Here is a 113,803-nt window from a genome sequence, read left to right on the forward strand (position 1 = left end):
TCCCGTAAGGTATCATTCCGAACTCCTGACTGGCGCCGCTACACAGCGCATCTTGGTTGAATGGGACATATTGGTAGCCGCAATCACCTATTGGCCATCGGTCGCGATTGGCTTCAAAACTCGACCCGAACATCCAATAGCTCAAACACCCCCCCCAACGCGCCTTCCGTCAGGATGATGCGCAATTCCGCCTTCTCGGCTTCGATCCACAGGCGTTCGGCCGAAACCTCGAAAACGCCAGCCCTGCCCGGCTTGAACTCGAACAGGCTGTAGTCGGCCGTCGCACCCCATTCCAGACGATAGGTGTGGCGGCAGGCCCAGCGGTCGACGGAGAAGCGGGCCGTGGCCCGCCACAGGCCCGGCGTCAGCACGTCATACGGCCCCCACACCAGGGCGCGGGCGCGCCCGGCGATGTCCATGCGCTGAACCCGTTCGCGGGCGTCCGCCTCGCGCATGTCGTAGCGGAACTTGTCGGGCGGCCAATGCAGGCTGTCGCCCGCCGCCGACGTCGTCGTCTCGCCCACCGTCAGACCGCCTTCAGCCAGGTGTAGATGTCCACCGCCTCGGCCACATCCTCGAAGATGCGCGCCTGACCGCTCTCGATCAGCAGGGCTCTGTCACAGTATTTTGTGATCAGATTGGTGTTGTGCGAGGCGATCATGAAGGCCCGGTCGGCGCGTTTGCTGAACAGTTCCTCGTTGCACTTCTTCTGGAAGCGCGCATCGCCGACGGCGACAAGCTCGTCCACCAGATAGCAGTCGAACTCGATCGCCAGCGACAGGCCGAACGCCAGGCGCGCGCGCATGCCCGACGAGAAATGCTTGGCCGGCTCCTTCAAGGCGGGGCCCAGTTCGGCGAAATCGTCGACGCGCGCCAGGGTCTCGGCGTAGTCCTTGCCGTAGAGGCGGGCCAGAAAGCGAATGTTGTCCAGGCCGCTGAGGCTGCCCTGGAAGCCACCGCCGAAGCCGATCGGCCATGACGAACTCATACGCCAGTCGATATAGCCGTTCGTCGCCGGCAGCACCCCGCCCAGCATCTTTATCAGGGTCGATTTGCCTTGGCCGTTCCGACCGAGAATGGCCAGCCGCCCTCCCCGCTCCAGCGTGAAGTTCAGATCCCTGAACAGGGTCTTTCCGGCATGACGGTAGGTCTTGGACAGGCCGGAGACCTTCAGGCCGACGGGGTCCAGCGGGGCGAGAACGGTCGTCACTCCTGGCGATGCTCCCGCAGGCCCGCCCACAGAAGGCGTCCCAGCAGGAAGATCATCATGCTGCTGAGGAAGACGATCAAGATGGCGCGAAGACGCTGCGGCTGGGTGGCGCGGTCGGGCAGGTTCGGCTCGACGATCCGGTCCAGATACAGCTTCTGACGGCGCGCGTCCTGCTGGGCGGTCAACAGGGCCGCCGACGCCTCGGTCAGCGCACGGTTGGCCAGCTCGCCCTGCAGGACCAGGCCTTCGTAGGTCGAAATCTTGGGCACCAGAGAACTCTCGTCGCCGACCAGCTTCGCCCGCTCCTGAGCCACCTGCGCCTCATAGGCGGCGATGCGCGACCGAACGGTCGGCAGTTGTGGGCTTTGCGGCGCCGACTGCTGGATCTGGGCGTATTCGGCACGAAGCTGGGCCAGGGTCGAGAGCAGGCCCGAGATCAACTGGGTCGATTCAGCGGCGGCGGTCTGAGGGTCGATGAAACGTTCACGATTGCGGAACGACGTCATCTGTTGCTGGATTTGAGCGCGGCGGGCGGTGGCTTCGACCACGGCCTGTTGGGCCTCTGCGATGGCGTCGGCGGCCGACCGTTCGTTGAGGCGATTGACCAGGTCCTCGCCCGATCCCAGCAGCGCGAGGTTCATGGCGCGAGCATCCTGCGGCGTGAAGGCCTGCACCCTCAGCATCGTGATGCCGCTGGCGCCGTTATAGCCAACCGTCACAAAGCGTTTCAGCGCCTTGAACCGCGCTTCCTCTGATGGACGGCCGAACGGCCCCGGATAGCGCGAAAACAGATCTGCGCCGTTGCGGGAGAACACCTTCTCCAGATCAAAGCGGGCGTCCAAAGTGTCGGCGGCGCCTCGGGAGCCCATATATTCCTGCACGACGAAAGAATCGGAGACGCCGGCGGAAAGCCCGACCCCCTGCAGAACCATCCCCAGATTGTTCGGCCGCGCATCCTCGGTCTTTCGCACGATGAAATGCGCCTCGGAAACATAGCGCGGCGTGGCGATCAGTCCCCAATAGATGATCGCAATGAGCGTCGGCAAAACCACGACGATCAGAAAGGGCAGGGGCAGTTTCCGGCGGAGGGCGGCCAACCCACGCGGCCGCGCAGCCCCCTGCTCAGGCAAGGCCCCGATATATCGCAGTTGTTCAGCCATGAGAGGCGATCAGCTCCAGAAGGAATTTATTCGACATCGATATAACCTTCCGCATTCTTGACCAGCACCAACCCGATCAGAAGTAGCAGAAACGCAGTGGCCGTAGCGTAGGCCACGTTGAAGTGGGTTGGCACAAACTCGCCGAACACGCCGGCGCGGATCATTTCGATGGCGTTGGGATAGGGCACAAGCAGATACCGTTCACGCACGTTCTCAGGCAGCCAGTCCACCATGAAGAACACGCCGGAGAGCGGGATCATGGCGTAGCTGAGTAGCGGCACGATGCGCTCCATAACCTCGAAACGCGTCGCGAGACCCGAGAATATGAACCCCGTGCCTGTCGCCATGATCCACATCAGAAACCAGCCGAAATAGAGCAGAAGCCAGTCATGAGGCACATCGACCTGGCGAAACAGAATCAACGTCAGATACACAACAATGAAGGCGGCAGTGGCCCCGGCCAGCTCGAGAATACAACGCGCCAAATAGAAGTGCAGAGGTCCCAGGGCACGATGGTAAAGAAGCCCCAGATTTGAACCGACCGCACTGATGCTGAAGCTGATGCTGTGCCGAAGCAGCAAAAGGCACATGTAACCCGTCATCACAAACGGCGCGACGGCGAGACCATGACCATTGTGATGGCGGATGAAAATCCACATGACGATCACACCGAAGCAGAACATCAAAGGTTCGCCGACGACCCACAGGAAGCCCAGCCCCCGCCTGCCGTAACGGGTCGCCATCTCGCGCATCATCAGCGCGCCGAGAATTTGCGATTGCCGGACAACAAAAGAACGGCTCATGCTTGGGTGCATTTCATCAATAACGCCAAGCGAATGGCCGGCTCTCGGCGCCACAGACGAGAAGCGCCGCGAGAACATACCGTCGCCCACGCGGGAAGCAAGCACTGCAACACAACGCCGGCCTCAGAGATTCAGCAGCGCCGGGTCGCCGCCTTGGGCCGCAATGTTCACGCTGATCGCTTTTTCGGCCGCGTAGCGGATCAGGCTGTTGGGACCGCCTGCCTTGGGACCCGTTCCCGACAGACCCTCGCCGCCGAACGGCTGGACCCCGACCACGGCGCCGGTGATCGAGCGGTTGACGTAAACATTGCCGGCGGGAACCAGATCCACAACCTCGTCGGCGAAGGCTTCGATGCGGCTGTGGATGCCCAGGGTCAGGCCGTAGCCGCGCGCGGCCAGCTTGCCGGCGACCGACTTCAGGTCGGACGGGGCGTAGCGGTAGATGTGCAGGATGGGGCCGAAGACTTCGCGTTCCAGAAAGTCGGGCGTGGGGATTTCGGCGATGGTCGGGGCGAACAGGTCGCCCTTTTCGGCGCCGAGCGGCAGGTCGGCGCGGGCGATAATTTTCGCTTCCTTCGACAGGCGCTCGACATGGGCTTCCAGGGCGCGACGCGATTCCGGGTCGATGACGGGACCGATGTCGGTCTTGGGATCGGCGGGGTCGGCAACGGTCTGGACCGCGAGCGCTCCCTTAAGACCCTCGATCAGGGCCTCGCCCGAATCCCTGGGCACATAGAGGACGCGCAGGGCCGAGCAGCGCTGGCCGGCCGAGCCGAAGGCCGACTGGATCACGTCGTCGATCACCTGTTCCTTCAGCGCCGTGGTGTCGATGAACATGCCGTTCAGGCCGCCGGTCTCGGCGATGAAGGGGATGATGGCGCCGGGGCGGGCGGCGATGGACCGGTTGATGGCCGCCGCCGTATCGGTGCCGCCGGTGAAGGCTACACCGTCGATCCCCGGATGCGTGACCAGGGCCGCGCCCACCGTCTCGCCGCGTCCGGGAACCAGGGCCAGCAGGTCCGGGTTCAGACCGGCCTTGTGATACAGGCGCACAGCCTCGGCGGCGATCAGCGGCGTCTGTTCGGCGGGCTTGGCCAGGACGGCGTTGCCGGCGGCCAGGGCGGCGGCGATCTGGCCGGTGAAGATGGCCAGGGGGAAGTTCCAAGGGCTGATGCAGGCGAAGACGCCGCGTCCGTGCAGGAACAGTTGGTTGGTCTCGCCGGTCGGGCCCTTCAGGGTCTGGGGGGCGGTGAAGTCGCGCTCGGCCAGCAGGGCGTAGTAGCGGCAGAAGTCGGCGGCCTCGCGCACCTCGGCGACGCCGTCGTTCAGGGTCTTGCCGGCCTCGCGGCTGAGCAGCGCGACCAGGCGGTCCAGATCGGCTTCAAGCGCATCGGCCATGGCGCGCAGGACGACGGCGCGTTTGGCGCCGCCCTGACGATCCCAGACGACCTGGGCCTCAGCGGCGGCCTCGACCGCGGCGTCGATGTCGGCCGTCGCGGCTTCCGAGACATGGCCCAGCACCTGTGATCGGTCGAAGGGATTGGTCACATTCTGCGCGTCGATCCCGGCGCGCAGCTTGCCGCCCACGATGGGGCCGGAGGTCAGCTTTTCGCGATCGACCAACTCCAGCGCCCTGGCGTGGGATTCACGGTCGGCGGCCTGGGAATAGTCGCGGCCGAGGGAGTTCTGACGATCGCCGTACATGTCTTTCGGAACCGGAATCTTGGGGTGACGGTCGGGCGACTGCTCGACCAGGGAGATGGGATCAGCCGCGACGGCCGAGGCGGGCACGCGCTCGTCCAGCAGGGCGTGGACGAAGGAGGAGTTGGCGCCGTTTTCCAGCAGGCGCCGCACCAGATAGGGCAGCAGCTCCTCATGGCCTCCAACGGGAGCATAGGCGCGGACGATCACGGTCTCATCTGCCCAGGCCTCGTGCGCGGCGTCGTAGAGCGCCTCGCCCATGCCGTGCAGGCGCTGGTGTTCGACCGTCACGCCCTGGTCATGCGCCATGCGGCGCACGGCGGCTAGGGTGTGGGCGTTGTGGCTGGCGAACTGGCTGTAGATCGCTGGCGCGGCCGCGATCATGGCCTTGGCGCAAACGAGGTAGTTCAGGTCCGTCGCCGCCTTGGTGGTGAAGACCGGATAGTCGGTGCGCCCGAACACCTGGGCGCGCTTGATCTCGGTGTCCCAATAGGCGCCCTTGACCAGGCGCACCATCAGACGACGGCCCGAGTGGCGCGCCAGGTCGGCGACCCGTTCAATCGTCTCCAGACCGCGCTTCTGATAGGCCTGAACCGCCAGACCCAGGCCGGTCCAGCCGCCCAGCGACGGCTCGTGCGCCAGCCGGGCCAGCAGTTTCAGCGACAGGGCCAGACGGTCCGCCTCCTCGGCGTCCATCGTGTAGTTGATGTCGTATTGGGCCGCGATCTGGGCCAGGCGCAGGATGCGGGGATAGAGGGTCGCCCAGACATCGTCCTCGTGCGTCGCCTCGTAGCGGGGCGACAGGGCCGACAGTTTCACCGAAACGCCGTGACCGTGCTCCGGCCCCTGGCCCTTGGACGTCTTGCCCACGGCCTCGATGGCGTCGGCGTAGATCTTCTCGTACCGGTCCGCGTCGGCGACCGTGCGGGCGCCCTCGCCCAGCATGTCGAAGCTGCACAACCAGCCTTCCTTGTTCGACCGTTTCAGCGCGCCCTGGATTGTGCGGCCGACCACGAACTGCTCGCCCATGATCTTGACGGCGGTGGCCACAGCCTGGCGGATGACCGGCTCGCCCAGACGGCCCGCGATCCGCTTCAGGAAGCCGGGCAGGTCTGTGCGCGCCTCGTCATCGACATCGACCAGTTTGCCGGTCAGCATCAGGCCCCAGGTGGAAGCGTTGACGAACAAGCTCTCAGACTGGCCCAGATGGCTGGCCCAGTCGGCGGATCCGATCTTCTCGGCGATCAGTCGGTCGCGCGTCTCCTCGTCCGGAACGCGCAGCAGGGCCTCGGCCAGACACATCAGGGCCAGACCCTCGCGAGTGCCCAGAGAAAACTGCTGCAGGAAGCTCTCGACCACCCCCTGTTTCTTCTGGCTGCGACGGGCGTGTTCGACCAGGGCCGTCGCCTCCGCCACCACGGCGGCGCGCTCGGCGGCGTCCAGCGGCATGCGGGCCAGGTAGGCGGCCACGGCCTCGCGTTCGTCGCGGAACTTGTGCGCGTCCAGACCGTCCCAGGCGGCCAGGCTCGAGGGCGTGAAGGCGGGCGAGGTCATCGGCAGAAAATCCTGTGGATTTCTGCCGTATAGTCCGGAGTTCATTGAAGGTGCTTCGTATGATACGAGATTAGGCCGAAGATCGTTCGGTTTGAGGTTCTGATTTCCGATGATCGACATCGACGCCATCGACCGTCGCATCCTCAGAGTGCTGCAGACCGACGCCCGCATCTCCAACGCAGAGCTGGCGCGGCGCTGCAACCTGTCGCCCGCCGCCTGTTTCGAACGGGTCAAACGACTGCGCGAAAGGAAGATCATCACCGGCTACGCCGCCATGATCGACCCGAACCAGGTCGGCCGCAACCTTCTGATCTTCGTCGAGGTCCTTCTGGACCGCACCACCGGCGACGTCTTCGAAGCCTTCGCCGCCGCCGTGCGCAGCCAGCCCGAAGTGCTGGAATGCCACATGGTCGCCGGCGGCTTCGACTATCTGATCAAGGCCCGCGTCGGCGACATGGGCGCCTATCGCGCCTTTTTGGGCGACGTTCTGGTGCGCATGCCGGGTGTGCGCGAAACACGGACCTATGCGGTGCTGGAAGAGGTCAAATCGACGACGGTGCTGCCGCTTTAATAATTTAAGGACGGCATGCGACGCGCAACGATCACATCACATTGAACCGTAGCCAACAGTTTCGAAGCCTCGATGGGTTCCAACTGGCTGTTGAAGCTTATTCGCCAGAACAAAAAGCCCTTCTCAGTGAGAGACTGAAGCATGTTTTCCGGCTTCGATCTCGAACGAAGCTGGATCAAATCCCACTCCATGCAAATTACTATGTCGGGCTGACTTAACAACACCTCGGCTCCGGACAGGATCAAGGCTTCCGAACCCTCAGCGTCGATGCGAAGAAGTGCGACCTGTCCAAATTCATGATCATCGAGACGGACGCTCTCTATCTCAAAAATTTCGGAATCTTCGCTTGCCTTCTCATTCTTCAAGGAAATATGTCCGCCGCCGCCGAATTGGCGCGACGTGGAAAAGCGAAGTTGTCCGGCTTTATCGCTTACGGCTCGATGAACTACATCGACCCTGGAGTCATAGCCGTTGAAGCGCACGGATCTCGCTGCCAAGGCGACAAGACGCGGGTTCGCTTCAAAGGTCGTTATACGGCCGTCAGGTCCCACCCGTTGCGCTAATGCTAGGGTGTAGAAACCGACGTGCCCACCAACCTCGACTACCCGATCCCCCGGCTGAACAAGACCCACAACCACTTTCCAAATCCAAGGCTCCCACTCTCCTCTCGAGATCAGGTGAGCGCAAACACTCTCATCTTTGGGGTCTACATAGATAAAATGACCATCGGTCAGCTTTGTCAAAGCTAGGTTGTCGCCGAGGTAGAAGTAGTGTGGCCGCTCAACCTTGACGGTCACCCCCTTAGCGATATCGCTACGCAAAAGGTGCGCGATACGTGCTGGCCATTTCGCCATGGGTCATCCTGTTGTCGTCTGCGATGCAATCCAGCGCAGACATGAGAGATATTGGCGGGTTAGAGGATAGCAACCACCTCCACAACCTGCCTTTCAAGGCCACTTTGCCGAATGTCGCAGCGGCACGATGTCGACCGACCCAGCGTCAGCTCGAAGACAAGCTGTGCGGGCTTGCCCCCCTTAGTATGAAGAGCATTGGAAATTTGCGTGGCACTGGGCGCAGGATGACGTCTGATTCCTCGCAGACTAAGATGAAAGATTGAGTGGGTTTGGGTTCAGCCATGGCTTCGATTTTTCCAGTAATTATGTGTGGCGGCGCCGGGACGCGATTATGGCCGGCGTCTCGTCCCTCCAGACCGAAACAATTTATTCCTCTTTCTGGAAATCGGTCCTCATTCCAAGAGACCGTCGATCGGGTCGCACCTCTTGCCGGCGAGGACGGAGTGCTGATCGTGGTGGGTGGCGCGATCCACCGCCGGACGATACTGGAACAGTTGAGCGAAATCGGCCGCAAGGCTGTATTGTTGCTGGAACCGGAGGGTCGCGAATCCGCAGCGGCCATGGCTGCCGCAGCGTTATGGACGCGACGACGGTGTCCCGACGCAGTCAACCTTTTCGTCGCTTCTGATCACCACATCCCTGACGATGAAGCGTTTCGAGAAGCCGTTGGACTTGCAGCGACCTCGGCTGAAACCGGACGCATCGTCACCCTAGGCCTAGTCCCCACAGCACCTTCGTCGGCGTACGGCTATATCGCCCCGGAAGAGCAGGGGCTGTCCGTCATCAGGTCATTTATAGAAAAGCCCGACGCACAGACCGCCGCTCGGTACATCTCGGCAGGTTTCCTCTGGAACAGTGGAAACTTCATCGTACGCGCGGATGTGCTTGACCAGGAAATCCGCGCATCAACCACCGGCCTAAGCGAGGCGGTCGCTCGAGCATTGGACGATGCCATCCACGACGGTGAAACGATCTTGCTGGGGTCGGCATTTGCCTCCGCACCGAAGATATCCATTGACTACGCGGTCATGGAAAAGACCCGGCTCGCTTCAGTGCTGCCCGTCGATTTTGAATGGTCGGACCTGGGCTCCTGGGACGCTGTTCATGAATCGGGCGAAGGCGATGTGGGCTTGCACATACTGGAGGATTCCGACGGCTGTCTGGTGCGCGCTTGCGATGGCGTGATGGTGGCCGCCATCGGTCTAAGCAATGTCGGGATTATTGTAGAAAAGGACGCTGTACTGGTCACGGACCTTGGGCGCAGTCAGGACGTCAAAAAAGTTGTGGAACGTCTAAGACGGCTTTCGCCACGCCATCTTGATTTCGAACGTCCGCCCGAAGAAACGCTTGAGGGTGGAGCGTTACGCTTGGCTGCCTGGATTCGTCAGTCGGCATTGCCTTGCTGGTGTACGCTCGGACAGAACGTAGAAGGGGGCTTCGAAGAATTTCTCAGCTTAGACGGAAGACGCCTAGCTTCCCCGCATGCAACGGGCATCCAACTCCGGCAGCTTCAGGTCTATGCAGAGGCCGGACGTCTGGGTTGGCAAGGGCCATGGCGCACCGTCTTGAACACTGGATTGGAAAATCTTTTACGGGACCTGAAAAAGAACTGGGCTGAGCTCCCCGCCAACGAGGTTGATCAGGACCAGGGGTTACTTGCGTGTTCCCTGGCGAAGATCGCATTAGCCGCACCTGAATTGGCCGCCCAAAAGCCGATGATCGCCTTGCGCCAACGTTTAGACCCCGCGACGATTCAAATCGGCTTAGAGGCTAAAATCGACTCTAACGTATCCAGCGCCCACATTTCGTTTCTGGAGGCCGCGCTCGCTTGGGAGGCATACGGCTTAAAGGGTTGGCGTGTTCTTGCTGACCGCATCGTCGCGCTTACGATCGAACAATTTTTCGACGCCCGTACAGGCACAATGCAAGAACTCTCCCCCACAGCCATGATGCGGATCGAGGCCGATGGAGAAATTCTCGTCACCCCCGGCCGTCAGTTTGAGTGGTCGTGGTTGTTGGCTCGGTATGCTCGAGTTCGTCACAACTCCGAGATTTTCAGCGTGGCCGAAGCTCTGTACGAAGCAGGTATGAGAGGCATCGAGCCCAAACGTGACGTCGTTGTGGATTCTATGACGATCGACGGCGCAACCCGGAGTTCACGAGCGCGCCTCGCCCCGCAAACAACTTGGATGATGGCATCTCTGACCTTCGCCTCAAACACCGACGTCGGTCGCAGGGAATATTTCACGGCTCAAGCCGGCCGTGCCCTACGCGCAATTTGGAACCATCTGCTCCCGTCGGGCCTGTGGCGCGACAAGCTACTTCAAAATGGCGACTTCATTGACGAACCAGCCTCTGCCGCTCAATTTCAAGCTGTGATGTCAGCCTACGCGGAAATACGGGCGTCAAAAATGCTTTGGTGCCCACCGACGCAGGCCGCGCTCAGTCTGCATTAATTCGATTTATTGCCTTCGTGCGATACTCTCGCCTTCGTCATTCGAACCGTCTAGAAGTTCCGCCCTTACTTAACGGCTCAGGGTCCGCCCGCCTCAATGCGCATCGTTCTGGCCACCGACGCCTGGGAACCTCAGGTCAATGGCGTCGTCCGCACCCTGACCCGCACGGTCGCGGAATGCCGCGGCATGGGCCATGAGGTCGAGGTCATCGAACCCAGCCTGTTCAAGACCATTCCCTGCCCCACCTACCCGGAAATCCGGCTGGCGCTCGGTGCGGAGGAAGAGATCCGCGAGATGCTGCGGGCCTTCGAGCCTGAGGCCGTGCATATCGCCACGGAGGGTCCGATCGGCATCGCCACGCGCCGCATTTGCGTGGAATGGAAGCTGCCGTTCACGACCAGCTACCATACCAAATTCCCCGAATATGTCTCGGCCCGTTTCCCGATCCCGGTCCAGGTCGGCTACGCCTATATGAAGTGGTTCCACAAGCCGTCGGGCCGGCTGATGGTGGCGACCCCGACCCTGCGCGACGAGCTGGTCGAGCATGGATTCAAGAACGTTTCCCCTTGGTCGCGAGGCGTGGACACGGATGTGTTCAACCCCGACCTGGAACGCATCTACGACGAGCTTGGGGGCAAGGACTGGCCGCGCCCCTTCTTCCTGAACGTCGGTCGCGTAGCGGTCGAAAAGAACATCGAATCCTTCCTTCAGCTCGACCTGCCCGGCACCAAGATCGTTGTTGGTGACGGACCGGCTCGCGCCGAGTTGCAGGAGAAATATCCCGAGGCCAAGTTTCTCGGCGCCCGGTTCGGCGACGAGCTGGCCCGCTGTTTCCGCGATGCGGATGTGTTCGTCTTCCCCAGCTGGACCGACACCTTCGGCCTGGTGATCCTGGAAGCCATGGCCGCCGGCACTCCGGTCGCCGCCTATCCGGCCCACGGCCCCATCGACATCATCCCCGGCTCGAACGCCGGGGCGATCGACAAGGACCTCCGGACCGCCTGTCTGGAATGCCTTGAACTCGACCGTAAGGTCGTGCGCGCCTATGCTGAAAAGTTCAGCTGGCGCGCCTCAGCCGATCAGTTCGTCGAGAACTTGCAGCCCTATCCCGAACCGGAGCGCGGCCGTTTCTGGCGCCGCCTGCGCCGCATCGCCCGTATTCGCAAGCGCGCCGCAGCCTGAGCCACACAGAATGCTCAAGCCCCGGCAGGACCTCACGCCGAACACGGCGAACTACGAAAACTTGGCCTTTGTTAAGCCCACTGGTTTCCGCGAATACGACGCGCGCTGGATTCTGGAAAAAGAGATCAATCTCCTCGGCATCCAGGCGCTGGGCCTGGGCTTGGCGACCTACATCAACGAGATCGGCGTGGCGCCCAAGATTGTCACCGGCCATGATTTCCGCAGCTACAGCCTGAGCGTCAAACAGGCCCTGATCCTGGGCTTGCTGGAAGGCGGCATGGAGGTTCTGGACGTGGGTCTGGCCCTGTCGCCCATGGCCTATTTCGGTCAGTTCGAACTGGACGCGCCCTGCGTCGCCATGGTCACCGCCAGCCATAACGAGAACGGCTGGACCGGCGTGAAGATGGGTGCCAACAAGCCCCTGACCTTCGGCCCCGAGGAGATGGGCCGGCTGAAGGAGATCGTGCTGAACGGCGAGGGCGTGGCCCGCCCCGGCGGCAAGCTGGTCCGGGTCGAAGACTTCCGCGAGACCTATGTCGCAGACGTGGCCTCCAAGGTTCAGATCAAGCGGCCGCTGAAGGTGGTCTGCGCCTGCGGCAACGGCACGGCCGGCGCCTTCGCCCCCGACGCTTTGCGCCGCATGGGCGTCGAGGTGATCGAGATGGACACAGACCTCGACTACACCTTCCCCAAATACAATCCGAACCCGGAAGATCACGCCATGCTGGTGCAAATGGCCCAGAGGGTGAGTGAGACCGGCGCCGACCTGGCCCTGGGCTTCGATGGCGACGGCGACCGCTGCGGCGTGGTGGACGACACGGGCGAGGAAATCTTCGCCGACAAGATCGGTTTGATGCTGGCCCGCGACCTGTCCAAGGTCTATCCGGACAGCACCTTCGTCGTCGATGTGAAATCGACCGGCCTCTACAAGACCGACGAGATCCTCAAGGCCAATGGTGCGGAGGTCGTCTACTGGAAGACGGGTCACTCCTACATCAAGCGCAAGACCGCCGAACTGAGCGCCCTGGCCGGGTTCGAGAAGTCGGGGCACTTCTTCATGGCCGGCGACCTGGGCCACGGCTACGACGACGGCCTGGTCGCGGCCGGAGCGGTTCTAGCCATGCTGGATCGCAATCCGGGCAAGAAGCTCAGCGAACTGAAAACCGCCCTGCCGGACGCCTGGACCAGCCTGACCATGTCGCCCCACTGCGACGACGAGCTGAAATACGGCGTGCTGGAGCGGATCGTGAAGGAATATTCGGATCTGGCGGCCGCAGGCGGCGAGATCCTGGGCCGCAAGATCCTTGAGGCCATCACCGTCAACGGCGTGCGGGTGCATCTGGAGGACGGATCCTGGGTCCTGGTCCGCGCCTCGTCGAACAAGCCGGAACTGGTGGTCGTGGTCGAGAGCATGCGGTCGGAAGACGACATGCGCGATCTATTCCGCAAGGAGATCAAACCCCGCCTGGCCGCCTATCCGGAAATCGGCGCCTTCAACCAGGAAATCTGAAAGATCACAGAGGGCTGAACCAATCGGCCCCGTGACCGCTTCCTCCCTCGGCTGCTGCCAGGAGGAAAGATTGCCGCGCTACTTTTTCCATACCCAGAACGGCGATTGCATCCGCGACGACCAGGGCGAGGAGCTGAAGAGCGTCGATGCCGCCAGAGAGGAAGCCGTCGCCGTTCTGGGCGAAATCCTGCGCTATCGTGGGGCCTCCTTCTGGACGACCCGGGCCTTCAGCGTCATCGTCACGGATGCTGACGGCCAGACGGTCGTCAGCGTCACCGCAGCCGCTTCCGACGATGCGCCTGACGGCTGGAGCCTGATGGAAAGCGCCAAATGAGCAGACTTCAAGCCGCGCCCAAGATCACGACCCTGGTCGAGAAACTGTCCCTGCGCGACCGCATCTCTCCCGAAGAGATCGAGGCCCTGCAAAAGGCGCTGGAACCACCCAAGACGGTCGCCGCCAGCTCGGACATCGTGCGCGAACATACCCGGCCGCTGCACAGCACGCTTCTGATCTCCGGCTTTTCCGCCCGCTATTCGACGCTGGAAGACGGTGCGCGCCAGATCACCGAGATCAATGTCGCTGGCGACTTCATCGACCTGCACAGCCTTTTGATGAAGCAGATGGATCACGGGGTCGTGGCCCTGACCGAATGCATCATCGCCGAGGCGCCCCACAGCGGCCTGATCGACATCACCGAGCGCCATCCGCATCTGACGCGACTGCTATGGCTGGACACCATCATCGACGCCGCCATCCATCGCCAATGGCTGGTCGCCATGGGTCGGCGCAGCGGCCTGGGTCATCTGGCCCATCTGGTGTGCGAGCTCTATCTGCGTCTTCAAGCCGTCGGCCAGACCGGAGACCTGACCTTCGACCTGCCGCTGACGCAAGCCACCCTGGGCGACGCGCTGGGCCTCTCGACGGTCCATGTCAGCCGCCTGATCTCGGAATTGCGCGGCGAGGGCGTGATCCACTGGTCGAACGGTCAGATCGACATTCTCGACTGGCACCGCCTGGCCGAGATCGCCGAGTTCGATCCGACCTATCTGAGACTGCAGAGCGACCCCGTCTGACCGCTTAACGCATGTTATCGCACACAACGCCGTTTGGCGGTCTATGCGACCCATGTCCATGTCGAACCTCGCGCGTTCCCTGCTGTCCCTGCTGGCCGTTCAGGGCTTGGACGAAGGTGACGCCTTCAACGCGGCGCCCGGCGAACGCACCGCCCTGACGCGCGACGGCGAACCGCTGGTGACCTTCATTCTCGACGGCGTCGCCGCACGCATCGGACCTAACGAGACACTGTCGCGCGGCCTGGCCTCAAGCGACGATCTGATCAACTTCGATGCGGTGCTGGGGCGGGGCGAAAAGGAAGTCGCCCTGTGGCTGACGGCGGGACGGTTCCACACTGTTCCGGCGCGGCGGCTGGTCCAGCGCATTGATCGCGATACCCTTGTCGAGGCGACCCTGACCGACCTTCGTCAACGCAACGCCGCCCTTCAGGCCGAGCTGGGGCGTCACGCCGACCTCAAGGTGACCCAACGCTTAGCCGCCCTCATCCTTGACGTTCACGACCAGGGCGGCGGCGATACGGTGTCCCTACGCCAGAGCGACCTGGCGGACCTGATGGCGGTGCGACGCGCCAGCGTCTCGACCGCCTGCACCGAACTGTGCGCGGCCGGCGCGCTGCGCCTGCGGCGCGGCGCGATCCAGATCGCCGATGTGGAAGCCCTGCGCGAAACGACGGCCGCGCCTCACTCCACCGTGACGGACTTGGCCAGGTTGCGGGGCTGATCGACGTCGGTGCCCTTCTGGACGGCGGTGTAATAGGCCAGCAACTGCACCGGCACCGCATAGACCAGGGGCGCGATCAGGGGATGGCAGTCCGGGGCGTGGATGCGGCGGATGCCGGCGCCGTGCAGGTCGGGCGCCTTTTCCGGCGCGATCATGATGACCGGCCCGCCACGCGCGGCGACCTCCTGCAGGTTGGAAGCGGTCTTCTCGAACACATCGTCCAGGGGCGCCAGGGCGATGGTCGGGGTCTCTTCGTCGATCAGGGCGATGGGGCCGTGCTTCAGCTCGCCGGCGGCATAGCCCTCGGCGTGGATATAGCTGATCTCCTTCAGCTTCAGCGCCCCTTCCATGGCCAGCGGGAACATGGCGCCCCGCCCCAGGAACAGGACGTCGTCAGCCTTGGCCAGGTCCTGAACCACGGCGCGGATGCTGTCGCCCATCGTCAGGGCCTCGGCGATCAGGCGAGGGCTTTCGAACAGGGCCTTGACCAGTTCGGCCTCCCGGGCCGCATCGATCCGGCCGCGCGCCACGCCCGCCGCGACGGCCAGCGCCAGCAGGGCCGCGACCTGGGCGGTGAAAGCCTTGGTCGAGGCGACGCCGATTTCCGGCCCGGCATGGGTGGGCCACAGCACGGCCGCCACGCGCGCCATGGACGAGGAATGGACGTTGACGACGGCGGCGGTGTTCAACCCTTGCGCCTTGCACCAGATCAGGCTGGCCAGGGTGTCGGCCGTCTCGCCCGACTGGCTGACGGCGACCGCCAGGGTCTTTTGCGTCACCGCCGGCGAGCGGTAGCGGAACTCGGACGCGATCTCGACGTCGCACGGCAGGCCCGCCAGCTTCTCGAAGGCGTAACGGCCGATCTGACCGGCGTAGAAGGCGGTGCCGCAGGCGACGATCTGGATGCGGTCGATGGCGGCGAAGTCGATGGTGTTCGTCTTGGCCGTACCGGTCACCAGGTCGAGATATTCCGACAGGGTGTGCTGGACGCTGTCGGGCTGTTCATGGATCTCCTTTTCCATGAAGTGGCGATATTCGCCCTTCTCGACCATGGCCGAGGAGGCCGAGACCTGGACCACCGCGCGATCAACCGGCTTTCCGGTCACGTCGAACATCTGAGCCCCGGCCTTGGTCACGGCGACGTAATCGCCCTCTTCCAGATAGGAGATTTTCTGGGTGAAGGGTCCGACAGCGAGCGCGTCAGAGCCCAGATACATCTCGTCCTCGCCCCAGCCAACCACCAGGGGGCTGCCGCGTCGTGCGCCCAGGATCAGGTCGTCCGTGCCGTCGATCAGCACCGCCAAGGCATAGGCGCCGGTCAGGCGGTCCAGGGTGATCTTGAACGCCTCCAGGGGGCTGCGGCCCGTGTTCAGTTCGGCGTCCAGCAGGTGGGCGATGACCTCAGTGTCGGTCTGGCTTTCGAAGACATGGCCCTCGGCGGCCAGCTCGGCCTTCAGCTCGGCGAAGTTCTCGATGATGCCGTTGTGTACCAGGGTGACGCGACCGGCCTTGTGCGGGTGGGCGTTGGCCGTCGTCGGCGCACCGTGCGTGGCCCAGCGGGTATGGCCGATCCCGACCGTCGCCGTCATCGGCTGTTCGGCCAGGACGGCTTCCAGATTGCGGATCTTGCCCTGGGCGCGGCGACGTTCCACTGCGCCATCGACAACGGCGGCGACGCCGGCCGAGTCATAGCCGCGATACTCAAGCCGCTTCAGGCTGTCGATCAGCCGGGGAACGACAGGTCCGTTGCCGGTGATGCCGATGATGCCGCACATGCTAGAGACTCCGCAGAAACGTAGTGGATATAGACGCCGCTTTGCACTGGCGGCGATCCGGGGCTAAGCCAACACATCAAGCCCCACCGGCCGTCTATGCAATCTTAAGGCGGGCCGCATCAAAAAAGGGGTTTCGGAACGTTACCCGAAACAAAGGACCAGGCCTTGGGCGATAGAAAATATTTCGGCACCGACGGCATTCGCGGGCGCGCCAACACCTATCCGATGACGGCCGAGGTCGCGCTACGCGTGGGCCTGGCCGCCGGAAAACTGTTCCGCACCGACGACGACCGCCGCCATCTGGTGGTGATCGGCAAGGACACCCGCCTGTCCGGCTACACGATCGAGCCGGCCCTGGTCGCCGGGTTTGCGTCGGTGGGCATGGACGTGCGCACCTTCGGTCCTGTTCCCACGCCGGGCGTAGCCATGCTGACGCGGTCGATGCGCGCCGACTTGGGCGTGATGATCTCGGCCTCGCACAACGACTATGCCGACAACGGGATCAAGCTGTTCGGGCCGGACGGCTACAAGCTGTCGGACCAGATCGAGCTGAAGATTGAGGCCATGATGAACCAGGGCCTGGACCAGGGCCTGGTGCCCTCGAACAAGTTGGGGCGGGTCAAGCGGATCGACGACGCCCAGGCCCGCTATATCGAAATCGCCAAACAGGCCTTCCCCAAGCGCCTGACGCTGCAGGGCCTGCGCATCGCCGTCGATTGCGCTAACGGCGCCGGATACAAGGTCGCGCCCACCACCCTGTTCGAACTGGGCGCCGAGGTCTTCCCCGTCGGCGTGACCCCAAACGGGACCAACATCAACGCCGAATGCGGCTCGACCCATCCGGCGACCCTGGTCGACGCGGTCAAACGCTACCGCGCCGACATCGGCATCGCCCTGGACGGCGACGCGGACCGGCTGATCATCTGCGACGAGAAGGGCCAAGTCGTGGACGGGGACCAGATCATGGCCCTGGTCGGTCTGGACTGGGCCAGACGCGGCATCCTGACCGGCGGGGGCGTCGTCGCCACCGTCATGTCCAACCTGGGTCTGGAGCGCCGGCTGACCGCCGAAGGGCTGACGCTGGAGCGATCAAAGGTCGGCGACCGCTATGTCATGGAGAAGATGCGCGAGGGCGGCTTCAACATCGGCGGCGAACAGTCGGGCCACATCATCCTGCACGACCACGCCACGACCGGCGATGGGTTGATGGCGGCGCTGCAGGTGCTGGCGGTGCTGGTCGAATCCGGCAAGCCCATGAGCGAACTGGCCCATCAGTTCGACCCGGTGCCGCAAAAGCTTGAGAACGTCCGCTTCACCGCCGAAAAGCCGCTGGAGACCGACACGGTCAAGGCCGCCATCGCCAATGCCGAAGCGGCGCTGAGCGGACAGGGGCGTCTCCTGGTGCGACCGTCAGGCACGGAAAAGCTGATCCGCGTCATGGCCGAAGGCGACGACGAGGCCTTGGTGAGACGCGTGGTGGCGGAAGTTGCGGCGGCTGTGAAAACAGCAGAGTGAGACCCACAATACAATATACGAACCTATGCGGCTCGTGCCTGCAACTTCGCGGTTCACAGCGTCTGAGTTTACGGTAGACTCTTCCTATGCGGTCCGATCTGGAACATCTGCCGGAACGTCAGCAGCGTGAACTTCCACGCGTTCGCGACATCCTGCTTGCCGGATTTGAAGCGGCCAGGATAAGCGGTGGCGGCGCCAACTCCGGCTGGAGACGCGGCGGCCAGATCCTCAAGATCATCTTGTTCGGATCGTACGCACGGACGGACTGGGTCGACGAACCCGAGAACGGCTACCTCTCGGACTTCTACCTACTGATCGTGTTCAACCACGAGAAACTGACCAACATCGCCGAATACTGGTGGAACTCCGAGGATTAAATCCTTCGCGACCCGGCCGTCGGCCGTACCGTCAATCTGATCGTCCATGACCTTCAGGAGGTGAACGAAGCCCTGCGGCGCGGCGAGTACTTCTGGACCGACATCGTTCGGGACGGCATCGCGCTCTACGAGATCCCTGGCCATCCCTTCGCAACGCGCAGCCCATGACAGCGCAGGCCGCTGCCGAAATGGCAGATCGCCATTTTGAAGCTAAGGCGGCAAACCTCATGCGGTGGATCGATACGGCTGAATACCAAACTGGAAAGGCTGCCACGGACGAAGGCTTCCGCAAGCTGGCCGCCTTCAGCCTGCATCAGGCGGTAGAGACCGCCTACGCCTGCTTCCTCCTCGTCCACACCTTCTATTTTCCGCGCTCCCACAACATCAAGTTCCTCCGCTCCCTAGCCGAGGACGTGAACACCAGCTTGGTCGAGGCGTGGCCGCGTGAAAGCCGTTTCGATCGGCGCCGGTTCGAACTGCTGAAACGGGCTTATGTCGAAGCGCGCTATAGCGACCAATATGATGCCTCAGTCGAAGATTTGGAGTGGTTGATAGCACGGGCCCGGCATCTACGTGATCGGGTCGCAGAACTCAGCAAGGCGCGCATCGCCAGCTTTGAGCCATCGCCATCGCCGATCCCCCACCCCTTTCGAATCTCAGCCCGTTCTTGTCCCAACCTCCTGGCTTCATCCGCCATAGCGCCCACGCCGGGATCAGGTTCGAAGCCGCCAGCAACCCGGTCCAGCCAGGTGACGCCGCGCGCTGCGGTCTGGAGGTTGAGAGGCCTGACGTCGAGCACGCGAACTTCGACGTCGGCAGGACCGTGGCGCGCCTGATCCGCCACCAGCGCCCGCGAGACGTAGTCGGATGGAATGGCGAACCGGCCTTCGCCCAGAGGCTCAACCGCGCCTTCGCGGCGCATCGTTTCGAGCCGTCGAAGGTGGCGCTCTATGAAAACAGACCGATCTGCGGGCCGGACCGCAAGATGATCGGCTTCAGAGTAAACGCCGTTTCTCAATCGCGCGACCTGGGCGATGGTCTGGTCCGAAGCCCTCTCCCTCCACGGCTTTCCCCGCAACTCGATGACGGCCCGCTCCGGCACGCGATCCAGGATCATGACGCGATCCAATGACGCCAGCCGGACATGCCCCAGACGTCCATCCATGGTCTCGAGCACGAGCAACTGGGCCGCCTTCTTGTGCCATTTGAGCGGCTGAACGCCGGCGCATGCGCCAACGACCACCTCGCCTTCCGAGAGACTCAGCGGTTCAAGGCGATCGGTCTGCCCGCCCCAGAAGCCGCCCCAGATGGCGCGCGTCGCGGCAGCTTCACGCGCCTCCTGTTCACCGACATTCCGCAGGATACCGCGCAGATTTTCAGGGACGGCCCAAAAGCCTTGGCTATCTCGCTGAGCCCATCCGCGACGCTCAAGATGGACCAGACGGCGGAGGGCGTTGGCTCTTTCTCCGCTTTCCAGACCCTCAAGATTGACCTTGCCGTCGCCCTGCCTGCGCAAAAGCGTGTCATCCATCGCCGTCAATCGGTCCGCCGTCAGATCACGGGTGGAGGCCGTCCGGTCGGATCTCGGGCCAAGGATCTCGGTGGCCAGGGCTTCACACCGGCTGCGGAGGCCTTGCGCCGCATAACCGCGGCTGAAGACAAGGTCGCGCCCGTCGTCACGTACACCCCGTAAAATGATGTGTAGATGGGGCCGTCCGGTGTCGTAGTGGGTCACGGCGAGCCATTCGAGCGGCGTGCCGGTGTCGATCGCAACCTGTTTCATCATCCGACGTGCGAACTGCCTGACGTCCGCGAGCTCTTGTCCATCCTCCGGGTTCACGACGATCCGGTAATGACGGCGGTCATCAGCCCACCGATCGACCTCCGCCTTGGCGTCCGGTCGGTCCTCGTGGGGCCCGAAAAACGCCGCCCTCGCGCCCTCCTCGCCAGCGCCCTCCCGTCCGAAGTACCGCACACAGGCTTTCAGGGAGGCGCGCGCGTTCGGTGTCCTCATCACGACCTTGACCTTGACGAACACGCGCCGCGACGGTCCGGCGCCCCGGAAGGCAGGCCGGACCCGCTTCACGACTGTCTTGGCGGCAAAGTCTCGTGTTCTCGCTCTCAAAGGCATCGACGCCGTCGCACTACCGGGCATGCCGACGGCCCCGCGGGGATAGTGATCTCTGTGCGCCGTCATTGACGGACGAAATGGAAAATCATCAGGATCGTGAGGCGTGGCCATGGGGCAACCTGTCATCAGCGACCGCTTTGTCCGCGAACCATCCACCGGTCGCCGGAAGTTTTGCGGACAAAATCGCGTCTGTCCCGCCCTGAGTTATTCCCTCGGATTGACGGCGTTTGATCACCTTTGATCCGATTGCATCACGATCGACTGTGTTCGGGCTGACGACCGCCCATCCCACGCTCTTCGCTGGTGACTGTCCGTTCGTCAGTTCGATCCGGTGCCGCAAAAGCTTGAGAACGTCCACTTCACCGCCGAAAAGCCGCTGGAAACGGACACGGTCAAGGCGGCCATCGCCGACGCTGAGGCGACGCTGAACGGCCAGGGCCGCCTGCTGGTGCGGCCGTCGGGCACGTAGAAGCTGATCCGCGTGATGGCCGAGGGCGACGACGAGGCGCTGGTGAAACGCGTGGTGGCCGATGTCGCCGGCGCGGTGCGCGCCGCCGGCTGAGGGTCGGCCCTTAAGGCTTGCACGCCGCCGGCGGATCGCCGTCGCGTTCCCACAGCTTGCAGGACCGGTCGATCTCGCCCTGGAGCAGGTCGCAAGGGTTGGCGGCGTTGCAGGGCGGGCGCGTCGCCGGGCTGACCTGGATGCAGCGCTCGACCAGGCGGGCCGAGGCGGCGGCCCCGATGGATTCACGACACGGAACTTCGCTGACCGGAACAGGCTGAGGCGCCAGGTCAGGCCCCTCGGGGATGGTGGCCTGGGTTTCCTCGGCGGGCTTTATCGGTTCCTTAGCCGGCGCATCCGCCTTGGCAGCCGGCGGAGCGACCGGGGCGGTTTCCGGCTGTAGAGGAACCGCATCGATCACGTCGGTGTTCGATGCCGACTCATTGGACGCCGGCCCTCCGGGGCCGGAGGGCTGACAGCCGGCCATCAGCACGGCGCAGGCGGCAAGCGAAAGCCATTGGGATCGACGCATGGACTTGTCTCCGGTCAGGACCAACCGGACAAGAATGCCCGCCTGCGACCGAGGGCGAAACCCCCTATCGCTTCACGGCCGCCAGCGCCGCCTTCTGCAAGGCGAACAGTTCGGTGCAGCCGATCTCGGCCAGCGAAAACAGCCGGTCGAACTCGGCGCGCGAGAAACCGCGCTTCTCGCCGGTGGCCTGGACCTCGACGATCTGGCCTGCGCCGGTCAGGACGAAGTTGGAATCCGCCTCGGCCTCGGAGTCCTCTTCATAATCCAGGTCCAGGACTGGCACGCCGTTGCAGATGCCGCACGACACGGCCGCCACCTGGTCCAGGATCGGATCCGACTTCAGCACGCCCTCGTCGCGCAGATAGTTCAGGGCCGAGGCCATGGCGACCCAGGCGCCGGTGATCGAGGCGGTGCGGGTGCCGCCGTCGGCCTGGATGACGTCGCAGTCCAGCACGACCTGACGCTCGCCCAGGGCCTTCAGATCGACGACGGCGCGCAAGCTACGGCCGATCAGGCGCTGAATCTCTTGCGTCCGGCCCGACTGTTTGCCGGCGGCGGCTTCGCGACGGCCGCGGGTGTGGGTGGCGCGGGGCAGCATGCCGTATTCCGCCGTGACCCAACCCTGGCCCTTGCCGCGCATCCAGCCGGGAATGCTCTCGTCGACCGAGGCCGTCACCAGCACCTTGGTGTGGCCGAAGGTGATCAGGCACGAACCCTCGGCATAGCGGTTGACGCCGGTCTCGATGGTCACGGGACGCAGTTGGTCGTCGGTGCGTTGCGAATGGCGCATGAGAGCACTCCTTGGAAGTCTGGCCTTGGAAGCCGAGGCCGCGGTGCTTATCCTGAAACCGTGAGCCTGTATGCCCCCAAAACCCCGCCGTTCGATGGCGCCCAGTCTCTCGCGGGACTGGCGGGGCTGGATGCACGCGCGCGCGACATCTTCCGCCGCATCGTCGAGAGCTATCTGGAAACGGGCGAGCCGGTCGGATCCAGGACCCTGTCGTTGGGGGGCATCGCCCTGTCGCCGGCCTCGATCCGCAACACCATGCAGGACCTGACCCTGGCGGGGCTGCTGGCTGCGCCCCATACCTCGGCGGGGCGTATCCCGACCCACGCCGGCCTGCGTCTGTTCGTCGACGGCCTCCTGGAAGTCGGCGACCTGACGCAAGAAGAGCGGCGCGAGATCGACGGGCGTCTGGCGGGGCGCGGGCGCAACTTCGAATCCGCTCTGGACGAGGCGTCCAACCTTTTGTCCGGCCTGGCGGGCGGCGCGGGGGTGGTTTCCAGCCCAGTGCGCGATTCCGGGGTCAAGCACGTCGAGTTCGTGGCCCTGGGCGGGGATCAGGCCTTGGCGGTGATCGTCGCCGACGACGGCACGGTCGAGAACCGGATCATGACCCTGTCTGCGGGCGTCACGCCGTCCACCCTGGTCGAGGCCTCCAACTTCCTCAACGCCCGCCTGCGCGGCCGCCCCTTCGCCGACGCCAAGCGCGAGATGACGCACGAGTTGGAAATCGCCCGGCGCGAGCTGGACCAGACCGCAGCCCGCCTGGTCGAGGACGGGTTCGCCGCCTGGTCCGGCGGACAGGACCGCGAGCGCGCCCTGATCGTGCGCGGCCGCGCCAATCTGCTGCAGGACGGCGAGGGGCTGGCGGACCTGGAACGGGTGCGCGTCCTGTTCGACGACCTGGAGCAGAAGGAGCAGCTGATCGGTCTGCTGGACGGCGTCGATGCGGCCCAGGGCGTGCGCATTTTCATCGGCGCCGAAACACGGTTGTTTTCACTTTCGGGTTCCGCCGTGATCGCGGCGCCCTATATGAGCGGCCGACAAAGGGTTCTGGGCGCCATCGGCGTCATAGGGCCCGCTAGGTTGAACTACGCCCGTGTCATTCCGTTGGTGGACTATACCGCCCGGGTGCTGGGCCGGATGCTGGACGGGAACGACAAGTGAGCGACAAACCCCTTAACGACGAATTCGACGCCTTGGATGCGGCCGAGACCGACGCCGAACACGGCCTGGACGCCCATCCTTCTGAAAATCGGGGGGACGATCTGACGCCCCTGGACGCCGTCATCGCCGAGCGCGACGAGTGGAAGGATCGCGCCCTGCGCGTCGCCGCCGAGATGGAAAACCTGAAGCGCCGTTCGGAGACGCAACAGAACGACGCCCGAGCCTTCGCCATTCAGCGCTTCGCCAAGGATCTGCTGGGCGTGGCCGACAATCTGGAACGCGCCCTGATGGCCGCGCCCAAGGACGCCGAGGGCGCCACCGCCGGTCTGGTGACCGGGCTGGAACTGACGCAGAAAGCCCTGCTTCAGGCCTTCGACAGCAATGGCCTGAAGCGTGTCGCGCCTGAAGCCGGCGAGGCCTTCAACCCGCACCTGCATCAGGCGATGATGGAACAGCCGTCGGACACCGTGCCCGGCGGATCGGTGCTCCAGACCATGCAGTCCGGCTTCGAACTGTTCGGCCGCACCGTTCGGCCCGCCATGGTCGTGGTCGCCGCCAAGGGCTCGGGCGCGCAAGCCCAGAATCCCTACGGCGCCGCGCAGGCGCCCGAAGGTCAGGCCTTCGACGGCAAGGCCTGATCCCGGATCAGCGGGCGGCGTCGGTCAGAACTGACGCCGCCAGGCTCCGATCAGGGCGAACTCCGGCGCGGCGTCCGCCACATGGCGAGGCTCGCGGCTGGCCACGGCCTGCAAGGTCATGCTGGAGCCGTCCCACAGCCGACGCTCGCCGCCCAGGATGAAGTCGATCTGACGACCGCTGGGCGACGCAGAGAAGCTGCGCCGCGAATAGGTCAGCGGGTCGAAATACTCGACCGGCACATCGGCCAGCAGCGCCGAGAAGGTCCCGCTCTCGATCCGCAGCGGCTGCGACAGGGTGAAGCTGATCCGGTCGCATACCATCGTACAGCCGGTCAGCAGGCCCAGCCGCCAGTTCGAACTGATCGCCGCCTGATCCATCGACAGGAACCGCCCTTCGATCTGCGTCGACCCCATGCCCGCTTCGCCCATCAGTCGCAGACCCGGCCTCAGCGTCCAGTCGCCGCCCACGGCGTAGAAGCTGGTGCGCGACGGCAGGGCGAAGTCCGACCCGCCGGGCAGGAAGGCGCCCAACGGCCCAAGACGTTCATCCAGGGCGCCGACGCTGAACGACAGGCCGCCCTCGGCGCCCCGCCATCCGATCGCCGCCCGGCTATAGGTCGAGGCGTCCTGTTCAACCTGGCGCAGCGGCATGCGGCGGTCGCCGCCGCCGCTTTCCGCCGACACGGTAACGGCGCCGAACCGCATCGCGCCGCGCACCGCATGATCGGCCTGGGCCAGGGACGCGAACCCATCGCCGGCCGAGCCTTCGAACGGCGACGCCGCCCCGCCCTTGCCCTGCCAGACCGAGAAGTTCATCCGGCCGGTTTCCAGGTCCAGCATCGCCTCCTGGCGCGGTTCGTCGCCCATCCACGGCGCATCATAGAGGTCGTGACGCGGCGCCACGGGTTCGGGCGTCGCGCTGGGCTGGGCCGCGATCAGGTTCAGCCGTCCGCCGCCCGGCAGGGCCAGGGTGGTGGTGGCGGTGGTGTTCTGTTCGAAGGGCGCGGCCTGATAGGATCGGCTGGGCGCCGTCGGATAGGCCCCGCCCAACTGCACAGCAAACATCCGGTCATAGGCGTCGTACAGCACCGTGTTCAGCGCGCTCTGACGCAGGAAGGCGTCGCCGAAGGCCGCGCCGACGAAACTGCCCGGCTCGGTGATGGTGACGATGGAGCTTCCGTCCGCCATCGGGGTGGAGGTCGTGCCGACCGGGCGGAAGGCGCCGGTCATGTCCAGCAGGCCGCGCCCATAGACGATGTCGGTTCCCGGATCGCCCGCATCACGCGCCGTATCGACCAAGATGGCCAAGGCCGCCCGCGCGGTCAGGTTGGGGAAGGCCTGCATCAGCAGCGCCAGGGCGCCCGAAACATGTGGGGCCGAGAATGAGGTGCCGTTGACCCGCCAGCAGGACGTGCCTTCGCAGCCGGTGATGACGTCTTCGCCCGGCGCTGAAATATAGCCGGACGCCGTATCACCGGCCCGGTTCGAGAAGCTGGACATCACATCGGTCGCGCCATGCGAACCGACCGCGATCACACTGCCGGCGAAGCGCGGATCGATGGCGTAGCGCGCGGGCCATCCCGGATTGGCCTCGCCGTCATTGCCGGATGACGCCACGATCACAGCGCCCGCGTTGACGGCCCGCAACAGCGCCGCCTCGAACGCCGAGCCCAGCCGCCCGTCGCCGCCCAGCGACATGTTGATGATCTTGACCCCGTTGGCGACGGCGTAGTCCAGGGCGCGCACCAGGTCCGAACTGCTGAAACAGACCTCGGTGTTCTCGTCCGTGCAGTCCGAGATGTCGGTGCGGATCGACAGAATGGTCGATTGATAGGCCACGCCGATCGTGCCGAAACCGTTGAAGTTCGAGGCGATGACGCCCGACACCCGTGTGCCGTGGCTGCTCGACGCGACATAGGGGGTGTTGCGGCCCAAAACCACGTCGGTCGAGGCGCTGGAAATCCGCCCTTCAAGCTCGGGCAAGGTGTTGGCGATGCCGGAATCGACGACGGCGACGGTGACGCCTGACCCGGTCGCCCCGGCCTGCCAGCCGACCTGGGCCTTCATATTGGCCAGGCCATAGTTCCGCAGATATTCGCTCGATGTCACCGAGGGCGGCGGCGGGGGCGGCGGGGGCGGCGGGGGCGGAGGAGGAGGCGGGGGTGGCGGAGGAGGGGGCGGTGGAACAGGGGGCGTGATCGTGCCGCCACCGCCGCCTCCCCCGCCTCCGCACGCGGCCAGCGGAAGGAACAACAGGCTCAGGCCCAGAACGACCGCCCCGCGACGCCGCAATCCGTTCATATCCAACCCTCCACTCAGGCCGCCCTCCGCAGCCTTCACATCAGTAACGCCCTAATTCTTTAACGCTTTATCGAAGGTCGCCAGCAGTTTGGACCAGCCGTCCCTGGCGTCCGTCTCGGAATAGCTGGCGCGGTAGTCGGCGTGGAAACCGTGCTGGGCGTCGGGATAGACAACGATCTGGCTGCCCGTCTGGCCGGCGCGCGCCAGGGCCTCGCGCATCCGCTCCACGCTGGCCAGCGGAATGCCCTGATCCTGTCCGCCGTACAGGCCCAGCACCGGCGCCTTGAGGTCATCGGCGACATCGACCGGCCAGGGCTGACCCGACGAGATCTGCACCGGCGTCGCATCGGCGGCGGGCGCCAGACGGCCGTACCAGGCCACGCCGGCGCCGATGGCGGCGAAGCGGGCCGCCGCCTGCCACACCACCTTGCCGCCCCAGCAATAACCGGTGATCCCGACCTTGCCGTCCTTGGCCCACGATTGCTGGCTGGCCCACTCCAGCGTCGCCGACAGATCGCCCATCACCTGCTCATAGTTCGCGGCGCCGACGATCTGCATGATCCGCTGCATGTCCGACAGGGGCGCGGGATCCTCGACCCGGTTGAAGAAGGCGGGCGCGATGGCGGCATAGCCCTGCTTGGCCAGGCGGCGGCAGATGTCGCGGATATATTCGTGGACGCCGAAGATCTCGGACACCACGACGACCACCGGAAAGGGCCCGTCGCCCGCAGGCCGCGCCACATAGGCCGGAAGCTGGAACCCATCCGGCGCGGCATAGGTCACGGTCTCCGTGGCCAGACCCGCGTCGTCGGTGGTGATCGGCTTGGCCTCCTTCGCCAGCGCCGCGACCGCATAGCCGGAGAACAGCAGCCCCCCGAGCGCCCCCAGGCTTCGTCGGCTCAGCTTCAGATCGTCGGCGGTCTGGCCTTCGGGGCGGATCAGGACGGTCATCGGCAGGGGCTCCGGTCATCTGTCAGATAATCGACAGTGGCCCCGGCCGTTATCCGCGTCCAGTCACGAAGACGCGCAAGGAAGGGCGCTCAGGCAGCGAGCGACCGCGTCGCGAGCGTTAGCGCCCTTCCTTCCCAGCATCAGTGCCTGAAAACGCGCACGCCGGTGAAGGCCATGGCGATCCCCTTCTCGTCGGCGGCGGCGATGACCTCGGCGTCGCGCATCGAGCCGCCGGGCTGGATCACCGCCGTAGCGCCGGCCGCGACCGCTTCCAGCAGGCCGTCGGCGAAGGGGAAGAAGGCTTCGGAGGCGCAGGCGGAACCTTCGGCCAGGGACTGGGTCAGGCCCTTGGCCTCGCCGGCCTCCTTGGCGCGGATGGCGGCGATACGGGCGCTATCGCGGCGGTTCATCTGGCCGGCGCCGATGCCGGCGGTCTGGCCGTCCTTGGCGTAGACGATGGCGTTGGACTTGACGTGTTTGGCCACGGTGAAGGCGAACAGCATGTCCTGGATCTCGGTCGGCGTCGGCTGGCGCTGGGTGACGATCTTCAGGTCCGACGGCTTGATCAGCGACCGGTCGCGGCTCTGCACCAGGAAGCCGCCGGCGACCGCGCGGAAGACCTCGCCCGGCCCGTACGGGTCAGGCAGGCCGTCGGTGATCAGCAGGCGCAGGTTCTTCTTGGCGGCGAAGACTTGCTTGGCTTCGTCATCCGCGCCGGGGGCGATGACCACCTCGGTGAAGATGCCGGTGATGGCGCGGGCGTCGTCGCCGTTCAGCGGCCGGTTGACAGCGATCACGCCGCCAAAGGCCGAGACGGCGTCGCATTCCAGGGCGCGGGCATAGGCTTCCGACAGGTCCTTGCCCACGGCCACGCCGCAGGGGTTGGCGTGTTTGACGATGACCACGGCCGGGGCCTCGAACTCGGCGACCAGCTCATAGGCGGCGTCGGCGTCGGCGATGTTGTTGTAGCCCAGCTCCTTGCCCTGGATCTGGGTCGCATGGGCCACGCCCGGACGGGCCTCGCCGGTGCGATAGAAGGCGCCGGTCTGGTGCGGGTTCTCGCCGTAGCGCAGGGTCTGGGCCAGAGAACCGGCGATGGATTTGCGGGCCGGGGCGACGTCCTCGACCTGGCTTGCGAACCAGCCGGAGACGGCGGCGTCATAGGCGGCGGTGCGGGCGAAGGCGCGGGCGGCCAGGCGTTTGCGCAGGGCCAGATCGGTCGAACCCTCGGCCTTCAGCGCCTCAAGGATCAGGCCGATGGACTCGCCGTCGACGGCGACGGCGACATAGCCGTGGTTCTTGGAACCCGAACGGATCATGGCCGGGCCGCCGATGTCGATGTTCTCGACCGCCGCCTCGAACGAGCCGCCCGCCGCAACGGTGGATTCGAACGGATAGAGGTCGATCCAGACGATATCGATGGCGCCGATGCCGTGGTCGGTCATGGCCTGGGCATGGTCGGCGGCGTCGCGCACGCCCAGCAGGCCGCCATGGACGATGGGGTGCAGGGTCTTGACCCGGCCGTCCATCATTTCGGGGAAGCCGGTCAGGTCGGTCACGTCCTTGACCGGCAGGCCCAGCTTCTCGATCGCCCCGCGCGTGCCGCCGGTCGAGACCAGTTCGACGCCCAGGTCATGCAGGGTGCGAGCGGCGTCTTCCAGCCCGGCCTTGTCGGACAGGGAGATCAGGGCGCGTTGCGGCTTCACCTGATCGGGCGCGGGCGGAAAGTCGGGAGCGGCGGGCATGAGGCGGCGTCCGTGAAGGCTGGGGGGAGGATGGCGCGCCCTCTAGACCCAAACCGGCGCTGCGTCACCCTTCTACGTCGGATCGCCGCTCGCGCCGGCCGGGCTCAGCTTCCAGCGGATCTTGCTCTCGCTGTCGGTCCGGGCCGAGCCGCGCACCACGATCTGCAAGCTGCGGCGCGTCAGGCCGGCGTCGATGTGGACGCTGGGCTCGATGGCCACGTCGGGACCGTCGGTCCTGAACCACCAGCCCCGGCCCGAGGCGCCGCGCAGCAGGATCGAGCGGCGGTCGCGCGCCAGCGAGGCCTGAACCCCTGGTTCCAGATGGAAACGGATGGCGTAGGGGGCCGCGATCTGGCGCACCATCTCCTTGCGTCCCGGCGTCGGGAACAGCTTCTCCTCGGCCCGCAGCTCGTCCAGCCGCTGGTCGAGATACAGCCGCCGCTGGTGGTTCAGGCCGAACAACTCGTTCCTGCCGTCATGCTCCATCTCCAGCCAGACGGCGCCGTCGCCGTCGCGCAGGCCCGTCGTCACATGGATCGGCGGCCCGACCAGGCGCGGGCCCAGCAGATCGCCCTTCCAGCCGCCCAGGGGCTCGTTCAGCGACCGCTCGCCCAGGGTCAGGGTCGAATGGGCGGGCGTCAGGCGAAGGGCCTGGCGATCGGTCGAGGCCGGGGTCCAGCCCGAGCCTGTGACCAGTCGGTCCTTGCCACAGGCGATCTCCAGCGCCATCGGCTGGGCGCAGGCGGCGGCGCCCCAGGCGCCTCGGGCCGGCGGGGCCGCATCCGCCATGATGGTCAGCAGCGGGCTGGCGATGCGCGTCAGGCCGGCGACCGTGCCGGCGGGCGAATGGGCGGGATCGCCCTTGGCCGGGGCGGCCTCGTCGTCATGGGCGCGGGCCGCCGCGACCCGCTCGGCGCTCGAAGGCCCGCCGCCCTGGAAGCTGGCCAGACGGCCGTCGGGCAGGGTCAGAAGGCGCAAGCCCTGCGTCAGCCGCGCTATGGCCGCCGAAACACCGTCCGGCGTCGGCTCGGACAGTTGCGACAGGGCGTCGTCCAGCGTCAGCAGGTCGAGCAGAAGCTCCAGCCCCGCCTCGGGACTGCGCGTGGCATGACCGCCGTCGTCCTGGACCGTGGCCTTCAAGGCGCCGTCCAGCCGAGCCAGCGCGCGACGACGCAAGGCCTGTCCCGGCGCGCCGGCCAGGACGCAGCCGCCGATGGCCGCCGCCGTCAGCCGTTCCGCCCGGCTGGCCAGCCCGCCGGGCGGACGCAGCAGCTGACGCGTCTGGCGCGCCAGGCTGTCGGCCAGCTTCAGCCGTTCGGCCTCGGTCGCGACGGCGCCCATCCGCCGCGCGCCGCACGCCAGATTGACCACCCGCCGCCCCAGGATTTCCGGGCCCCAGGCGAAGGGCGACCAGCGGGCGAAGGCGTCGGCCCAGGCCAGGGTCAAACGCAACGCCTCGCGCGCGCCCCGCTCGCCCTGGGCCATCAAGCCCGGCAGCCAGGCGAAGGCGTGAAGCTCGACCGCGAACGGCCGCGAGGGGCTGGGCCGGTTCCACGGATCGGACGGCGCCTCGACCTCCATCGAGGCCCCTGCCAGCATGAAACGTCCGGCCAGCACATTGCGGCCAGGCGCCGGATCATGGGGGCGGAAGTCGCGCGGCGTGGCGGCGAAGGCCGTCACCTTGCCGCCGCCCAAGGTCAGTCCATAGCCGGGCAGGCCATAGAGTTCGATCCACAGCTGTCGCGTCGCCACCCGCCCGGCGATGGCGGGCCACAGGCCCGGTCCCGCGATCGTATCGCCCGAGCGCACCGGCGTGCGCACCGGGGCGCCGGGCAGGCCGGGGATCTGGCCCGAAGCGACGTCCAGCGTGGTTTCCTGCCCGCGCGGGGCGAAGGGGCCGAGCGGGCTCACGATACAGCCGGAGCGGCTTTCAGGGCGGCGATATTGGTCGCGTAATCGCCCTTGAACACAAAGGACCCGGCGACCAGCGCATCGGCCCCGGCGGCGACGCAGGCCCCGGCGTTGGCCGAGGTCACGCCGCCGTCCACCTGCAGGTGCGCCGCCGAACCGGCGCGGTCCAGAATGGTCCGCGCGCCGGCGATCTTGCGCAGGGAACTATCGATGAACTTCTGGCCGCCGAAGCCCGGATTGACCGACATGATCAGCACCAGATCCACCAGGTCGACCACTTCTTCCAGGATCGACAGCGGCGTCGCCGGATTGAACACCACGCCCGCCTTGGCGCCCAGCTGGCGAATACGGCCCAGGGTGCGGTGCAGGTGCGGCCCGCTCTCGGGATGGACGGTCAGGACATCGGCGCCGGCCTCGCGGAACGCCTCCAGCCACGGATCGACCGGCGCGACCATCAGGTGCACATCGAACGGCAGGCGCGTATGCGGCCGGATGGCCTTCACGATGTCGGGGCCCAGGGTGATGTTCGGCACGAAATGCCCATCCATCACATCGACGTGGATCCAGTCGGCGCCCGCCGCCTCCAGCGCGCGAACTTCTTCACCCAGCCGCGCGAAATCGCTGGCGAGGATCGACGGACAGATCAGAGGGGTAACGGCCATGGCCTTCCGGATAAGGCGGGTTGCGGGCGGGAGCAAGGCGCTCCCGCTCAGGAAACCCGTTCCAGCCTGGCGGCGAAGAAGCCGTCGAGGCCGCCGTGTTCGGCCCACATGGAGGGCAGGATGCGCAGCCAGCCTTCGGGCGTCAGGGCCTCTGGCGGGGCGCCAAGGGCGGCCGGATCGGCGGCGACGGTGCGGAAGGCGGGGTTGCGGCGCAGGAAGGCGATGATCTGGGTCTCGCCCTCCTCGCGTTCCAGCGAACAGGTGCAATAGACCATCCGGCCGCCCGGCTTGACCCGTTCGGCGGCGACGTCGAGCAGGCGGTGCTGGACATCGGCCAGTTTGGCGACCTCGGCGGGCTTGGTGGCGCGCAGGACTTCCGGATTGCGGCGGAAGGTGCCGGTGGCCGTGCAGGGGGCGTCCAACAGGACGGCGTCGAAGGTGCGGGCGTCCTCCCAGTCTTCGGCGGGAACGGCGATCACCTCGGCGGTCAGGCCGGTGCGCTCCAGGTTCTGGGTCAGGCGTTTCAGGCGTGGGGCCGAACGGTCCAGGGCGACGACCGAGGCGCCGGCGGCGGCCAGTTGCAGGGTCTTGCCGCCCGGCGCGGCGCACATGTCCAGGGCGGTCTCGCCCGGTTTCACGTCCAGCAGACGACCGGGTACGGCGGCGGCGGCGTCCTGCACCCACCAGTCGCCGTCGTCGAAGCCGGGCCAGGAGGCGACATCGCCGCGACGGCCGGTGCGCACGGTTCCACCCTCAAGCGCCTCGCCCTCGACGGCGGCGGCTACGGCTGCGGGATCGACGCCGGGCTTCAGGCTGAGATCGGTCGCCGGTTCCTCGCGTGCGGCGAGCGCCAGACCGGCCAGGGCGGCCTCGCCATAGGTCGCCTTCCAGCGGGCGGCGATCCAGTCGGGCAGATTGCTCTCGGCCGTGGTCAGGCCGGGGCCTTCGCGACCGACGCCACGCAGCACGGCGTTGACCAGGTTCTTGTAGGGCCGGGTCTTGGGATCGCGCTCGGCCAGTTTCACGGCCGTGGAGACCGCGGCGAAGGCGGGGGTTTCAAGCACCAGGGTCTGGGCCAGGGCGATGCGCATCAGGGTGCGGACGGCCTCGGGCGGGGACTTCTTCAGGCGGCGGTTCAGGATATGATCGATCTCGCCCAGGCGACGCAGGGCCGCCATCGCCACGGCGCGGGCGAAGGCGCGGTCCACGGGCTCCAGCGCGCGGGCGGCCGGTTGCGACAGGGCTTCGTCCAGGCCGTTGCGCTTTTCCAAGGCCGCGTTCAGCAGGATGCCGGCGACCACCCGGGCCTCGACGCCGATGTCGTCCTGCGACGGTGCGGGGGCGGCGTCCACGGCCGGAGCGGGGCGCAGGCGACCCTTGACAGCCATGCGGCGCCCACGCGCCTGCGAACTCTGTCCGCCTCGTCCCTCAGCACTCATACGGCCACCTGCGCGCCCAGCTCGACCACGCGGCCGGGGGGAATATGGAAGAAGTCGGTCGGATTGGCCGCGTTGCGCATCAGGAAGATGAACAGCCGGTCCTGCCACAACGGCATGCCCTGTCGCGCCGACGGGATCAGCGAGCGGCGACCCAGGAAGAAGCTGGTCGACATGATGTCGAACTTCAGCCCCTGCTTGCGACACAGACCCAGAGCGCGCGGCACGTTCGGCGTTTCCATGAAGCCGTATGTGACCGTGACCTTTTTGAAGTCGTCGTTGATCGGCTCCATCTTGACCCGGTCGGCCTCCTTGACGCGCGGCCGTTCGGAGGTGCGGACCGTCAGGATGACGTTCTTCTCGTGCAGCACCTTGTTGTGCTTGAGATTGTGCATCAGGGCGACGGGGGCGACGTCCGGGTCGCTGGTCAGGAAAATGGCCATACCGGGCGCGCGGTGCGGCGGACGGGCCTGCAACATCTCGATCAGGTCGTTCAGGGGCAGGCTGTCCTTGCGCGTCTTGGCGGTCAGGATCTGGGTGCCGCGCACCCAGGTCCACATGATCACCACCAGACAGGCGCCCAGCACCAGCGGCATCCAGGCTCCGTCGGGGATCTTCAGCAGATTGGAGGTCAGGAAGACGCTGTCGATGAAGGCGAACGGAATGAGGGTCCCGGCCACCGCCCACATCGGCCATTTCCAGCCCTTGCGAATGACGGAATAGGCCATCAGCGTATTGACCAGCATGGTCCCCGTCACCGCCACGCCATAGGCGGCGGTCAGATTGTGCGAGCTTTGGAACACGACCAGCAGCACCAGCACCCCGATCATCAGGAAGGTGTTCACCGCCGGCACGAAGATCTGCCCGGCCTGGGTCTCGGACGTGTTTCTGATGTCGATGCGCGGCAACAGACCCAATTGGACGGCCTGTTGCGTGACCGAGAAGGCGCCGGTGATCACGGCCTGAGAGGCGATGACGGTGGCCGCGGTCGCCAGAATCAGCATGGGCCAATAGGCGAACTGCGGCACCATGTTCCAGAACGGATTTTCCGCAGCGGCCGGATTGTCCAGGATCAGGGCGCCCTGACCCAGATAGTTCAACGTCAGGCAGGGCAGGACGAAGGCCAGCCAACCCATGCGGATCGGCGCCTTTCCAAAATGGCCCATGTCCGCATACAGGGCCTCGGCCCCGGTCACGGCCAGAAAGACGCTGCCCAGGATGATGAAGCCCAAAAAGCCGTCATTGATCAGAAGCATGACGCCATAGTGGGGCGACAGGGCGCGCAGCACGCTGATGTCGTCGAAGATATGATACAGACCCAGCGCGCCCAGGCTCAGGAACCATACGGCGGTGATCGGGCCGAAATATTTGGCCAGGCTGGCGGTGCCGCGCGACTGGACCATGAACAGGGCGATCAGGATGCCGGCCGAGATCGGCACGATGAAGGCGTCCAGCTTGCCCGCCAGACCGGGCGCGTCCTGCAATCCTTCCACCGCCGACAGCACGGAAATGGCGGGCGTGATGATGCCGTCGCCATAGAAAAGGGCCGCGCCGCAGACGCCCAGGATGAAGATCCAGGCGCTGCGTCGACCGACGGCGACCTGGGCCAGGGCCATCAGCGACAGGGTGCCGCCCTCGCCCTTGTTGTCGGCGCGCATCAGGAAGAAGACGTATTTGAACGTCACCACCACCATCAGGGCCCAGAAGGCCAGGGAGACGACGCCGATCACGGCCAGGTCCCCGCCGACGCCCGACTGGGCATGGGCGATCGCTTCGCGCAGGGCGTAAAGCGGACTGGTGCCGATGTCGCCGAACACCACGCCGATCGCACCCACGGTCAGAGCCCAGAAGCCGCCGTGCTTGGCGATCTGGCCCCCTTGGGCGTGGGACTCGGGTCCCGTGGCGTGGGTGGGTTTGTCCGGCGTGTTCGACGCGGCGGGGAGAGCGCCCGCGTCGTGGGGAGTATCCCCGGCCATGCGTATCCTCCGGGTCTCCGACGCGGCGTCGGTCCCTTCAAAGCGGCGAGCCTTTAGGCTCATTCCGCGCGGTCTTCAATCGTGCCGAAGGGGATTCGGTTTCGGCGTTCTGCGGATCGATTTGTGATTCAGGCCATGAGCGCCTATTTTCACACTAGGAACAAAATCATGTCAGACAGCCAGCGCTTCCCCGTCGCCGCCCATGCCCTGGCCTATATGGCCCACAAGGGCGCCTATGGCCCTGCCCAGGCGGCGCCCAGCGGGGTGCTGGCCTCGTCCATCCCGACCAACCCCGTCGTGGTCCGTCGCGTGACGGCCCTGCTGGCCAAGGCCGGGCTGATCGCCACCCGTCCCGGCGCCACCGGCGGCTCGTGGCTGCTGCGTCGGCCAGAGGACATCCGGCTGGACGAGGTGCTGAAGGCCGTGAACGGCTGCGCCCACATCGGCTCGCCCCCCGCCGGCGCCAAGGGCTGCCCGATCAGCGAACATATTCCGCGCCAGGTCGCCAAGGCCCTGACCGCCGCCGACGAGGCCGCGACCGAAGCCCTGTCCAAGATCACCATCGCGGACCTGTTGGCCGAGAATCCGATCTCGCTGGCCGCCTATGCGCCGCACAAGTCCTGCCCCGTCGCGGCCTGACGGTCGGATGAGCCGCACGGTTCTGATCACGGGCGCCTCGGCCGGCATCGGCGCAGCGCTCGCCCGGACCTATGCAGCCAGGGGCTGGAACCTGATCCTGACCGCGCGTCGTGAAGGCCCGCTGCAGGCTCTGGCCGACGAACTGACCGCCTCCCACGGCGTCGCCGCGACCGTCATCCCCGAAGACCTGTCCGACCCCGCCGCACCGGAACGGCTGGTCGCCGCCGTCGCATCTCGCGGCCTGAGCATCGACGGTCTGGTCAACAATGCGGGTTTCAGCCGCGTCACCGGCTTTCTTGACACGGACCTGGGCGCCCATCGCGCCATGATCCAGGTCATGCTGACCGCGCCGGTCGAGTTGTCGCGCCTGCTGCTGCCCGGCATGATCCAGCGTGGCTTCGGCCGGGTGCTGAACGTGGCCTCCTTGGCCGGCCAGATGCCCGCCACCGGCGGCGACACCCTGTATGGCCCGATCAAGAGCTTCCTGATCAAGGCGTCGCAGGGCCTGTATCTGGAGACGCTGGGGACCGGCGTCCACGTCACGGTCCTGAACCCCGGCTACACCCTGACCGAGTTTCACGACGTCAACGGCTCGCGCGAGCAGGTCTCGACCGCCTATCCGGCCTGGATGTGGATGGACGCCGCCCGCGTAGCCCGCATCGGCTACGACGCCTGCGAGGCCAACCGCCCCAGCGTCACGCCCGGCGTCATGAACAATGTCATGGCCGGCCTGGCCCGCTTCCTGCCCGACGGCCTGGCGCTGCGCATGGTGGCGAACCACGCGAAGCGGCTGGAGCGGCTTTAGGGTCAGCCTCCCACCCCACACCCCGTCATCCTAGGCCTTGTGCCTAGGATCCAGAATCCCGGTGCTGGGAAAGAATGCGACGTCTTCGACAGCGAGTGTATGGATCCTAGGCACAAGGCCTAGGATGACGAACTTTAGGGAGAAGGCGCCGAACTTCGGGCAACGGCCTCAAATATGGATCGCGTGCCCGAGGGCGCGCAAGGACGCCTCATGGAAGGCCTCGCCCAGCGTCGGGTGAATGTGGATGGTTCCCGCAACATCCTCCAGCACCGCCCCCATCTCCAGCATCTGGGCGAAGCTGTTGGACAATTCCGACACATGCTGGCCCACCGCCTGGATACCCAGGATGCGGTGATCGGACTTGGAGGCGATGACCCGGACGAAGCCGCCGTCCTCGCCCGCTTCGATCGCTAGGGCTCGGCCGATGGCGGCGAAGGGGAAGACCGACTGGATCACGTCGTCGCGGCCCGCGACATCGTTCGGGCCCAGACCGGCGGAAACGATCTCCGGCTCGGTGAAACAGACGGCGGCGATGGTGACGGGATCGAAGACCCGGTCATGACCGGCAATGATCTCCGCGACCACCTCGCCCTGAGCAGAACCCTTGTGCGCCAGCATGGGTTCGCCGGTCAGGTCGCCGACGGCCCAGACATTCTTCATGCTGGTGGCGCAGCGGTTGTCGATCTTCACGAACGGCCCGGCCATGGCGACGCCCATGTTCTCCAGACCCCACCCTTGCGTGCGCGGCCGACGGCCGACCGTGACCAGCACCTTGTCGGCGTCCAGTTGCAGCGGTTCGCCGTCCCTGGTCGTGATCGACAGTTTCCCGTCGCCGAACCCGCCGGCGCGTGCGCCCAGGTGCAACTCGACCCCGTGCTTCTCCAGCCACTTCGCGACCGGATCGGTCAGGGCCTTGTCGTAGAGCGGCAGGATGCGCTCGGCCATTTCGACGATGGCCACCTCGGCGCCCAGCTTCCTGAAGGCGATGCCCAGTTCCAGCCCGATATAGCCGCCGCCGACGACGACCAGCTTCTTCGGAACCTCCGACAGGCTCAGCGCCTCGGTCGAGGAGATGACGTCGCCGCCGAACGGCAGGAAGGGCAGTTCGACCGGCTCGGACCCCGTGGCCAGAATGACGTGTTCGGCGGTGATGCGTATCTCGCCGTCGTCGGTCTGGACGATGCAGGTCTTGGCGTCCTCGAACTTCGCCCAGCCCTTGATCACCTTGACCTTGGCCTTCTTCAGCAGGGCCGCGACCCCGGCGTTCAGCTTACGGACGATGCCGTCCTTCCACGCGACCGTCTGTTTCAGGTCGATGGCCGGCGCCGCAGCCGTGATCCCCAGCGTCCCGCCGCCGGCCGCCTTGGCTACGGTCTCGAACTTGCCCGCCGCATGGATGATGGCCTTGGAAGGAATACAGCCGACGTTCAGGCAGGTCCCGCCCAGCCCGTCGCCGCCGTCCACCAGCACGGTGTCCAGGCCCAACTGACCGCAACGGATGCCCGCGACATAGCCGCCGGTGCCCGCGCCGATGATGAGGACTTTGGTCTTGAGCTGCTGCATAGCGAGGCCTGTCACAGAATATAGGGAGTGCGGACGCCCGGCTCGTCGGTCGGGAAATCCTTCGTATTGCGAGTGACCAGCAATCGACCGGTCGTTTGCGCCGCCGCCCAGATGATGGCGTCAGGCAGTTTGAGACGCCGCGTCCTACGCAGTGAAACGGCGCGCTCGGCCACCGTGCCGTTCAAACCGATCACGGTGAACTCGTCTAGGAAGTGGCGAGTTGGCTCGGCCAGATGCTCGGGAATGCCGACCATGACTTCCATCCAGCTGATGATACTGATGGCGCGATCTTCGTAGCGGTCGATCTCAGCCTTCGCCTGCGGGAACCCTCTCAAATGGTCCACGAGGATGTTGGAATCGAAAAGCGCGGCTACCATTCGCTGCGAAGCTTCTCTTGGAACTCTAGGCCATCCGGTCCGTCGGCCCACAAGCCGAAGGCTTCCTGAACGCCCTTGCGGCGGTGACGGGCCAGATAGTCGTCGATGGCCGCGCGGATCACAGCCGCGCGCGGGCGCTGCTCAAGCTTGGCCAAGTCGTCGAGAGCGGCGACCTGAGCCTCGTTTGCATCCACTAGAATACGCATTCACGCCTCCATGATATACTGCGCATATATCATATATGGCTCCTTACCCCATCCACAAGGTCGCGGGCTGTTCCAGCAGCCCCTTGATCCGCTGCACGAAGACCGCCGCGTCGTGGCCGTCGACGATGCGGTGATCGAAGCTGGACGACAGGTTCATCATCTTGCGCACGACCATCTGGCCGTCGCGGACCACGACCCGTTCGGCGATCTTGTTGGGACCGACGATGGCGACCTCGGGGTGGTTGATGATCGGGGTGTGGACCACCCCGCCCAGGGTGCCCAGCGAGGTGATGGTGATGGTCGAGCCCGACAGTTCCTCGCGCTTGGCCGAACCGTCCTTGGCCGCGCCCGAGACCCGGGCGATCTCCAACGCCGTGTCGTAAGGATCGCGCGCCTCGGCGTGGCGGACCACCGGCACCATCAGGCCGTTCGGCGTCTGGGCGGCGATGCCCAGATGGACCGGGGCGTGCTGGGTCAGGACGCCGGCCTCGTCGTCATAGGTGGCGTTTATCTGCGGCTGGTCGCGCAGAGCGACCACGATTGCGCGGGCGATGAAGGGCAGCAGGTTCAGCTTGGGCTGGTCCTTTTGCTTCGTCGCGTTCAGGTGGGCGCGCAGCTCCTCCAGCGCCGTGACGTCGATCTCCTCCACATAGGTGATGTGGGGAATGCGACGCACGCTCTCGGCCATCTTCTCCGCGATCTTGCGGCGCAGGCCGATGATGCGGACCTCGGTGGTTCCTTCGGCCTTGGCATAGGTCGAGGCGCCGCCGGACGGGGCGGACGCCGGTTGCGAACCCCCGCGCGCGATGAAGCCGTCCAGGTCCTCATGCGTGATCCGACCGGCCGGGCCGGAGCCGGGCACGAAGGTCAGGTCCACGCCCAGGTCACGGGCGCGGTTGCGCACGGCGGGTGAAGCGGACGGGCGTTCGCCGGGGGCGCGGCCGGTCAGGGCCGGAACGGGTTTGGACGGGATAGTCGAAGTCTTCGAAATCGCACCCGCAGTCGTCGAAGTCACAGCGGAATTCGTCGTCGAATTCTCTGCCGGTTTTTGGGTGGGTTTCGACGCCGCGACGGGCGTCGAGACATTGCCCCGCCCCTCGACATCGAACGCCACCAGAGGCCCGCCGACCGGCACCGACTTACCCGCCTCGCCATACAGGGCGACGACCGTTCCGGCGACGGGCGAGGTGATCTCGACCGTGGCCTTGTCGGTCATGATGTCGGCGATGATCTGGTCTTCCTCGACCGCATCCCCGACCTTGACGTGCCAGCCGACCAGCTCGGCCTCTGCCGTGCCTTCGCCGACGTCGGGCAGTTTGAAGACATAGTTGCCGGCTGGGGGCGTTGCGGCGTCAGAGAGCCCCTCCGTCGCCTTTGGCGTCTCCTCCACGCGCGAAGCGGGGGGAGGTGGCTCGGAGCGAAGCGGAGAGACGGAGGGGCTGTCTTCCGCATTCCCGCCACCCTCGACCTCGAACTCCACCAGAGGTCCGCGCACCGGCACCATGGCGCCGGGCTCGCCGTGTAGGGCGACGACCTTGCCGCTGACCGGGGCGGTGATCTCGACCGTGGCCTTGTCGGTCATGATGTCGGCGACGATCTGGTCCTCGGCGACGATGTCGCCGACCTTGACGTGCCAGCCGACCAGTTCGGCCTCGGCGGTGCCTTCGCCAACATCGGGCAGTTTGAAGACGAAACGACCCATCTTAACGACCTCCCGTCATGACGCTCTTCAAGGCGTCTGAAACCCGTTGCGGCCCCGGGAAATATTCCCATTCGAAAGCATGGGGATAGGGCGTGTCCCAGCCGGTGACGCGCGCGATGGGCGCCTCCAGATGATAGAAGCAGCGCTCCTGCACCAGGGCCGACAGTTCCCCGCCGAAGCCCGAGGTCTTGGGCGCCTCGTGCACGATGACGCAGCGGCCGGTCTTCTTCACGCTGGCCTCGATGGTCTCGATATCCAGCGGCACGAGCGAGCGCAGGTCGATGACCTCGGCGTCCACGCCCGCATGTTCGGCGCCGGCCAGCGCCACCCAGACCATGGTGCCATAGGCCAGGATGGTCACGTCGTTCCCCTCGCGCATGACCCGCGCCTTGCCGATCGGCTCGACATATTTAGCCGTAGGCACCTGGGCCAGGTCCTGGGCCTTCCACGGGCTGACAGGCTTTTCGTGCCAGCCGTCGAACGGGCCGTTGTACAGGCGTTTCGGTTCGAAGAAGACGACCGGATCATCGTCCTCGATGGCGGCGATCAACAGACCCTTGGCGTCATAGGGGTTGGACGGAATGACGACCTTCAGGCCGGCGATATGGGTGAACAGGCTTTCCGGCGACTGGCTGTGGGTCTGGCCGCCGAAGATGCCGCCGCCGTAGGGCGAACGCACCACGATGGGGCTGGTGAACTGACCGCCCGAGCGATAGCGCATCTTGGCCGCTTCCGAGACGATCTGATCGTAGGCCGGATAGATGTAGTCGGCGAACTGGATCTCGACCACGGGACGCAGGCCGTAGGCGCCCATGCCGATGGCGGCGGCGACGATGCCGCATTCCGAAATCGGGGCGTCGAAGCTGCGGGTCAGGCCGTGTTTCTGCTGAAGCTTGTCGGTGACGCGGAAGACGCCGCCGAAATAGCCGGCGTCCTCGCCGAACGACAGGACGTTGGCGTCCTCGCTCATCTTGACGTCGATGGCCGAGTTCAGGGCCTGGATCATGTTCATCGGGACAACGCCGGAACCCGTCGCTTCCGAGGCGGGGGCGGCGTTCTGGTCGACCATGTCCGGCTCAACGCCGTCGTTGCGATCGGCGTCGGTGAAGGTGGTTTGCTCAGCCATGGTCAGACCCCCACCTCGCGGCGCTGTTCGATCAGCCGCCAGTCTTCGGTCGCATAGACCTCTTCGAACATCGTCTTCACGCTGGGGCGCGACTGACCCAGGGTGCCGATGGCCTCGGATTCCTTGCCGGCGGCGCGGACCTGTTCGACCGCCTCGCGCAGGGCCGTGGCGTGGCGCTCGTCATCCCATTCGCCGATGACGGTCAGGTGCTGGCGCAGCCGGTCCAGCGGGTCGCCCAACGGCCATTTCTCGTGCTCGTCGCCGGGGCGATAGCGGCTGGGATCGTCGGAGGTCGAGTGCGGGGCGCCGCGATAGGTGAACAGTTCGATCACCGTCGCCCCCTGGTTCGACCGGGCGCGCTCCTCGGCCCACTGGGTCGCGGCCCACACCGCCAGGAAATCGTTGCCATCCACCCGCAGGGCCGGCAGTCCATAGCCGATGGCCTTGGAGGCGAAGGTGGTCTCAAGCCCGCCGGCGATGCCCTGGAAGGACGAAATGGCCCACTGGTTGTTGACGACGTTCAGGATCACCGGGGCGCGATAGACGCTGGCGAAGGTCAGGGCGTTGTGGAAGTCGCCCTCGGCCGTGGCGCCATCGCCGATCCAGCTGATGGCGATCTTGTCGTCGCCCTTATAGGCGCTGGCCATGGCCCAGCCGACCGCCTGGGGCACCTGGGTGCCCAGATTGCCGCTGATGGTGAAGAAGCCGTAGTCCTTGGCGGAATACATGATCGGCAGCTGGCGGCCTTTGATCGGATCCGCCGCGTTCGAGTAAATCTGGTTCATCATCTCCACCAGCGGATAGCCGCGCGCGATCAGAAGCCCCTGCTGGCGATAGGTAGGAAAGCCCATGTCCTCGCGCGACAGCAGCATGCCCTGCGCGACCGCAATGGCCTCTTCGCCGGTGCACTTCATATAGAAGCTGGTCTTGCCCTGGCGGTGGGCGCGGTGCATCCGGTCGTCGAAGGCGCGCGTCAGGATCATGGCCTTCAGGCCGCGACGCAGGGTCTCGGGATCCAGGCGCGGGTTCCACGGCCCGACGGCATTGCCCTCGTCGTCCAGCACCCGAATCAGGCGGAAGGCGAGATCGCGCATCTCGTACGGCGTTGATCCGACCTCGGGCCGTTCGACCACGCCGGCGGGGTCCATCAGCAGGTGGCTGAAGTCCGGCGCATCGCCGGGTCGGCCGGACGGTTCCGGCACGCGCAATGACAGGGGCTGACTGTTCTTTTTCACGTTTTCGTCGTTCATGCGGGCGTCCATATCCATTCGGGGTCCGTCCGTGTTTCCTCTGGACGTGTGATAACACGGCCCCTAAGCAGGTGCTCGCTCAAATTGACCTTGCACAATCCCGATATCGGGTATTTTATTTCGCGATAATCATAATCGGAGAAACGCATTGGCCGACGAACTCGACCCCATCGACGCCCGCATCCTGGATATCCTGCAGCAAGACGCCGGGCTGTCGGTCGCGGAGGTCGCGGATCGCGTCGGACTGTCGGCCTCGCCCTGCTGGCGGCGGATCAAGCGGCTGGAAGATTCCGGCCTGATCACCAAGCGGGTCACCCTGCTGAACGCGCAACTGCTGGGCCTGGACTTCGAGGTCTACGCCATCGTCAAACTGATGCTGCCCTCGGCCGACAATCTGAACCTGTTCGAAGCCGCCGTGGCCAAATGGCCGGAGGTGGTCCAATGCGCGACCATTACCGGGCGCGAGGACTATGTGCTGCGCATCATCACCTCTGACATGCACGCCTTCGACCTGTTCTTGCGCGAGAAACTGCTGGCCCTGGGCATCGTCTCGGACTGCGAAAGCCACATCGTCACGCGCGGCGTGAAGAATGTGACCGCCCTGCCTCTTGGCATCATCACGCCTCACGTCGGATAACGTCGCTCAGGCGGGCCGATCCGCCTGAGGATGACGACCATGATCGAACTGGTGATCGACGCGCGACGCAAGGACCTGGGCGGGTTCGAGGTCGGGCGCGTCCTGCCCTTCCATTCACGCCGGATGGTCGGGCCCTTCATCTTTCTGGACCAGATGGGGCCAGCCGAGTTCGCGGCGGGCGCGACGGCCATCGACGTGCGGCCGCACCCCCACATCGGCCTATCGACCCTGACCTATCTGTTCGAGGGCGAGATCATGCACCACGACAACCTCGGCTATGATCAGGCGATCCGGCCGGGCGAGGTCAACTGGATGACGGCCGGCAAGGGCATCGTCCATTCCGAACGCACCGATCCGCTGAGAAAGAGCACCGGCGGGCCGATGCACGGCATGCAGGCCTGGGTCGCCCTGCCCGACGAGGCCGAGGACATCGATCCGGCCTTCCATCACCTGGGCGAGGACGCCCAGCCCGCCTATGAGAACGGCGGCCTCTTCGCGCGCCTCGTCGCGGGCGAAGCCTATGGCGCCAAGGCCGCCGTGCCGGTGTCGTCGCCGCTGTTCTATATCCATTGGGAGCTTCAGCCCGGCGTTCGCACGGCGCCGCCGTCCGGCAAGGGGGCGGGGGGCATGAGCGAGCGCGCCCTCTATGTGGCCAAGGGCGCTATCGAGGTCGGCGACCGCACCTTCCACGAGGGTCAAATGATCGTGCTGGAGCCGACGGCCGAACCGACGGTCAAGGCTCTGGTCCAGTCGACCGTCATGGTGCTGGGCGGAGAGCCGGTGGGCGAACGGCTGATCTGGTGGAACTTCGTCGCCTCCAGCCAGGCCCGGATCGACCAGGCCAAGGCGGACTGGAAGGCTGGCCGGATGAAACTGCCGCACGCCGACGACCTGGAGTTCATCCCCCTGCCCGACGAACCCGCCAAGGCCCAGGCCGCCCCTGCGCCGGTCGAGCCCAAGCCGACCGACCCGGTCTAGGACGACGACGTCACGCAGAAGGTGACGTGGCGAGGCCGGATCGCTACATGCGGCCTATGAACTTCGATTTCGACGCCCAGGTCACCGCCGCCCTGTTCGACAACGCCGGCGCCGTCTTCGCCCTCGGCGACGGCTCTGTCCGGTTCGAGGACCGCACACGAGTCGAGGCCCATGACGGGGCCGTCCTGTGCGCCTGCGTCCATCCGTCCGGCGACGGGATCGTCACCGGCGGCGACGACGGCAAGGTCGTCTGGAGCCGCCGCGACGAGGATACAGCCGTCCTGGCTACGGCCAAGAACCAGTGGATCGACGCCATCGACGCCTCGCCGGCCTCGGGCCTGATCGCCTTTTCCTTCGGCCGCACCCTGTCGGTGATCGATCCCAACGACGTCGGTTTCCGCCGCGACATCCAGCACGAACGCACCGTCTCCGGCGTCGCCTTCGAGCCCAAGGGCCGGCGTATCGCGACCTCGACCTATGGCGGGGCGGCGCTGTGGTATGCGCGGATCGAGAAGCAGCAGCCGGTTAAGCTGGCCTGGGCCGGATCGCACACCGGCGTCGCCTTCTCGCCCGACGGCGCCTTCGTCGTCACGACCATGCAGGATAACCAGATGCACGGCTGGCGCATCAAGGACGCCAAGAACCTGCGGATGGGCGGCTATCCGGGCAAGGTGCGGTCGATGGCCTTCCTAGCCAATGGTCAGCTAATGGCGACTTCGGGCGCGCAGGGCGCAGTGCTGTGGCCCTTCATCGGATCGAACGGTCCGATGGGCCGCGAGGCGACCGAGATCGGTTATGACGACACCACCCTGGTCAATCTGGTCTCTGCCCGCGCCGACCAGGGACTGCTGGCCGCCGGCCTGACCGACGGTCGGGTCTGGGTGGCGCATCCGGCCGCCCAGGGCCTGAACTTCGTCAAGGCCGAGAAGGGGCCGGCCATCGTCGCCCTGTCGCTCAGCCCCGCCGTCGATAAGGTCGCCTGGGCCGACGAGGACGGCGCCGCCGGCGTGATCATTCTCTGATGGCCAAGGGTCGCAAGAGCTGGCGTCGGGTTGGGTTGAGCGCCCTTCTGATCCTGGCCCTGATCCCGGTCGCCGGCGTGCTGATCGTCGCCGTCGCGCCGCCGCCGCCGACGATCCTGATGCTGCGCCAGCTCGCGCGCGGCGAGGGCATGGACTACCAGTGGCGCGGTCTGAACCAGATTTCGCCAAACCTCGTGAACGCCGCCATCGCCGCCGAGGACGCCCGTTTCTGCAGCCACCACGGCTTCGACATGGAGGCGATCCAGAAGGCGCTGGATCATAATGCGGAGGGCGGACGCATCCGGGGCGGATCGACCATCAGCCAGCAGACGGCCAAGAACGTCTTCCTGTGGCCGGGCCGCGACTGGATCCGCAAGGGGCTGGAGGCGGGTTACACCGTGCTGATCGAGACGGTCTGGTCCAAGCGCCGGATCATGGAGGTCTATCTGAACGTGGTGGAATGGGCGCCCGGCGTCTACGGCGCCCAGGCCGCCTCGCGCCACTGGTTCGGCAAGGACGCCCGCGACCTTAGCCCGCGCGAGGCCGCGCGTCTGGCCGCCATCCTGCCGGCCCCGCGTCGTTACCAGGCGGCCGCGCCTGGTCCCTATGTCCGCAGAAGGGCGTCGCGCGTCCAGGCGGCCATGGGCACGGTGCGCAACGAAGGGCTGAACGCCTGCGTCGTCGGCCGGGGCTGAACCGTTCCGCTTGACGGGCGCCCAGGCCTCGCCTCTCCTGCACCGGCTGTTCAGGAGATCCACCATGAAGCGTCAGATGATGACCGCCGTCGCGGTCTGCGCCCTCGCCTTCGCCGCCGGCTGCGCCAGCACTCCCTCGCCCGCCGCGCGCACCGCGGGAACCGAGCAGACGGCTTCGACCACGCCCGCACCGCCCGCGACCGGCGTAAAGGCCGACTATCCGATCACCGCCGACGGGGCGACCGCCTTCGTCGCCGACGCCGAGACGAAGTGGGCCGAGGTCAGCGAATATGTCGCCCGCATCCAATGGGCGCGCGCCACCAACATCACCTTCGACACCATGTGGCTGGAATCCAGGGCTAACGCCGAGGCGACCGAGCTTCAGGTCCAACTGGCCAATCAGGCGGCCAAGTTCAACGAAGTCCAGGTCGATCCCGTCGTGCGCCGCAAGCTGAACCTGCTGCGCCTCAGCTTGGTCCTGCCGGCGCCCAACCGCCCCGGCGCCGCCGACGAACTGGCCCAGATCACGACGCGACTGGACTCGACCTATTCGACCGGCAAGTTCGACTTCAAGGGCCATCAGATCACCCTGGACGACGCCTCGCTGATCCTGGCCGACAGCCGCGACCCTGAAGAGACCAAGGCCCTGTACGAAGGCTGGCGCACCATCTCGCCGGTGATGCGCGACGACTATGCCCGGATGGTCGAGATCGCCAACGAAGGCTCGCGCGAGCTGGGATTCGCCGACACCGGCGCCCTGTGGCGCTCAGGCTACGACATGCCCGCCGACGATTTCGCCGCCGAGACCGACCGGCTGTGGGCGCAGGTGAAGCCCTTCTACGAGAACCTGCACTGCTATGTGCGCGCTCGGCTGAACGCCAAATACGGCGATGCGGTGCAACCCAATCACGGTCCGATCCGCGCCGATCTGCTGGGCAATATGTGGTCCCAGCAGTGGGGCAATATCTACGACGTGGTCGCCCCGGCCTCGGGCGGCGCCTCCAGCTACGACCTGACCGAACTGCTCAAGTCCACCGATTACGACGCGACGAAAATGGTCAAGACGGGCGAGGGCTTCTACGTGTCGATGGGCCTCGATCCCCTGCCCCAGACCTTCTGGGAACGCAGCCAGATCACCCGCCCACGCGACCGCGAGGTCGTCTGTCACGCCTCGGCCTGGAATCTGGACAACGCCGACGACATCCGCATCAAGATGTGCACCAACGTCAACGGCGACGACTTCTACACCGTCCACCACGAGCTGGGTCACAACTACTATCAGCGGGCCTACAAGAACCAGCCCATGCTGTTCCGCAACGGCGCCAACGACGGCTTCCACGAGGCCATCGGCGACTTCGTCGGCCTGTCGGCCCTCACCCCCACCTATCTGAACCAGATCGGCCTGTTGAAGACCACGCCGGGCGCGGAAGAGGACATTCCCTTCCTGCTCAAGATGGCCTTGGACAAGATCGCCTTCCTGCCGTTCGGCCTGATGGTCGACCGCTGGCGCTGGGACGTCTTCTCGGGCGAGACGGCGCCGGCCGCCTACAATACCGCCTGGACCGCCGACATGCTGCAGTATCAGGGTCTGGTCCCACCGGGTCCGCGTCCGGCCAACGCCTTCGATCCGGGCGCCAAATACCATGTGCCCGGCAACACGCCTTACACCCGCTACTTCTTGGCGGCCATCTATCAGTTCCAGTTCCAGCGCGCGGCCTGCAAGCAGGCGGGTTGGACCGGGCCGCTGCATCGCTGCTCGGTCTATGGGAACAAGGAAGTCGGCGCCCGCTTCAACGCCATGCTGCAGATGGGGCAGTCGCAGCCTTGGCAGGAGGCGATGAAGGCGTTTACCGGCGACGACGGCAACGACGCCTCGGCCATCGCCGACTATTTCGCCCCGCTGAACGTCTGGCTGGAAGAGCAGAACCGCGGCCATCAGTGCGGATGGAGCGCCGCTTGAGCCCTAAGCGGGGTTAACCGTTCCCCTTGAGGCTTCCCTTAACCGCCCGATGGCAGACTGCAGCCATTCGGGCGGTATACGGGCGATCTGCGCCCTCGGGGACGACCATAGTGACGGCTTGCACACTGATCGGCGGAATGGTCCAGGGCCTGCGCGGTCTTGCCGCCCGCCTGTCGTCCGACCGGGGCGGCAATGTCGTGATGATCTTCGCCCTGGTCATGCCGGCGCTAATCATGATCACCCTGGGCGGCATCGACATCAGCCGCATCACCACGATCAAGGCGCGCGTCCAGGACGCCCTGGACGCCGCCGCCCTGGCCGCCGCGCGGTCGCCATATACGACGCCTGAGGAATTGAAGGGTGTCGCCCTCATCGCCTTGGAGGCCAATCTTCGGAACTCCGCCGCTGAATATGTCGACAGCGACCTCAGCATTGTCCTGACCGACGAACAGGTAGTGGTCGCAGACTTGCGGGTTCAGGTTAAGACTTTGGTCGCCAACGTCATCCTACCGCCTTACGGCAAAATCCTGGACGACACCCTGCCCGTCAGCGTCCATTCCGAGGTCAATCGATCGTCCAAAAACGTCGAGGTCGCATTGGTCTTGGACATCACCGGTTCGATGAAGGGCGCCCCGCTGACCAGTCTGAAAGCCGCTGCTAAAAAGCTGGTCAGCATCGTGGTTCAAGACGCCCAGGAGCCCTACAGTTCCCGGGTCGCGCTGATACCCTATTCGGTCGGAGTGAATGTGGGGACTTACGCTGAGAAGGTGCGCGGTCCGTTGCAAGGGCCCACCGCAATCAGCGCCGCAGACTGGGCTGATGCGAGCAAATCGATCTCCCAGATATCGTCCGGAAACATCACGTCATCCAATCACGGTTTGAAGGTGAACGATTATGTTTGGATCAGCGGCGTCAACAATGCTTCACAAGGACTGAACGACAAGGTTCACCGCGTCGAGTCCATAAACGGCAACAAATTCCGACTTGCTGGATACTCTGGAGGCGGCGCAAACGGATCATTTCGTCGATGCTGGACCGCAACTTGCGATATCGTCGTGACTTCTACCGCACACACCCTATCGACCGGGGACTTCGTGACCATTTCCGGTGTCCAAGGCATGACAACGCTCAACACTGGCCGCAACAACCTCTATTTCCAGATCACCCGCATTTCCGCCGATCAATTCAGCGTCAGCCTTAGTGGGCCCGGGCAATCTCAGTACCGCAGCGGAACAGGTACCGTGCAGTGCGGGTACGATGGCTGTGGACAGCGCTACTTCATCAATCGCTACAATATGATAAGGACGCTGTCGTCGAGCAACTGCGTCAGCGAACGCCTGTGGACTACAATGGAGCGCGGACATCTGATCCCAACTGACATAAAGCCAGACAAGGACAACTGGGTCGGCCGCAATTACCCGACCTCTGGCAATCGCTGTCCGAGCAATGAGATCACGCCCCTCACGGATCAGGTCGAAACAGGTAACGGCATTAGTGGCCTGAACGATCTGATCGATTCCTATGAGGCAGTGGGTTCGACCGCTGGTCAGATCGGCATCGAGTGGGGTTGGTACGCGGTGTCGCCTAAGTTCAAGTCCTTCTGGCCATCGGAAAGCGCGGCCAATGACTATGACCCATCGAAGACATTAAAGGCTGTGGTGTTGATGACGGACGGGGAGTTCAACAACCCCTACTGCCAGGGCGTGATCTCAAGGGGCGCGCCAACGGACGGAAGCGCTGGCGATGCGAACTATCAGATCGGCTGTAACGCGCCAAACGGCAACCCCTTCACTCAGGCCGTCGCCCTGTGCGACCAAATGAAGAAGGACGACATCATCATCTATACGGTCGGGTTCAACCTCAGCAGCAGCAAGGGCGGTTCCGGCATCGACACCGCGCGCGAAGTGATGGAATCCTGCGCGACGACCACCGCTGATCATTTCTTCACACCGTCATCGCCTTCAGACTTGGAAGATGCCTTCGCCGACATCGGCCGGGCGATCACCCGCCTGCGTATCTCCCGCTGACGCCTTACAGCAGGCGGATTTCTCGCAGGCGTTCGGTCAGATAGTCCTCGGCCAGGATGGTCTTGCCCGCATAGCGGTCGGGGTTGTCCGGCGTGATGGCGCTGGGCAGGGTCTCGATGGGGAAGTCGGGGTTGAAGTGCAGGAAGAAGGGCGTCGAATAGCGGGCGAAGCCGCGACGCTCAGGCGCCGGATTGACCACGCGGTGGGTCGTCGATGGCAGGACGTGGTTGGTCAGTCGCTGCAGCATGTCGCCGATATTGACGACCAGGGCGTCGGGCGGCGGCGCGATGTCCAGCCAGCTGCCGTCCTTTTCCTTGAGCTGAAGGCCGGCTTCCTCGGCGCCCAGCAGCAGGGTGATGACGTTGATGTCCTCGTGGGCGCCGGCGCGTACGCCCGGCGCATCGGCGGGAACCGGCGGATAGTGCAGCATCCGCAGGACGCTGTTGCCCATCTCGACCTTGTCCGCAAAAAAGTCGTCGCCCAGCTTCAGATAGCGGGCGATGGCGCGCAGGATCTTGGCGCCCAAGGCGTCCAGATCCTCGAACATCCCATAGAGGTGCGGCTTGAAGCCCTCGATCTCGGTCGGCCAGACGTTGTCGCGCATGTAGCGGCGATAGGGATGCCCTTCAGGCAGTTCGCGGCCGACGTGCCAGAACTCCTTCAGGTCTACGGCATTGGCGCCCTTGGCCGCCTCGACCCCGAACGGCGTCAGGCCACGCGCCCCGCCCGTGCCGGGCTGGTGATACTGGCGCTTCACCTCTTCCGGCAGGGCGAAGAAGGCCTTGGCGTCGTCGATGGCGGCGGTGATGCGCGCCTCGTCCAGACCGTGGTCGGCGACCACCGCAAAGCCGTAACGCGAGAAGGATGCGCCCAGCGCATCGCTGAACGCCTGGAAGTCAGCGTCATACTGGGTCATCGAGACCGGCGTGATGGTCCGGTCGGCGGGGCTGTCGTTCAGGGTCGTGCTCACGGACGTCCTCGATCTGGGAATGTGCGGCGGTTCCCATACGCCTAATCCGCGGCCTTGTCAGTTCATCGTCGCCAGGGTGCCAAGGCCGTTCACGCGCCATACAGCTTGGAACCTTCACAGTAAGCATACGTTTCCGCGCCAGACCACATTCACCAAAGGACTATTCCATGCGCGCCAAGATCATCGTCGCCAGCGTCTCGATCGCCGCCCTGCTCGGCGCCGCCGCCTGCACCACCACCGACCCCTATCGCTCGGGCCCCGTGCGCAACAACACCGGAACCGGCGCCATCGCCGGCGCTCTGGGCGGTGCGCTGCTCGGTTATCTGACCAATACGTCCAACGGCGAACAGGGCCGCAAGAACGCCCTAATCGGCGCCGGCGTCGGCGCCTTGGGCGGCGCGGCCGTGGGCCAGTATATGGATCGTCAGCAACGCGCCATGGAGGCCGAACTGTCCGGCTCCGGCGTCGGCGTGGCGCGTCAGGGCGACGTCCTGGTTCTGCGCATGCCGTCGGACGTGACCTTCGCCACCAACCAGTCCTCGATCGACCCGCGCTTCTTGCCCGTCCTCGACGACGTGGCGCGCGTGCTGCAGCAGTACGACCAATCGACGGTGGATGTGATAGGCCACACCGATTCTTCGGGCGGCGACGCCATCAACCAACCCCTGTCGGAACGCCGCGCCAGCAGCGTCGCCTCCGAACTGGTGCGTCGCGGCGTGATCGCCCAGCGCCTCTATGTTGCGGGCGAGAGCGCACGCAATCCGGTGGCTTCGAACGCTACGGCGGAAGGCAAGGCCCAGAACCGTCGCGTGGAAATCCTGATCCGTCCGTTCACCGGCTGATCCGCGGCGGCATTTGAAGACTAGACAGAGGGCGGCGCCACGAGGCGCCGCCCTTTCTTTGTTCAATCACAGGCATCGTGATTTGCGCGCAATCGCACACCATGGTTCTCGACGTCATCGGACCATGGGAACGACGCAGTGACGCCTGAGGATCGGGAGTTCGGGCAAGGCCTGAAGCTGACCGCCATCGCGGTGATCAGCGCCGTCCTGACGGCGACCTTCGTCATCGGCGCTGGCCAGGCGCTTTTGCGCGGCTCCAAACCGATCATCATGCCGCCAGCAACCGTCGTCTCGCACGCATCTGCCGACTGACCCTGCTCCCCCGATCCTGACAACCTCTCCAGCACAGAAAAACGCCGCCTCCTTTCGGAAGCGGCGTTCTGTCTTTCGACGACTTCGACATACGAAGATCGACCCGGAGATAAGTCCGGGCCGACCCCTCAGAGGTCTTAGAAGTTGATGTCGATGGTCGCGCGGCGGTTGAGCGGTTCACGCACACCGTCGGCGGTCGGCTTGGCCAGGTTGGTCTCGCCCTTGCCGTCGAGGGCGATGACGCCGCCGTTGACGCCTGCAGCAACCAGCGAGTCCGCGACAGTGCGCGAACGGCGGTTGGACAGACCCAGGTTATAGGCGGCCGAACCCGAGGTGTCGGTGTAGCCGACGATCACGACGCGCGTCGGACGACCCGACTTGGCGTAGTTGGCGGCCTGCGTCACCACCGAACGGGCTTCTGCCGTCAGGTCCGAGCGATCCCAGTCGAAGTAGACGACGAACTGGCGAGCGACCGGGGTCTGAGCGACCGGCGGCGGGGGCGGCGGGGGCGGAGGAGGCGGCGGGGGCGGCGGGGGGGGGGGGGGGGGGGGGGGAGCGTCTTCCGCACCGAAGCTGTAGCGCAGACCCAGGGTCACGGTGTGCGACTGATCGTAGTCGCCGTCCCATTCGCCGAAGGAGGTCGCGCCGACGCCCGTGCCGACCGTCGACGAGGCGAACGAAGAATCGCCCGTCAGATAGCGGTAGGTCAGGTCGATGTTGGCGCGGTCGCCGATGGCCCATGCCAGACCTGCGATCGCCTGAGCGGCGAATTTGGTCGAGTCGTCGTCGATGGCGAAGGTGGCGCCGCGGTTGGCGCGCAAGTTGCCGATGGTCTGGGTGCGGACCTGATTCACCCCAGCGCCGAGGCCGACGAACGGACGGATGCCCCAAGCTTCGTAACCGAAGTCATACAGGACGTTCGCCATCAAGGTATAGGACTCGATATCGCCTTCGGGCGAGAAGCAGCCGCCCGTCGCCGGAGTCAGGTTGCACAGGCCTTGCGTGCCGGACACGGCGCGAACCGTGCCGATGTCGCCCGAGCGGTAGCCGCCTTCGAGTTCAACGCGCCAGTTGGGGTTGAAGCGGTAGCCGAGGCGAGCGAAAGCCGCCCAGCCGTCGTTCACTTCATAGTTCCAGTTGGCGCCCGTGGTCGACGACTCGGCGTTGATGTCGTCGATCATGTGGTAACCAGCGTCGATGGCGCCGTACCAGCCGTTGGGTTCTGCCGACGCAGCACCAGCCGACAGGGCCAGGGCGGCCGCTGCGCTGGACGCCAGCACGAAAGTCTTCATACGCATAGGGGGGTATCCCTCCGCCTCTGTTAAGTAGGGGGCGGGTCTACCGCCTAAGCGGGTCTTACCAGCCTTGCTTCAGAAGGTCGAGGCGGAAACGTGACAGGTCCAAGCGCTGGGCAGTCTACCGTGGCGTTGATGTTACAGGTAAATTTATGACTCTGTCCACCTTTGGTTAACTTCCGGCCCGGAGGACGTCACAATCTCGAAAGGCGCTTCAACCAACTCTTCCGGGTATTCGACGCTAGGTCATCTACCGACAGATCAATCCGCCAAGACTTGCATAGCGAGCCATTCGGCGATCAGGGCCGGCTTATCGCCGCCTTCGATCTCGACGGTCAGCTCATGCTTCAACAGCCAGCGTCCGCCGCCCCTGTCTTCCGCAGACAGCAGCTTGAAGCGTCCGCGAATGCGCGACCCCGCCGGAACCGGCGCCACAAACCTCAGCTTGTCGAAGCCGTAGTTGACGCCCATCACCACGTCCTCCAGCGGCGCGACCGCGTCGTAGCTCATGGCTGACGCCAGGCTCAAAGTCAGGAAGCCATGCGCAATGGTTCCGCCGAACGGCGTAGCCTTAGCCGCGTTGGGATCGACGTGGATGAACTGATGATCTTCGGTGCAGTCGGCGAAGGCGCCTATCCGGGCCTGGGTGATGTCGAACCATTTCGACACCCCGACTTCTTGGCCAATCAATTCCTGAAGTTCACTGGCCTTGGTCATCGCGTCCTCCCTCTTCTGCTTTGAGGCGAGGTTGGCCGACCGGCGCAGGGAAGGAAAGCCCTTCAGCCGCCGAACCGCCCCTCGATGATGTCGGCGTACAGGATCGGATCGACATTGCCGCCAGACAGGATGATCGCCGTCGTCAAACCTTCCGTCCCGATCTTTCCTGCCAACAGAGCAGCCAGCGACACCGCGCCGCCGGGCTCGATGACCAGTTTCAGATGACGGAAGGCGAAGCGCATCGCCTCGGCCACCTCGGCGTCCGACACGGTGATCGCACCGGCCAGTCGCCGGTTGATCGGCCAGGTCAGGACGCCCGGCATCGGCGACATCAGGGCGTCGCAAATCGACGGCGCGCCTTGCGGATGCCCAACCCGCTCGCCCGCCGCCAGCGACCGCGCCGTGTCGTCGAAGGCCTCGGGCTCGACCACGAACACCCGCGTCGAAGGCCTGCGTTCAGCCATGACCAGATTGATCCCGGCCATCAGCCCGCCGCCTGAGGCGCCGCACAGCAGTTGGTCGAAAGGTGCGTCGGCTTGGTCCAGCATCTCCAGCCCCGTCGTCCCCTGTCCCTCGATGATGAAGGCATCGTCGAACGGCGGAACCAGGATCGAGCCGCGCTCGGCCGCGATGGCCGCGCCGATCTCTTCGCGACTTTCGGTCCAGCGGTCGTATAGCCGCACCTCGCCGCCGAAACCGATCACGCCCTCGACCTTCACCTGGGGCGAGTCCGACGGCATGACGATGATGGCCGGCGTGCCGACCATGGCGGCGGCGGCGGCCACGCCTTGCGCATGGTTGCCGGACGAGAAGGCGACGACGCCGCGTGTCTTCTCCTCATCCGTCAATCGACTGATGCGGTTATAGGCGCCGCGAAACTTGAAGGCCCCCGCGCGCTGCAGGTTTTCCGCCTTCATCAGGACCCGACCGCCGACGACGGCGTTCAGGGCAGGGCTTTCGAGCAGCGGCGTGCGGACGGCGACGCCGTCAATCTGACGGGCGGCGTCGAGGACGCCTTCATAGCTGGGCAGGTGCGTCGTCATATGCTCCCTTAACCCAAGGTCCGAGCGCCGCGTAGGGCGTACAAGGGAGAAACGTCTTGAGCCTCATACTCGCCATCGACCAGGGCACGACCTCGACGCGCGCCATCGCCTTCGAGGTCGCGCCTCAAGCAGCGCCAAGCGCGTCAGGCGAAAGGCATCAGGACCTGCGTCCGATCGCGGTCAGCCAGATCGAGCTGGCCCAGCATTTTCCCAACTCGGGCTGGGTCGAGCACGACGCGGCCGAGATATGGTCCGCCACCCTCCAGACCTGCCGCGAGGTCGTGCGCAAGGCGGGGGGCGTGGCGCGCTTCGCCGCCATCGGCATCACGAACCAGCGCGAAACGGCGGTGCTCTGGGACGCATCGACCGGCGAGCCGCTGCATCGCGCCATCGTCTGGCAGGACCGCCGCACCGCCGACGTCACCGCCCGCCTGACCGCCGAGGGTCATGAGCCCATGGTCCAGGCGGCGACCGGCCTGATTCTGGACCCCTATTTTTCGGCGACCAAGTTCGCTTGGCTGCTCGACGCCGTGCCGGGTTCGCGCGAGCGGGCGGCCAAGGGCGAGGTCAGGCTGGGCACCATCGACGCCTGGCTGATCTGGAAACTGACCGGCGGCCAGGTCCACGCCACCGACGCCACCAATGCATCCCGCACCGCTCTGATGGACCTGAAGACGGTCGAATGGCGCGGCGACCTGTGCGCCTTGTTCAATGTGCCGCGCGAGGCCCTGCCCGAGATCGTGCCGTGCGCCGGTGTCATCGGCGAATGCGACCCGGCGCTGTTCGGCCGCGCCCTGCCCATCGCCGGATCGGCAGGCGACCAGCAGGCGGCCCTGGTCGGACACGGCGCACTGAAGGCCGGCGACGCCAAGATCACCTATGGCACCGGCGCATTCTTGGTCGCCAATGTCGGGGCCGAGCCGGTGGCCTCGACGCGGCGGCTGCTGGGCACGCTGGGCTATCAGGCCGACGGCCAGACCGCCTATGCGCTGGAGGGGTCGATCTTCTCGGCCGGGTCGGCGATCCAGTGGCTGAGGGACGGGGTCGGACTGATCTCGGAATCGCGCCAGTCCGAGGCGATGGCCCAAGGTCTGCCCGACAACGGCGGGGTCTATATGGTGCCCGGCTTCACCGGCCTGGGCGCGCCCTGGTGGGAACCTGAGGCGCGCGGAACCGTCGTCGGGCTGACGCGGGATTCCGGCCCGGCCCATTTCGTCCGCGCCGCGCTGGAAGCCCTGGCCTATCAGACGCGGGATCTGCTGGACGCCCTGGCCCAGGACGGCGCCCCGCCGCTGAAGACGCTGAAGGTGGACGGCGGCGTCACCGCCAACAGTTTCGCCATGCAGTTCGTCGCCGACATCTGCGAGGTCGAGGTCGAACGCCCGGCCTTCCAGGAGATGACCGCCCTGGGCGCCGCGCGTCTGGCGGCTTTGGGCGTCGGCCTGCTGCCCGATCTGGAGGCCCGCCCCGCCGAGGCCCCGGCCTGCTGGAAGCCGCGCATGAAGACAGAGGAACGTGAGCGTCTGCTTTCCGGCTGGCGTCGCGCCGTGAAGGCCGCCATCATCGCCGCGCCGGACCGGGCGTAAGACGCGGGCGGCGTAGGAAACCCCAAAAGACCTGACTGGGCCGCCCATGACCGACGCCTCTTCCCTCGACGCCCCCGCGCTGGACGCCCAGACCGCCTTTTCCGGCACGCGCGAGGTCGATCCTCGCTATCGGCTGGACGAGACGGCGCTCGACGCCTGGATGGCCGCCCATGTCGCGGGATACGCCGGCCCGCTGGCGGTGCGCCAGTTCAAGGGGGGCCAGTCGAATCCGACCTACGAACTGACGACGCCCGCCAAGAGCTATGTGCTGCGCCGCAAGCCGCCAGGCGTCCTGTTGCCCAGCGCCCATGCCGTGGACCGCGAGTTTCAGGTCATTTCCGCCCTGGCCGCCCAAGGGTTCCCGGTGGCCAAGCCCCACGCCCTGTGCCTGGACGAGGCCGTCATCGGCTCGATCTTCTATGTGATGGATAAGATCGAGGGGCGGATCTTCTGGGACCTGAAACTGCCCGAACTGACGCCTGCCGAACGCCGCGCCGTCTATGAGGCCCAGACCGACACCTTGGCCCGTCTGCACGCCTTCGATCCCGTCGCCATCGGCCTGGGCGACTACGGCAAGGCCGGGAACTATTTTGCACGTCAGGTCGGCCGCTGGACCAAGCAGTATCGCGCCTCGGAGACCGAACCCGTCGCCGCCATGGACCGCCTGATCGTCTTCCTGCCCGACAGCCTGCCGCCCGAGGGACCGAGCCGCATCGTCCATGGCGACTTCCGGCTCGACAACATGATCCTGGCGCCTGACCGAGCCGAGGTCAGCGCCGTGCTGGATTGGGAGCTGTCGACCCTGGGCGATCCGATGGCCGACTTCTCCTATCTGCTGATCGCCTGGGCCATTCCGGCCAGCCTGCGCAACGGCCTCGCCGGCGCCGATCTGGAGGCCCTGGGCATCCCCTCCGTCAAGGAGACGGTCGAACGCTACGCCGCCGCGACGGGCATGCGACCCGCCAATCTGGACTGGCTCTACGCCTACAACCTGTTCCGCCTGGCGGCCATCTGCCAGGGCATCGCCGGCCGCGTCCGCGACGGCACCGCCGCCAGCGCCCACGCCAAGAGCATGGCCGCCCAGGTCGGCCCGCTCAGCGACGCCGCATGGGGTTTCGCGAAGAAGGCCGGAGCCTAGCGCGGCGGCTTTACGCAAACGCATTCCGTCGATACGCCGGGTGTCATCTGGTGCTTTTCACAGGACGCATGGCGATGATCGCGCTGCCGAAAAGACGTCGATGGACCTGGGCGCTCGCAGCGGCGCTGGCCTTGGTCGTCGTCAAACCCGACCCCACGACAGCGCAGTCGGTCGAAGACGGGACGTCGCCTTCCAAATTCCACTGGCGCTCCTCCGCCCAGATCATCGCACCGAGGGCCGGTGACGGAAACGGGTATTCGGCGCTCAAGGACCCCTCGATCGTCCATGTGGACGGCGAGTATCATGTCTTCATGACCTCGGTCGGGGCCGAGGGCTGGCACATGGCCTATACTCATTTCACCGACTGGTTGCAGGCGTCCGCCGCCCCCATCGTCGATCTGAAACAGTCGGGGATCGGGCCGGGCTACAGAGCAGCACCGCAGGTGTTCTACTTCGCGCCGCAGAAGCTCTGGTACATGGTCTATCAGAGCGGTCCGCCCGTCTATTCCACGACCGCGACGATCGGTGATCCGTCATCCTGGAGCGCGCCGAAACCCCTCTTTGATCAGGCCCCGGACATCATCAAGGCCGCCACGGGCCAGGAGGCCTGGCTCGACTTCTGGGTCATCTGCGACGAGGCGTCCTGCTATCTGTTCAACACCGACGACCACGGCAGCCTTTTCCGATCGCGAACGTCGATCCAGCAGTTTCCGGCCGGATTCTCCGACACACGCCGTGTCATGACGGGGCCGCGAGACGACATCTTCGAAGCCAGCATGCACTACCGATTGGCCGGCACGAACACCTACCTGACCCTGGTCGAGGCTATCGGACCCAAGGGACGCTACTTCCGCGCCTGGACCAGCGACCGGCTGGATGGGGACTGGCGTCTGCTGGCGGGCAGTCCATCGAATTCCTTCGCCGGATCAGACAATGTCGTCTTCGACGGCGAGGACTGGTCTCAGGGCGTATCGCACGGCGAGCTGGTCCGCAGCGGTTATGACCAGACCCTGACGATCGATCCCTGCCAGCCGCTTCAGTTCCTCTATCAGGGCCTGGAGCCGCATGCGCCCGACACGGCCTATATCGACCTGCCCTATCGCCTCGGCCTGCTGACGGCGACCGGACCCAATCCCGTCAGCGCTCTGTGCCCTGCGTCTCCATAAGACGGCGCGATCTTCAGTCCCTGACGGCGGCGCCCAGGATGCGTTTGTCGGTCTTGCCCTGAACCAGCACCGCGACCGCCTCGCCGGAGCGGGCGGGCGGCAGGGTGTAGAGCATGGGGCGGCCGCGCCATTCGCCCAGGCGGGTCACGCCGCGCACGACGTTCATGTGCCGCATGGCCTGGCCGCGATTTTCGCCCTGTCGGACCTCGACCACCTGGGGGCCGGGCGTATAGGTCACCGCTACCACCTCGGCGCCGCCGACGGGGGCGCGGCCCGAGCCGACGCCGACGCCGTTTCCATTCTCTCGGAACTCAATCTGGGGCGGCCAGGCCTGACGCACCGCCTCCTGGCCGATGGCGGTCTCAAGCTCGACGCTGCGGGCGCCCGAGACCTGACGACGGCCGTCGATCACCACCTGGGGCGTGGACACGCCGCGCTGGCGCAGGGCGGCGCGATAGGCGCGCTGACGCTGAACGAACTCCGGGCGGGCGAAGGTGTCGGTCCAGCCCAGATAGTCCCAGTAATCGACGCCATAGGTCAGGGCGATCACGCCGGGCTGGGCCGCCGCCTTCTCGACCGCCGCATTGGCCTCGACACAGCCGCCGCAGCCTTGAGCGGTAAACAGTTCGACCACCACCGGCGGGCCGTTGGCTGCAGCGTGACGCGGCGCGAGCGGCGGACGGCCGGCCGCCGGCTGGGCCGCCGAGGCGACGGACAGCAGGGCGCCCGCCATGACCGTGCCCGCGATGATCCAGCCCATGGTGTTCATGCTGTCGTTCTTAGTCTCTGCGACCCACCGCCGCGCCTCATAATCGCGTGACCCACGGGCTCAAGCCGCGCGCGGAGCGCGATAGCCCAAACAAAGACGGGCTCAAGCAGCGCGAAGCGCGGTAGCCCAAAGAAAAAAGCGCTCAGTCCATCAGTTGTTGCGACAGATAGACATAGTGACGCGCCCAGCGGCGGGCGTTGGCGACCGGGTCGGCGTCGTTGGAGTGACCGCCGGCCGTGTCCTCGTAATAGAGATGGTCGTGGCCCTGGTCGCCGAGGCGGGCGGCGAACTTGCGCGCATGGCCGGGGTGAACCCGGTCGTCCCGCGTGTTGGTGGTCAGATAGACGCGCGGATAGGTCACGTCGGGCCGTAGCTGCTGATAGGCGGAATATCTGGCGATCCACTCGGCCTCTTCGGGGATGCGCGGGTCGCCGTATTCGCCGATCCACGAGGCGCCGGCCGGCAGCTCGTGATAGCGCAGCATGTCCACCAGCGGGCTCTCGATCACCGCCGCATTGAACAGTTCGGGGTGCTGGGTGATCGACACGCTGGTCAGAACGCCGCCGTTCGAGCGGCCGTAGATGCCCAGGCGACGCGGGCTGGTGACGCCCCGCAGCTCCAGGTCGCGCGCCACGGCGGCGAAGTCGTCGAAGGCCTTCTGGCGGTTTCCGTCCAGCGCCGCCTGGTGCCAGTCGGGACCGAACTCGCCGCCGCCGCGGATATTGGCCTGGACGAAGACCCCGCCACGCTCCAGCCAAAGCTTGCCCATCTCGGGCTTGTAGGCCGGGTTCAGACTGACCTGGAAGCCGCCGTAGCCGAGCATGATGGTCGGGTTCGACCCGTCCAGCTTCATGTCGCGCGGGCGGGTGATGAAATAGGGTATTTTGGTCCCGTCGGTCGATGTGGCCTCATATTGCTCGGTCACGTCGCCCGAGGCGTCGAACTTGGCCGGGGCCGACTTGAGCGTGGTCAGAGTCGCCGCACCTGCGTCGGCCAGGCTGAGGGTCGGCGGCACCAGGAAGCCCTGAGTCGAGACGAAGACCTCGCCGCGCGACTTGGACGAGTCGCCCAGGCCGACGGCGAGGTTGTCGGGGACCGTGATGGACGAAGCCGTCCACCATTGAGCGGCGGGACGGAACTGCATCAGTCGCCCAGCCACATTGTCGGTGACGGCCGCCACGATGGCGTCGGACAGGACGGCGACGCCTTGAAGCGCCTGACGCGCGGTCGGCTGGAATACGACGGCGCTGTCGCGTCCGATCTGGATGTCCAGGCGCGTTTCGCCCAGCACCGCCAGCGGCAGGGCCAGCAATGAGCCTGCCGCATACTCCTGACCGTCGAAGCTCCAGGCCTGATCCGGCGAAAAGATCAGCCGGCCGTCGATGACGCCCGAAATCCCGACCCGCTCCGGTAGGTTCAGCTTCTGCGCCTTGCCGTCATGGCTCAGGCCCCACGTCTCCGACCGGAAGGTGTCCAGCGGCCGGGTGATGATGACCGCCGTCACCTTGCCGTCCTTGTCGCGATAGACGGTCGGGCTGACGCCGTAGCCGCCGTCGCCCTGTTCGCCGCGATAGACCTCGACCGCCTGAGCCAGGGTCTGGCCGCGCTTCAAGGTCTTGACGATGAAGGGATAGCCGGACTCGGTCATCGTCCCGGCTCCGAAGTCGGTGGCGACCAGGAGCGTGTCGCGGTCCAGCCATTCGATGCGGTGCTTGCCCTCGGGCAGGTTGAAACCGCCGTCCACGAAACGCTTGGTCGTCAGGTCGAACTCGCGCACGACCACCGCGTCCTTGCCGCCGTCGGACAGGTTGATCAGGCAGCGGGTCTCGTCCGGCGCCAGGCAGTCGGCGCCCTTGAACACCCAGTCCTTGCCCTCGGCCTTGGACAGGGCGTCGATGTCCAGCAGCGTCTCCCACTGGGGCGTCGCGGTGCGGTAGCTGTCCAGCGTCGTGCGGCGCCAGACGCCCTTGGGATTGGCCGCGTCCTGCCAGAAGTTGCCGACGCCGTCGCCGAGGAAGCTGGGCGTGGGAATGCGATCGGTTGCGGTCAGGATGGCTTCGGCTTCGGCCCGGAAGGTCTCGTAGCGCGGGTCGCCGGTCAGGACTGCGAGAGACTTGCGGTTCTCCTCGGCGACGAAGGCCATGGCCTCAGCCCCGTCCACCTGTTCCAGCGCCAGATGGTCGTCGGCGGCTGCGACGCCTGCCGGGGTCAGGTCGCGGGGGAAGTGGGGCGGCGGCAGTTGCATGGTCAAAGCAGCGCCATCTGGTCCTGAACAGTCATAACAGACCGGCTTGTCTTGCGCCGGAGCCGTCGTGGTCTGTGCGAGCACGGGCGTCGCCCCCATCAGAAGGGCCGGAATGGCGGCGGACAGGATCAGGTGACGCATTCGAAAACTCCGCAAACTAATCCTCCTCCGCATCGCGGGGGAGGGGGACCGCCGCAGGCGGTGGAGGGGGCGGAACCAGACAGGGTGCATGGGGTCGCCCCCTCCACCACTTCGTGGTCCCCCTCCCCCGTTCGCAAGCGCTCACGGGGGAGGATTGAGTTCTATTCCTGCGCCGGCGTGTCCATCAGGCGGCGCGACAGATAGGTGTATTCCAACGCTAGGCGGCGCGCGGTCTCGCGCAGGTTCGCCCCGGCCGCATGGCCGCCATCGACGTTCTCGTAGAACAGGACCGGATAGCCCAGTTCCTCCAGACGCGCCGCCGCCTTGCGGGCATGGCCCGGATGGACGCGGTCGTCCTTGGTCGAGGTGTGGATGAAGACTTCCGGGTAGGGCTGGCCGGCGCGCAGGTTCTGATAGGGCGAATATTGCTCGATCCAGGCGCGCTGTTCGGGGATGTCGGGGTTGCCGTATTCGCCGATCCACGAGGCGCCGGCCAGCAGCTTGTGGAAGCGCAGCATGTCGAACAGGGGCACCTGGATGACGGCGGCGTTGATGAGGTCCGGCCGCTGCGTCAGCATCGCCCCCATGAACAGGCCGCCTTGCGAGCCGCCCATGATGCCCAGCTTGGGCTGGCTGGTGATGTTGCGCTGGGTCAGGTCCAGGGCCACGGCCTGGAAGTCCTCGTGCGCGCGCTGGCGGTTCTGCTGCAGGGCCGCCTCGTGCCAGCGGGGGCCGAACTCGCCGCCGCCGCGCGTATTGGCGATGACATAGACCCCGCCGCGCTCAAGCCACAGCTTGCCGACCGTCGCCGAATAGCCCGGCAGCAGCGAGCTTTCGAACCCGCCGTAGCCGTAGAGTAATGTGGGGTTCGAGCCGTCCAGCGGCATGTCCGCCTTATGGACCACGAAATAGGGGATCATCGTGCCGTCGGCCGAGCGGGCCTCGTGCTGGTCCACCGTCATGCCGGCGGCGTCGAACTTGGCCGGCATCGACTTGACCTGATCCACCGCGCCGGTCGCCGCATCGGCCAGCCACAGGCTGGACGGGTTCAGATAACCGGTGACGCTGACGAAGACCTTGTCGTCCTTCTCGGAGGCCGAGCCGATGCCGACCGAGACGTTCTGCGGCAGGTCCAGGGTCGTGTGCGCCCATTCTCCATCACCCGGCGTATAGACCCGCACCGAGCCGCGCACATTGTCATACAGGGCCACGACCAGACGGTTGCGCGTGACGTTGACGCCCTCGATCGCCTGACGCTCGGTCGGACGCAGCACCAGCTGGGCCGGGGTCGCCTGATCGGCCAGCCAAGCCTCCAGCGGCCAGGCGATCAGGTCGCCGGTCTTGAAATCCTGGCCCGACGGCGCGGTCCAGTCCTGTTTCAACGACACCAGCAGCCGCCCGTCCACCAGACCGGTGATGTCGGACTTGGCCGGCAGCTGAAGCTGGGTCAGGGCGCCGTCGTCGGTCAGCCGCCAGGTCTCGGACGAATAGAAGTCCACCGAACGGTTGATCAGCGTCGCCTTCACCACCCCGTCGGCGTCGCGCAGCGTATAGCCGGACACCGAGACGTCCGTCGGCTTGCCGGTGAACAGGGTCTCGGCCTGATCCAGGCCCTGACCGCGCTTCAGGCGCTTGACCACCATCGGATAGCCCGAGTCGGTCAGGGTGCCGGGACCGAAGTCGCGCGAGATCAGCAGGGTGTCCTTGTCGATCCAGGACGCGCCGCCTTTAGATTCCGGCAGGACGATGCCGCCCTCGACGAACTTGCGCTCGACGCTGTCGAACTCGCGCAGGGTCACCGCGTCCTTGCCGCCGTTCGACAGGCTGAGCAGGCAATAGCGTTCCTCAGGCGCCAGGCAGGTCGCGCCCTTGTAGACCCAGTTCTGGCCCTCGGCCGCCGCCAGGGCGTCGATGTCCAGGATGGTCTGCCATTCCGGCGTCGCAGTGCGATAGCTGTCCAGCGTGGTCCGGCGCCAGACGCCGCGCACATGCTGGGCGTCCTGCCAGAAGTTGTCGATATGGCCGTCGTGGGTGAAGCCCGGCGAGGGGATGCGGTCCTGGGCCTGGACGATCTCCAGCGCCTGCTGGTGCAGCGGTTCGTAGCGCGCATCGCCCTGCAGAACGGCGAAGGTGCGGTCGTTGTGGGCCTTGACCCATTCCATCGCCCGCTCGCCCTCGACCTCCTCCAGCCACAGATAGGGATCGGTCGCGTCGCTGGTCGCGAAAGCGCCGGAAGCGGGGGCGGGAGCGGGAGCGGGAGAAGATGAAGGGGTCTGGGCCATGGATACCGAAGTCAGGCTGGTGGAGGCGAGAAGGGCCGCGAGCGCGACGGCGGAAGAGCGGATCATGGACAGTCCCCGAAAAACGACGCCGGCACCTTAGCGGCGAGACCTAGGGCGGCAAGCGCGCCGCCCGAACCTTACGGCTTTGTCATGATCCTTCGTCAGGGATGCAGAGCAGATTGCCGCAGGCCTTGCAGTGGACGGCGTCCTGATCGTGCGTCTGCAGGCCGCAGCGCTCGCACGGATAGCGCACCTTGTGCGGCTTGATCAGGGCCTGGGCGAGCCGCAGGAACAACGTGATCCCCACCAGCATGACGGCGATCGACAGCAGTCGCCCCCAAGGGCCAGGCAGGGTCACATCTCCGAAGCCTGTCGTCGTCAGGGTCGCCACGGTGAAATACAGAGCGTCGACATAGCCGGAAATGCCGTCGTGGCCTCTGAACGTCGCATAGACGAAGCCGGTCGCCACGAAGACGAAGGTGATCAGGTTGGCCAGGGCGCGCGCGATCCCTTCGACCCGCGTGTCGTCGAATCGAGCCCCGATGGTTCGCCAGAAAAAATCCGAGTTCAACAAGGTCCACAGCCGCAGCATCCGCAGGAAGCCGAGGTTGAACAGCCAGGCCGGGAACAACAGGGTCGCGAGCACAAACAGATCAACCCAGACGATGGGCCGCTTCAGCCAGTCCTTGATGTCCGCATAGGCATAGGCGCGCGCAGCGAGGTCCAATGCGAGCACTGTGGCGATCAGATAATCCAGGGCATAGAAGGCCCAACCCATATTCTTCAGGATCGGCGCCGCCAGGAAGAAGGCGATGATGGCCAGGTCGATCACGATGACCGTCAGCCGGAACCGCACCGCCGGAGGCTGCGAGCCATGATACAGATAGCGCAGCCGCGCCCGCAGGCGCAGGCCGTCCTGCCGGGATTCGGTGTCGGTCTGAGACAAATCAACCTTCCGCTCGTCCCGGCGAAGCCGAGCTTGATGCACCGGGCACTCAACCGCTTACGGCTCGGCATGTCCAACGGTTCCGACATGGACGAACGGCGAGGGAGATTTCGCGAAACGCGCACGCGGCCTATATGGCCTGCATGACCCGTCCTTTCGTCAAGATGAACGGCGCCGGCAATGACTTCGTCGTCGTCAATGCGCTGGAACAGCCGTTCGCTCCCGGCGAAGACCAGATTCGCGCGCTGGGCGACCGCGAGACGGGCGAAGGGTTCGACCAGCTGATCGCCATCGAACCCTCCGCGACGGCCGACGCCTTCATGCGGGTCTGGAACGCCGATGGGTCGATGGTCGAGACCTGCGGCAATGCCCTGCGCTGCGTCGGTTGGCTGCTGATGCAGGCGAACGGCGCGGATCGCGTCGTCATAGATACGGCGGGCGGCCCGACCACCGCCACCCGCGCCGGCGACCACCGCGTGACTGTGGACATGGGCAAGCCCCGGCTCGACTGGACCCAGGTGCCGTTGGCCGAGGAGATGGACACGCGCGGGATCGAGCTTCAGGTCGGGCCGATCGATGCGCCGATCCTGTACACGCCGGGCGCCGTCTCCATGGGCAATCCGCACGTGGTCTTCTTCACCGACCGCCAGGACGACGGATTCGTCACCGGATCCGGCTCGCTGGTCGAGCATCACCCGCTGTTCCCGCAAGGGGTCAATGTCGGCTTCGCCAATGTGCTGGACCGCGACCACATCCGCCTGCGGGTCTGGGAGCGCGGGGCCGGCCTGACGAAAGCCTGCGGCACCGGCGCCTGCGCCGCCCTGGTCGCGACGGCCCGGCGAGGCCTGACGGACCGCAAGGCGACGGTGGTGGTGGACGGCGGCGAGATGGTCATCGACTGGGATGCGCAGACCGATCATGTGCTGATGACCGGGCCGGTCGAGATCGAACGCACGGGCATGCTGGCGATCTGACCGCTTGACGTTGACGCCCGCGTCAAGCCTCTCGGCTGATTGCCCGGCTTCCTCCGCGTCAAGGGTTGGCGCGGCCGTTCCCACACTCTAGGACACGAAGGGTTACAGCCCCGCCGACGCCCTGGACGACCGATGCCCGATCAAACCGAAAAACAGACCTTCTCAGATCAGGAAGCCCTCGACTTCCACCGCATCCCCACGCCGGGCAAGATCTCCATGGCCCCGACCAAGCCGATGGCGACCCAGCGCGATCTGTCGCTGGCCTATTCGCCGGGCGTGGCCGTGCCGGTCCTGGCCATCGCCGCCGATGCGGACAAAGCCTATGACTACACGGCCAAGGGCAATCTGGTCGCCGTGATCTCGAACGGCACGGCCATCCTGGGCCTGGGCAATCTGGGCCACATGGCCTCCAAGCCGGTGATGGAAGGCAAGTCGGTCCTGTTCAAGCGGTTCGCCGACGTCGATAGCTTCGACGTCGAGGTGAAGACCACCGACCCGGACGAGTTCATCACCGTCGTCAAGAACATCGGCGACACCTGGGGCGGCATCAATCTGGAGGACATCAAGTCCCCGGAATGTTTCGTCATCGAGAGCGAGCTTCAGGACCTGCTGGACATCCCCGTCTTCCATGACGACCAGCACGGCACGGCCATCATCTCGACCGCCGGCCTGATCAACGCCTGCCATGTCGCGGGCAAGAAGCTGGACGAGGTCAAGGTGGTGCTGGCGGGCGCCGGGGCAGCGGGCCTGTCGTCCATCGCCCTGATGAAGGCCGCAGGCGTTAAGGCCGAGAACACCGTGATCTGCGACCGGGACGGCGTGGTCTATCAAGGCCGCGAACACGGCATGGACCAGTGGAAGGCCGCCCATGCGACCGACACCCCGCTGCGCACTTTAGCCGAGGCCATGGTCGGCGCCGATGTGGTGCTGGGCCTGTCGGCCAAGGGCGCGATCACCAAGGAGATGGTGGCGTCGATGGCCCCCAATCCGATCATCTTCGCCATGGCCAACCCCGATCCCGAGATCACGCCCGAGGACGTCCAGTCGGTGCGTTCGGACGCCATCATCGCCACAGGCCGCTCGGACTATGTGAACCAGGTCAACAACGTCCTGGCCTTCCCCTATCTGTTCCGGGGCGCGCTGGACGTGCGGGCGCGCCGCGTGAACCACGAGATGAAGATCGCCTGCGCCCAGGCCCTGGCCGCCTTGGCGCGCGAGGATGTGCCGGACGAGGTCGCCGCCGCCTATCGCGGGCGCAAGCTGAAGTTCGGCCCGGACTACATCATTCCGACGCCGTTCGATCCGCGCCTGATCTGGTACATCCCGCCCTTCATCGCCCAGGCGGCGATGGATACCGGCGTGGCCCGCGTCCAGATCGAGGACATGGACGCCTATCGCAACGCCCTGCGTTCGCGCGTCGATCCGTCCGCCGCCCTGATGCAGAAGATCAGCTCGGCCGTGCGCGGCGGGCCGAACAAGCGCGTCGTCTTCGCCGAGGGCGAGGAGCCGGCCGTCATCCGCGCCGCCTGGGGCTTCAAACAGGCCGACCTGGGCACGCCGCTTCTGGTCGGGCGTGAGGATTTGATCCGTCAGAACGCCGCCGAGGCGGGTCTGAACTTCGACGAACTGGGCATCGAGATCATCAACGCCCGCGTCTCGGACCACAATGTCGAGGACACCGACTGGCTGTACGAAAAACTGCAGCGCCGGGGCTATCTGCGCCGCGACGTGCAGCGGATGATCAACCAGGACCGCAACTATTTCGCCGCCACCCTGGTCGCCAAGGGCCGGGCCGACGCCATGGTCGCGGGCGTAACCCGCAACTTCAACATGGCGCTGAAGGAGGTCCAGCGCGTTCTGGACGTCGAGGACACCCTGATCGGCCTGTCGATCCTGCTGGCCAAGGGCCGGACCCTGTTCGTCGCCGACACCACCATCCACGAGCTGCCCAACGCCGAAGAACTGGCCGACATTGCCGTCAAGGCGGCCGAGACGGTGCGCAGGCTGGGCCGCAATCCGCGCGTGGCCTTCCTCAGCTATTCGACCTTCGGCAATCCGCCCGGCGACCGCGCCGAGAAGGTCCGCGAGGCCATCCGCATCCTGGACAAGAAGGGCGTCGATTTCGAATACGAGGGCGAAATGCCGCCCGAGGTCGCGCTCGATCCCAAGGGGCATTCGGCCTACGCCTTCAACCGCCTGACCAAGCCCGCCAACATCCTGGTCATGCCCGCCATCCATTCGGCCGCCATCTCGACCAAACTGGTCCAGGCCCTGGGCGGCGCGACCGTGATCGGCCCGCTGCTGGTCGGCCTGGAGAAGCCGGTTCAGATCGTGTCCCTGGGCGCTTCGGTTTCGGAGATCATCACCGCCGCCACCTTCGCCGCCTATGACGCCGGTCCCGCCTTTCAGGGGTCGGGTCTGACCTCGGCGCCGCGTCCGCCGGCGGCCGTGGTCGAGCGTTGAGCGAACTTTCGCCCTTCCCACCCGCCGCCCCGCCGCCCCGGCGGGTGGAACCGGGCCTGTATCTGGTCGCCACCCCGATCGGAAACCTGCGCGACATGACGCTGAGGGCGCTGGACGTACTGGCCGCCGCCGACCTGGTGCTGGCTGAGGACACCCGCGTCACCGCCAAACTTCTGGCGGCCTATGGGCTGAAGGCCAAGCTGGAACGCTGCGACGATCATGCGTCCGGCCGCGCCGCCGAACAGGCCATCGAACGCCTTCGCGAGGGCCAGGTCGTGGCCCTGGTGTCGGACGCGGGCACGCCCCTGGTCAGCGATCCCGGCTTCGTCGTCGCCCGTGCGGTGATCGCCGAGGGCCTGCCCGTCCATCCGATCCCCGGCCCGTCCAGCCTGCTGGCGGCCCTGTGCATCGCCGGCCTGCCCGCCGACCGGGTGTTGTTCGCCGGCTTCCTGCCGCCCAAGACGGCGGGTCGCACCGCCGCCCTGGAAGGCCTTAAGGGTCAGCGCCAGACCCTGGTCTTCTTCGAAAGCGGGCCGCGCCTGAGGGACAGCCTGACCGACATGGCCGCCGTGCTGGGCCCGCGCCCCGCCGCCGTCGCCCGCGAGCTGACCAAACTCTATGAAGAGTGCGTGCGCGGGACGCTGGATGCGCTGGCCGTCGATCCGCGCCTGGACGGTCCCAAGGGCGAGATCGTCGTGGTCGTCGGCCCCGGCGAAGAGGTTCAGGCGACCGAGGCCGACGCAGACGCCGCCCTGATCGACGCCCTGCAGACCCTGTCGACCGGCGACGCCGCCTCGGAGGTCGCCAAGGCCCTGGGGCTGAACCGCAAGACCCTCTATCGCCGCGCGCTGGAGCTGAAGGGCAAGTGAACCGGCGTCTGCCTCGCCCCGCGCCCGTGCGTCGCCCCAAGGCGGCGTGGCGTCAGGCGAAGGGCGGGGCGGCGTTCAAGGCCGGTCACGCCGCCGAATGGATCGCGGCGCTTTGGCTGATGCTGCGCGGCTATCGCGTCCTGGGCTTTCGGCTCAAGAGCCGGGCCGGCGAGATCGATCTGCTGGTCTGTCGCGGCCATGTGCTGGCCGTCGTCGAGGTCAAGCGCCGCGCGACGATGGAGGCGGCGATGCTGGCGCTGAAACCCGACCAGCACGACCGGCTGATCGCGGCGGGCGAGGCGATCCGACGCAATCGGCCGGGGCTGCAACGTCTTGATTTGAGAATTGATATGGTGGCGCTGGCTCCCTGGCGCGTTCCACGTCATCTTCGTGGCGTCGAAAGGCGCTGACGAAGGGATCGCATGACGCGCGAGGAGGCCGAGGCCATCCTGACCGCGGCCGGTCAGGCCGAGGACGACGCCTTCCCCCTGCTGGAGGCTGCGATCGCCTGCGCCATCCACGACCAGCCCTTGCGCGATCCCGAGCCTGTGCGCGCCCTCGCCCGCAACGCCTGCGAGCGGTTGAAGGAACGGATCGGCGGCGAAGGCCCCGACGAGGCCCTGTCCGAGACCCTGTGCGCGGACCTTCGGCTGAACGGCGACCTGATCCATTTCGATCATCCCGGAAACACCGACATCATCGCGGTGGCCGAGCGGCGGCGCGGCCTGTCGGCCGCCCTGGCCGTCTTCTACCTGCATGCGGCGCGGGAGGCGGGGATCACGGCGGCGGGCGTGGACTTCCCCGGCCATTTCATGATCCGCGTCGAGACGCCGGAGGGGCCGGTGGCTCTGGACCCGTTCAGCCAAGGGCGGCTGATCCTGCCCAGCGAACTGACCCGCCGTGCGCTTCGCGCCGGGCTGATGCCGCACGTCGCGGATCGGCTGGACATCCTTATGGCGCCAGTGACGGATCGCCAGTCCCTGATCCGGCTGCAGAACGTGCTGTTCAGCCGCGCCATTCGCGGCCGGGACTATGAGGCCGCAGAACGCTCGGCCCTGCGCCGCGCCCTGTTGGACCCCGACGACCACCGGCCCTGGCTCGACGTCGCATCGGCGCGCGAGAAACAGGGGGCGCTGGCCGGCTCGCTGCAGGCCCTATCGCGCGCCCACGGCCTCGACGGGGCAGAGGAGGCGCGGCGGTTCACGACGTTCGAACGCGTGCGGATGCAGTTGAACTAAACCACCGCCTCGCCACGCAGCAGGCGTGGCAGGTCGCCCGTCGCGCCGCCGGCCTCCTGCATGAAGGCCCGGCGCAACGGCCCGATCCGATTGACCGCCGCCATGCCCAGATCGCGCGCCAGACGCACCGGCGCGATATCGTTGGAGAACAGCCGCACGAAGGCGTCGAAGCCCGCCGCCAGGGCCGCATTGTCGAACCGGCGCCAACGGGCGTAGCGCTCCAGAACCGTCTCGGCGCCCAGGTCTTCGCCCAGCCTTGCGGCCTCCGCCAGCACCTCCGCCAGGGCGGCGGCGTCCTTCAGCCCCATGTTCAGCCCCTGGCCCGCGACGGGGTGAACCCCGTGCGCGGCGTCTCCGATCAGGGCGATGCGCGGGGCGACCAGTTTCTCGGCCAGGCTGAGCGCCAGCGGATAGACGAAACGCGGCCCCTCGACCGTCGCCCCATCCAGAAACTCGCCGAACCGCCGCATCAGATGGGCGTGGAAGGCCTCGTCGGACGCGTCGCGCAAGGCCTCGCCCCGCCGCGTCGTCTCGGTCCAGACCAGACTGGCGCGCTGATCCGTCAGGGGCAGGATGGCGAAGGGGCCGCTGGGCAGGAAATATTCGTGGGCGATATTGCCGTGATCGCGGCCCAGCCGGACCGTGGCCACCACGCCGCTCTGGCCATAGCCCCAGCCGACGGTCTCGATCCCGGCGGCGCGGCGCACGGTCGAGCCACGGCCCTCGGCGCCGACGACCAGGGGTGCGATCAGCGTCGATCCATCGGCCAGGGTCACGGTCGCCTTGCCCGCGTCGGTCTCGACGCTGGCGACGGTCGCCGGCGCGCGAACTTCGATCCCCGCCCGCGTCACGGCTTCGGCCAGGGCGACACGAATCCGGCGGTTCTCGACCATGTATCCGAGCGGCTCGCCCCCGGTGCGCCCGCCGATCTCGTCGGCGTCAAAGCGCAGGAAGGCGGGCGAGGGCTTGCGGCTGGCGGCGCCCGGCCGACGGCCGTCCGTCACCAGAATATGGTCCATCCGACAGGCGTGGGGACGCAAGGTCTCTCCCAGACCCAGGGCGTCCAACATGCGGAAGGTCGAGAAGGCCACGGCCGTCGAACGCCCGTCGAACGTCGGCGCCATCTGGGCGCTGAACGGTTGGGGATCGACCATCACGACCTTCAACCCGCCTTGCGCCGCCGCCAGGGCGAACGCCGCCCCGGTCAGCCCTGCGCCGGCGATGACGATGTCGTAGCGTTCGGTGTCGGCCATGACAGGCTTTTCGCGCCGCCGAGGCCAAAGGTCCAGTGGGCGGATTGTCCGCCCCCAAAGGCCAAGCTGGTAAACAGCCCCTTAACCCTGGGGGTGCGAGAAGGGGGTGAGTATCCTTTCGTCGTCAGGGTTCGCCCTCCCATGTCCACCGCCCTCGCCATCAGCCGTCAGGCCTGGATCAGCGCCCGCATCCTGTGGGACGCGCCCTTTGTGGTGCGGTTCAGGGGGGTGTTGCAGGCCTTGCTGGCGACCCTGCTGCTGGTCGCCCTGGTGTCGTGGAATCCGGCGGATGCGAGTCTGAATGCGGCCTCCAGCCTGCCGACCACCAACTGGCTGGGGGCGAACGGCGCCCTGTTCGCCGATCTGTTCATGCAGTCGCTGGGCCTCGCCGCCTGGCCCGCCGCCCTGTTGCTGGTCGCCTTCGGCCTGGCCCGCGCGGTCGGTGATGCGATCCAGCAGAGGCTCAAGCCCTCGCCGCTGAAAGCCTTCGCCGCGACCGGCGGGGTGCTGCTGCTCTCCAGCGCCCTGGCGGCGCCGGCCGCGCCGGCCGCCTGGCCCCTGGCGGCCGGTCTCGGCGGCCTGTGGGGTGATGCGGTCACGGGTCTGGCGGCGCGCGGGATCGGCGCCCTGCACATTCCCGGCGGCCGGATCATCGCCGGCGTCATCTTCCTCATCGTCGGGCTGTGGCTGGTCGGTTTCGCCATCGGCCTGCGCGCCATGGACTTCATCGATGCCCTGCATTGGGGCAAGTCTCTGCGCCCGGCCGCCGCACCCCGCGCTGCGGCCCAGCCTGCCCGCGAAAAAGCGCCGGCCAAGGCCCGCACGCCCCGCGCCGCGCCCCCGCCCGAGGAGTCTTCGCAAGCCGCGCCCGCAGATGCGCCCCAGACCGCCTATGATGACCTGCCGCCGTGGGAGGACGACGCCGTCCAGCCCGCGCCGCGCCCGTCGGCCGCCCGCCCTGTCGAGCCGCGCGTCGCCGCGGTCAAGGCGCCCAAGGCCCGCAAGGACGACGTGGACCAGCAGGCCTTCGACTTCGTGCGGCCCGAGGGCGATTTCGACCTGCCGCCGCTGGGCATCTTGACCAAGCCCCCCCAGCGCGTGGGTGCGGTCGATGAGGATTCGCTGAAGCAGAACGCCAAGATGCTGGAAGGCGTCCTGCAGGAGTTCGGCGTGCGCGGCGTGATCGATCAGATCCGCCCCGGCCCCGTCGTCACCCTTTACGAACTGGTCCCCGCGCCGGGCGTGAAACACGGCCGCGTCGTGGCCCTGTCCGACGACATCGCGCGTTCCATGTCCGCCCGCGCCTGCCGCATCTCGGTGGTTCAGGGACGCAACGCCATCGGCATCGAACTGCCCAACGCCAAGCGTGAGACCGTCTATCTGCGCGACCTGCTGGCCAGCGCAGAATACGACAAGAAAAGTCACCTGCTGCCGCTCGCCCTGGGCGAAACCATCGGCGGCGAGCCCTATGTCGCCGACCTGGCCCGCATGCCCCACCTGCTGATCGCGGGCACCACCGGCTCGGGCAAGTCGGTCGGGGTCAACGCCATGATCCTGTCGATCCTGTATCGCCACAGCCCGGCCGAATGCCGCTTCATCATGATCGACCCCAAGATGCTGGAGCTGTCGGTCTATGACGGCATCCCGCATCTGCTGGCGCCGGTCGTCACCGATCCGAAGAAGGCGGTCGTCGCCCTGAAATGGACGGTGCGCGAGATGGAGGATCGCTATCGCCGCATGTCCAAACTGGGCGTTCGCAACATCGCCTCCTACAACGAGCGCGCCCGCGAGGCCCAGGCCAAGGGCGAGCATTTCGAGCGCACGGTCCAGACCGGCTTCGACGACCAGGGCCGCCCGGTCTACGAGTCCGAAAAGATCCGGCCCGAGCCCCTGCCCTTCCTCGTCGTGGTCATGGACGAGATGGCCGACCTGATGCTGGTCGCCGGCAAGGACGTCGAGGGCGCGGTCCAGCGCCTGGCCCAGATGGCCCGCGCCGCCGGCATCCACCTGATCATGGCGACGCAACGCCCATCGGTGGACGTCATCACCGGCACCATCAAGGCCAACTTCCCGACGCGCATCTCCTTCCAGGTCACGTCCAAGATCGACAGCCGCACCATCCTGGGCGAACAGGGCGGCGAGCAGCTGCTGGGCCAGGGCGACATGCTCTATATGGCCGGCGGCGGTCGGATCACCCGCCTGCACGGCCCCTTCGTGGACGACAAGGAAGTCGAGGACGTCTGCAAACACCTGAAGGCCCAGGCCGAGCCCGACTATCTGGACCTGATCACCGACGAACCGGACGGCGACGCCGACGGCGCAATGGACGACGGGGGCGCAGGCGGCTCGGGCGACGATCTGTATGACCGCGCCGTGGCTGTGGTGACCCGCGACCGCAAGGCCTCGACCAGCTACGTCCAGCGCCGGCTCCAGATCGGCTACAACCGCGCCGCCTCCCTGATCGAGCGGATGGAACAGGAGGGCGTGGTCAGCCCCGCCAACCACGCCGGCAAGCGCGACGTCCTGGCCGGCCCGCCGCCGATGGTGTGATGGCCGATACCCAGACTTTCCCTCCACCGCGGGGGAGGGTGGTCGAGCGGTAGGCGAGACCGGGTGGGGGCGGCAGGGTGAAACGTCGCTCAATCCGTCTTCGTCAGGTCGGTACAGCCTTGCCGGCCGCCCCCACCCGGTCGCTTCGCGACCCCCCTCCCCGGAGCGGGGAGGGAAAAGATCACGCGCAACCCTAAGCGCGCGTGTCCGTTCTCCACCCCGCTATCGTGTCCAAGCTTCAGCATTTCGATGAACAGGGCTTCATCGCAGCGCCGGAATATGGTCAGGCTCGCGTCATTCCGACGCCAAGCCGACCGGGCAAGACGGCAGGATCGACAACCATCCCGAACGGGAGACGGACTTCATGACCTCCAAGACGCTCGCCATCGCTCCGACCGACCTTCAGCGCCGCAGCCTGCTGCTGGGCGCAGGACTTCTGACCGGGTTCGCCGCTCTGGGTGTGTTCGACGCCGCCCAGGCCCAATCCAACCTGTCGGCCGACGACCGCGCGGTGGTTCAACAGGCGCAGGGCTATCTGCAGGCCCTGACCTCGGCGCAAGGCACGTTCACCGAGACGGGGCCCAACGGCCAGAGCCGTCAGGGGCGGTTCTATCTGCAGCGTCCCGGCAAGATGCGGTTCGAATACACCAATCCCGCCGGGCTGCTGGTGGTGTCGGACGGCTATAACGTCAAACGCTACGACCCCCGACTGAACACCTTCCAGCAGGTGCCGCTGGGCCGCACGCCCCTGTCCACCTTCCTGGCGCGCAACGTCCGGCTGGACCAGGGCGTCCGCATCGAGCGCGTGACACGGATGGCGTCCGGCGCCTTCGCCATCACGGCCCGCGACGCCAACCGTCCGAACGACGGGCAGGTGATCCTGGCCTTCGCCGGCAATCCGATGCGCTTGCAGGAATGGACCATCACCGATCCGCAGGGGGCGCGCACCCGTACACAGCTGACGGCGCTGCAACCGGCGTCGAACCTGTCGGCGCGACTGTTCCAGTTGACCGACCCGACGCGTCGTCCCGGCCGAAACTAGATGCATCAGGGGCGGGTGACCATTCCTCAACCCCTGTTCCTCTAGACTGGTCGCATGAGCGCGACCGCCCCGCCATCGCTGAAATGGATCGTGGCGGTCGGCTTCGGCGCCTTCGCCCTGTTCACGCTGGGCGCGCTGGTGGTGGAGCCGGCGGTGTATCGCCTGATCGAACCGGCGGATGATCCCGCGCTGCATCGCCCGTCCGGCATGGTCGAGGTCGCGGACGTGGTGCTGGCCGGCCGATACGCCACGGCCGGATCGGCGCTGGTGATCGAAATCGAGGGCGGCGCGCTGTCGACCCACACGGGCGGGACGCTGAAGTCCGAGCCGCATCGACTGGTCCCAGCCGATCAGCAGGCCAGCGTCTCCACGATCTTCGCCGACGCCATGACCGTGCCGACCCAGGCGCAGATCGAGATCCGTCGTGTGACGGCGGAAGAGGATACCCGGCTTTGCGCGGGGCACCCCGTCGGCTGGCTGGCGCTGGCGGTGCGGCGCGACGGCTTCGTCATGATGCCGGTCCGGCAGGGGCCGCCGCCCGGCGCCCTGACGCCCGACGATCGACTGTGCGCCGTTCTGGACCTGAGCCGATGATGCGGGGGCTGGTGCTGGCTGTCCTGATCGGGGCGGTTGTCGCGCTGCTGACCTGGACGAAACCTGGCGATGCGAAGCCGTCCGATGCGCCGGACATCGTCGTCGTTCAGGTGCTCGACAACGGGTTCCACACCGATCTGGCCGTGCCGCGCGAGGCGCTGGTGCGACGCGGCGGCCCTCTGGCGCGCGCCGTCGCGGGCTTGGCGCCCGGCGACTGGATCCTGATCGGCTGGGGCGACGCCCGGTTCTATGTGGACCAGAGCCCGATCTCAGACCGCCTGCCCGACGGGGTCCGCGCCTTCTTCCGCCCCGGCAACCCTTCCGTCGTCATGCTGGATCCCGTGGCTGCCGATCCACGCCTCAGCTATGGCGAGGACAGCGCCACCCTGACCCTGACGAGCGCCCAGTTCGACCGCCTGACCGCCCGCGTGGAGGCGTCGCTAGACCTGTCGGACGGCGCGCCCCGCATCGCCACCGACCGCCCCGGCGACGATGCGCGCTTCTTCGCCAGTCGCGAGACCTTTTCCATCCTGCATCTGTGCAACCACTGGACAGCCGGGGTGCTGAACGCCGGCGGGGTTCCTGTCCGCCCGGTCCAGTCGATCACCTCGGCCGAAGTGATGCGGTCCGTGCGGGCGGCCGAACGGGAGCGAAAACTGGACATGAGGCCGTCGCGAGACTAGACCGCCCGACTTTCGCTTATCCGGCCGGGTCCGAGCCCCGGCGGGCGAACAAGAAGGAGAGGCCGATGGCCCACAAACAATATACCCGCAGTTCCTCCACCTCTAGCCCGGCGGGAAAAGCGCCCAGCCAGCGCCAGCTGCGCGCCGGCGAGCTGATCCGTCACGCCCTGGTCGACATCCTGCGCGAGGAGGACATCCGCGACGAAGCCCTGGCCGACGTGTCCATCACCGTGACCGAGGTGCGCCTGTCGCCGGACCTGAAGCACGCCACCTGTTTCGTCGAGCCCCTGGGCGCCGGCGTTGAGGCCGCTGCGACCAACGGCCATGAGAGCGAGATCATCAAGGCCCTGAACGTCCACGCCAAGTTCATCCGCGGTCAGCTGGGTCGTCGGCTGGACATGAAGTTCACGCCCGACCTGAAGTTCCGCCACGACGAGAGCTTCGGCGCCGCCAACCACATGGACAAGCTGTTCGCCGATCCGCGCATCCAGGCCGACCTCGCGGCCCGCGACGACGAAGGAGACGACGCCCAATGATCCTCCCCCGTCCTTCACGGGGGATGGGGACCGCGCGCAGCGTGGTGGAGGGGGCGACCCCAGACACCGGCCTTGCGTCCGCCCCCTCCACCGCTGCGCGGTCCCCCTCCCCCGCTGCGCGGTGGAGGATCTAGATGGGCCGTCGCAAGAAGGGCGACATCGTCGACGGCTGGGTCTGCCTGGACAAGCCGTTCGAGATGGGGTCGACCGAGGCTGTCAGCCGCATTCGCCGACTGTTCAACGCCCAGAAGGCCGGTCACGCCGGGACGCTGGACCCGCTGGCCAGCGGCATCCTGCCCATCGCGCTGGGCGAGGCGACCAAGACCGTGCCGATGATGATGGAGGCGCAGAAGGTCTATCGCTTCACCATCAACTGGGGCGTCTCGACCGACAGCGTGGACCGAGAGGGCGAAATCATCGGCCGTTCCGATGTCCGCCCCACGGTCGAGGCGGTAAAGGCGGCGCTGCCGGCCTTCGTCGGCGAGATCGACCAGACCCCGCCCCGCTTTTCAGCCATCAAGGTGGACGGCGCGCGGGCCTATGACCTGGCCCGCGACGGGGTGGAGTTCGAACTTCAGTCCCGCCGCGTGACCATCCATTCGGCCGAGGTCAGCGATGCGCCGGACGCCGACCACGTCGAACTGACCATCCGCACCGGCAAGGGCGTCTATGTCCGCTCGCTGGCGCGCGACCTGGCCGTCGTGCTGGGCGCCGAGGGTCATGTGTCGGCCCTGCGGCGCGAGCTGGTCGGGCCGTTCAGCACGCAAAACGCCGTCACTCTGGATTCTCTGGAGGAAATGGTGCATAGGGGCGCCGCCTCGGAAGGCTTGCTTGCCGTTGCGACCGCTCTGGACGACATCCCGGAGCTGGCCGTGACGGAACAGGACGCCTTCTCGCTTCGGCAGGGACGCCCGATCGTTCTGCTCCCCCGTCAGGTGGAAACCCTCAAGGATCGTCTTCGCGACGGTTCGCGCACGGTTTCAGCCTTTCAGGGCCAGACCCTCGTCGCACTCTGTCAGTTGCGGGCCGGCCGGTTAGAACCCGACCGCGTTTTCAATCTTTCCTGATCGCCTGATCAGGGGACTCCAACCCGGCCTCAAGTAGCGCGAAAGCGCGGTAGGCCATCAAGGGAGACTTTCGATGTCGGTTACTGCTGAACGCAAGCACGAGATCATCGCCGATAACGCCCGCACCGCTGGCGACACCGGCTCGGCCGAGGTTCAGGTCGCGATCCTGTCGGAACGCATCGCCAACCTCACCGAACACTTCAAGACCCACAAGAAGGACAACCACTCGCGTCGTGGCCTTCTGAAGATGGTGTCGCAACGTCGCCGCCTGCTCGACCACCTCACCAAGGTCGACGCCGACCGCTACCAAGCGCTCATCGCCAAGCTGGGCCTGCGTCGCTAAGGCGTCGGATCAGTGTAGAATACGCTTTCGAGGCGCGGACGGTCACGTCCGCGCCTCGTTGTGCAACTAGACACGACCTGTGCGCCGCAGGACTTACGGCGCAGTTGCGAGGGCCATGCCGGTCCTCTCCCGGTCGATCGCGATGGCGCGGCGACCTCTGGATCGAAGGACTGAACGCCGACGCATCCGCCCCATGATGGGACCCCGCGCGGAATACGCCGCCCGGGATACGAAAGACGAAATATGTTCGATATCAAACGCAAGACGATCGACTGGGCCGGACGCCCGCTGACCCTGGAAACGGGCCGCATCGCTCGCCAGGCCGACGGCGCCGTGCTGGCGACCTACGGCGAGACCGTGGTTCTGGCCACCGTCGTCTATGGCCGCTCGCCCAAGCCGGGCCTGGATTTCTTCCCCCTGACGGTCAACTACCAGGAAAAGACCTTCGCCGCCGGCAAGATTCCGGGCGGCTACTTCAAGCGTGAAGGCCGTCCGACCGAGAAGGAAACCCTGGTTTCCCGCCTGATCGACCGTCCGATCCGCCCCCTGTTCGTCAAGGGCTTCAAGAACGAGACCCAGGTCGTCGTGACCGTGCTGCAGCACGACATGGAGAACGATCCGGACATCGTCGGCCTGGTCGCCGCCTCGGCCGCCCTGACCATTTCGGGCGTGCCCTTCATGGGCCCCATCGGCGCCGCACGCGTCGGCCTGATCGACGGCGAGCTGGTGCTGAACCCGCATATCGACCTGATCGCGACCTCGGAGCTGGACCTGGTGGTCGCCGGCACCCAGGACGCCCTGATGATGGTCGAATCCGAAGCCAAGGAGCTGTCGGAAGAGAAGATGCTCGAAGCCCTGATGTTCGCGCACGCGGGCATGCAGCCGGTGATCGACGCCATCATCGAACTGGCCGAACACGCCGCCAAGGAGCCCTTCGACTTCCAGGCCGAAGATCACTCGGGCGTCGTCGCCTCGATCAAGTCGCTGGTCGGCGAAGACATCAAGGCCGCCTACACCCACGCCGGCAAGTACGACCGCCGCTCGGGCGTCGACGCCGCCAAGAAGACCGCCGCCGCCAAGCTGGTGAAGACCGACGAGAACCCCGACGGCGTCGACGGCTCCAAGTTCTCGGCCGCCTTCAAGGAATGCGAAGCCGAAGTCCTGCGTCGCGACATCATCGAGAACGCGCACCGCGTCGACGGCCGCGCCCTCGACAAGGTTCGCGCCATCGTGTCGGAAGTCGGCGTCCTGCCGCGCACCCACGGTTCGGCCCTGTTCACGCGTGGGGAAACCCAGGCCCTGGTCGTCGCCACGCTCGGCACCGGCGAGGACGAGCAGTACATCGACAGCCTGTCGGGCACCTACAAAGAGAGCTTCCTGCTGCACTACAACTTCCCCCCCTATTCGGTGGGTGAAGCGGGCCGCATGGGTTCGCCCGGCCGTCGCGAGATCGGTCACGGCAAGCTGGCCTGGCGCGCGGTTCGTCCGATGCTGCCGAGCAAGGAAGACTTCCCCTACACCATCCGTCTGGTCTCCGAGATCACCGAGTCGAACGGCTCGTCCTCGATGGCCACGGTCTGCGGCGCTTCGCTGGCTCTGATGGATGCGGGCGTTCCGCTGATCCGTCCGGTCTCGGGCATCGCCATGGGCCTGATCCTGGAGCCGTCGGGCGAGTTCGCCATCCTGTCGGACATCCTGGGTGACGAAGATCACCTGGGCGACATGGACTTCAAGGTCGCCGGCACGTCGGAAGGCATCACCAGCCTTCAGATGGACATCAAGGTCGCCGGCATCACCAAGGAGATCATGAAGCAGGCTCTGACTCAGGCTTCGGCCGGTCGCCTCCACATCCTGGACGAGATGTCCAAAGCCATGGACGCGCCGCGCACCGAACTGGGCGAGCACGCTCCCAAGATCGAAACGGTCAAGATCCCGGTCGACAAGATCCGTGAAGTGATCGGTTCGGGCGGCAAGGTCATTCGCGAGATCGTCGAGAAGACCGGCGCTAAGATCGACATCGGCGATGACGGCACCATCAAGGTCGCCGCCAACGACCAGGAGAAGATCGACGCCGCCAAGGCCTGGATCCAGTCCATCGCCTCGGAGCCGGAAGTCGGAACCATCTACTCCGGCAAGGTCGTCAAGGTCGTCGATTTCGGCGCCTTCGTGAACTTCTTCGGCGCCAAGGACGGCCTGGTCCACGTGTCCCAGATCGCTCTGGAACGCGTCGCCAACCCGGCCGACGTCCTGTCGGAAGGTCAAGAAGTGAAGGTCAAGTTCCTGGGCTTCGACGATCGCGGCAAGACCAAGCTGTCGATGAAGATCGTCGATCAGACCACGGGTGAAGACCTGACCGACAAGATCAACGCCGAACGCGCCGAGCGTGGCGAAGAGCCTCTGTCGGACGACACCGGCGGCCGTCCCAAGCGCGAAGGCGGCGGTGATCGTGGTGGCGATCGCGGACGTCGTCGTCGCGACTAAGCGACCGCGTATCCAAGACTGATGAGGCCCGGCGGAGTGATCCGCCGGGCCTTTTTCTTTGGCCGGCGTGCAGAGATCGGGGGCCTGTCTGGAATTTCACTTGCCGCGCCCGCGCCTGCGGTCTCCATTGCCCCATCCAATTTCGAGGGGCCGCTCCATGTTCGATCGTCGTCGTCTTCTTCAGTCCGCCGCGCTGGGCGCCGGTTTCGTCGCCGTGGGCGGCCCCGCCTTCGCCCGACAGGCGTCCGCTGCTCAGGGCGACGCCGCCGCCCAGCTCAAGACCTTCATGGACGCCACGTTCGAGCAGACGTTGGACAAGAGCCCCGAGGTCGTCACCATGTTCGGCCTGGACAAGGGCGACCGCGCCGCCGCCAAGTCCAAACTGACCGCGCCCACCCGCGCAGAGGAAGACGACCAGCGCGCCTTCACCCGTCGCCAGCGCGCCGAACTGGCCCGGATCGACCGCACCAAACTGGATGCCCGCAACGCCAACTATTACGACAGTCTGGCCCAGAATCTGGACGGGGTGATCGCCACCTACGACATCCCCTATGGCCAGGGCGGATGGCCCAATCCGTACCGGGTCAGCCAGCAGGGCGGCGCCTATCAGTCCACGCCGGACTTCCTGGCCAATCAGCACACCATCGAAACGGCCGCCGACGCCGACGCCTATGTCGCGCGGGTCAACGCCTTCGCCGACGTGCTGCTGGCCGAGACGGACCGGGTGAAGGAGGAATATGCGCTGGGCGTCATTCCGCCCGACTTCATTCTGGCCAAGGCGATCCGCCAGCAGGACGGTTTCCTGTCGACCCCGGCGGCGACCTCGCCCCTGGTTCAGTCGGTCGTCGATCGCGCGCGCGCCAAGGGGCTGACCGGCGACTGGGGCGCACAGGTCGAACGTCTGGTGACCGAGCGGGTCTATCCGGCTCTCGCCGCCCAGAACGCGGTGCTGAAGGCCGCCCAGCCGAACGCCGTGCACGAGGCCTCGGTGCGTCGCCTGCCGCAGGGCGAGCAGTATTACGCCAACAGTCTGCACTACATCACCACGACCCGGCTGACGGCCGACGAGATCCACCGCACCGGCGTCGAACAGATGGCCGATCTGACGGCGCGCGCCGATGTGCTGCTGAAGGCGCAAGGGTTGACGCAGGGCTCGGTCGCCGAGCGGATCAAGGCCCTGGGGGACGATCCGAAATACGTCTACGCCAACACCGACGCCGGCAAGGCCGAGTTGATCGACAAGCTGAACGCCCAGATGGCCGACATGCAGGCGCGGCTGCCGAACGCCTTTGGCCGGTTGCCCAAGGCCAAGGTCGAGATCAAACGCGTCCCGCCCGAGATCGAGGCCGGCGCGCCGATGGGCTACTACAACTCGCCCAGCCTGGATGGGACGAGGCCCGGCATCTACTGGATCAATCTGAAGGACACGGCGGAATGGCCGTCGTGGACCCTGCCGACCCTGACCTATCACGAGGCTGCGCCGGGCCATCACCTCCAGATCAGCCTGCAGCAGGAGAGCGAGTCCGCGCCCCTGTTGATGAACCTTCTGGGCTTCTCCAGCTATGTCGAGGGCTGGGGTCTGTACGCCGAGCAGCTGGCCGACGAGATGGGCGCCTATGAGAACGACGCGGCAGGACAGATCGGTTACATTCAATCGCTGATGTTCCGCGCCGCCCGCCTGGTGGTCGACACTGGCATCCATTCCAAGGGCTGGAGCCGTGAGGAGGGCATCCGCTACATGATGGAGGCTTACGGCGATCAGGAGGGCGCGGCGACATCGGAGGTCGAACGCTATTGCGGCTGGCCCGGCCAGGCCTGCGCCTACAAGGTCGGACACAACGAATGGGTCCGCCTGCGCGAGAAGGCCAAGACGACACTGGGGCCGAAGTTCGACATCAAGGGCTTCCACGACACCGCCCTGGCCGCCGGCGGCGTGCCGTTGTCGGTGCTGGAGCGGATCGTGGACGGCTGGGTCGCGACGCAGGCGTGACCCACAGACCGTAGCGGGCCATAGTCGCAGATAAGCAGGGATGCGCCGGCGCGGCGCTCCCGTCACCGGAGTTCATCGCATGATCGATCGTCGCCGCCTTCTGCTGACCGCCGCAGCCACAGCTGCAGTCGCGCCGTCCCTGGCTCAGGCCCAAGCCGCCGCGACCGATGCGGATGGGCGGCTGAACAGCCTGCTGGACGGCTGGTTCGAGGCGGACATCGAGGAGAACCCGGAGGGCGCGACGAACCTGGGTCTGGACCGGGGCGCGCGAGCAGGGCTGTCGTCCAGGCTCAGCGAGGCGGGACCGGACGCCATCCGCAAGGATCGCGCGAAGGCCGTAGACCGCTGGGGTCAGCTGAGCGGCTTCGATCAGGCCGGCCTGTCGCCGGCCGGGGCGCTGAACTACGCCATCGCCGCCTTCGGGGCGGAGACGGCGGCGCAGACGGCGCGCTTCGACTATGGGGCGGGGCCGGGTCGGCCGTCGCCCTATATCGTGACCCAGCTTTCGGGGGCCTATTTCAGCACGCCGGACTTCCTGGACAACCAGCATCGGATCGAGGACGCGGCGGGGGCAGACGCCTTCCTGTCGCGGCTGGAGGCCTTCTCGGGCGTGCTGGAGGGCGAGACGGCCAAGGTCCAGGAAGACGCCGGTCTGGGCGTGATCCCGCCGGACTTCATCATTGACCGGATGCTGCCGCAGATCCGCACCCTGCGCGACACGCCCGCCGCCGACATGGCCATGCTGAAGTCGCTGGCGCGCAAGACGGGCGGGCTGAACTTGACCGGCTACGACGCCCGCGCCGCCGCCATCGTGGACCAGAAGATCAAGCCGGCCCTGAGCGCCCAGATCGCGGCGCTGGAGGCGTTACGCCCACGCGCGACCCATGACGCGGGGGTCTGGCGCCTGCCGGACGGCGAGGCCTTCTATGCCGCCGGGCTGAAGGCCAACACGACCACCACCCTGTCGGCCAAGGAGATTCACGCCCTGGGCCGCGAACAGGTCGCCGAGATCAGCGCCGAGATCGACGCCATCCTGAAGGCCCAGGGCTATACGCAAGGCACGGTCGGCGAACGCATTCAGGCCCTGAACAAGGAGCCGGCTCAGCTGTTCGCCAATACGGATGAGGGCAAGGCCGAACTGCTGGCCTGGCTGAACCAGCTGGTCGCCGATCTGGAGCCGAAACTGCCGCAGGTGTTCGGCCGCCTGCCCAAGTCCCACGTCGAGGTCCGGCGCGTGCCGGTGTCGATCCAGTCGGGCGCGCCGGGCGGCTATTACCAGGGACCGCCGCTGGATGGGTCGCGGCCGGGCGCCTATTACATCAACCTGCGCGACAGCGGGAACTGGCCGCGCTTCGCCCTGCCGACCCTGACCTATCACGAGGCGTCGCCGGGGCATCACCTGCAGGTGGCGCTTCAGCGCGAGTCCGGCGAGCTGCCGCAATGGCGCCGCGCGGGCGGCTTCTCGGCCTATAACGAGGGCTGGGCCCTGTATGCCGAGGCGGTGGCGGCCAACGATCTGGACGTCTATGCGGCCGATCCGCTGGGCCGGGTCGGCTTCCTGATGTCCTATCTTTTCCGGGCCGTGCGGCTGGTGGTGGACACCGGCCTGCATTCCGAGCGCTGGAGCCGCGAACAGGCGGTCGAATATATGGCGGCCTCGGGCGCCAAGCCGCTGGATGCGTCGAACAGCGAGATCAACCGCTACTGCGTCTGGCCCGGCCAGGCCTGTTCCTACAAGGTCGGCCACACCGTGATCGCCCGCCTGCGCGAACAGGCCGAGGCCAGGCCCGGATTCGACCTGCGCGCCTTCCACGACAAGGTGCTGGAGAATGGCTCCCTGCCCCTGGCGGTGCTGGAAAAGATTGTGAGTGGGAAAGCCTAGTCGGCGACGGTCAGGCCGTCGGCCTGGCGCAGGCGGTTGTGGATGTCGGTGGCGGCGACGGCGGCCTCTGCGGTCGCCACGGCGATCTGGTTGAGGCCGCGCACGACGTCGCCGGCGGCGTAGAGGCCCGGCACGCTGGTCGTCTGGTGCAGATCGACCTCCAGCCGACCGTCGCCCGACAGGCGCGCGTCCAGACCCTTGGCCAGTTCGGCGTTCGGCGAAGTTCCGAGGGCGGAATAGACCAGATCGAAGGCGCGGGTCTGGCCGCCCCAGGTCAGGGCGGTCACGCGGTCCTGTTCCAGCTCCACCGCCTCCAGCGGCGCCAGGATCAGTTCGACGCCCAGCCTGTCCAGCTCGTCGCGGCGCGAGAGGGCGTCGGCGGAACCGATGTGGATCAGCGTCACCCGGTCGGAATAGGTGCGCATGAAGGCGGCTTCGCGCGCGCCCTTGTCGCTGTGGCCGATGACGGCGACCGCCTTGTCCGTGGCTTCATAGCCGTCGCAGATGGGGCAGACGCGGACCAGCGACCGTTGCACGGCGCGTTCCACGCCCGGCAGGTCGGGGTGATGATCGACGACACCGGTCGCCAGCAGCACGGCGCGGGCGTGGATGGCGCGGCCGTCCACCTGGGCGACGAAGCCGTCGCCGTCGCGGGCCAATGTCTCGACCCGGCCGGACATGACGACCGCCCCATATTCCTCGGCCTGTTCGCGCATTCGCTTCAGGATGTCCGAGCCGCCGATCCCTGCGGGAAAGCCCGGCATATTGTGGCTGACGGGAATCCAGCAGGCGCGCGGTTCGCCCGCGTCCACCACCAGGATCCGCCTGCGGAAGCGGCCGAGATAGGTCGCCGCCGTCAGACCGGCCGGACCCGCCCCGACGATCAGGACCTCCGGGTCGTTCACCGCGTGCGCCAGGCGACGGGCCAAAGGTCGGAGCGCACGCCCGCGCATTGGCCCATCGTGCTTTCCTCCGTCAGGACGAAGCGGTCGCCGGTCCAGACCCAGGTCTGGGCCGAGCCGCAGTCGCCGATGCCGCGTCCCTTGGCGAAGGCCGACAGGGTGCGGGTCTTGGGATCATAGGCCCCGTTGACGGTGGAGTTGTCGGCCATGACTGGGTCGACGCCAGGGCCGGCCGTTCCGGCGAGGATCGCGGGGCGGGGGTCACGACCGCCCGGTCCCGTCAGATACCAGTTGTGGGTGACGTTATAGGCCCCGGCACCGCACGGCACGCCCCACAGTTCCGTGCGGGCGTCCAGCCGGGCGGACATGACCATGTCGCTGATCGCCGGCATGGCCGATTCCTTCAGGCAGGTTCCGACCTCGGTGCGGGTGCGAAGGGCGGCGGGCACCGTCTGGTTCACGTCGCCGAAGCCGGCCTGATCCACGGCCGGCGCGGGCGTGACCGTCGGCAAGGGCGGGGCGACCGGGACGGTGGCGGCGGGACGGTCGCCACGGCGGATCAGGGCTGTGGTCGTGTCGAGGCGGCCCTGTTTCTCGTCGATCCATAACAGGGCGGCAGCGGCCCCGTGCAGGGAGACGTCCTGCGTGGAGGCGCCGCGAATGGTCATCACCTTGCCCTGAGCCATGGCGTCGATCGCAGCGCGGGCGTCGGTGCGGATTTCTCCAATCGGCGCTTCCGGTTCGCCCTCGGGGCTGAGCGTGGAGGCAAAGCCGCGACCGTCGATGGTCAGCGCGATCTGGCCGGGGCCCTTGGCGTCGCCGTCGGGCCAATAGCCGAACAGGATCTGGGGTTGGGCGTCGCGGCCGGGGGCCAGGGTGATGCGGACCCAGCCGGCGGCGAACTCGGGCGCGAAGCCGAAGGCCCAGCAGGTTCCGTCATTGCCGCAGGTCGCGCTCCAGTCGCGGAACTGTTTCGTCTCGGCGCGGATCTGAAGCACGGGAGCAGAAGCGGCGGCGCCGGCCGTCGCAGGCATGGCGGCCTTGGGCGCAGCGGGCGCCTTGGCGGCGTCCTTGTCGCCGCAACCGGCGACGGCGAAGGCGGACAGGGCCAGGACGGAAAGCGCGACGCCGCGAGACAGGGTCTTCATGCCTTTTTCAACTCCGACGGCTTGTGCGCCGCGCGCGCGCCGGTCTTGGCGCTCTCGACGATATACTCGGGATTGTCAGGCGAAGCTGCGACCTTGTGGCCCTTGATGCGCGTTTCGGAGGTGACCTTCTTTACGACCTTGCCGGTCGTCGTGCCCTGGCTGTGGTCCCACTTTACGCGATCGCCGGCCTTGAACGTCTTGTCGGGCATGGCTGCGCTCCCTGCTGTGTCGCTTCCTGTTCAGCGATCAGCCTGCGCATCAGTTCCGCATCGATCACGGGCGGGACTTCGCAGAAGGTGACGATCCACCGATCGACCAGTTCACGTTCTTCTTTCGTCATTCCATCGTCCGTCGCCGCCCTTGGGCCAAGGAGAAGCCCAGACCGGCCGAAGGGTTCAGCGTGGCGTCGAGGTTTTTCCGGGCGGGGTTAACGGACGGCGGGGTTTGCGTGGGCGCGCGGCCCCGCTATATCCCCGCCACGACATTCCTTCCCTACAGTCACAGGCGGACCGCACGCATGGCCAAGATCAAGGTCGAAAACCCCATCGTCGACATCGACGGCGACGAAATGACCCGCATCATCTGGCAGATGATCAAGGACAAGCTGGTCTTCCCGTTCCTGGATCTCGAACTGGACTACTACGACCTGGGCATGGAGCACCGCGACGCCACCGACGACCAGGTGACGATCGACGCCGCCCACGCGATCCAGAAGCACGGCGTCGGCGTGAAATGCGCCACCATCACGCCTGACGAGGCGCGCGTCGCCGAGTTCGGCCTGAAGAAGATGTGGAAGTCGCCCAACGGCACCATCCGCAACATCCTGGGCGGCGTCGTCTTCCGCGAGCCGATCATCTGCTCCAACGTGCCGCGCCTGGTTCCGGGCTGGACCCAGCCGATCGTCGTCGGCCGCCACGCCTTCGGCGACCAGTACAAGGCCACCGACTTCCTGATGCCCGGCCCCGGCACCCTGACGATCAAGTTCGTCGGTGAGGACGGCGCCGTGATCGAGCACGAAGTCTACAAGGCGCCGGGCGCCGGCGTGGCCATGGCCATGTACAACCAGGACGACTCGATCCGCGAGTTCGCCCACGCCTCGTTCGCCTATGGGCTGCAGCGCAACTATCCGGTCTATCTGTCGACCAAGAACACGATCCTGAAAGCCTACGACGGCCGCTTCAAGGACCTGTTCCAGGAAGTGTTCGACGCCCATTACGCCGCCGAGTTCAAGGCGCGCGGCCTGACCTATGAGCACCGTCTCATCGACGACATGGTCGCGGCGGCCATGAAGTGGTCGGGCGGTTTCGTCTGGGCGTGCAAGAACTATGACGGCGACGTGCAGTCGGACGTGGTGGCGCAGGGCTTCGGCTCGCTTGGCCTGATGACCTCGGTCCTGATGACGCCGGACGGCAAGGTGCTGGAGACGGAAGCCGCCCACGGCACCGTGACCCGCCACTATCGCCAGCACCAGAAGGGCGAGGCCACCTCGACCAACTCGATCGCCTCGATCTTCGCCTGGACCCGCGGCTTCAAGCACCGCGCCAAGCTGGACGACAATGCGGCCCTGGCGACCTTCGCCGACACGCTGGAGAAGGTGGTCGTGGACACCGTCGAGAGCGGCCACATGACCAAGGATCTGGCGCTGCTGGTCGGCGATCAACAGGGCTGGCTGACCACCGAGGGCTTCCTCGACAAGGTCGCCGAGAACCTGAAGACCGCCCTGCCGGACGTCGGCTGAGAGTAAGGGGGCGCCGGAAACGTCGCGAGGCGTCCGGCCCCCTCCACCGCTATGCGGTCCCCCTCCCCCGATGGGGGAGGATTGTCCGACCAAGCGTCCTGAAGTAGCCCGAAGGGCGATAGGACAAACAAGAATGAGCCCCCGTCGGAGCGATCCGGCGGGGCTTTTCGTTGTGTGATCGGCCGGGGCGTGCATGATCGGCGATAATGAGGAAGCGGTCGTGAAGCGTCTGTTCGGAAATCTGGTGCTGGCGGCGGTCGTGGCGGCGGTGCTGTCCTTCTTCGCCGCGCCCGCCGTCGCCTTCTTCGCCATTCGGTCGGCGGCCGAGGCGAACGACGTGGCGGGTCTGGCGCGGCTGATCGACTTCAACGCCGTGCGCCAGTCGCTGCGGCCGCAACTGGCGGGACGGCCCGAGGCGATGGCGCCCGCGCCGTCGTTCCTGGAAGACCCCATCGGCGCCTTCCGGCGTCAGATCGAACAGAACCCCATCCTGCGCCAGCCGGACGTGGACGCCTATCTGACGCCGGCGGCCCTGACGGCCCTGCTGCGCGGCGGGGGCCGTTACGCCAGCCAGAGGACGACGGCGGGCGTGGCGCCCGCGTCGGCCCAGGCGCGCAAGCCCTGGCCCAGCCCGGCCTACTGGAGCGTCAACCGGGCGCGGATGGCGGTGAAAGACCAGGGCGGGTCGCGCACCCTGTTCACCTTCGAGCGGCGCGGGCCGTTCGAATGGAAGCTGGTCCACATCGGCCTGCCCGACGGGACCGCGCCCGCCGTGACAGTGACGACGCGCCCGTAAGGCAACCGGGCGGTCGGGCGCCGCGTTGGCTTTTCAAGGAGACTGCATGAACCGCAAGATCGTCACCGGAGCCCTGATCGCCCTCGTCGTCGGCGTGGTCGTCGCCCTGTTCGCCTCGCCCTTCGTCGCCGCCCAGGCCCTGGTGCGGGCGGCGCGGACGGGGGATGCGGCGGGGCTGGAGCGGCAGGTGGACTTTCCGGCCTTTCGCGCCAGCCTGAAAAGCGAACTGAACGCGCGGGCGGCGCTGGAAATCCGCAGCCGGACCAAAGGAGATCGCGGTCTGGCGGCGCTGGGGATGCTGCTGGCCCCGTCGCTGGTCGAAGGCGCAGTCGATAACTTCGTCACGCCCCAGGGCATCGCCGCCATGGTGCGTTCAGGCGAGACGCCCGAGCCGGAACGGCCGGTCCCAGCCGACGACACGCCCGCCGCGCCCAAGGACAAGATCCATCAATCCTGGGCCTATCGCGGGATCAACACCTTCGCCGTGACCCTGACGCGCGACGACCGGCCGGACGACGCCCTGGTGCTGATCATGGAGCGGCGCACTCCGTTCACTTGGAAGCTGGCGGGGGTGGACCTAACGCCCGATCCAATGGGGTAAGACCGAGGTCGAAATTGCACTGCACCTCGAAAACGGGTGCAAAGTGCAAGATGGTGCAATTTCGATCTGGATAAAAACTGAGTGCAGTTGGTGCACTTTTGCTCTGCATGACGTCCCCCCATTCCGGCTGTCGATTATACGCGCGATCGGAGGAGCGTCAGGGTGGCGGACGCTGCTGCGACGTAAGTCGCTGAATAGCAAGCAAATTGCATCAAGAAATAGGATGGCTACCCACTCTCCCATAGGGAGAGGGCTTGAGCGCACGAGAGCGACAGCGATCGTCCTTGCGTGAAAGGGTGAGTGTCGGGTGGTGCGAACGGGCCCACCGGCCGACCCTCATCCGGCCCTACGGGCCACCTTCTCCCACTGGGAGAAGGGCGGTTTAAAAGACGGCGATCACCCCGCCAGCGCGGCCCTTACCGCCGCCAAGCCGTCCTCGGCCTTCGACCCATCCGGAGCGCCGCCTTGGGCGAAGTCGGGTTTGCCGCCGGCGCCTTGGCCGCCCATGGCGATGACGGCGGCGCGGGCCAGGTCGGCGGCGTTGACCCGGTTCGTCAGGTCAGAGGTGACGGCGACGGTGACGGCGGCCTTGCCCTCGGTGACGCCGATCAGGGCGACGACGCCGGTTCCGACCTGTTTGCGGAAGTCCTCGGCGACGCCGCGAAGACCCTTGCCGTCCACGCCGTCCAGGACGCGGGCCATCAGCTTGATCCCGCCGATCTCTTCAGGCGCAGCGGACGCCCCCGAGCCGCCGCCCAGAGCCAGTTGCTTCTTCAGCTCGGCGACCTGTTTCTCCAGCGTCTTGACCGAGGCGGTCAGGCTGTCGACGCGGGCCGGGACGTCGGCGGTCTGGACCTTGAAGCCTTGGGCCAGCGAACGGGCGACGCCGGCCTGGGCCAGCAGATACTGGCGTGCAGCCTCGCCGGTCAGGGCCTCGATACGGCGCACGCCGGCGGCGACGCCGGTCTCCTGAACGATCTTGAACAGGGCGATGTCGCCGGTGCGGGACACATGGGTGCCGCCGCACAGTTCGACCGAATAGGGGGCGTTGTTGTCTCCGGTCAGGGCGCGACCCAGGGTCAGAACCCGGACCTCGTCGCCGTATTTCTCGCCGAACAGGGCGATGGCGCCGGCCTCGATGGCCTCTTGCGGGGCCATCAGCTTCATCTCGGTCGGGACGTTCTGACGGATGACCGCATTGACCTCGGTCTCGATGGCCGAAAGCTCGGCCTCGGTCAGCGGGGCGCCGTGGCTGAAGTCGAAGCGGGCGCGTTCGGCATCGACCAGTTGGCCCTTCTGGGCGACTGCCGGACCGAGCACATTCTTCAGCGCCGTGTGCAGCAGGTGGGCGGCGGAGTGGTTGGCGCGGGTCGTGCGACGTTTCTCGGCATCGACCAACTGGGCCGCGCGGGTTCCGATCTCCAGCTTGCCGGCCGTGACCTGGGCCACCAGGACGTGCAGGTCGCCGGCGTGTTTGCGCACGTCGATGACCTCGGCTTCGCCGCCCGGCCATTCGATAATGCCGTGATCGCCGGCCTGGCCGCCGCTTTCGGCATAGAAGGGGGTGGTGTCGAACAACACTTCGACGATGTCGCCGGCCTCGGCCATCTCGACAGGGGCGCCGGCGTTCATGATGGCCAGGACCTCGCCCGAGCCCTCGATATTGTCATAGCCGGTGAAGACGGTCGGCCCCATCCGGTCGCGGATCGCCAGCCATTCATTGGTGTTGGCGGTCTGGCCCGAGCCCTTCCAGTGTTCGCGCGAACGCTGGCGCTGTTGCGCCATCGCCTCTTCGAAGCCGTCCACATTGACCGAGAAGCCGCGACGACGGGCCTCGTCCTGGGTCAGGTCCAGCGGGAAGCCATAGGTGTCGGACAGGGTGAAGGCCGTCTGCCCGTCCAGCATGTCGCCGGGACGGAAGCCCTGAACCGCCGTGTCGAACAGGGCCATGCCGCGGCCGAGCGTGGTGCGGAAGCGGACCTCTTCCTGCTTCAGCGTGTCCTCGATGAAGGGCTGGGCGCGGGCCAGTTCGGGATAGGCGTCGCCCATCTGAGCCACCAGGGTCGGGACCAGACGGTGCATCAGGGGATCGGCGGCGCCCAGCAGGTGGGCGTGGCGCATGGCGCGGCGCATGATGCGGCGCAGCACATAGCCTCGGCCTTCGTTCGACGGGGTGACGCCGTCGGCGATCAGGAAGGAGGACGAGCGCAGGTGGTCGGCGATGACCCGGTGGCTGGCGGCGCGCTCGCCGTCCGACTTGGTCGAGGTGGCGTCTTCCGAAGCGGCGATCAGGGTCTTGAACAGGTCGGTCTCGAACACCGAATGCACACCCTGAAGGACGGTGGTCATCCGCTCCAGCCCCATGCCGGTGTCCACGCTGGGCTTGGGAAGGTTGCGAACGATCTGATCGTTCTCCTTCTCATATTGCATGAAGACGTTGTTCCAGATCTCGACGTAGCGATCGCCGTCCTCGTCCGGCGAGCCGGGAGGGCCGCCGGGGATCTTGTCGCCATGATCCCAGAAGATTTCGGTGCAGGGACCGCAGGGACCGCTGTCGCCCATGGCCCAGAAATTGTCAGAGCCGGCGATGCGGATGATCTTGTCGTCGGAGAAGCCGGTGATCTTCTTCCAGATCGCGGCGGCCTCGTCGTCATCGATATAGACAGTGACCAGCAGGCGTTTGGCGTCCAGGCCGAAGTCTTGGGTGACCAGATTCCACGCCTTCTCGATGGCGTGTTCCTTGAAATAGTCGCCGAACGAGAAGTTGCCCAGCATCTCGAAGAAGGTCAGGTGGCGGGCGGTGTAGCCGACATTGTCCAGGTCGTTGTGCTTGCCCCCGGCGCGGACGCATTTCTGCGAGCTGGTCGCGCGCGGATAGGGCGGCTTAGACGCGCCGGTGAAATAGTCCTTGAATGGCACCATGCCCGCGTTGACGAAGAGCAGGCTCGGGTCGTTCTGCGGCACCAGCGGAGCCGAGTGCACCTTGGCATGGCCGTCCGCCGCGAAATAATCGAGGTAGGTGGCGCGGATCTCGTTCAGGCTGGGCATGTGGCGGTCTTCGGCTCGGCGGTCGCTAAGGAACCGGCGTCTTATAGGGTTTTGGCGGCGAGCGCATCACCTCCGCACGGCGCACTCAAACGCGTGGCGGCGGGCCGAACTTGCCGGACTGGTAGTCCTGGACCGCCTGGATGATCTCTTCGCGGGTGTTCATGACGAAGGGGCCGTGGCTGAAGACCGGCTCGCCGATGGGCTGGGCATGGCCCAACAGGACGACGGCGTCGGTCTGGGCCGTGATCTCGACCGTGTCGCCGTCGCTCAGGGCGGCGAGGTTCCATTGGGGCACGGGGGTTCCGGCGACGGCGATCTCGCCCTTGACGCCATACAGGAAGACGTTGCGGCCGGGGGCGACGGGGGTTTCGAACCGGGCGCCGGCGGGCAGGCGGACGACGGCCAGATGGATGTCGATCAGGGACTGGATCGGGGCTGCGACGCCAAACCATTCGCCGGAGACAGGCTCGACCGTGACGCCGTCCTCGGTGACGAAGGTCGGAATGTCGGACTTCTGCAGACCGACATAGTCCGGCTTGGTCATCTTCAGCCGCGACGGCAGGTTCACCCACAGCTGCAGGATCTCCATCGGCCCGCCGTCGCGCTTGAAGTCGGCCGGGGACAGTTCGGCGTGGATCAGGCCCGAGCCGGCGGTCATCCACTGGATGCCGCCCGCCTTGATGATGCTCTCGCCGCCGCCGGAATCGTTGTGGGCCAGTTCGCCGTCGAGGATGAAGGTGACGGTCTCGAACCCCCGGTGCGGGTGGGGGCCGAACGGCAGGCCGGCGTTGCCCGGCGCATAGGTTTGGGGCCCGTGGTGGTTCAGGAACAGGAAGGGATCGACCTGGTCCAGGCCCGGACCGGGCACGGGACGACGGGTCGTCAGATCGCCGATGTCGTCGCGGTGAGCGGGATGCAGGCGAAGGACAGAACGAGGCTGGGTCATTCGCCACATATAGGGTGGCGGATCGGCGCTGGCGAGCCTCAGCCTGCGCGAGAGACGGTCACGGGACGGGCGCGGCCGTTCTGGATCAGTTCGCCGGTCCAGCCCCTGGCGGCGGGTCGCAGGTGCAGCTCGCCGCCGGACAGGGGGATGACGGCGATGTCGCCGGCCCTGAAGACCGGGCCCGCGGCGCCGCCCTGGTCGGTTCCGGCGGGGAGATCCAGCCGACGCCAGGCGCCTTCGATCATCCGCCCCCCGCCGAGGTCGGTCAGAGCCAGGGACAGCAGGGGTTTTCCATCGGAGCTCGTTACGCGCCAGCGGCCGTCCAGAGGACCGCTGCGGGCGTCCGCGTCGATCTGGGCCTGGGCCACGCCCTGGTCATAGGCGATCTCTGCGTCGGTGGGGCTGACCTCGTAGTCGCCGACATAGGCGTTCACCTCGACGGGGGCGGTCAGGGGACGGCGGTGCCGATCCGTCGCGGCGTCGCCCTGCGCCTCTTCGCGGCCGAAGTCGGAGGGCGGTTCGAACGGACGGACGACCGGCGCCTGATAGGTCTCGGGCGTCGCGTCCAACAGACCCGTGGTCTGGATGGCGGGCTCCATGGCGACGGCGGCGATCAGGGCGAACAGGATCATGAGGCCCACCGTGCCAAATGCCGACCTGTATCGGCTAGCCGTCGATCGGCCTGCGAACGCAAACGTGATCCGCCGTGATGGAACCTGCGTAAGAGCGGCAATGCGTAGATGTTCGCCGCTGTGCGTTGACACCGGCCCCCCAGGGTCACAAAAGCCTTCGCAACCGCACACGGCGATTGAATTCATTCGCTTTTGAGAACCATTCGCATGACCCAGCCCAGCCCGACGCCGGGTGGCGCCTCTAGCGACCGGACCGGTCGCTTCGTCACCCAACCGAACGGTCACACCGCGCCTCTGTCGCCCCATATGAGCGTCTGGCGCTGGCACGTCACCATGACGGCCTCGATCCTGTTCCGGGCCACGATCATCGCCGCCACGGTCGGCGCGCTCTTCGTCATCGGCTGGCTGGGCGCAATGGCGTTCGGGGCCGAGCACTACGCCTGTTTCGCCTCGCTGGCGGGTTCGCCGCTGGGTCTATTCATCGGCTTCGGCCTGACGGTGGTGCTGTTCTCCTTCATTTTGAACGGCGCGCGTCACACCTATAACGACACCGGCAACGGCCTGACGGTGAAGTCGGCGACGCTGTTGTCCAACATCGCCGTCTGGGCGCCGGTCCCGCTGGCCGTGCTGTTCTGGGTCGTCCTGTTCGCTGTCGGGAGGGTCTCGCTGTGAGCGGCGCCGCCAAGTTCAAGAACAACGTCAAGGTTTCCGAGCGCCACGGCGCCGGCGAATGGCTGATCGAGCGGGTGCTGCTGGTGGCTCTGCTGCCGCTGGGCCTGTGGGCCGCCTCGACCGGCTTCACCCTGGCAGGCGCCGGCTATGACGCCGTGCTGGCCTGGTTCGCCAATCCGCTGAACGCGGGCATGCTGGCCATAACCGTCGTGGTGTTCTTCGGCTATGTCAGCCTGGCCTGGAAAGTGATCCTGGAAGACTATGTGCCCAGCGCCGGAACGCGCGGCCTGCTGGTGACCTTGCTCAACGTCGTCTTCCTCGTGCTGGCCGCCGCCAGCGTCTTCTTCATCGTGCGGCTGGCGCTGGGTTCTGCGCCGCTGCCCGCCGGCTTCGGAGCCTGATCCCGTAATGGCTGCTTACGAACTTATCGACCACGAGTACGACGTCGTCGTCGTCGGCGCTGGCGGTTCCGGCCTGCGCGCCGCATTGGGCGCCGCCCAGCAGGGCCTGAAGGTCGCCTGCGTGACCAAGGTCTTCCCGACCCGCTCCCACACCGTCGCAGCGCAGGGCGGCATCTCCGCCTCGCTGGGCAATATGGGCGAGGACAGCTGGCAGTGGCACATGTACGACACCGTCAAGGGGTCGGACTGGCTTGGCGACCAGGACTCGATCGAATATCTGGTCCGTAACGCCCCCAAGGCCGTCTACGAGCTGGAACACTGGGGCGTGCCCTTCTCGCGCACCGAAGAAGGCAAAATCTATCAGCGCGCTTTCGGCGGCATGACCCGCAACTTCGGCGAAGGCCCGGTGCAGCGCACCTGCGCCGCCGCCGACCGCACCGGCCACGCCATCCTGCACACCCTGTACGGCCAGTCGGTGCGCCGCGAGGTGAAGTTCTTCGTCGAATATTTCGCGCTGGACCTGATCATGCAGGACGGGACCTGCACCGGGGTGACCGCGCTTCAGCTCGACAACGGTCAACTGCACCAGTTCCGCGCCAAGATGGTGGTTCTGGCGACCGGCGGATACGGCCGCGCCTACTTCTCGGCCACCAGCGCCCACACCTGCACCGGCGACGGCAACGCCATGGTGCTGCGCGCCGGCCTGCCGCTGCAGGACATGGAGTTCGTCCAGTTCCACCCCACCGGCATCTATGGCGCCGGCTGCCTGATCACCGAGGGCGCACGCGGCGAGGGCGGATACCTGACCAACTCGGAAGGCGAGCGCTTCATGGAGCGCTATGCGCCGACCGTGAAGGACCTGGCGCCGCGCGACATGGTTTCGCGCTCCATGACCATCGAAATCCGTGAAGGTCGGGGCGTGGGTCCGAACAAGGACCACATCTTCCTGCACCTGGACCACCTGGATCCCAAGATCCTGCACCAGCGCCTGCCGGGCATTTCCGAAAGCGCCAAGATCTTCGCCGGCGTGGACGTGACCAAGGAGCCGATCCCGGTCCTCCCGACCGTCCACTACAACATGGGCGGCATCCCCACGAACTATCACGGCGAAGTCCTGACGCTGCGCGACGGCAATCCCGACAGCGTGGTTCCGGGTCTGATGGCCGTGGGCGAGGCGGCCTGCGTCTCGGTGCACGGCGCCAACCGCCTGGGCTCCAACTCCCTGACCGACCTGGTGGTGTTCGGCCGCGCCGTCGGTCTGCGCTGCGGCGAGGTGGTGGACAAGGCGTCCGCCGTGCCGTCGGCCTCCAAGACCCAGACCGACGCCCACCTGGCCCGTCTGGACCGCTTCCGCTTCGCAGACGGCTCGACCCCGACCGCCGAGCTGCGCCTGTCGATGCAGAAGGCCATGCAGGCCGATGCGGCGGTGTTCCGCACCGGCGAGACCCTGCAACAGGGCACCGACAAGCTGCGCGCCATCGAGGCGGCCGGCGCCGACATCAAGACCACCGATCGCGGCCTGATCTGGAACACGGATCTGATCGAGACGCTGGAATACGACAACCTGATCGCCCAGGCGATGGTCACCATCGAGGGCGGTCTGAACCGCACGGAATCGCGCGGCGCCCACGCCCGCGAGGACTTCCCCGACCGGGACGACGCCAACTGGATGAAACACACCCTGGCGTGGAAGCGTCCGGGCGAGCAGGTCCAGATCGATTATCGTCCGGTCCACAACTACACCATGTCCGACGACATCGCGTATATCGAACCGAAGGCGCGGGTTTACTAAGATGGTCCAGCTTACTCTCCCCAGAGGCTCCAAGCCGACGACGGGCAAGGTCCACAAGGCCGCGCCGGGTTCCAAGGACGTCAAGACCTACAAGGTCTATCGCTATGACCCCGAGGTCGATGCGGACCCGCGCTGGGACACCTATGAGGTGCCGACCGGCGACCACGGTCCGATGCTGCTGGACGCCTTGATCCACATCAAGAACACCATCGATCCGACCCTGTCGTTCCGGCGGTCATGCCGCGAGGGCATCTGCGGTTCGTGCTCAATGAACGTGGACGGGCGCAACGCCCTGGCCTGCACCAAGGGCTGGGACGAGTGCGCGTCGCACAACATCACCATCGCCCCCCTGCCCCACCAGCCGGTGGTCAAGGACCTGGTGACGGACCTGAGCCTGTTCTACGCCCAGTACGACTCGATCCAGCCCTACCTCCAGTCGGACGAGCCCGACCCGGAGAAGGAACGGCTGCAAACCCCGGCCGAGCGCGAGAAGCTGGACGGTCTGTACGAGTGCATCCTGTGCGCCTGCTGCTCGACCTCGTGCCCCAGCTACTGGTGGAATCAGGAAGAATACCTCGGCCCGGCGGCCCTGCTGCAATCCTATCGCTGGATTTCCGACAGCCGCGACGACGCCACGGACAAGCGCCTGGACGATCTGGAAGACCCGTTCAAACTGTATCGCTGCCACACGATCATGAACTGCGCCCAGGTCTGCCCCAAGGGCCTGAACCCGGCCAAGGCCATCGCCGAGACCAAGAAGCTGATGGTCGCGCCGAGCCGCAAGAAGGCGGCCTGACTTCAAAACCCCCGGAGCACCGCTTCGGGGGTTTTTTGTTGTCTTCTAATCGGCCAGCTTGAGCCCGCAGTGGGCGGCGAAATGACGAAAGTCGGAATCGCCGGAGATCAACGGAATTCCCGCATCAATGCAGGACTGGGCGATCAGGGCGTCGGCCAGCCGCGACTTGAGACCGCGCATCGCGAGCGCGCGGCGATTGAGCGCCGCTCTTTCCCAATAGCCGTCGATGACCGGCACGAGCGGCGCCGCGCCCAACAGGGCGTCGAGATCGCTTTCAGGCGACGGGGCGGACAGCAGTTCCGTCAGAACCAGCGGCGGCAGCACCAGCCGCTCGTCGCGAAGGGCGCGGCGAACTGCAGGGCGCGCGGGTCCATCAACGCCGTGCAGAAAATGCAGGACCGCGCTGGTGTCAGCGGCGATCAAACTGACCGATCCGATCCGTCCAGCGGCCGATCCTGGCGCAGGTCGTCGAGATCGACCTCCAATGGTGCGCGGCCTTCCAGGGCCAGCATGCGACGGCTCCAGTCCGAATGCGCCAGGGTTTCGAGCGCCCGACGCAAGGTTTCCGTCACGCCCTGGCCCGTCGCATCCTGAGCCGCCGCCAGGAGGCGGGATGGCAGAATGGCGGTGATCTTGCGCATGTCGTTCATGCGTCGATAATGCCATATACTGATGCTGGCGCCAACTTACGGCCTTGCGCCCGCGCGCCGGCTTGATATGAGCGGGCCATGGCCAGCATCACCTATATCGAGCATGACGGAACCGAGCACGTCGTCGACGTGAAGCCGGGGCTTAGCGTCATGGAAGGCGCGATCCGCAACAATGTGCCGGGGATCGACGCGGACTGTGGCGGGGCGTGCGCCTGCGCCACCTGCCATGTCTATGTCGATGAAGCCTGGCGCGAAGCGACGGGCAAGCCCAGCGCCATGGAAGAGTCGATGCTGGACTTCGCCGAAGAGGTCGAGCCGAACAGTCGTCTGTCGTGCCAGATCCGGGTCTCGGATGCGCTGAGCGGCCTGGTCGTGCGGTTGCCGCAGAACCAGCACTGAAATGGGCGAGCCGGGGCTGATCGAGAGGATCGGCCGCTGGATCGACCATTGGATCGGGCAGGCCGACCCAGCCGGACCGCCGCCGATCCTGGGGATCGCGGGATCGCAAGGGTCTGGAAAATCCACCCTGGCGCATGAGGTCGCCGAACGGTTCGGCGGGGCGACCCTGTCGCTGGACGACGTCTATCTGACCAAGGCGGAACGGGCCGATCTGGCGGGGCGGGTGCATCCGCTGTTCGCCACGCGCGGGCCGCCAGGCACGCATGACCTGGATTTGCTGCATCGGCTTTTGGCCCGGCTTTCGAGTGCGGGTCCGGACGACCGGACGCCGCTGCCCCGCTTCGACAAGCTGGCCGACGACCGGGCGCCCGAGGCGGACTGGACCGTCGTGAAGGGGCGGCCGAGGGTGATCGTGCTGGAGGGGTGGTGCCTGGGGGCGACGGCGCAGGCGGCGACGGCCCTGGTCGCGCCGATCAATGCGCTGGAAGCCGAGCAGGATGCGGATGGCCTGTGGCGGGGCGCGATCAATGATGTTCTGGCGCGGGACTATGGGCCGTTGCGCGCGCGACTGGACGCTTTGGTGTTTCTGAAGGCGCCGTCGTTCGATGTCGTGCTGGACTGGCGCTGCGAGCAGGAGGCGGGGCTGATGAAGCGCGACGCCGTGCCGCCTGGGCGGCGCGCGGCCCTGGCGGTCTTCGTCCAGCACTATGAGCGGCTGACCCGGCACATGATCGATGGCGGCGTCGCCGCCGACCTGATCGTCGATCTGGACCGGGATCGCCGGATTCTGGGCCTGGAGGGCGCGGATTTCCTCGCGGCGACAGGGGGCGTGGCGCCGGAGCCGGCATCGCGCGTTATCGCACCATGAGCCTGTTTGGATCCAAACCCGCCGCCACGGAAGACAGACGGTCGGCGACGCGTCGGCCGGCCAATGCGCGCGGCGTCGTCTGCGCGCCCGGCGTGGAGACGGCGTGTCTGATCGTGGATCTGTCGGACGGGGGCATGAAGGTGCAGTTGGACCGCGGGGCCGCCCTGCCGCGCGAGGTGGTGGTGGTCGATGTCGCGCAAGCCGTGGCCTATCCCGCGACCGTCGTGTGGCAGAGGACGAACGAGGCGGGCTTGAGACAGACCGGCGCCAAATCCCTGCGCGGCCTGGCGCCCGCCCGGCTGGTCGGCGCGCGAGAGGCCTGGCTGAGGGCCGGGGGCCGCTAAAGCCCGGCGGGCATCGATCCGGCGTTGATGGCGATACGGCCCACCAGACCCTTGACGATCAGGTCGAGGGCCGAACCCTCGCGGTAGTCAGCGGCGGCGACGAAGTTGACCCGGTCCTCCGAGATCAGGGAGTAGACCTTCTTCTGATCCTTCTCGTTCGAGCGCGGATCATAGACGGCGATGGAGAAGCCGCCCTTGGTGTGCATCATCTTCATGGTCGGCACGTCGGTGTCGCCGTCGCCGATGAAGATCATCCGGTCGAAGGGCACGGCGCGCTCGTCGTCGGGGATGAAGTGGTTGATACGCTCGTGCTCCCAGTGGTTCTTCACGCCCTTGTTGATGCGGAACAGATACTGGGTCTTGGTGGTGTAGTTGACGCCCACGGCCGGCCAGGCCGCCTCGCCCTTGTCGTCATAGACATAGTGGGAGGCGAAGACGTGGTTCAGGGCGGGGCGGATCGGCGTGCCGTCGATCATCTCCTCCAGCCCGGCCGAGATGATGTAGTGCTCGATATCCAGCCCGTATTTGGCGCCGAAGGCGTTCATCCGGTCGAACCAGCTGAGATCCTTCAGCCCCTCGAACAGGGCCACGGCCTCACCGTGCTGGCGCAGGGTTTCGCGCGTCACCGGGGCGCCGTTCTGGCGGGCGTGATGCAGCATCAGCTGCATGTACATCAGAATGCCGTCGCCGTCGGCGTCCTTGGTCAGGCGCTCGGCCTCTTCCCAAAACGCGCCGATGCCCATGCCCACCGACGGAATGAACGACACCTCCTGCATGTTGCCGCGCGCCAGGGTGCCGTCGAAATCATAGATCAGGGCGGTCTTCAGCAGCGGGGTCTTGGGTTCGGACATGAGGGCGAAATCCTTGGTGGAACCCGCCCTCTATATCAGCCCGCCGCGCCCGTCGATTGGCGACGCTGGCCGAAGGTGGGGGCGGCCGCCTTCTGCTCGGCCCAATAGTCCGCGCCCGTCGTCGGCTTGAACATCGTGCGCGGCGACCCGTTTCGCGCCACCACGGCGAAGGTGTTGGTCGAGGCCTGATAGATCAGGGTGTCGCCGTTCGGCCGTTTCACGGTCTCGGCGTCGCGCGGCGGCTTGGTCGTGAAGGCCGTCACCTTGGCCAGATAATCCTCGGCCGAGCGGGCGTCGAAGTCGGCGCCGTTGCGGTCGTAAAGCCGGGCGATCTTGGCGTCCACGGTCTCGCGCCGGTTGGCGGTCAGAACCGGCTTCTCCTGCGGCGTTGCGGCCTCTTCGCCGGTCGCCGGCATGGACGTCAGAGCCACCGATTCGGCCGCCGCCGTCCGGTCTCGTGTCTCGACCGCCGAACTGTTGTCACAGGCGGTCAGCCCCAACAAACCACACAGGGCCAGCGCGGCCCCATCCCTCATCACCGTTCTCATTCTTCCCTCCAGATACCCGCTGAACGCGACGAAAGCACAACTTTATTGTTCGCGCAATGTTCTCGTCTCGACGGCGTCACGCGGGGCGGCTAGACGGAGATCATGGACAATCGCTCCCTTTCGAACCGCAAGATCCTGCTGATCGTCGGCGGCGGCATCGCAGCCTACAAGGCGCTGGAACTGGTGCGGTTGATCGCCAAGGCGGGCGGACAGACGCGAGTGATCCTGACCGAATCCGGGGCCGAGTTCGTGACGCCTCTGTCGCTGGCGGCGCTGAGCGGCCATCCGGTGCGCTCGGGCCTGTTCCATCCCGACGACGAAACTAGCATGGGTCATATCGAGCTGTCGCGCTGGGCCGACCTGGTGGTGGTGGCGCCGGCGACGGCGGGCCTGATCGCCAAGGCGGCGAACGGCTTGGCCGACGACCTGGCCTCCACGACCCTGATCGCCACGGACAAGCGGGTGCTGCTGGCGCCGGCGATGAATGTGCGGATGTGGGAGCATCCGGCGGTGCAGGCCAATATGGAACGGCTGAAGGCCTTTCCCGGCTTCCACGGCGTCGCCGTTGTCGGACCGGACGACGGCGAGATGGCCTGCGGCGAATATGGGCCGGGCCGTATGGCCGAGCCGGCCGCGATCCTGGAGGCCATCGAGGGCCTGCTGGCCGGCGCCGGCGGACGCCCCCTGGCGGGAAAGCGCGCCGTCGTCACGGCCGGGCCGACGTTCGAGCCCATCGACCCGGTGCGGGGCCTGACCAATCGCTCCAGCGGCAAACAGGGCTACGCCATCGCCGCCGCCCTGGCCGAGCTGGGGGCGGAGGTGACGCTGGTGTCCGGGCCGACGGCGCTGGGGGCGCCTACGGGCGTGACGCGGATCGATGTGGAGAGCGCGCTGGAGATGCAGGCGGCGACGCGGAGCGCCCTGCCCGCCGACATCGCCGTGCTGTCGGCCGCCGTCGCCGACTGGCGCGTGGACACCATCGCCGGCGGCAAGATCAAGAAGGGGCCGGGCGGGCCGCCGACCCTGGCCCTGATCGAGAACCCCGACATTCTGGCGGGCGTCGCCGCGCCGGGACCGAACCGGCCGGCCCTGGTCATCGGCTTCGCCGCCGAGACCGCGGACCTGGAGGCCAATGCGCGGGCCAAACTGTCGAGAAAGGGCTGCGACTGGATCATCGGCAACGACGTGTCCGACGACGTGTTCGGCTCGGACGGAAACGCCGTGCTGCTGGTCACCGCCGACAGGACCGAAGCCTGGCCGCGCCAGTCCAAGACCGCCATCGCCCGCGCCGTCGCCGCCCGTATCGCCGACCATTTCAAGGCCCCCGAATGACCGAGACCTCCATCCAGATCCTGCGCCTGCCGCATTCGGAAGGGCTGCCCCTGCCGGCCTATGAGACAGCCGGATCTGCGGGCATGGACCTGCGCGCGGCGGTCCCTGAGGATCAACCGATGACCCTCGCGCCGGGCCAGCGGGCGCTGGTGCCCACGGGGCTGAAGATCGCCCTGCCGCTGGGCTACGAGGCCCAGGTGCGGGCGCGCTCGGGCCTCGCTTTGAAGCACGGCATCATCTGCCCCAATGCGCCGGGCACCATCGACAGCGACTATCGCGGCGAGTGCGGGGTCATCCTGGCCAACATCGGCGCGGAACCCTTCGTTATCCGCCGGGGCGAACGCATCGCCCAGCTGGTGATCGCCAAACACGAACGTGCGGATTGGGCCGAGGTAGAGACGCTGGACGAGACCGCACGAGGGACGGGCGGGTTCGGATCGACGGGGCGGTAGCCCTTAGACCAGCGGCGCTGTCGGCTGGAGCAGGGCGGCCTTGCGGCGGACGTGTTCGCGCCAGGCGGTGTAGAGGCCGCTGGAGGCGATCAGGGCGGCGCCGGCCAAGGTGCTGAGAGTCGGGGTCGTGGACATCAGCCACCAGCCGAAGACGATGGCGCCGACGATCTGGAGATAGTCGAAGGGCGCCACCACGGCGACCGGGGCCTTTTGCAGCGAGGCGGTCATGAACAGCTGGGCCAGGCCGCCGGCGATCCCCGATCCGATCAGCAGGGCGAAGGTCAGGGGCGAATGCATCTGGCCGACGAAGGGCAGCAGGATCGCCCCCGCGATCGAGCAGGCGACGAAGAACCAAAAGACGATGGCGGCGACATGTTCGGTGTCACGCAACTGGCGCAGAGTGATGGTCACGCCCGCCGTCAGCACCGCCCCGATCAGGGCGAAGGCCACGCCCGCAAGCGGCAGGACAGAGTGCCCGACGCCCGGCCGCATGACGATGATGACGCCGATGAAGCCCACCGCGACGGCCGCCCATCGTCGCGGGCCGACCGCCTCCTTCAGAATGAAGAAGGACAGGATGGTGGCGAAGATGGGCGCGGTGAAGCTGAGAGTCGTGGCGTCGGCCAAGGGCAGAAGCGTCAGCGTCTGAAACAGGCACAGGATCGCCGCGACGCCCAGGGCGCTGCGTCCCAGATGGGCGAAGGGGCGACGTGTGGACAGGGCCGAAAGACCGCCCGGCTGGGTCAGGACCCAAGCCAGCACAACCGGCAGACCGAAGAAGGCGCGGTAGAACAGCATCTCCGGCGCCGCCACGCCATCGTACGACGCCAGCTTCAACGTCGCCGTCATGATCGAAAAGCAGCCGGCGGCCGCAATGCGCAGCGCGATGCCGCGGACGACATCCTCGCCCGCAGCATTCGATAGGTCAGGGGACGGCCGCTCGGAGGCGACCATGTGCGGCTTAGGCCTGGCCGGTTTCGACCGGCTGTTGGGCGATCTGCTGCTGGCGCGCGATGTAGATGGCGGCGAAGTCGATGGGGTCGAGCTGGAACGGGGGATAGAAGCCGCCGTCGGCCGTGGCGCCCGAGATGATCTCGCGGGCGAACGGGAACAGATAGCGCGGGCATTCGATCAGCAGCAGGGGCTCGATGTCCTGCTCGCTGACATTGGCCAGCTGGAACAGGCCGCCATAGACCAGTTCGACGTGGAAGACGGGCTGGTTCTCGTGGGTCGCCTTGATCGACAGCTTCAGATCCAGCTCGAACAGGCCGTCCGGGCGACCCTGGGCGGCCATTTCGACGCCCAGGTCGATGGCGGGCTTGCCGTCGATGCGCAGGGATTCCGGGGCGCGCGGGTTCTCGAACGAGAAGTCGCGGACGTATTGCGCCAGGATGCGGAAGCCGGGGCCGGCGGGCTGGCCCTGTTGGGCCTCGCCTTGCTGGGGCTGTTCGGCGGAGGGTGCGACGTCGGTCATGAAAGCGGTCTTTGAACGGATTTGAGGTTGATCGGGCCGGAATGTGGCGCCGCGATTACCATGCCGGGACGCTTGGCCGCAACGTCGCGTGCGCGATTGGGGGGCGCGCTTCGCCTTGCCTCGTCCTATATGACCCCGTAATTACGCCAGACATAGGTTTGGCGCGCCCGTCGTTCGCTACAGGAAATCTCCCTTGAACCTGCCGGTCCAGTTCCAGATCGTCGTCTTCGCCTTCATCGCGGCCTTCGTGCTGTTCCAGCTTTACAATGTGCTGGGCAAGCGGGTCGGCCGTCAGCCGCAGGAGGACGCCAAGGTCGTCGCGCCCGGCCCGAACCCGGCCGAGACGGCCAAGGTCCCGGCCATCGATCCCGCCACCCTGGCCTCCATCGCCACCCTGAAGGCGCGCGATCCGGCCTTCGATCCAGCGCGCTTCCTGGACGGCGCGCGCCAAGCCTATGAGACCATCGTGCGGGGCTACGCCGCCGGCGACCGCGCCGCGCTTAAGCCGTTGCTGAAGCCGAACGTCTTCGCCTCGTTCGACGCCGGCATCGCGGCGCGCGAGACGCGTGGCGAGACGGAAACCGTGGAGTTCCTGTTTCCGCCCCGCGCCGATCTGGAAGGCGCCGTCGCCGAGGGCGACCGGGCCGTGGCCAAGGTTCGCTTCCTGGGCGAGCTGCGCAGCCGCGTGACCAAGGTCTCGGGCGAGCCCGCCGATGTCGAGACGGGCGAGCCGGTGATCGAAGAGCGCCGCACCGCCGAACACTGGACGTTCGAGCGCACCCTGGGCGCGGCCGATCCGAACTGGGTCCTGGCCCGCGTCGAGCCGGCCAACGCCTGATGTCGATCCTGCGGCAGGTCGGAGCCTGGCCGCTGACGCTGGCGAGCGTGCTGGCGGCCGCAGCCTGCTCCACCGGGCCAATGACGCCGGTCGCGCCGGCGGCCCCCCAAACGGGGCCTGTTCCCTATACGCCGTCACCGACGCCCGGCGTCCCACAGCCCACGCCGTCCAATGCGCTTAGTCCGGCCGTTTTGCCGGGATGGAGCGCGGAGGATCACCTGGCGGCCTTCCGCGCCTATCTCGACGGCTGCGGCGCTGCGCGCGATACGGCCCCGCGCGCCGTCTGCGGACGGGCCAAGGCCATGGCGACGACCACCACCGTGACCCCGTCGGACGCCCGCGCCTTCTTCGAGGCCAGCTTCAGCGCGGTGCCGGCCGCGACGGCGGACGGGCGGCCGGGTCTGCTGACCTCCTATTTCGCGCCCGAGTATCCCGCGCGGCGCCGGCCGGACGCCGAGTTCTCGGCTCCCGTCCTGCCCAAGCCCGCCAACCCGCGCGGCGCCGGCGACCGGGCCTATATCGAATCCGCCGCCCGGCCGGATCAGGCCCTGGCCTGGATGCGGGCCGAGGACCTGTTCTTCCTGCAGATCCAGGGCTCGGGCTATCTGACGTTCGAGGACGGGACGCGCGGCCGGGCCGCCTACGCCGCCGACAACGGCAAGCCGTTCGTCGGCATCGCCCGCCCCATGGCCCAGCAGGGCCTGCTGCCCCAGAATGGCACCTCGGGCGACGCCATCCGCGGCTGGCTGGCGACCCACCGGGGCTATGAGGCCCAGGCCGTCATGGCGCTGAACCCGCGCTACATCTTCTTCCGACTGGACGGGGACGACGACGGCCACCCTGCCGGCGCAGCGGGGATACCCCTGACGGAGCGGCGCGCCATCGCGGTCGATCCGGCGCACTGGCGCTATGGCGAACTGGTCTGGCTGGAGGCCGACGGCGGCAACCTGCGCGGCGCCACGGCCAGCTATCGAGGCCTGGCCATGGCGCTGGACACGGGATCGGCCATTCGCGGGCCGGTACGCGCTGACCTCTATATGGGGCGCGGCGACGCGGCCGGAGCCGAGGCCGGGACCGTGCGCCACCCCTTGCGGATGTGGCGCCTGGTCCCGAAGGGTTAGGCGACGGTCAGGGTCACCGCGATATTGCCCCGCGTGGCGTGCGAATAGGGGCAGACGGCATCCGCCTCGGCGACCAGGGCCTCGGCTTCGGCGCGATCCACGCCCGGCAGGCTGATCTCCAAGGCGACCTCCAGGCCGAAGCCCTTGTCGCTGCGCGGACCGATGCCGACCGTGGCGTTGACGGCGGCGTCGGCGGGCATTTTGGCATGGCCGCCCTGCGAGCCGACGTACTTCATCGCGCTCAGGAAACAGGCGGCGTAGCCGGCCGCGAACAGCTGTTCAGGATTATTGCCGACGCCGGCGCCGCCCAGTTCCTTGGGCGTACCCAGGGCCACGTCGAGCGCGCCATCGGTGGTGGCGACGCGGCCGTCGCGGCCGCCCGTGGCGGTCGCCGTAGTGCGGTAGAGGACGTTGATGGACATGATCAGGCTCCTGATGGATAAATATCGTGTGCGATTAAATCGCTGGCGATGATTTAGGACGAACATCAAAAGTCGTCAAGCTTGCGATTGTATCGTGCGCGATTAATATAGGGTCATGAGCGAAGCCGCCCCCTCCCCTGCACCCATGGCCGTCGGCGACATGCTGTGTTTCGCCGCCTATTCGGCGAACCTGGCGTTCAACCGGTTCTACAAGCCGCTGCTGGACGGGATGGGGCTGACCTATCCGCAGTATCTGGCCATGGCCCTACTGTGGCGCGAGGACGGGCAGACCGTGGGGCAGCTGGGGGAGCGGCTGTTCCTGGAATCCAACACCTTGACCCCGCTGATCAAACGGCTGGAGGCGGCGGGGCTGGTGACGCGCACGCGCGACAAGGTGGACGAGCGGGTCGTGCGGGTCAGCCTGACCGAGGCCGGGCGCGCGTTGGCGGTCGAGGCCGTCTGCCTGCCCCAGTCGGTGCAGGACGCCACGGAAATGACGCCAGAGACCATGATGGGGCTGCGCGACGGGTTGAATGTGCTGCGTGACCAGTTGCGCGCCTCGCCGCCAGCGGACGCGGGCTAGGCCAGGTCTTCGATCTCGTCTTCGGTCAGTTCGCCGGGGACGATGGTGACGGGCAGTTTCCGGCCGCCGATCTGGGCGCCCTGTTTGATGATGGCCGAGACCAGGGGGCCGGGGCCGCGCGAGCCGGTTCCGGCGGCCAGGACCAGAATCTTGATGTCGGGGTCGGCGGCGACGACCTTCTTGATCGCGGCCTGGGCCTCGCCCCGTTCGATCAGGAAGATGGGGGCGGCGCCGGAGCGGGCCATGGCCTCTTCGCCCAGCCGGTTCAGCAGGATTTCCGCCTCTTCGCGCTGCTGGCGTTCGATCTCTTCGCGCACGCCCGACCAGTGGGCGTCGCTGTCGGTGGGCAGGACGCGCAGCATGACCACGCGCCCGCCCGTCGATTTCGCCCGGCGCGAGGCGAACCGCAGGGCGGCCTCGAACTCGGGACTGTCGTCGACGACGACGAGGAATTTTCTCGGCATGGCGGCCTCCCCAGCCAGATTAACGACTGAAGAGGCCGTGAGACGCCCGCTTCGTCAAGCGGAGCGTCCCACATCGCGTGCTCAAGCCGGCCGAAAGGCCGCTGGCGCCCACTAAGCGTTCATCGCCGCCGTCGCCAGGTCGCGGATCGTGGCGTTGGCGATGGTCAGTTTGGCGAAGGTCCAGCCGGAGCCGGACTGTTCGATCTCGTCCACAGAGGCGCGTACACCCTCGACCGCCGCCTGTTTGGAGCCGATCCAGGCGTCCACGGCGCCCTCGGCCGCATCCTCGCTAACGCCCACCGACGGATCGGAGGCGCGGGCGACGGCGCGGGTCAGCGTCGCCTGCTCGTTCATCAGATCCTCGATCAGGCGACGCACGGCCAGGCGATCGAAATGATCCGCAGACGGAATGGAGCCGGCGGCGGCGCGCAGACGGTCGAAGTCGAAGGCCGCCCCGACCTGGTGATACAGGCGCGCCATGGCCGCGACGGGCCAGTTCGCCTCCTGGGCCAGGTCGCCGATGTCCGAGGCGGCGACCAGCGGACGCATGATGGCGATGCTGCGGGTCAGGTCCTCGGGCGCGCCGTGATCGGCGAAGGTCTTGACCCGCGCGTCCAGACGCCCCTGTTCGAAGCGCGACAGGACGGCCGAACCCTCCGCCTGAAGGGCGTCGGCGATCGGGCGATAGCGGTCGATCAACGCCTGGACGGACAGGCCGCCCTTGGCGCGACGGGCCAGCCAGAAGGTCTGGCGGCGCAGGACCACGGCGATTTCCTGATAGAGGGCCGTCTGGGCCTCGGCCGAAATCTTCAGGTCCAGGGCCGAGACGGCGTCCCAGGCTTGATCCAGGCGGAAGACGCGACGCGCGGCCTCAAAGGCGATGATCAGGGCAGTGGTGTCGCATTCCGCCGAACCGCGCAGGCGGTCGGGGAAGGTGGGGCCGCACATGTTGACGACTTCGTTGGCCATGACGGTGGCGATGATCTCGCGCCGCAGCCGGTGGCTCTTCATCTCCGGCTCGAACCGGGCCAGGGCGTCGGGGAAGTAGCGGACCAGGATCTGTTCGAAGAAGGGATCCTCGGGCGCTTGCGAGGCGACGATGTCGTCCGACAGCTCCAGCTTGGCATAGGCCATCAGGACCGCCAGCTCGGGCCGGGCCAGCGGAACGCCCGCCGCCATCATCTCCTTGACGCGGGCGTCGTTGGGCAGGCCCTCGACCTTGCGGTCCAGCTTGCCGCGCGCCGACAGGCTCTGCATGAACCGCTGCTGGGCGTCGAGCGCGCCGACCCCTTCGGCCTGTTGCAGGGTCAGGGCCAGGGTCTGGTCGTAGTTGTGGACCAGCACCTTCAGGCCGACCTCGTCGGTCATGGAGGCCAGCAGGGCCGGGCGTTCCTCGACGGGCAATACGCCGTTGGTCACGGCCGAGCCGACCAGAATCTTGATGTTCACCTCGTGGTCGGAGGTGTCGACCCCGGCGGAGTTGTCGATGGCGTCGGTGTTGATACGACCGCCCGCCTGACCGAAGCCGATGCGGCCCGCCTGGGTGAAGCCCAGGTTGGCGCCTTCGCCCACCACCTTGACCCGCAATTCGTCGGCATTGATGCGCAGGGCGTCGGTGCCCTTGTCTCCGACCTGGGCGTCGGTCTCGGCCGCCGATTTCACATAGGTGCCGATGCCGCCCAGATACAGAAGTTCGGCCGGCGCCTTCAGGATGGCGCGGATCAGGCTGACGGGGTCCAGCACATCGTCGGTGATGTCCAGCGCCGCCTTGATCTGAGGCGTCAGCTGGATCGACTTGGCCGAGCGCGAGAAGACGCCGCCGCCTTCCGAGATCAGCCCCTTGTCATAGTCCTGCCAGGACGAGCGCGGCAGGTCGAACAGACGCTTGCGTTCCGTCCAGCTCGTTACATGATCCGGGTTCGGATCAATGAAGATGTCGCGATGATCGAAGGCCGCGACCAGGCGCGTGGCCTTGGACAAAAGCGCGCCGTTGCCGAAGACGTCGCCGGACATGTCGCCGACGCCGACCATGGTGAAGGGCTGGGTCTGGATGTCCTTGCCCATCTCGCGGAAGTGGCGCTTGACCGCCTCCCACGCGCCGCGCGCCGTGATGCCCATCGCCTTGTGGTCGTAGCCGATGGATCCACCACTGGCGAAAGCGTCGCCCAGCCAGAAGCCGTACGAAGCCGAAACCCCGTTGGCGATGTCGGAGAAGGTCGCCGTGCCCTTGTCGGCCGCCACGACCAGATAGGGGTCGTCCCCCTCCCACGCGATCACATTGGCCGGATGGGTCACGGAACCGTCGGCGGCGATGTTGTCGGTGATGTCCAGCAGGCCCGACAGGAAGGTGCGATAGGCGCGGATGGCCTCGCCCTGAATGGCCTCGCGGTCCGTCGTGCGGGGCAGTTGCTTGGGATAGAAGCCGCCCTTTGAGCCGACCGGCACGATGACGGCGTTCTTGACCTGCTGCGCCTTGACCAGGCCCAGCACCTCGGTGCGGAAATCGTCGCGACGGTCAGACCAGCGCAGGCCGCCCCGCGCGACGGGGCCGAAGCGCAGGTGGACGCCCTCGACATGCGGCGCCCAGACGAAGATCTCGCGATAGGGTTTGGGCAGCGGCAGGTCCTCAAGCTCGCGTGAGGCGATCTTGATGGAGATGTGCGGCTTGGGCGCGCCGTCGGCGTCCAACTGATAGTAGTTGGTGCGCTTGATCGCCCCGATCAGGGCGGCGATGCGGCGCAGGGCCCGGTCGTGATCCAGGCTCTTCACGTCCTGCAGCAGGGCGACGATCTTGTCGTTCAGCTCGGCGGCGGCAGGCGCGCGGTCGTCGGCAGAGCCGCCGGTCGGTTCGAACTTGGCCTTGAACAGAGACAACAGGGCGCGGGCCACGTCGGGATATTCGCGCAGGGCCTCTTCCTGCACCGTCTGCGACGGGTCCAGGCCGGTCTGCTGGCGATAGTGGGCCAGCGTGCGGATCAGGGCCGCCTCGCGCCATTCGACGCCCAGTTCGATCACCAGGCGGTTGAAGCCGTCGCTTTCGTTGCGGCCGGTCCAGACGGCGGCGAAGGCATCCTCGAACGGGCCCTTCACGTCATCGAAGACCAGCGCCTCGCCACGCGGATCCTCCATCAGGAACTCGTGGACGTGGATCTCCTCCTCGCCCATCGGGCGGATCGGATAGCCGTATTCCTCCAGCGTCTTCAGGCCCATGTCCGCCAGGATCGGCAGAACGTCGGACAGGGGCACGGCCGGACCGCGCCGATAGAGCTTGAAGCGGAATTGCAGGCGGCTGTCGTCAGCGGAACGGAAGGCGCGCACGGCGACGGCCTTGCCTTCGCCCGGCAGACCGGTCTCGTTCAGCCGGTTCACATATTGCAGATCGATCGCGGCCTCGTCGGCGTCATAGCGATCGCGGTAGGCGGCGCCGAAGGCGCGGGCCCATTGGGCGCTCAGCGGCCCGACGGACACCTCTTCCACGCCCGAACGGCGCAGGGCGCCCTCGAACCGGTCCACCCAGCCGCGTCCGGCCTCGGCGACATCGGCCTCCAGCTGGACCGGATCGGGGATCGGGTGCTCGCCCGGATTCACGCCGATGATGTAGTGGACCCGCACCAGGGGCGCGTCCGACAGTTGCGGATACCAGGCCGAAATCCGGCCGCCCCAGGCGCGGGCGACGATCTGGCCGATCCGTTCGCGCACGGCGGAATCGAACTTCTCGCGCGGGATGAAGCACAGGACCGAGACGAAGCGGTCGAACGGGTCCTGACGCGAGAACAGGCGGATGCGCGGCCGGTCGTAGAGGTGAAGGATGCCCAAGGCGATGGACAGCAGCTCATCCTCCGTGACCTGGAACAGTTCGTCGCGCGGATAATTCTCAAGGATGTTCTTGAGACGTTTTTCGTTGTGGCTGCCCGGCGCCTTGTCGGCGCGGGCCAGGGCGTTGGCGACCTTGCGACGGAGCAGCGGCACCTCGGTCGCCAGCTGGTCGTAGGCCTCGGAGGTGAACAGGCCGACGAAACGAGTCTCGCCCGTCGCCTTGCCGTCCGGGCCGTAACGCTTGACCCCGACGTAATCCATGTAGGCGCGGCGATGCACGCGCGAGCGGGCGTTCGCCTTGGCCACCGTCACCGGCTCGCTGAGATCCAGCTGACGGCGCATCTGACGCGTCAGGACGGCCGGTTCGGACGCGCGGCGCAACACGGTGCGTTCCGGGTCGGCGAGAATGCCCAGCCCGTCGGTGGACTGGCCCAAGGGCGCCTCGGCCTCATAGTCGCCGTCGGCGTTCAGCGGATAGTCGTAGTCGCGGGCGCCCAGGAAGACGAAATGGTCGCTCTTCAGCCATTTCAGGAAGGCGATGTTCTCGGCCAGCACGGCGGGATCGA

General features: G+C 66.7%; 102 protein-coding genes and 2 pseudogenes (1 of these 104 cut by a window edge). 56 read left to right on the forward strand and 48 right to left on the reverse strand.

Features of this window, described 5'->3' with window-relative positions; genetic code table 11:
• Positions 1–113: 113 nt before the first annotated feature.
• The 5 genes from EGY25_RS06385 to putA are packed head-to-tail and all read right to left on the reverse strand — an operon-like array spanning position 114 to position 6,428.
• On the reverse strand, positions 114–524 hold the full coding sequence (locus tag EGY25_RS06385) for a hypothetical protein (protein ID WP_135194202.1): 411 nt from the start codon (positions 522–524) through the stop codon (positions 114–116).
• Between the two features lie 2 nt (positions 525–526).
• Complete coding sequence (locus tag EGY25_RS06390; protein ID WP_135194203.1) at positions 527–1,210, reverse strand: ABC transporter ATP-binding protein; 684 nt, start codon at positions 1,208–1,210, stop codon at positions 527–529.
• Entirely contained in the window at positions 1,207–2,370 is a 1,164-nt protein-coding gene (locus EGY25_RS06395; protein WP_135194204.1) for a chain-length determining protein, read from the reverse strand. Before EGY25_RS06395 ends, EGY25_RS06390 begins: the two co-directional genes overlap by 4 nt.
• A gap of 26 nt (positions 2,371–2,396) precedes the next feature.
• Positions 2,397–3,263, reverse strand: coding sequence for an ABC transporter permease (locus tag EGY25_RS06400; RefSeq protein ID WP_245159376.1), 867 nt, complete (start codon positions 3,261–3,263; stop codon positions 2,397–2,399).
• A gap of 33 nt (positions 3,264–3,296) precedes the next feature.
• A complete protein-coding gene (gene putA, locus EGY25_RS06405; protein ID WP_135194205.1) occupies positions 3,297–6,428 on the reverse strand; it encodes a bifunctional proline dehydrogenase/L-glutamate gamma-semialdehyde dehydrogenase PutA in 3,132 nt (1,043 codons plus the stop codon).
• A gap of 109 nt (positions 6,429–6,537) precedes the next feature.
• Between putA and EGY25_RS06410 the strand changes: the two genes are divergently transcribed.
• The gene (locus EGY25_RS06410; RefSeq protein WP_135194206.1) at positions 6,538–6,999 is read left to right on the forward strand and encodes an Lrp/AsnC ligand binding domain-containing protein; all 462 of its coding nucleotides are present in this window, start codon (positions 6,538–6,540) and stop codon (positions 6,997–6,999) included.
• Here EGY25_RS06410 and EGY25_RS06415 read toward each other — a convergent pair.
• Positions 6,996–7,853 (reverse strand): FkbM family methyltransferase, encoded by an 858-nt coding sequence (locus EGY25_RS06415; protein WP_135194207.1) that lies wholly within the window; start codon positions 7,851–7,853, stop codon positions 6,996–6,998. The genes EGY25_RS06410 and EGY25_RS06415 overlap by 4 nt on opposite strands.
• Positions 7,854–8,134: 281 nt before the next feature.
• Between EGY25_RS06415 and EGY25_RS06420 the strand changes: the two genes are divergently transcribed.
• The 6 genes from EGY25_RS06420 to EGY25_RS06445 all read left to right on the forward strand — a co-directional run bounded on the left by EGY25_RS06420 (position 8,135) and on the right by EGY25_RS06445 (position 14,796).
• Complete coding sequence (locus EGY25_RS06420; RefSeq protein WP_245159377.1) at positions 8,135–10,309, forward strand: sugar phosphate nucleotidyltransferase; 2,175 nt, start codon at positions 8,135–8,137, stop codon at positions 10,307–10,309.
• A 96-nt stretch (positions 10,310–10,405) separates the two neighbouring features.
• A complete protein-coding gene (locus EGY25_RS06425) occupies positions 10,406–11,491 on the forward strand; it encodes a glycosyltransferase family 4 protein (protein ID WP_135194208.1) in 1,086 nt (361 codons plus the stop codon).
• 10 nt (positions 11,492–11,501) lie between these two features.
• Positions 11,502–13,001: a phosphomannomutase/phosphoglucomutase gene (locus EGY25_RS06430; RefSeq protein ID WP_135194209.1), complete on the forward strand. Its 1,500-nt coding sequence runs from the start codon at positions 11,502–11,504 to the stop codon at positions 12,999–13,001.
• Between the two features lie 70 nt (positions 13,002–13,071).
• Entirely contained in the window at positions 13,072–13,335 is a 264-nt protein-coding gene (locus EGY25_RS06435; RefSeq protein ID WP_135194210.1) for a DUF6894 family protein, read from the forward strand.
• Complete coding sequence (locus EGY25_RS06440; protein WP_135194211.1) at positions 13,332–14,075, forward strand: Crp/Fnr family transcriptional regulator; 744 nt, start codon at positions 13,332–13,334, stop codon at positions 14,073–14,075. Before EGY25_RS06435 ends, EGY25_RS06440 begins: the two co-directional genes overlap by 4 nt.
• Before the next feature lie 58 nt (positions 14,076–14,133).
• A complete protein-coding gene (locus EGY25_RS06445) occupies positions 14,134–14,796 on the forward strand; it encodes a Crp/Fnr family transcriptional regulator (RefSeq protein ID WP_167762503.1) in 663 nt (220 codons plus the stop codon).
• On the opposite strand, the gene glmS is transcribed toward EGY25_RS06445, so the two are convergent.
• Positions 14,757–16,571 carry a glutamine--fructose-6-phosphate transaminase (isomerizing) gene (glmS, locus tag EGY25_RS06450; protein WP_135194213.1) on the reverse strand — a complete coding sequence of 605 codons (1,815 nt, stop codon included), beginning with the start codon at positions 16,569–16,571 and terminating at the stop codon, positions 14,757–14,759. The two genes, EGY25_RS06445 and glmS, sit on opposite strands and share 40 nt — an antisense overlap.
• A 165-nt stretch (positions 16,572–16,736) precedes the next feature.
• Between glmS and glmM the strand changes: the two genes are divergently transcribed.
• Positions 16,737–18,086 carry a phosphoglucosamine mutase gene (glmM, locus tag EGY25_RS06455; RefSeq protein ID WP_135194214.1) on the forward strand — a complete coding sequence of 450 codons (1,350 nt, stop codon included), beginning with the start codon at positions 16,737–16,739 and terminating at the stop codon, positions 18,084–18,086.
• A gap of 86 nt (positions 18,087–18,172) precedes the next feature.
• The gene (locus EGY25_RS16650) at positions 18,173–18,463 is read left to right on the forward strand and encodes a hypothetical protein (RefSeq protein WP_209308007.1); all 291 of its coding nucleotides are present in this window, start codon (positions 18,173–18,175) and stop codon (positions 18,461–18,463) included.
• Between the two features lie 125 nt (positions 18,464–18,588).
• Here the strand turns inward: EGY25_RS16650 and EGY25_RS16765 are convergent, their stop codons facing one another.
• Positions 18,589–18,819: a hypothetical protein gene (locus EGY25_RS16765; protein WP_245159378.1), complete on the reverse strand. Its 231-nt coding sequence runs from the start codon at positions 18,817–18,819 to the stop codon at positions 18,589–18,591.
• On the opposite strand from EGY25_RS16765, the pseudogene EGY25_RS16945 reads away from it, so the two are divergent.
• Positions 18,757–18,990 (forward strand): annotated as a pseudogene (locus tag EGY25_RS16945) (HEPN domain-containing protein); the annotation flags it as partial. The gene EGY25_RS16765 and the pseudogene EGY25_RS16945 sit on opposite strands and share 63 nt — an antisense overlap.
• On the opposite strand, the gene EGY25_RS16770 reads toward EGY25_RS16945, so the two are convergent.
• The gene (locus EGY25_RS16770; protein ID WP_432417370.1) at positions 18,969–20,720 is read right to left on the reverse strand and encodes a DUF3363 domain-containing protein; all 1,752 of its coding nucleotides are present in this window, start codon (positions 20,718–20,720) and stop codon (positions 18,969–18,971) included. The pseudogene EGY25_RS16945 and the gene EGY25_RS16770 sit on opposite strands and share 22 nt — an antisense overlap.
• A 190-nt stretch (positions 20,721–20,910) precedes the next feature.
• On the opposite strand from EGY25_RS16770, the pseudogene EGY25_RS06475 reads away from it, so the two are divergent.
• Positions 20,911–21,156: pseudogene (locus EGY25_RS06475) on the forward strand (phosphoglucosamine mutase); the annotation flags it as partial.
• 10 nt (positions 21,157–21,166) lie between these two features.
• On the opposite strand, the gene EGY25_RS06480 reads toward EGY25_RS06475, so the two are convergent.
• Positions 21,167–21,628 (reverse strand): hypothetical protein, encoded by a 462-nt coding sequence (locus EGY25_RS06480; RefSeq protein ID WP_135194217.1) that lies wholly within the window; start codon positions 21,626–21,628, stop codon positions 21,167–21,169.
• 64 nt (positions 21,629–21,692) lie between these two features.
• Complete coding sequence (gene rph, locus EGY25_RS06485) at positions 21,693–22,418, reverse strand: ribonuclease PH (RefSeq protein ID WP_135194218.1); 726 nt, start codon at positions 22,416–22,418, stop codon at positions 21,693–21,695.
• A gap of 66 nt (positions 22,419–22,484) precedes the next feature.
• Between rph and hrcA the strand changes: the two genes are divergently transcribed.
• Both hrcA and grpE read left to right on the forward strand, forming a co-directional pair.
• Complete coding sequence (hrcA, locus tag EGY25_RS06490; RefSeq protein ID WP_135195544.1) at positions 22,485–23,579, forward strand: heat-inducible transcriptional repressor HrcA; 1,095 nt, start codon at positions 22,485–22,487, stop codon at positions 23,577–23,579.
• Positions 23,580–23,644: 65 nt separating this feature from the next.
• Positions 23,645–24,217 (forward strand): nucleotide exchange factor GrpE, encoded by a 573-nt coding sequence (gene grpE / locus EGY25_RS06495; protein ID WP_245159469.1) that lies wholly within the window; start codon positions 23,645–23,647, stop codon positions 24,215–24,217.
• Between the two features lie 24 nt (positions 24,218–24,241).
• Here grpE and EGY25_RS06500 read toward each other — a convergent pair whose 3' ends face one another.
• From EGY25_RS06500 to EGY25_RS06530, 7 genes are all read right to left on the reverse strand, one after another.
• Positions 24,242–26,326 carry a S8 family peptidase gene (locus EGY25_RS06500; protein WP_245159470.1) on the reverse strand — a complete coding sequence of 695 codons (2,085 nt, stop codon included), beginning with the start codon at positions 26,324–26,326 and terminating at the stop codon, positions 24,242–24,244.
• Positions 26,327–26,569: 243 nt separating this feature from the next.
• On the reverse strand, positions 26,570–27,469 hold the full coding sequence (locus EGY25_RS06505; RefSeq protein WP_135194220.1) for a dienelactone hydrolase family protein: 900 nt from the start codon (positions 27,467–27,469) through the stop codon (positions 26,570–26,572).
• Positions 27,470–27,609: 140 nt separating this feature from the next.
• The gene (purH, locus tag EGY25_RS06510) at positions 27,610–29,214 is read right to left on the reverse strand and encodes a bifunctional phosphoribosylaminoimidazolecarboxamide formyltransferase/IMP cyclohydrolase (protein WP_135194221.1); all 1,605 of its coding nucleotides are present in this window, start codon (positions 29,212–29,214) and stop codon (positions 27,610–27,612) included.
• A gap of 72 nt (positions 29,215–29,286) precedes the next feature.
• Entirely contained in the window at positions 29,287–31,125 is a 1,839-nt protein-coding gene (locus tag EGY25_RS06515) for a heparinase II/III family protein (RefSeq protein WP_135194222.1), read from the reverse strand.
• Positions 31,122–31,787, reverse strand: coding sequence for a ribulose-phosphate 3-epimerase (gene rpe / locus EGY25_RS06520; protein ID WP_135194223.1), 666 nt, complete (start codon positions 31,785–31,787; stop codon positions 31,122–31,124). Before rpe ends, EGY25_RS06515 begins: the two co-directional genes overlap by 4 nt.
• A gap of 47 nt (positions 31,788–31,834) precedes the next feature.
• Entirely contained in the window at positions 31,835–33,175 is a 1,341-nt protein-coding gene (locus EGY25_RS06525; RefSeq protein WP_135194224.1) for an RsmB/NOP family class I SAM-dependent RNA methyltransferase, read from the reverse strand.
• Positions 33,176–33,222: 47 nt separating this feature from the next.
• Positions 33,223–35,199, reverse strand: a complete 1,977-nt coding sequence (locus EGY25_RS06530) for a potassium transporter Kup (RefSeq protein WP_135194225.1) — start codon at positions 35,197–35,199, stop codon at positions 33,223–33,225.
• Positions 35,200–35,367: 168 nt separating this feature from the next.
• On the opposite strand from EGY25_RS06530, the gene EGY25_RS06535 reads away from it, so the two are divergent.
• Together EGY25_RS06535 and EGY25_RS06540 are read left to right on the forward strand one after the other, a co-directional pair.
• Positions 35,368–35,838, forward strand: a complete 471-nt coding sequence (locus EGY25_RS06535) for an Rrf2 family transcriptional regulator (RefSeq protein ID WP_135194226.1) — start codon at positions 35,368–35,370, stop codon at positions 35,836–35,838.
• Positions 35,839–35,845: 7 nt separating this feature from the next.
• A complete protein-coding gene (locus EGY25_RS06540) occupies positions 35,846–36,643 on the forward strand; it encodes an SDR family NAD(P)-dependent oxidoreductase (protein ID WP_135194227.1) in 798 nt (265 codons plus the stop codon).
• 168 nt (positions 36,644–36,811) lie between these two features.
• Here EGY25_RS06540 and lpdA read toward each other — a convergent pair whose 3' ends face one another.
• The 6 genes from lpdA to EGY25_RS06570 are packed head-to-tail and all read right to left on the reverse strand — an operon-like array spanning position 36,812 to position 42,867.
• Positions 36,812–38,206 (reverse strand): dihydrolipoyl dehydrogenase, encoded by a 1,395-nt coding sequence (gene lpdA, locus EGY25_RS06545; protein WP_135194228.1) that lies wholly within the window; start codon positions 38,204–38,206, stop codon positions 36,812–36,814.
• A gap of 11 nt (positions 38,207–38,217) precedes the next feature.
• The gene (locus tag EGY25_RS06550) at positions 38,218–38,583 is read right to left on the reverse strand and encodes a type II toxin-antitoxin system VapC family toxin (protein ID WP_135194229.1); all 366 of its coding nucleotides are present in this window, start codon (positions 38,581–38,583) and stop codon (positions 38,218–38,220) included.
• Positions 38,577–38,789, reverse strand: coding sequence for a ribbon-helix-helix protein, CopG family (locus EGY25_RS06555; protein WP_135194230.1), 213 nt, complete (start codon positions 38,787–38,789; stop codon positions 38,577–38,579). Before EGY25_RS06555 ends, EGY25_RS06550 begins: the two co-directional genes overlap by 7 nt.
• Positions 38,790–38,832: 43 nt before the next feature.
• Entirely contained in the window at positions 38,833–40,491 is a 1,659-nt protein-coding gene (locus EGY25_RS06560; protein WP_135194231.1) for a 2-oxo acid dehydrogenase subunit E2, read from the reverse strand.
• Between the two features lies 1 nt (position 40,492).
• Positions 40,493–41,617 (reverse strand): alpha-ketoacid dehydrogenase subunit beta, encoded by a 1,125-nt coding sequence (locus EGY25_RS06565; protein ID WP_209308009.1) that lies wholly within the window; start codon positions 41,615–41,617, stop codon positions 40,493–40,495.
• 2 nt (positions 41,618–41,619) lie between these two features.
• Positions 41,620–42,867 (reverse strand): thiamine pyrophosphate-dependent enzyme, encoded by a 1,248-nt coding sequence (locus tag EGY25_RS06570; RefSeq protein WP_245159380.1) that lies wholly within the window; start codon positions 42,865–42,867, stop codon positions 41,620–41,622.
• A gap of 148 nt (positions 42,868–43,015) precedes the next feature.
• Between EGY25_RS06570 and EGY25_RS06575 the strand changes: the two genes are divergently transcribed.
• The 6 genes from EGY25_RS06575 to EGY25_RS06600 all read left to right on the forward strand — a co-directional run bounded on the left by EGY25_RS06575 (position 43,016) and on the right by EGY25_RS06600 (position 50,186).
• Positions 43,016–43,504 (forward strand): Lrp/AsnC family transcriptional regulator, encoded by a 489-nt coding sequence (locus tag EGY25_RS06575; protein ID WP_135194232.1) that lies wholly within the window; start codon positions 43,016–43,018, stop codon positions 43,502–43,504.
• Between the two features lie 39 nt (positions 43,505–43,543).
• Positions 43,544–44,482: a pirin family protein gene (locus EGY25_RS06580; protein ID WP_135194233.1), complete on the forward strand. Its 939-nt coding sequence runs from the start codon at positions 43,544–43,546 to the stop codon at positions 44,480–44,482.
• 56 nt (positions 44,483–44,538) lie between these two features.
• On the forward strand, positions 44,539–45,504 hold the full coding sequence (locus EGY25_RS06585; protein WP_135195548.1) for a WD40 repeat domain-containing protein: 966 nt from the start codon (positions 44,539–44,541) through the stop codon (positions 45,502–45,504).
• Positions 45,504–46,199 carry a monofunctional biosynthetic peptidoglycan transglycosylase gene (mtgA, locus tag EGY25_RS06590; RefSeq protein ID WP_135194234.1) on the forward strand — a complete coding sequence of 232 codons (696 nt, stop codon included), beginning with the start codon at positions 45,504–45,506 and terminating at the stop codon, positions 46,197–46,199. The genes EGY25_RS06585 and mtgA overlap by 1 nt, the downstream gene beginning before the upstream one ends.
• Before the next feature lie 64 nt (positions 46,200–46,263).
• On the forward strand, positions 46,264–48,159 hold the full coding sequence (locus tag EGY25_RS06595; RefSeq protein ID WP_135194235.1) for a M2 family metallopeptidase: 1,896 nt from the start codon (positions 46,264–46,266) through the stop codon (positions 48,157–48,159).
• Positions 48,160–48,296: 137 nt separating this feature from the next.
• Positions 48,297–50,186, forward strand: coding sequence for a ubiquitin-activating E1 FCCH domain-containing protein (locus EGY25_RS06600; RefSeq protein WP_135194236.1), 1,890 nt, complete (start codon positions 48,297–48,299; stop codon positions 50,184–50,186).
• A gap of 4 nt (positions 50,187–50,190) precedes the next feature.
• Here the strand turns inward: EGY25_RS06600 and EGY25_RS06605 are convergent, their stop codons facing one another.
• Positions 50,191–51,102: an isopenicillin N synthase family dioxygenase gene (locus tag EGY25_RS06605; RefSeq protein WP_135195549.1), complete on the reverse strand. Its 912-nt coding sequence runs from the start codon at positions 51,100–51,102 to the stop codon at positions 50,191–50,193.
• 221 nt (positions 51,103–51,323) lie between these two features.
• Here EGY25_RS06605 and EGY25_RS06610 point away from each other — a divergent pair, with 221 nt between their 5' ends.
• Together EGY25_RS06610 and EGY25_RS16490 are read left to right on the forward strand one after the other, a co-directional pair.
• On the forward strand, positions 51,324–51,998 hold the full coding sequence (locus tag EGY25_RS06610) for an OmpA family protein (RefSeq protein ID WP_135194237.1): 675 nt from the start codon (positions 51,324–51,326) through the stop codon (positions 51,996–51,998).
• A 138-nt stretch (positions 51,999–52,136) separates the two neighbouring features.
• Entirely contained in the window at positions 52,137–52,310 is a 174-nt protein-coding gene (locus EGY25_RS16490; RefSeq protein WP_167762504.1) for a hypothetical protein, read from the forward strand.
• Positions 52,311–52,447: 137 nt separating this feature from the next.
• On the opposite strand, the gene EGY25_RS06615 is transcribed toward EGY25_RS16490, so the two are convergent.
• The 3 genes from EGY25_RS06615 to EGY25_RS06625 form a co-directional block, all read right to left on the reverse strand.
• The gene (locus EGY25_RS06615) at positions 52,448–53,602 is read right to left on the reverse strand and encodes an OmpA family protein (RefSeq protein ID WP_135195550.1); all 1,155 of its coding nucleotides are present in this window, start codon (positions 53,600–53,602) and stop codon (positions 52,448–52,450) included.
• A gap of 264 nt (positions 53,603–53,866) precedes the next feature.
• The gene (locus EGY25_RS06620) at positions 53,867–54,322 is read right to left on the reverse strand and encodes a MaoC family dehydratase (RefSeq protein ID WP_135194238.1); all 456 of its coding nucleotides are present in this window, start codon (positions 54,320–54,322) and stop codon (positions 53,867–53,869) included.
• 62 nt (positions 54,323–54,384) lie between these two features.
• Complete coding sequence (locus EGY25_RS06625; RefSeq protein WP_135194239.1) at positions 54,385–55,365, reverse strand: threonine ammonia-lyase; 981 nt, start codon at positions 55,363–55,365, stop codon at positions 54,385–54,387.
• Between the two features lie 56 nt (positions 55,366–55,421).
• Here EGY25_RS06625 and glpK point away from each other — a divergent pair, with 56 nt between their 5' ends.
• The 3 genes from glpK (at position 55,422) to EGY25_RS06640 (ending at position 59,255) form a co-directional block, all read left to right on the forward strand.
• A complete protein-coding gene (glpK, locus tag EGY25_RS06630) occupies positions 55,422–56,951 on the forward strand; it encodes a glycerol kinase GlpK (RefSeq protein ID WP_135194240.1) in 1,530 nt (509 codons plus the stop codon).
• 46 nt (positions 56,952–56,997) lie between these two features.
• A complete protein-coding gene (locus EGY25_RS06635) occupies positions 56,998–58,089 on the forward strand; it encodes a phosphotransferase family protein (protein WP_135194241.1) in 1,092 nt (363 codons plus the stop codon).
• 74 nt (positions 58,090–58,163) lie between these two features.
• Entirely contained in the window at positions 58,164–59,255 is a 1,092-nt protein-coding gene (locus EGY25_RS06640; RefSeq protein WP_135195551.1) for a non-reducing end alpha-L-arabinofuranosidase family hydrolase, read from the forward strand.
• 13 nt (positions 59,256–59,268) lie between these two features.
• On the opposite strand, the gene EGY25_RS06645 is transcribed toward EGY25_RS06640, so the two are convergent.
• The 4 genes from EGY25_RS06645 to EGY25_RS06660 form a co-directional block, all read right to left on the reverse strand.
• Positions 59,269–60,024 (reverse strand): DUF1223 domain-containing protein, encoded by a 756-nt coding sequence (locus EGY25_RS06645; protein WP_135194242.1) that lies wholly within the window; start codon positions 60,022–60,024, stop codon positions 59,269–59,271.
• Between the two features lie 142 nt (positions 60,025–60,166).
• Positions 60,167–62,410, reverse strand: coding sequence for a prolyl oligopeptidase family serine peptidase (locus tag EGY25_RS06650; protein WP_135194243.1), 2,244 nt, complete (start codon positions 62,408–62,410; stop codon positions 60,167–60,169).
• A 161-nt stretch (positions 62,411–62,571) separates the two neighbouring features.
• On the reverse strand, positions 62,572–64,758 hold the full coding sequence (locus tag EGY25_RS06655) for a prolyl oligopeptidase family serine peptidase (RefSeq protein ID WP_135194244.1): 2,187 nt from the start codon (positions 64,756–64,758) through the stop codon (positions 62,572–62,574).
• Between the two features lie 82 nt (positions 64,759–64,840).
• Complete coding sequence (locus EGY25_RS06660) at positions 64,841–65,638, reverse strand: potassium channel family protein (protein ID WP_135194245.1); 798 nt, start codon at positions 65,636–65,638, stop codon at positions 64,841–64,843.
• 143 nt (positions 65,639–65,781) lie between these two features.
• Here EGY25_RS06660 and dapF point away from each other — a divergent pair, with 143 nt between their 5' ends.
• The 5 genes from dapF (at position 65,782) to EGY25_RS06685 (ending at position 71,182) form a co-directional block, all read left to right on the forward strand.
• Entirely contained in the window at positions 65,782–66,612 is an 831-nt protein-coding gene (dapF, locus tag EGY25_RS06665) for a diaminopimelate epimerase (protein WP_209308010.1), read from the forward strand.
• Positions 66,613–66,744: 132 nt separating this feature from the next.
• Positions 66,745–69,075 carry an NADP-dependent malic enzyme gene (locus EGY25_RS06670; RefSeq protein WP_135194247.1) on the forward strand — a complete coding sequence of 777 codons (2,331 nt, stop codon included), beginning with the start codon at positions 66,745–66,747 and terminating at the stop codon, positions 69,073–69,075.
• A complete protein-coding gene (gene rsmI / locus EGY25_RS06675; RefSeq protein WP_135194248.1) occupies positions 69,072–69,944 on the forward strand; it encodes a 16S rRNA (cytidine(1402)-2'-O)-methyltransferase in 873 nt (290 codons plus the stop codon). Before EGY25_RS06670 ends, rsmI begins: the two co-directional genes overlap by 4 nt.
• Positions 69,941–70,354 carry a YraN family protein gene (locus EGY25_RS06680; RefSeq protein WP_135194249.1) on the forward strand — a complete coding sequence of 138 codons (414 nt, stop codon included), beginning with the start codon at positions 69,941–69,943 and terminating at the stop codon, positions 70,352–70,354. Before rsmI ends, EGY25_RS06680 begins: the two co-directional genes overlap by 4 nt.
• A gap of 12 nt (positions 70,355–70,366) precedes the next feature.
• Positions 70,367–71,182 carry a SirB1 family protein gene (locus tag EGY25_RS06685; protein ID WP_135194250.1) on the forward strand — a complete coding sequence of 272 codons (816 nt, stop codon included), beginning with the start codon at positions 70,367–70,369 and terminating at the stop codon, positions 71,180–71,182.
• Here the strand turns inward: EGY25_RS06685 and EGY25_RS06690 are convergent.
• On the reverse strand, positions 71,179–72,435 hold the full coding sequence (locus tag EGY25_RS06690; RefSeq protein WP_135194251.1) for a UbiH/UbiF/VisC/COQ6 family ubiquinone biosynthesis hydroxylase: 1,257 nt from the start codon (positions 72,433–72,435) through the stop codon (positions 71,179–71,181). The genes EGY25_RS06685 and EGY25_RS06690 overlap by 4 nt on opposite strands.
• Positions 72,436–72,576: 141 nt before the next feature.
• Here EGY25_RS06690 and EGY25_RS06695 point away from each other — a divergent pair, with 141 nt between their 5' ends.
• The 10 genes from EGY25_RS06695 (at position 72,577) to EGY25_RS06740 (ending at position 85,603) form a co-directional block, all read left to right on the forward strand.
• A complete protein-coding gene (locus EGY25_RS06695) occupies positions 72,577–74,985 on the forward strand; it encodes a DNA translocase FtsK (protein ID WP_135194252.1) in 2,409 nt (802 codons plus the stop codon).
• Between the two features lie 364 nt (positions 74,986–75,349).
• Positions 75,350–76,027 (forward strand): LolA family protein, encoded by a 678-nt coding sequence (locus tag EGY25_RS06700; protein ID WP_135194253.1) that lies wholly within the window; start codon positions 75,350–75,352, stop codon positions 76,025–76,027.
• A 54-nt stretch (positions 76,028–76,081) separates the two neighbouring features.
• Positions 76,082–76,621 (forward strand): hypothetical protein, encoded by a 540-nt coding sequence (locus EGY25_RS06705; RefSeq protein ID WP_135194254.1) that lies wholly within the window; start codon positions 76,082–76,084, stop codon positions 76,619–76,621.
• Complete coding sequence (locus EGY25_RS06710) at positions 76,594–77,304, forward strand: DUF2459 domain-containing protein (RefSeq protein WP_245159381.1); 711 nt, start codon at positions 76,594–76,596, stop codon at positions 77,302–77,304. Before EGY25_RS06705 ends, EGY25_RS06710 begins: the two co-directional genes overlap by 28 nt.
• A 65-nt stretch (positions 77,305–77,369) precedes the next feature.
• Positions 77,370–77,840, forward strand: coding sequence for a 30S ribosome-binding factor RbfA (gene rbfA / locus EGY25_RS06715; protein WP_135194255.1), 471 nt, complete (start codon positions 77,370–77,372; stop codon positions 77,838–77,840).
• A 134-nt stretch (positions 77,841–77,974) separates the two neighbouring features.
• On the forward strand, positions 77,975–78,907 hold the full coding sequence (gene truB / locus EGY25_RS06720) for a tRNA pseudouridine(55) synthase TruB (RefSeq protein WP_135194256.1): 933 nt from the start codon (positions 77,975–77,977) through the stop codon (positions 78,905–78,907).
• Between the two features lie 73 nt (positions 78,908–78,980).
• The gene (gene rpsO, locus EGY25_RS06725) at positions 78,981–79,250 is read left to right on the forward strand and encodes a 30S ribosomal protein S15 (protein ID WP_135194257.1); all 270 of its coding nucleotides are present in this window, start codon (positions 78,981–78,983) and stop codon (positions 79,248–79,250) included.
• A gap of 243 nt (positions 79,251–79,493) precedes the next feature.
• Positions 79,494–81,731: a polyribonucleotide nucleotidyltransferase gene (gene pnp / locus EGY25_RS06730; protein WP_135194258.1), complete on the forward strand. Its 2,238-nt coding sequence runs from the start codon at positions 79,494–79,496 to the stop codon at positions 81,729–81,731.
• A 157-nt stretch (positions 81,732–81,888) separates the two neighbouring features.
• A complete protein-coding gene (locus EGY25_RS06735) occupies positions 81,889–83,721 on the forward strand; it encodes a DUF885 domain-containing protein (RefSeq protein ID WP_135194259.1) in 1,833 nt (610 codons plus the stop codon).
• A gap of 79 nt (positions 83,722–83,800) precedes the next feature.
• The gene (locus tag EGY25_RS06740; RefSeq protein ID WP_135194260.1) at positions 83,801–85,603 is read left to right on the forward strand and encodes a DUF885 domain-containing protein; all 1,803 of its coding nucleotides are present in this window, start codon (positions 83,801–83,803) and stop codon (positions 85,601–85,603) included.
• Here EGY25_RS06740 and EGY25_RS06745 read toward each other — a convergent pair.
• From EGY25_RS06745 to EGY25_RS06755, 3 genes are read right to left on the reverse strand one after another with little or no spacing between them, the layout of a single operon-like run.
• Positions 85,600–86,508, reverse strand: coding sequence for an NAD(P)/FAD-dependent oxidoreductase (locus tag EGY25_RS06745; protein ID WP_245159382.1), 909 nt, complete (start codon positions 86,506–86,508; stop codon positions 85,600–85,602). The two genes, EGY25_RS06740 and EGY25_RS06745, sit on opposite strands and share 4 nt — an antisense overlap.
• A complete protein-coding gene (locus EGY25_RS06750) occupies positions 86,505–87,653 on the reverse strand; it encodes a DUF1176 domain-containing protein (protein ID WP_135194262.1) in 1,149 nt (382 codons plus the stop codon). The genes EGY25_RS06745 and EGY25_RS06750 overlap by 4 nt, the downstream gene beginning before the upstream one ends.
• A complete protein-coding gene (locus EGY25_RS06755) occupies positions 87,650–87,862 on the reverse strand; it encodes a DUF2945 domain-containing protein (protein WP_135194263.1) in 213 nt (70 codons plus the stop codon). The genes EGY25_RS06750 and EGY25_RS06755 overlap by 4 nt, the downstream gene beginning before the upstream one ends.
• Positions 87,863–88,170: 308 nt before the next feature.
• Between EGY25_RS06755 and EGY25_RS06760 the strand changes: the two genes are divergently transcribed.
• From EGY25_RS06760 to EGY25_RS06770, 3 genes are all read left to right on the forward strand, one after another.
• Positions 88,171–89,391: an NADP-dependent isocitrate dehydrogenase gene (locus tag EGY25_RS06760; protein ID WP_135194264.1), complete on the forward strand. Its 1,221-nt coding sequence runs from the start codon at positions 88,171–88,173 to the stop codon at positions 89,389–89,391.
• Between the two features lie 220 nt (positions 89,392–89,611).
• Positions 89,612–90,187, forward strand: a complete 576-nt coding sequence (locus tag EGY25_RS06765) for a DUF2939 domain-containing protein (RefSeq protein ID WP_209308011.1) — start codon at positions 89,612–89,614, stop codon at positions 90,185–90,187.
• Between the two features lie 46 nt (positions 90,188–90,233).
• Positions 90,234–90,788 (forward strand): DUF2939 domain-containing protein, encoded by a 555-nt coding sequence (locus tag EGY25_RS06770; protein ID WP_135194266.1) that lies wholly within the window; start codon positions 90,234–90,236, stop codon positions 90,786–90,788.
• A 396-nt stretch (positions 90,789–91,184) separates the two neighbouring features.
• Here EGY25_RS06770 and alaS read toward each other — a convergent pair whose 3' ends face one another.
• The 3 genes from alaS to EGY25_RS06785 form a co-directional block, all read right to left on the reverse strand.
• Complete coding sequence (gene alaS, locus EGY25_RS06775; protein ID WP_135194267.1) at positions 91,185–93,836, reverse strand: alanine--tRNA ligase; 2,652 nt, start codon at positions 93,834–93,836, stop codon at positions 91,185–91,187.
• 85 nt (positions 93,837–93,921) lie between these two features.
• A complete protein-coding gene (locus EGY25_RS06780) occupies positions 93,922–94,782 on the reverse strand; it encodes a pirin family protein (protein ID WP_135194268.1) in 861 nt (286 codons plus the stop codon).
• A gap of 38 nt (positions 94,783–94,820) precedes the next feature.
• Positions 94,821–95,414: a hypothetical protein gene (locus EGY25_RS06785; protein ID WP_135194269.1), complete on the reverse strand. Its 594-nt coding sequence runs from the start codon at positions 95,412–95,414 to the stop codon at positions 94,821–94,823.
• A 207-nt stretch (positions 95,415–95,621) separates the two neighbouring features.
• Between EGY25_RS06785 and sdhC the strand changes: the two genes are divergently transcribed.
• Genes sdhC through EGY25_RS06805 form a run of 4 tightly spaced genes read left to right on the forward strand, consistent with a single transcriptional unit; the run spans position 95,622 to position 99,075 of the window.
• A complete protein-coding gene (gene sdhC / locus EGY25_RS06790; RefSeq protein ID WP_209308012.1) occupies positions 95,622–96,086 on the forward strand; it encodes a succinate dehydrogenase, cytochrome b556 subunit in 465 nt (154 codons plus the stop codon).
• Positions 96,083–96,487: a succinate dehydrogenase, hydrophobic membrane anchor protein gene (sdhD, locus tag EGY25_RS06795; RefSeq protein WP_135194270.1), complete on the forward strand. Its 405-nt coding sequence runs from the start codon at positions 96,083–96,085 to the stop codon at positions 96,485–96,487. Before sdhC ends, sdhD begins: the two co-directional genes overlap by 4 nt.
• Before the next feature lie 7 nt (positions 96,488–96,494).
• A complete protein-coding gene (gene sdhA, locus EGY25_RS06800; RefSeq protein WP_135194271.1) occupies positions 96,495–98,279 on the forward strand; it encodes a succinate dehydrogenase flavoprotein subunit in 1,785 nt (594 codons plus the stop codon).
• Position 98,280: 1 nt separating this feature from the next.
• A complete protein-coding gene (locus tag EGY25_RS06805; protein ID WP_135194272.1) occupies positions 98,281–99,075 on the forward strand; it encodes a succinate dehydrogenase iron-sulfur subunit in 795 nt (264 codons plus the stop codon).
• Between the two features lie 45 nt (positions 99,076–99,120).
• Here EGY25_RS06805 and EGY25_RS16495 read toward each other — a convergent pair whose 3' ends face one another.
• The gene (locus EGY25_RS16495) at positions 99,121–99,498 is read right to left on the reverse strand and encodes a PIN domain-containing protein (protein WP_167762505.1); all 378 of its coding nucleotides are present in this window, start codon (positions 99,496–99,498) and stop codon (positions 99,121–99,123) included.
• Entirely contained in the window at positions 99,495–99,725 is a 231-nt protein-coding gene (locus tag EGY25_RS16500) for a hypothetical protein (RefSeq protein WP_167762506.1), read from the reverse strand. Before EGY25_RS16500 ends, EGY25_RS16495 begins: the two co-directional genes overlap by 4 nt.
• 78 nt (positions 99,726–99,803) lie before the next feature.
• On the opposite strand from EGY25_RS16500, the gene EGY25_RS06815 reads away from it, so the two are divergent.
• The 3 genes from EGY25_RS06815 to EGY25_RS06825 are packed head-to-tail and all read left to right on the forward strand — an operon-like array spanning position 99,804 to position 101,336.
• A complete protein-coding gene (locus EGY25_RS06815) occupies positions 99,804–100,124 on the forward strand; it encodes a 2Fe-2S iron-sulfur cluster-binding protein (RefSeq protein WP_135194274.1) in 321 nt (106 codons plus the stop codon).
• Between the two features lies 1 nt (position 100,125).
• A complete protein-coding gene (locus tag EGY25_RS06820) occupies positions 100,126–100,992 on the forward strand; it encodes a kinase (protein WP_209308013.1) in 867 nt (288 codons plus the stop codon).
• Positions 100,989–101,336: a PilZ domain-containing protein gene (locus EGY25_RS06825; RefSeq protein ID WP_135194275.1), complete on the forward strand. Its 348-nt coding sequence runs from the start codon at positions 100,989–100,991 to the stop codon at positions 101,334–101,336. The genes EGY25_RS06820 and EGY25_RS06825 overlap by 4 nt, the downstream gene beginning before the upstream one ends.
• Here the strand turns inward: EGY25_RS06825 and EGY25_RS06830 are convergent.
• Both EGY25_RS06830 and EGY25_RS06835 read right to left on the reverse strand, forming a co-directional pair.
• On the reverse strand, positions 101,333–102,187 hold the full coding sequence (locus EGY25_RS06830; protein ID WP_135194276.1) for a haloacid dehalogenase-like hydrolase: 855 nt from the start codon (positions 102,185–102,187) through the stop codon (positions 101,333–101,335). The two genes, EGY25_RS06825 and EGY25_RS06830, sit on opposite strands and share 4 nt — an antisense overlap.
• A 35-nt stretch (positions 102,188–102,222) precedes the next feature.
• Positions 102,223–102,735, reverse strand: coding sequence for an S-type pyocin family protein (locus tag EGY25_RS06835; protein ID WP_135194277.1), 513 nt, complete (start codon positions 102,733–102,735; stop codon positions 102,223–102,225).
• Positions 102,736–102,837: 102 nt separating this feature from the next.
• Between EGY25_RS06835 and coaBC the strand changes: the two genes are divergently transcribed.
• Together coaBC and dut are read left to right on the forward strand one after the other, a co-directional pair.
• Complete coding sequence (coaBC, locus tag EGY25_RS06840) at positions 102,838–104,067, forward strand: bifunctional phosphopantothenoylcysteine decarboxylase/phosphopantothenate--cysteine ligase CoaBC (RefSeq protein WP_135194278.1); 1,230 nt, start codon at positions 102,838–102,840, stop codon at positions 104,065–104,067.
• Positions 104,064–104,519, forward strand: coding sequence for a dUTP diphosphatase (dut, locus tag EGY25_RS06845; protein WP_135194279.1), 456 nt, complete (start codon positions 104,064–104,066; stop codon positions 104,517–104,519). Before coaBC ends, dut begins: the two co-directional genes overlap by 4 nt.
• Before the next feature lie 3 nt (positions 104,520–104,522).
• Here the strand turns inward: dut and EGY25_RS06850 are convergent, their stop codons facing one another.
• Positions 104,523–105,473, reverse strand: coding sequence for a DMT family transporter (locus tag EGY25_RS06850; RefSeq protein WP_135194280.1), 951 nt, complete (start codon positions 105,471–105,473; stop codon positions 104,523–104,525).
• Positions 105,474–105,480: 7 nt separating this feature from the next.
• Complete coding sequence (gene secB / locus EGY25_RS06855) at positions 105,481–105,993, reverse strand: protein-export chaperone SecB (RefSeq protein ID WP_135194281.1); 513 nt, start codon at positions 105,991–105,993, stop codon at positions 105,481–105,483.
• A 199-nt stretch (positions 105,994–106,192) separates the two neighbouring features.
• Between secB and timA the strand changes: the two genes are divergently transcribed.
• Positions 106,193–106,831: a TIM44-related membrane protein TimA gene (gene timA / locus EGY25_RS06860; protein WP_135195554.1), complete on the forward strand. Its 639-nt coding sequence runs from the start codon at positions 106,193–106,195 to the stop codon at positions 106,829–106,831.
• Positions 106,831–107,952 (forward strand): MltA domain-containing protein, encoded by a 1,122-nt coding sequence (locus tag EGY25_RS06865; RefSeq protein ID WP_135194282.1) that lies wholly within the window; start codon positions 106,831–106,833, stop codon positions 107,950–107,952. The genes timA and EGY25_RS06865 overlap by 1 nt, the downstream gene beginning before the upstream one ends.
• On the opposite strand, the gene EGY25_RS06870 is transcribed toward EGY25_RS06865, so the two are convergent.
• Positions 107,949–108,368, reverse strand: a complete 420-nt coding sequence (locus tag EGY25_RS06870; protein WP_432417376.1) for an organic hydroperoxide resistance protein — start codon at positions 108,366–108,368, stop codon at positions 107,949–107,951. The genes EGY25_RS06865 and EGY25_RS06870 overlap by 4 nt on opposite strands.
• Positions 108,369–108,489: 121 nt before the next feature.
• On the opposite strand from EGY25_RS06870, the gene EGY25_RS06875 reads away from it, so the two are divergent.
• Positions 108,490–108,957 carry a MarR family winged helix-turn-helix transcriptional regulator gene (locus EGY25_RS06875; protein ID WP_135194284.1) on the forward strand — a complete coding sequence of 156 codons (468 nt, stop codon included), beginning with the start codon at positions 108,490–108,492 and terminating at the stop codon, positions 108,955–108,957.
• On the opposite strand, the gene EGY25_RS06880 is transcribed toward EGY25_RS06875, so the two are convergent.
• Positions 108,954–109,421: a universal stress protein gene (locus EGY25_RS06880; protein ID WP_135194285.1), complete on the reverse strand. Its 468-nt coding sequence runs from the start codon at positions 109,419–109,421 to the stop codon at positions 108,954–108,956. The genes EGY25_RS06875 and EGY25_RS06880 overlap by 4 nt on opposite strands.
• 111 nt (positions 109,422–109,532) lie before the next feature.
• On the reverse strand, positions 109,533–113,803 hold the 3' portion of the coding sequence (locus EGY25_RS06885; protein WP_135194286.1) for an NAD-glutamate dehydrogenase. It continues 589 nt past the right edge of the window; only the last 4,271 of its 4,860 coding nucleotides appear in the window; its start codon lies beyond the right edge, outside the window; its stop codon occupies positions 109,533–109,535.

This window comes from Brevundimonas intermedia, from assembly GCF_004614235.1.
GTDB classification, from domain to species: domain Bacteria; phylum Pseudomonadota; class Alphaproteobacteria; order Caulobacterales; family Caulobacteraceae; genus Brevundimonas; species Brevundimonas intermedia_A.

Excerpts from the sequence above, each read along its gene's own strand:
- EGY25_RS06605 (WP_135195549.1), bottom strand. The coding sequence starts at position 51,102 with ATGACCCAGTATGACGCTGACTTCCAGGCGTTCAGCGATGCGCTGGGC.
- EGY25_RS06600 (WP_135194236.1), top strand. The coding sequence starts at position 48,297 with ATGGTCCAGGGCCTGCGCGGTCTTGCCGCCCGCCTGTCGTCCGACCGG.
- EGY25_RS06505 (WP_135194220.1), bottom strand. The coding sequence starts at position 27,469 with ATGACCGTCCTGATCCGCCCCGAAGGCCAGACCGCCGACGATCTGAAG.
- rbfA (WP_135194255.1), top strand. The coding sequence starts at position 77,370 with ATGGCCCACAAACAATATACCCGCAGTTCCTCCACCTCTAGCCCGGCG.
- putA (WP_135194205.1), bottom strand. The coding sequence starts at position 6,428 with ATGACCTCGCCCGCCTTCACGCCCTCGAGCCTGGCCGCCTGGGACGGT.
- coaBC (WP_135194278.1), top strand. The coding sequence starts at position 102,838 with ATGGACAATCGCTCCCTTTCGAACCGCAAGATCCTGCTGATCGTCGGC.
- secB (WP_135194281.1), bottom strand. The coding sequence starts at position 105,993 with ATGACCGACGTCGCACCCTCCGCCGAACAGCCCCAGCAAGGCGAGGCC.
- EGY25_RS06585 (WP_135195548.1), top strand. The coding sequence starts at position 44,539 with ATGAACTTCGATTTCGACGCCCAGGTCACCGCCGCCCTGTTCGACAAC.
- EGY25_RS06525 (WP_135194224.1), bottom strand. The coding sequence starts at position 33,175 with ATGGCTGTCAAGGGTCGCCTGCGCCCCGCTCCGGCCGTGGACGCCGCC.
- EGY25_RS06530 (WP_135194225.1), bottom strand. The coding sequence starts at position 35,199 with ATGGCCGGGGATACTCCCCACGACGCGGGCGCTCTCCCCGCCGCGTCG.
- EGY25_RS06785 (WP_135194269.1), bottom strand. The coding sequence starts at position 95,414 with ATGATCCTGTTCGCCCTGATCGCCGCCGTCGCCATGGAGCCCGCCATC.
- EGY25_RS06610 (WP_135194237.1), top strand. The coding sequence starts at position 51,324 with ATGCGCGCCAAGATCATCGTCGCCAGCGTCTCGATCGCCGCCCTGCTC.
- EGY25_RS06705 (WP_135194254.1), top strand. The coding sequence starts at position 76,082 with ATGAGCGCGACCGCCCCGCCATCGCTGAAATGGATCGTGGCGGTCGGC.
- EGY25_RS16770 (WP_432417370.1), bottom strand. The coding sequence starts at position 20,720 with ATGACAGGTTGCCCCATGGCCACGCCTCACGATCCTGATGATTTTCCA.
- EGY25_RS06635 (WP_135194241.1), top strand. The coding sequence starts at position 56,998 with ATGACCGACGCCTCTTCCCTCGACGCCCCCGCGCTGGACGCCCAGACC.
- rpsO (WP_135194257.1), top strand. The coding sequence starts at position 78,981 with ATGTCGGTTACTGCTGAACGCAAGCACGAGATCATCGCCGATAACGCC.
- dut (WP_135194279.1), top strand. The coding sequence starts at position 104,064 with ATGACCGAGACCTCCATCCAGATCCTGCGCCTGCCGCATTCGGAAGGG.
- EGY25_RS06620 (WP_135194238.1), bottom strand. The coding sequence starts at position 54,322 with ATGACCAAGGCCAGTGAACTTCAGGAATTGATTGGCCAAGAAGTCGGG.
- EGY25_RS06835 (WP_135194277.1), bottom strand. The coding sequence starts at position 102,735 with ATGAGAACGGTGATGAGGGATGGGGCCGCGCTGGCCCTGTGTGGTTTG.
- EGY25_RS06650 (WP_135194243.1), bottom strand. The coding sequence starts at position 62,410 with ATGCGTCACCTGATCCTGTCCGCCGCCATTCCGGCCCTTCTGATGGGG.
- alaS (WP_135194267.1), bottom strand. The coding sequence starts at position 93,836 with ATGCCCAGCCTGAACGAGATCCGCGCCACCTACCTCGATTATTTCGCG.
- EGY25_RS06595 (WP_135194235.1), top strand. The coding sequence starts at position 46,264 with ATGAAGCGTCAGATGATGACCGCCGTCGCGGTCTGCGCCCTCGCCTTC.
- EGY25_RS06430 (WP_135194209.1), top strand. The coding sequence starts at position 11,502 with ATGCTCAAGCCCCGGCAGGACCTCACGCCGAACACGGCGAACTACGAA.
- EGY25_RS06825 (WP_135194275.1), top strand. The coding sequence starts at position 100,989 with ATGAGCCTGTTTGGATCCAAACCCGCCGCCACGGAAGACAGACGGTCG.
- EGY25_RS06535 (WP_135194226.1), top strand. The coding sequence starts at position 35,368 with ATGTCAGACAGCCAGCGCTTCCCCGTCGCCGCCCATGCCCTGGCCTAT.
- EGY25_RS06850 (WP_135194280.1), bottom strand. The coding sequence starts at position 105,473 with ATGGTCGCCTCCGAGCGGCCGTCCCCTGACCTATCGAATGCTGCGGGC.
- sdhA (WP_135194271.1), top strand. The coding sequence starts at position 96,495 with ATGGCTGCTTACGAACTTATCGACCACGAGTACGACGTCGTCGTCGTC.
- EGY25_RS06750 (WP_135194262.1), bottom strand. The coding sequence starts at position 87,653 with ATGAAGACCCTGTCTCGCGGCGTCGCGCTTTCCGTCCTGGCCCTGTCC.
- EGY25_RS06555 (WP_135194230.1), bottom strand. The coding sequence starts at position 38,789 with ATGCGTATTCTAGTGGATGCAAACGAGGCTCAGGTCGCCGCTCTCGAC.
- lpdA (WP_135194228.1), bottom strand. The coding sequence starts at position 38,206 with ATGCAGCAGCTCAAGACCAAAGTCCTCATCATCGGCGCGGGCACCGGC.
- EGY25_RS06550 (WP_135194229.1), bottom strand. The coding sequence starts at position 38,583 with ATGGTAGCCGCGCTTTTCGATTCCAACATCCTCGTGGACCATTTGAGA.
- EGY25_RS06480 (WP_135194217.1), bottom strand. The coding sequence starts at position 21,628 with ATGCGTCGATCCCAATGGCTTTCGCTTGCCGCCTGCGCCGTGCTGATG.
- EGY25_RS06780 (WP_135194268.1), bottom strand. The coding sequence starts at position 94,782 with ATGACCCAGCCTCGTTCTGTCCTTCGCCTGCATCCCGCTCACCGCGAC.
- EGY25_RS06540 (WP_135194227.1), top strand. The coding sequence starts at position 35,846 with ATGAGCCGCACGGTTCTGATCACGGGCGCCTCGGCCGGCATCGGCGCA.
- EGY25_RS06805 (WP_135194272.1), top strand. The coding sequence starts at position 98,281 with ATGGTCCAGCTTACTCTCCCCAGAGGCTCCAAGCCGACGACGGGCAAG.
- EGY25_RS06695 (WP_135194252.1), top strand. The coding sequence starts at position 72,577 with ATGTCCACCGCCCTCGCCATCAGCCGTCAGGCCTGGATCAGCGCCCGC.
- EGY25_RS06565 (WP_209308009.1), bottom strand. The coding sequence starts at position 41,617 with ATGGCTGAGCAAACCACCTTCACCGACGCCGATCGCAACGACGGCGTT.
- purH (WP_135194221.1), bottom strand. The coding sequence starts at position 29,214 with ATGCCCGCCGCTCCCGACTTTCCGCCCGCGCCCGATCAGGTGAAGCCG.
- sdhC (WP_209308012.1), top strand. The coding sequence starts at position 95,622 with ATGACCCAGCCCAGCCCGACGCCGGGTGGCGCCTCTAGCGACCGGACC.
- mtgA (WP_135194234.1), top strand. The coding sequence starts at position 45,504 with ATGGCCAAGGGTCGCAAGAGCTGGCGTCGGGTTGGGTTGAGCGCCCTT.
- EGY25_RS06815 (WP_135194274.1), top strand. The coding sequence starts at position 99,804 with ATGGCCAGCATCACCTATATCGAGCATGACGGAACCGAGCACGTCGTC.
- EGY25_RS06865 (WP_135194282.1), top strand. The coding sequence starts at position 106,831 with ATGTCGATCCTGCGGCAGGTCGGAGCCTGGCCGCTGACGCTGGCGAGC.
- EGY25_RS06820 (WP_209308013.1), top strand. The coding sequence starts at position 100,126 with ATGGGCGAGCCGGGGCTGATCGAGAGGATCGGCCGCTGGATCGACCAT.
- glmS (WP_135194213.1), bottom strand. The coding sequence starts at position 16,571 with ATGTGCGGCATCATCGGCATCACCGGCAACGGACCTGTCGTTCCCCGG.
- truB (WP_135194256.1), top strand. The coding sequence starts at position 77,975 with ATGGGCCGTCGCAAGAAGGGCGACATCGTCGACGGCTGGGTCTGCCTG.
- EGY25_RS16650 (WP_209308007.1), top strand. The coding sequence starts at position 18,173 with ATGCGGTCCGATCTGGAACATCTGCCGGAACGTCAGCAGCGTGAACTT.
- EGY25_RS06425 (WP_135194208.1), top strand. The coding sequence starts at position 10,406 with ATGCGCATCGTTCTGGCCACCGACGCCTGGGAACCTCAGGTCAATGGC.
- EGY25_RS06440 (WP_135194211.1), top strand. The coding sequence starts at position 13,332 with ATGAGCAGACTTCAAGCCGCGCCCAAGATCACGACCCTGGTCGAGAAA.
- EGY25_RS06735 (WP_135194259.1), top strand. The coding sequence starts at position 81,889 with ATGTTCGATCGTCGTCGTCTTCTTCAGTCCGCCGCGCTGGGCGCCGGT.
- EGY25_RS06615 (WP_135195550.1), bottom strand. The coding sequence starts at position 53,602 with ATGAAGACTTTCGTGCTGGCGTCCAGCGCAGCGGCCGCCCTGGCCCTG.
- EGY25_RS06760 (WP_135194264.1), top strand. The coding sequence starts at position 88,171 with ATGGCCAAGATCAAGGTCGAAAACCCCATCGTCGACATCGACGGCGAC.
- EGY25_RS06625 (WP_135194239.1), bottom strand. The coding sequence starts at position 55,365 with ATGACGACGCACCTGCCCAGCTATGAAGGCGTCCTCGACGCCGCCCGT.
- rph (WP_135194218.1), bottom strand. The coding sequence starts at position 22,418 with ATGCGCCATTCGCAACGCACCGACGACCAACTGCGTCCCGTGACCATC.
- EGY25_RS06395 (WP_135194204.1), bottom strand. The coding sequence starts at position 2,370 with ATGGCTGAACAACTGCGATATATCGGGGCCTTGCCTGAGCAGGGGGCT.
- EGY25_RS06410 (WP_135194206.1), top strand. The coding sequence starts at position 6,538 with ATGATCGACATCGACGCCATCGACCGTCGCATCCTCAGAGTGCTGCAG.
- EGY25_RS16500 (WP_167762506.1), bottom strand. The coding sequence starts at position 99,725 with ATGAACGACATGCGCAAGATCACCGCCATTCTGCCATCCCGCCTCCTG.
- EGY25_RS06740 (WP_135194260.1), top strand. The coding sequence starts at position 83,801 with ATGATCGATCGTCGCCGCCTTCTGCTGACCGCCGCAGCCACAGCTGCA.
- EGY25_RS06560 (WP_135194231.1), bottom strand. The coding sequence starts at position 40,491 with ATGGGTCGTTTCGTCTTCAAACTGCCCGATGTTGGCGAAGGCACCGCC.
- EGY25_RS06875 (WP_135194284.1), top strand. The coding sequence starts at position 108,490 with ATGAGCGAAGCCGCCCCCTCCCCTGCACCCATGGCCGTCGGCGACATG.
- dapF (WP_209308010.1), top strand. The coding sequence starts at position 65,782 with ATGACCCGTCCTTTCGTCAAGATGAACGGCGCCGGCAATGACTTCGTC.
- EGY25_RS06445 (WP_167762503.1), top strand. The coding sequence starts at position 14,134 with ATGTCGAACCTCGCGCGTTCCCTGCTGTCCCTGCTGGCCGTTCAGGGC.
- EGY25_RS06770 (WP_135194266.1), top strand. The coding sequence starts at position 90,234 with ATGAACCGCAAGATCGTCACCGGAGCCCTGATCGCCCTCGTCGTCGGC.
- EGY25_RS06655 (WP_135194244.1), bottom strand. The coding sequence starts at position 64,758 with ATGATCCGCTCTTCCGCCGTCGCGCTCGCGGCCCTTCTCGCCTCCACC.
- EGY25_RS06645 (WP_135194242.1), bottom strand. The coding sequence starts at position 60,024 with ATGAACACCATGGGCTGGATCATCGCGGGCACGGTCATGGCGGGCGCC.
- EGY25_RS06880 (WP_135194285.1), bottom strand. The coding sequence starts at position 109,421 with ATGCCGAGAAAATTCCTCGTCGTCGTCGACGACAGTCCCGAGTTCGAG.
- EGY25_RS06700 (WP_135194253.1), top strand. The coding sequence starts at position 75,350 with ATGACCTCCAAGACGCTCGCCATCGCTCCGACCGACCTTCAGCGCCGC.
- rpe (WP_135194223.1), bottom strand. The coding sequence starts at position 31,787 with ATGGCCGTTACCCCTCTGATCTGTCCGTCGATCCTCGCCAGCGATTTC.
- EGY25_RS06640 (WP_135195551.1), top strand. The coding sequence starts at position 58,164 with ATGATCGCGCTGCCGAAAAGACGTCGATGGACCTGGGCGCTCGCAGCG.
- EGY25_RS06690 (WP_135194251.1), bottom strand. The coding sequence starts at position 72,435 with ATGGCCGACACCGAACGCTACGACATCGTCATCGCCGGCGCAGGGCTG.
- EGY25_RS06670 (WP_135194247.1), top strand. The coding sequence starts at position 66,745 with ATGCCCGATCAAACCGAAAAACAGACCTTCTCAGATCAGGAAGCCCTC.
- EGY25_RS06830 (WP_135194276.1), bottom strand. The coding sequence starts at position 102,187 with ATGTCCGAACCCAAGACCCCGCTGCTGAAGACCGCCCTGATCTATGAT.
- pnp (WP_135194258.1), top strand. The coding sequence starts at position 79,494 with ATGTTCGATATCAAACGCAAGACGATCGACTGGGCCGGACGCCCGCTG.
- EGY25_RS06580 (WP_135194233.1), top strand. The coding sequence starts at position 43,544 with ATGATCGAACTGGTGATCGACGCGCGACGCAAGGACCTGGGCGGGTTC.
- EGY25_RS06685 (WP_135194250.1), top strand. The coding sequence starts at position 70,367 with ATGACGCGCGAGGAGGCCGAGGCCATCCTGACCGCGGCCGGTCAGGCC.
- EGY25_RS06755 (WP_135194263.1), bottom strand. The coding sequence starts at position 87,862 with ATGCCCGACAAGACGTTCAAGGCCGGCGATCGCGTAAAGTGGGACCAC.
- EGY25_RS06570 (WP_245159380.1), bottom strand. The coding sequence starts at position 42,867 with ATGAACGACGAAAACGTGAAAAAGAACAGTCAGCCCCTGTCATTGCGC.
- EGY25_RS06420 (WP_245159377.1), top strand. The coding sequence starts at position 8,135 with ATGGCTTCGATTTTTCCAGTAATTATGTGTGGCGGCGCCGGGACGCGA.
- EGY25_RS06415 (WP_135194207.1), bottom strand. The coding sequence starts at position 7,853 with ATGGCGAAATGGCCAGCACGTATCGCGCACCTTTTGCGTAGCGATATC.